The following is a 112,829-nucleotide window of genomic DNA, read 5'->3' as shown; positions in this document are numbered from 1 at the left end:
GGATGGTGTTGGTGTTCAGGTAGGTCTTGAAGGTCTCCTGGAAGCGGGGCAGGTCGTCCTCGACCAGGCGGCGGTGGAGTTCGCGGTAGCCGGGGGCGGCCTGCACCGAGTTGTCGAAGTCCGCGGTCTCCAGCGGGTACCTGGCCTTGAACGCGGCCATTCCGGAGACGATGCGGTGGCTCACCGAGGTCTGCCGCCCGGTCCGGTGCTCGATGAGCGAGGTGAGCGAGCGCTGCGCGCCGTTCTCGTCGGCACCCGCGGCGGCCCGCTCGGCCAGGGCGGGGAAGTGGGCGCGGGCCTGCTCGCAGCCCGGCTCGGCCAGCGACTCCCGCACGCCGTCCAGCTCCGTCCGGGCGGTGCCCAGCCGTTCCTCCAGCTTGCCGAGCGCACCGGTGAGCCGCTCCCGGGCCTGCTCGGCCGTCCCGATCTCCGCCCGGGTCTCCTCCAGTTCCCTGCCGACCCGTTCCAGCTCGCGGGAGGCCCGTTCCAGCTCCTCCTTCTCCCGGACCAGTTCCCCGAGGTCGCTGACGGCGGAGCGCCAGTCGATCTCCGCGTGGTCGGTCGTCGCCGACAGTGCGGCCAGTACCCGCCCGCGCGCGATGACCTGCTCCAGGCCCGTTTGCAGGCCCCGCTGCTCCGCTTTGAGGAGGCTCTGCCGTTCGTGCATCGAGCGCGCCTGGTTGATCAGCGCTTCGATCTTCTGCTCGTTGCTCCAGCCGAGCACGTACGAGCCGCGGTCGCCGATGCGGGTCCGGTCGTCCTTCTCGTGCCGCCCGCCGGCCTCCTTGATCTGCCCGTGCCGGCTGATCGCCCGGGGCGCCCGCCGGAACTCGGCCGTCGTCTCCGCGCAGACGAGACCGGCCCGCCGGGTCAGCTCCCGCTCCAGCCAGGGATGGAAGGCGGTGTCCTTGATCTCCAGCTTGCCGTACAGCGTGCCGTCCCCCGGCCCTGCGGCCGGTGAGACCGCGGCGGGCACCCGGTAGTAGACCACCCGCACGCCGAGGTGGTGCTCATCGATCCACTCGGAGACGGCCGCATAGTGCTCCTCCGGCACCAGCAGCGACAGCGCGAAGCCCCGCAGCAACCGCTCGGCGGCGCCCTCCCACTGCTCCTGGCCGGGCCGTACCCGGATCAGCTCACCGGCGAAGGGCAGCTCCCGTTCGTCCAGTTCCAGCTCGGAGCAGAGCCAGTGCCGCAGGTCGAGGCTGCGCTTGGGGATGTTGTTCGGCCGGGACCGGAGGCTGGTCAGCTCGGCGTTGAGCTCGGCCGCCTCCTGCTCCGCCGTCCTGACCCGCACGGCGGTCCCGGTCAGCCGGTCCTGCAGATCGGAGTGCTCCCGCTCGACCGCCGACCCGGCCTCGGAGATCTCCCGCCGCCGCGTCGCGAACTCCTCGGCGCTGCCCACCTCGGCCAGCCCGGCCTCGGACAGCAGCCGGTCGTACTGCCCGGCCTTGACCCTGCGCGTGTCCCGCAGCCGCTCCGCCTCCCTGATCCGCTCTTCGAGCTGTCCGAGGCGGTCCCCGCCGAGCCCGGCCCGCTCCAGCTCCAGCTGCTTCTCCCGGCCCCGCAGCCTCTCCAGCCCGCTCTTGGTCCCGGCCAGCTCCCGCTCCTGCTCCTCCCAGCCGATCTCCAGCTCTGCGATCCGCCGTTCGAGCCGTTCGGCACGCCGCTCGGCGAAGAAGTACGGCACCGCCTCCCGCTGTTCGGCGAGCACGGCGATCTCCGAGGTGATCCCGTCGTGCTCGGCGCAGAGCGCCAGCAGCGGTGTCAGCTCTTCGAGCTGGGCCTGGGCCCTGCGGACCGCGTCGTACGTCCGGGTGAGGTCGTCGAAGTGCTCCACCATGTTCCCGGTCCAGGCGGCGGCGTCGAACGCCTCCAGCATGTGGGTGCGGACGAAGTCGTCGAGGTTGCCCACCGACTTCATCGACACGGTCTGGTGGAACAGCTCCATGGCCTGCTCGGACTCGATGCCCATCATGCGGCGGAACTGCCTGCCGTACTCGGGGAAGCCGTCGTGGACCCGGACGCCGCGCTCTCGCAGCCGCTTGCGCAGCGCCTTGATGTCCGTGCCGAAATCGGACAGGTCTCCCACGATGGACAGCGCGCGGTCGGCGGTGACGAAGAAGCGCTCGGGCTGGCCGGAGTCGCCGTCGCGCATCCAGAAGACCTGGGCGAGCGTGACGGCCGACTCGAAGCCGCGATTGACGAAGACGCCGAGGATCACCGAGTAGGAGCGGGCGTCGCGCAGCGCCACCGGCCGGGAGGCGCCGGTGGTCTCGTTCCGCTCGGACTTGTAGTGGCCCAGCACGTAGGAGCGGAGGCTGCGCTCGCGGGTCTCGGCCCCGGCCGCCTTGTTGTAGGAGATGCGGTGGGCCGGGAGCAGCAGTGTGGTGACCGCGTCGACCAGTGTGGACTTGCCGGAGCCGATGTCGCCGGTGAGCAGCCCGTTTCGGCCGGACGGCGTGAACGTCCAGACCTTCCGGTCGAAGGTTCCCCAGTTGTAGATCTCCAGCCGCTCCAGGCGGTGGCCCGGCAGATGCTCCTCGGCCAGGTCGTTGAGTTCGGCCGCGCTGAACAGGCCCTCCGTCACCGTGACAGCTCCCCGGCGTAGTCGGCGAGTCGCGCGTCGAACTCGGCCAGCCACTGGCCGTCCACGAACGCCTTCAGGATCCGGCGGACCTCGAAGAGACCGTCCTGGGACTTGACCCGGCGCAGGAAGCCCAGCTCGACCGCCTTCCCTATGTGGCCGTCGATCTGGTCCACCAGCCGGGTCTCGTTGCTGGTCTCCGGCAGGAACAACCGCACCGTCTCCACGATCTGCTCGCGGGTCAGCATCAACCGGCTGTCGGCGTTGTGGGCGTCGAACTCGGCCAGCTTCTTGCGGAGCAGGGCCAGCAGCAGGCTGACGTGGAAGGAGAGCGCGCGCCGGGGGATCAGCCGCGGCGTCTCGCCCTCCCCGTCGTCGGGTTTGGAACGCAGGAAGGCGTATCCCTCGGCCTCGTCGACCACCACGGTCAGTCCCATGACCGCCACGTAGTCGCGCACCCGCGCCTGCAGCGTCAGCAGGTCGCGCCAGGCCCGCTCGTGGGTGTCCCGGTAGACGACACCCTTCATGAGCTGCACCACCGGGACGGACAGATCCGGATCCATCATTCACCTCACGTATGTGACGACAGGGAGGACGGCGACACGCTCGACTCCCTCGGCGTCGCGCCAGCCGATCCGCTCGGTGCGGGCCTCGTCGAAGACGATCTCGAAGCCCTCACCGGTCAGGGACAGATAGGTGACCAACTCCGCCAGGCCGTGTTCCAGCGGCTGCGCGCCGACGAGCCGGGCCAGGCCGATCTGCTCGCGTTGCTGCAACGCCCGTCGCACGTTGGCCGCCAGTGGCGCCGGATCCACGTGGGCCTGCTCGAACAGCAGCGTCGCGTCCACCTCCTCATCCCCCGCCCGGACCGACTCGCTGTCGATCGGGGCTCTGGCCTGGGGCGTGTAGAGCGGGCGCTCCATCGGCAGGACGAGCGCCGGGGCGGTGCCCTCGATCTCCACCGTCAGCTGGACGTCCCGCCGGTCGCGTAGCTTGAGGGCGCCGGCCTCGATGCTGCGGAGGATGTCCATCACCCGGCGGTTCTCCAGCCAGACCTGGTCGTCGAGGAAGCGGCGGAGCTGCTCCGACAGCTGGCGGACGGTGGCCTGCGTCCGCTCCCCCGCGTCCAGCCAGTCGTGGTGGATGCGGCGCAGCCGCGGGTCCGGAGCGCCGATCTCATCCAGCGACTGCACCCGCTCCAGCAGGGCGGAGAGCTCCTCCTGCTTGGCGTGGGAGAGCAGGAAGTCGTAGAACGCCTGGAAACTGCGGCCCTGGTCGGAGTCGGCGATGCTCTCCCTGTCCCCCAGCACCTCGTCGAGCAGCTCGCCCCTGGAACCGCTCCAGGTGGAGATCCTCTCGCGCAGCTGCCGGTCCAGCGCCCGGAAGTTGGCCTCGACCTCGCGGAAGTCCGCCAGCAGCTCTCTGGCCAGGGAGGACAGCTGCTGGTAGCGGTCGCGCTGGCCGGCCGGGTCGAGCAGGTCGATGTCGCCCCGTTCGGCCCTGGCGATCTCCCGGTCGATCTCCGCCCTGCGGGCGTGCAGCTCCGCCAGCCGTACCTCCGGATCGGACTCCGCGCCGAGGACCATCTGCCGGAGCAGGTCCATGATGGTGTTGAGCCTGGACTCGGTGCCGACGAAGGACCGCGCCTCGAGTGAGGCGACCCACGAGACGGCCTTCTCCACCGCCGGGGTGGCGTCGTAGTGCGGCTCGTCGGAGCCCTGCGGGTAGTACTTCCTGAGCCAGCCCGCTTCCGGGGCGGCCCAGTCGTCGAGATAGGCGGCTGCGCTCTTGGGGAAGGCGCCCTCGCCCAGCCGCTCGTTCAGCGCGTACAGCTGGTCGTCCAGCCGGGCGGAGAGCTCCGCCGCCGTGATCGATCTGACGTTCTCCCCGACGAACACCTGTCCCAGGAAGCTCAGCACGAGCGGCGCGTTGTCGGCGCGCAGGAGCTTCCATGCGGCGTGGTGCCTGCGCAACGCGCCGATCTCGTCGAAGTCCACCGGCTCATCGTAGGAGCGTGCCACGGCATATGTCCTCCGTCCGGTGTCTTCCGTCCGGCGACGGATTCAGCCGAGCCCTGCCGGACGGTGCCGTGACCCGGCGGGGCGCCCGGTGTCAGGCGAGCCTGAGGCCGGTCGGCAACAGGGCTCGGACCGTGGCGCGGACGGCCTCGAGGTCGACCGCCTCGGGAGCGACCCGCCACTGGGCGTGAACTCCGATGACGGCCCCCACCAGCAGGACCGTGAGCGCTTCTGAGGTGGTTCCCGGCGGGAGCGCCTCCGCCGGTATCCGGGCCCGCACCGCTTGCCGGAGCGCGGCGTGCAGCCGCGCGTAGTGCTCGCGGATCGGCGAGCCGGCCTCCACGGCCTCGGCGAGCAGGGTGATGAACAAGCGCGTGGCGGGCAGGCGGATGAAGTCCATGACCTGGTCCAGCGGGTCGCCGGGGAGCTCTCCCGGGATCAGCTCCCCCGGGATCAGCTCCCCCGGGATCGGGGGGAGGGCGGTCAGTACGGCCTGGAGCCGGTCGTCGACCACCGCTTCCAGCAGGCCCAGCTTGTTGCCGAAGTGCCAGGGGATGGAGCCGCGGCTGATGCCGGCCCTCTCCGCGATGTCGATGAAGCTCGTCTGCCGGTACCCCTTCTCCGCGAAGAGCTCGGCAGCGGCCGTCACCAGCAGCCGGCGGCTCTCCTGAGTCCTCTCGATACGTCGCGTGGCGGCCATGCGGCCATCTAACCAGGTATGCCGGATGGCAAATCGAATGTCGATCGATATAGCCTATGCTAGCCAACACAGAAATCGGGGAGGCTCTCCGTGCGATGGGCGGGCTATGTGATGGGCGGGCTACGTGATGGGCGGCGGAGACCGCGTCGGCGTGATCGGCGAGGAGCGGATCCATCCCGTCGCGCCGGATGCCGGCCCGATCAGGCCCATCGGCCGGGCGCCGGATCGGCGATGGGAACGAGCCCGGCGAGCCCGACGCGGCTGTCACCCCGCACAAGCCGACCACGAGGAAGGGACCTCACATGGACTCCGGAAAACGACTGCTCCGCTGGGCGAGCGGGATCATGCTCGTGCTGGGGGCGGGACACCTGTCCCTGCTGACGTTCGCCTTCCGGGAGGACGTCACCGGCTGGGTGGACCGGGGGATGTGGGCGGCGGTCCCGCTCGCATTCCCACCCGGGGACGCCGTCCGGACGGTGGAATACCTGCAGAACCAGGCCGTCTTCTGGGGCGGCCCGGGAAGCTTCGCCGTGCCCCTGATCCTCCTGGGCTGCCTGATCTGGCATCTCGCCGGGCGCGGGGTGGCCGTGCCCGCCGGAATCGGCTGGGGCCTCGCGGCGTGGTGCCTGGTGGGCGGCGTCCTCCTCGTGCCGTCCCCGTTCTTCGCCGGGACCGTCTCCGGGGCGCTCATCATCCTGGCGGCATGGAAGGGACGGAAGGGAGAGCCGTCGGGATGATGTGGTGGATCATCACCGGCCGGGACACGTCACGATGATCCCGCCATTGCCGGGCAAGGCGTCACCCGCGGGAAAGGCCACCACCGGCACCGGCGTCGCCGCTCCCCGTCCCGGGTGAGCCGGCCGGCCTCGGATCGCGTCAGGACCGGCTCACCGGACGGGGGTCAGGACCGGCTCACCGGACGGGGATCCGTGCGGTGAAGGGCCGTCCGTCGAAGCTGCCGGAGACGGGGACGGGGTCCAGCGGACGGAACGCGGGCCAGGACAGGACGACCTCGGCGCCGCCGACGGTCAGCCGGGCGGTGGCCGTACGATCCGGGTTCAGGACGACCTGGCCGCTCACCGCCAGATCGCTCACGAAACGCACGTCCTCGAGGCGGATGGTCGCCGCCTTGTCGTCGAAGACCAGTCGTCCGCCGCGCAGACCGGGCTCCTCCGTCAACCGACGGTAGGAGGCCGAGCCCGGGTCACGCCGGACCAGTGCGTCGGAGGCGGCGGCGAATCCGGCGACGACGCGCCGGTCGAGGCCACCGGCGTCCGGCAGGTCTCCCGCCGTCCGGGGGAAGGCCACGAGCGCGCGGTGGCTCGACACGTCGCAGGAGCGGGGGAGTCCGCCGGCCCGGGCGAGGAACGATCGCAGCGCCTGGCGGGCGCAGTCCACGCCGAGCGTCGTGCTATGCCCGCCGCCGATGACGCGGAGCAGCTCGCCGTGCGGGAAGTACCGGGCGACCTCGGCGGGGGTGTGGGTGTCGTAGTCCCCGGCGACGGTGGCGGTCGGCACGTCGGGGTGGCCGGCGCGGCGCGGGACCGGCGGGTTGTCGCGGGGCGTGGGCCAGTGGAGGCACCAGTCGGCCCACCCGGTCGTCCCGCCCAGCTCGGCGACGGTGAACGGCCTCATCGGCCGCTTCTTGTCGTAGAAGCGGTTCAGCCGGCGCTCACGCTCGGCGGTCGTGGTCTTCCGGCCGAACGGGAACGCCGCGTCGCCGCACTTGTAGGAGAGCATTCCGGCGAAGCCGGGTCCGCGCAGCGGCGGGACCGGGGCAGCGGCGGCGGCCTTGGCCAGGCGGCGCAGCGGCAGCGGGTCGCCTCGCAGGTAGGCCGTGGCGGCCGCGTTGAGTTCACGGCCGAACACCGGCTCGTGGAGGCGGGGCAGCAGGCTCTGCAGCGTCAGCATGGAGATCGCCGGGTCCTGCCGGTCACGCAGCCGCCGGACGAGCGCCGACCAGGTCGCCGCGCAGTCCCGGGACGATCGGCAGGTCAGCTCCAGCAGGTCGGTCCTGGCCCGGATGGGCTCGATCGCGTAGCCGTTCCTCCCGACCGGGACGAGGCTGTCGAGGAACACCCCGGCGGTGCTGTCCGGGAAGCGGGCGGCGTAGGCCTGGGCGAACAGGGTTCCGTAGGAGATGCCGTAGAACGTCACTTTCGGCAGGCCCAGGGCCTTTCTGACCGCGTCCATGTCGGCGACGGCCTGGTCGGTGGTGAAGAACCGGCTCCGCGGGCCCAGGTGCGCGGCGCACGCGGCGATGCTCTCCGGGCGGTTCAGATCCAGTCCGGGGCAGTCGAGCGGGCTGGACGCGCCCAGTCCGCGCGGTTCGACGACCAGGAGGTTCTGCCGGTCGACCGTCCGTTCCAGCACGGGGAGCAGCGGCAGCGCCGGCAGCGGTCCTCCGGGGTTGGCGAGGACGGTGGACGTGGCGCCCTTCCTGGGGACCCAGGCGAACGCCACCTCGATCCGTTCCGATGCGGGGTCGCCCCAGTCGAGCGGGACCCGGATCCGGCCCTCGCACCGCTGCGTGGCCGCGGCGCACGGATGGGCGGGCGGGCCCGTGGGAGTGACCGTCGAGGCGGGCGGGGCCGACGAGGCCGGCGAGGCCGGCGAGGCGGTAGGTACGGCAAGCAGCCCGGTGAGCAGAGCTACGGCCGTGGCAGTGATCCGTAACATCCGTGGCGCCTGCCCTGGCGCGCAGAGGTAAAACCAGGGCAAACCAATATCTTCCACTGGCTTTCGATGTCTTCGGAGCAGCCCGGTGATCCGCCATTGGAACGGCCCGGTGATCCGGCGGTTCCGGTTCCGCCTCCTCGGCCGCCTCCCGTGACGGCCCATACGTGGGCACGGACGCACGTCCGTGCCCATCGGGTACCGCATCACGCGCCGTCGTCCGCCATTCAACCGAAAACGTACGCGCCGACCCTGACTCGCCGCCTACCAGAGGTCCAGCAGGAGGTGCGCCGCGGGATCGGCCAGTCTGGCGTTGGTCCACTCCAGGTCGAATCCGGCGGGGTCGTAGTCGAGCGGCGCCCGTTCCACCGCCCAGTCGTGCTCCGGATGGCCGGGGTCGGCGAGCGCTTCCAGGAACGCGTGGAAGCCGTAGATCCCACCGCAGTCCTCCGGCGGGCAGGCGCGGCGTCCGGCCAGGCAGCGCGGGTAGGCCACGTCCTTCTCGGCCGGGAGGACCTTCTCCACGGTGAGCCGGTGCTCCCAGCCGTCACCGAAGTCGTAGTCGTAGAACAGGTCCGCGCCCGCCCTGCGCACGGCTCCCGCCAGGGTGAGCCGCCCGGCGTCCTTCATACCGAGCTCGGGGTCGGGGTCGCCGTACTGCTCACCCCCCACCCGGAAGGCGTACATGTGCCCGCCGTACCAGCCCATCACGGCCAGCAGCATCGGATGCAGGCCGGCCAGGGTGACCGTGCCGGGCACCTGGATCCGCCGCCAGATCGGCGGCTTGCTCCCCTTCAGCTGGATCTTGAGCTGGTGGATCTGAGCGGCGCTCATCGCGGGTTGTCCTCCGGATGCCGGGCGGGGTCACGGTGAGAGGCGGAGGGCTCCGAGCCCTTCCTCGGTACCGGTATCCAACACCACGGCGGATCAGCCGAGGACGGGGTCGCGTCAGGGCTTCGGTGTCCGCGCCGCGGGAGCCGTACGTCTCGAAGATGTCCGACTCGGTTGGATGGTGGCTGGGGCGGCCTGCGAAACGAGAACACCGATTGCTAGAAAGGGTAGAATCACAGGGTAGTAAAGGTAGAAAGGAGCGGCCGTGAGCTTGAACATCAAGAACCCCGAGGCCTATCGCCTGGCGGCCGAAGTCAGCGCGCTCACCGGGGAGAGCAAGACCGCGGCGGTCATCTCCGCCCTCAAGGAGCGGCGCGAGCGGCTGCTCGCCCACCGCCAGGCGACCCAGGATGCCGCGATGGCCGACGACCTCCTCGCCCTCGCCGCGAAGATCCGCTCCCGGATCGGTCCGGCGGATCCGTCCACCGACTCCCTCTACGACCCGGAGACCGGGCTCCCCGCATGATCATCGACACCAGCGCGATCGTCGCGATCCTGAACGGCGAGCCGGACGCCATCGACTTCGCCCGGGCCATCCAGGATGCTCCGACACGCCGAATGTCGGCTGCGACCTACGTGGAGCTGGCCGCCGTAGTGGAACGAACCCGCGATCCAGCCGCCTCCCGGCTCCTGGACGACTTTCTGGCCCGAATGCGGATCGAGATCCTGCCCGTCACACCGGAGCAGGCACAGATCGCCCGCCGCGCCTACGGGGACTACGGCAAGGGCAGCGGGCACAAGGCAGGGCTGAACTTCGGCGACTGCTTCTCCTACGCGCTGGCGCGGGACAGACACGAACCGCTGCTATTCAAAGGTGACGACTTCACCCACACCGATGCGACCCCCGCGCTATGACGTCATCGCCGTTCCCGCAGACGAGCATGTGACAGGCCGAACCACTCCGATGCTTCCGTGAACGTGCCCCGCATCCTGGAGACTCTCGGCACACCGCACCTCCGGCTCTTGCTCGACAGGCTTCTCGATGACCTGGGCGGCCGTACGCAGCCTGACGGCCGATGAAGTCGAGCGGCTCGCCCGCGCGCATGCCGTTACCCGAGCGCGCCGTCCTGACGGCCCTGGAGGCTTCCGCTACCGCCGATCCGGCTGCACGGCGCGGCCTCGCTCAAATAAACGGCATCGCCGCAGTTCGTGAGGGGTAGGGCGGGCGGGACTCGAACCCGCGACCCAGGGATTATGAGTCCCCTGCTCTAACCGGCTGAGCTACCGCCCCTCGCGCAAGCCGTACCGACGCATTCAACCAAAGGTCCGCCCCGTTCGCACATCCACCGGGCGGACGGGTCCAAGATGTGACCTTGATCCGGTGGGAGCACCGGTGAGGGTCGCTAGGGTACGGTGAGGCCGTGTTGAGGAGTGTTCGATCATGAGGGTTGTTGAGGCTTTCCAGGAGTCCTTCGGTGCCGAGCCGCACGGGGTGTGGCACGCGCCGGGACGGGTCAACCTGATCGGCGAGCACACCGACTACAACGGCGGGTTCGTGCTGCCGTTCGCCGTGCCGTGGGGGGTCACCGCCGCGGTCTCGCCCCGCCGGGACGGCCTCGTCCGCCTCCGCTCCCTCCAGGCGGCCGGGCCCGCGGTCACCGTCGAGGACCTGCAGCAGGCCGAGGGCTGGACCCGATACGTCGTCGGAGTGGTCTGGACCCTGCGGGAGGCCGGGCACCCGGTGCGGGGCGCGGACATCGTGATCGACGGGGACGTGCCCCGGGGCGCGGGGCTGTCGTCGAGCGCCGCACTGGAGGTGGCGGTCGGCCTCGCCCTCGACGAGCTGTACGGCCTCGGCCTGTCCCGGATGGAGGTCGCGCTGGCCGCGCAGAAGGCCGAGAACGACTTCGTCGGCATGCCCTGCGGGATCATGGACCAGGCGGCGTCGGCCCTCGGCGAGGAGGGCAAGGCCCTCTTCCTGGACTGCCGGACGCTGGGCACCCGGACCATCCCGTTCGACCTCGCCGCACACGGCCTCCGGCTGCTGATCATCAACACCGGGGTCCACCACGAGCTCGCCGACGGCCAGTACGCCCGGAGGCGGCAGGACTGCGAGAGCGCCGCCGCCCGGCTGGGCGTGGACGCGCTGCGCGACGTCACCGACCTGGCCGGGGCGCTGGCGCTGCTGTCCGGGGACGAGCGCAGGCGCGTGCAGCACGTGGTGACCGAGAACCACCGGGTGGAGGCGGTCGTCGGGCTGCTGCGCGCCGGAGCCGTGGGCGAGATCGGGGCGCTGCTGAACGCCTCGCACCTGTCGCTGCGCGACCAGTTCGAGGTCTCGTGCCCGGAACTGGACGTGGCCGTGGAGGCCGCGGTCCGCGGCAGGGCCCGGGGGGCGCGGATGACCGGCGGCGGGTTCGGCGGGTCGGCGATCGCGCTGGTCGCCGACGACCGGGTGGAGGCGGTACGGGACTCGGTGCTGCTGGCCTACGCCGAGCGCGGCTGGGCCCCGCCGGAGGTCTACCCCGCGACCCCGGCCGCCGGCGCCCGCCGCCTGACCTGACCCGAAGCCCGCCGTCCGACCTCGCCCGGCCGGAGGCCCGCCGCCCGGCCCGTCCTGACCGGGGACCCGCCCGCCGCACGCCCCGGAGGCCCGCCGCGTGACCTGGCCGGGAACCCACCGGCCGCACGCCCGGGACCCCGAAAGCCGCCCCGGCGCCTACGGCCCGCTGGTCCCGCTGGTCCCGCTGGTCCCGGTGGTCCGTGCCGCCTCGCGCAGCAGCGCCAGCGTGTGGTCCAGCTCGCCCTGGAGCGTACGGCAGGCCGCCTCGGCGTCGCCCCGTGCGACGGCCCCGACCAGGGCGGCATGCGTGTCGTCGCCGGGGTTGCCGTCCCCGTGCCGGAGGCCGAGGAGGTCCACCAGATCGATCAGCCCCCGCCGGAGCGCGGGGACGAACTCGGCGAACAGGTCGGTGAGCACGGGGTTGTGCGCGGCCGCCACCACCGCGGCGTGCAGGGCGATGTCGGCGTCCACGAAGGCGGCGTCGTCGCCCGCGGCGGCGGCGCGCCGGGCGGCCAGCGCCTCGTGGAGGGCCGCGACGTCGGCGTCGGTCCTCCGCTCGGCGGCCAGCCGGGCGGCCTGCACCTCGACGAGCGTGCGCACCTCGTAGACGTGGACGACGGCGGCGCGGCGGAGCCGGGCGGGCCAGTCCTCGGCGGGTTCGGTGGCGACGACGAAGACCCCGGCGCCCTGCCGCGCCCGCACCAGCCCGGCTCCGGCCAGGGCGCGGACGGCCTCGCGCACGGTGGAGCGGCCCACCCCGAGGTCCTTCGCCAGGGTGGTCTCGCCGGGCAGCCGGGTGCCGACCGGCCACTCCCCCGAGGTGATCTGGTCGCGCAGGCGGCGGGTGGCCTGGTCGACCAGGGAACTGGGGCGGAGGGCGCCGAGGGACATTTCTACCTCTCAGGTTGTCTGAGGAGCTGAGGTGTGCTTAGCATATCGGCATGTCGCTGCGCTGTCTCCTTCTCGGCCGCCGCGGCGGGGTCTGATCCGACCGGCGCCCCGCCGCGGGGTGCCGTGCCGCCGGTCGGCTCCCGAACGACCGAGAACCGAGCGACCGGAGGACGGCCGAGATGAACCCGCGACTGAACCCGCAGCGCCCCAGCGGCATGCCGTACCAGAAGTATCTGCCCGCCCACGAGCGGGTCGAGATCGCCCTGACCGACCGCACCTGGCCCGCCCGCAGGATCACCCAGGCCCCGCTCTGGGTCTCCGAGGACCTGCGCGACGGCAACCAGGCGCTGGCCGAGCCGATGGACACCCCCCGCAAGCGCCGCATGTTCGACCTGCTGGTCGGGATGGGGTTCAAGGAGATCGTGGTCGGCTTCCCCGCGGCCAGCCGGACCGACTTCGGCTTCGTCCGGCACCTGGTGCGCACCGGAGCCGTGCCCGAGGACGTGACGGTCTCGGTCCTCACGGCCGCCCGCGCGGACCTGATCGAGCAGACGTTCACCGCCGTCGAAGGACTGCCCAGGGCCATCGTCCACCTCTACACCCCGACCGCCCCCGTCTGGCGCGAGGTGGTGCTCGGCCGCGGGCGGGCCGAGGTGCACGCCATGATCAGGGACGCCGCGGCGCGCATGGCCCGGCTGGCGGGCGAGGGCGTCCGGTTCGAGTTCTCGCCGGAGGTGTTCAACCTGACCGAACCGGACTTCGTGCTGGAGGTCTGCAACGGCCTCACCGAGCTCTGGGACGCCTCCCCCGACCGGCCGGTCGTCCACAACCTGCCGGCCACCATGGAGATCGCCTCCCCGAACGTCTACGCCGACCAGATCGAGTACATGCACCGCAACCTGGAGCGCCGGGAGTCGGTCGTGCTCTCGGTCCACCCGCACAACGACCGGGGCACCGGGGCGGCCTGCGCCGAGCTGGCCATGCTCGCGGGCGCGCAGCGGGTGGAGGGGTGCCTGTTCGGCAACGGCGAGCGCACCGGCAACGTCGACCTGGTCACCCTCGCCCTCAACCTGTACTCCCAGGGCGTGGACCCGATGCTGGACTTCTCCGACATCGACCGCGTCCGCCGCACCGTGGAGGACTGCATCCGGATCCCGGTCCACCCCCGTCACCCGTACGGCGGCGACCTCGTCTACACCGCCTTCTCCGGCACCCATCAGGACGCCATCGGCAAGGGCCTGGCCCGCGCCGGCCGGGACGCCCACTGGTCCGTGCCGTACCTGCCGATCGACCCCTCCGACGTGGGGCGCAGCTACGAGGCGGTGATCCGGGTCAACAGCCAGTCGGGCCGGGGCGGCGTCGCCTACCTGCTCCGCGAGCACTACGGGCTGGAGCTGCCGGAGGAGCGGCGGGCCGGCTTCGCCCGCGTCGTCCAGGCCGCCGCCGACGACAGCGGCCGGGAGCTGACGCCGGAGGACCTGCGGAAGCTCTACGCCACCACCTACGGGGACTGACGCACACGGCGGCGGCGAGCGGCGTCCGGGACGGGTCGCGCCTCTCCGGGCGAGGCGTGATCCGCCGGATCTTGGAGCGCCCGGAGGGCTAGGGTCGGGACATGTCCTTCGAAACCGTGAATGTCACATACCGGAAATACGACGGTTCCCTGCACTGGCATCACACCGCCCTGCTCCTTGGGGAGGACGAGCACGGGGTCTGGACCGGCTGCGTCGCGGGCACCCTCGGCCGCAAGGGATCCGAGCCCCCGATCACGTGGAAGCACCCGTTCGTGCTCCTCTTCCCCCGCGACGCCTGGTGGACCGCCCTGTTCAACGCCGAGCCGGACAGCACCGAGATCTACTGCGACATCACCACGGTGCCCGAGTGGCGCGACGGCGAGGTCACCATGGTCGACCTGGACCTCGACGTGATCCGCAAGCGCGACGGCCGGATCTTCCTCGACGACGAGGACGAGTTCGCCGAGCACCAGGTCCGCTACGCCTATCCCCCGGACGTCATCGCCGGCGCCCGCGCCGCGGCCGACCACCTGATGGAGGCCGTCGCCGCCTTCACCGCCCCCTTCGCGGCCCCGCCCCACTGGCTGTCCCACGTCGTCTGATCCCTGCCGCACGCCTGGTCACCGTCCCACCCCACACGGACGTGTCCACCGGTTCAGCGTGCGGCCGGCCAGTCGGGCATGAGCGGCGGGCCGTCCGCCTCGATCCCGGCCACCAGTTTCCTGAGCAGGACCGCCAGCGCCTCCTGCTCGCCGTCGTCGAGTACGGCCAGCATCCGGTCCTCCTTCTCGCCCCTCCGGCCCATCACCGCCTCCCATCGCTCCCGCCCGAGACCGGTGAGGGTGACGAGCAGGCGGCGCCGGTCGCCCGGATCGTGCTCCCGGGCGATGTAGCCCGCCTGCTCCAGCCGGTCGAGGCGGCTGGTCATCGTGGCGGGGTGGGTGTCCAGCCACTCGGCCAGCGCCGTCGGCGCCACCCGGTACGGAGCGCCCGCCGCGACCAGCCGGTGGAGCACCTCGAACTCCCAGTACTTGAGCCCCGTCCCGAGCAGACCTGACTCCTTGTCCCGCTTCATCCGCCGCACGAGCATCTGCAGGCGCGTGATGATCCCCTCGGTCCGGGGGTCGAGGTCGGGCAGCTCCCGCGACCAGTGCGCGATGTGCCGATCGATGGAGTCGGGTTCCGCCATACGCCCCAGCCTAGTGACCGAGCCGATTAATACGGATAGATATATTTTGATTTCGTAGTAATGTTCTCACCGTGACTCCCCTCCGCGACCCCCGCTTCCGCCTGCTCTGGACCGGGCAGGCCCTGTCCCACCTCGGCGACGCGGTCACCCCCGTGGCCCTCGCCCTGGCGATCGTCACCGCGACCGGCTCCGCCACCGACCTCGGTCTGGTGCTCGCCGCCCAGTCGGTGGCCGCGGTGGCGCTGATGCTGCCCGGCGGCGTCTGGGCCGATCGCCTCCCCCGCCAGCGGGTGATGCTGGCCGCGGACCTCGTCCGCGCGCTGACCCACGCCCTCATGGGCGCCGAGCTGATCACCGGCACCGTCGACATCGCCCACCTCGCGGCACTGGCCGCCGTCTCCGGGGCGGCCTCCGCCTTCTTCCTGCCCGCCACCACCGGCCTGGTGCCCGCGACCGTCGCCCCCGAGCACCTGCCCCGCGCCAACGCGCTGATGTCGATCGCCGCCCGCGGTTCCATGCTGCTCGGTCCCGGGATCGCGACCGCGCTGGCGCTGACCGCGGGACCGGGCTGGGCGCTCCTCCTGGACGCCGCGACGTTCGCGGTCAGCGCGGTCCTGCTGGCCCGCCTGCGGCCCGCTCCGCTCCCGCCCGCACCCCGGGAGCGCTTCGGCAGGCAGCTCGCCGACGGCTGGGCGGAACTGCGCCGGCACCGCTGGTACTGGACGAACCTGGCCGGCCACTCCCTGTGGAACCTCGGCCGCTGCGCACTGATCACCATCGGCCCGGCGATCGCCGTCACCCGCCTGGGCGGCGAGCTGGCCTGGGGGATGATCGCGCAGGGCGGCACGGTCGGCGCGCTCTGCGGCGCCCTGCTGGCGCTCCGGATCAGGCCGCGCAGACCGCTGGTGGCCGCCAACCTGGCCCTCGCGCTCGCTGCGCCGCCGTTCGCGCTGCTCGCCGCCGGAGCGCCCGCGCCGGTCGTCGCGGCGGCCTACGGGCTGATGGTCGGCGGGCTGGCGTTCATGGCGCCCCTGTGGGAGACGGCCGTGCAGGAGCACATCCCGGCCGAGGCGCTCTCCCGGGTGTCCGCCTACGACTGGCTGCTCTCCCTGGGGCTGACCCCGCTCGGCATGGCCCTGGCCGGGCCGCTGGCCGCCGCGGTGGGCACGGCCCCCACCCTGTACGGCGCCGCGGCCCTGATCGCGGTCTCCTGCCTGGGCGTGCTGCTCCTGCCCGACGTCCGGAACCTCGGCCGCACGACGCAGAACGGCCGCACGACACAGGACACCCGACCGACGCAGGACGTGACGACGCAGGTCCCCGCGGCGGAAGGCCCCGCGGCGGCGTAGAAGCCCGCGGCGGTGCGGCGGCCCGGCCCGGTCCGATGGAGGCGCTCTCCATCGGACCGGGCCGATGGAGAGCGCTCACTCCGCGAACTTGATATCAACCTTAGTTGAGGTTTTAGGGTCGACTCATGGCTCCAGGAGAGCCCACGGCTTCTACAGACGAGGGACTGTCATGAGGGAACACGGCGCGATCCCGCGTCACGAATCCGGTTCCGGGCCCATCGGCCCCGCGGCTGTCCCGGCGACCGCACCCGCACCCGCACCCATACCCGCACCCGCACCCGCACCCGCACCCGCACCCGCACCCGCACCCGCGAGTATGAGAACGGGCACGAGCACGAGCGGCGGTGGCCCCCGATGAGCATGGAGATGACCGCCTGGAACGCGCTGTACCGGACGATGAACGCCCAGGAGGAGCGGCGCCCGTTCTCGGTGGCCACGCTGCGCCGGATCGGCGCCTTCGCCCGGCCGCACCGGCGCCGCCTGGCCGTCTTCCTGCTGCTCAGCGTGGTGACGGCCGTCCTGACGGTGGCCACGCCGGTGCTCGCGGGCGACGCCGTCGGCGCGATCGTCGCGGGCGAGCCGCTGGACGTCGTCGTCGGGCTCGCCGCGCTCATCGCCGCCATCGCGGTGGCGGAGGCCGGGCTCGGGCTGCTGACCCGGTGGCTGTCGGCGGGCATCGGCGAAGGCCTGATCCTCGATCTGCGCACCGCCGTCTTCGACCACGTGCAGCGCATGCCGATCGCCTTCTTCACCAGGACCCGGACCGGCGCGCTGGTCAGCCGGTTGAACAACGACGTCATCGGCGCGCAGCGGGCCTTCACCGACACCCTGTCCACGGTGGCGGGCAACCTGGTGACGCTCGTGCTCACGCTGGCCGTGATGGTCCGGCTCTCCTGGCAGATCACCCTGCTCGCGCTGGTGCTGCTCCCGGTGTTCGTGCTGCCCGCGCGGCGGATGGGCGCCCGGCTGGCCCGGCTCCGGCTGGAGGCGGCCGGGCACAACGCGGCGATGGGCACGCAGATGGTGGAGCGGTTCTCCGCGCCCGGCGCGACGCTCGTCAAGCTCTTCGGCCGCCCGGCGCGGGAGTCGGCCGAGTTCGCCGCACGGGCCCGGCGGGTACGCGACATCGGGGTGCGCACGGCGATGGTGCAGTCGGCGTTCGTCACCGCGCTGACGCTGGTCTCGGCTCTGGCGCTGGCGCTCGTCTACGGCCTCGGCGGCTTCTACGCGCTGCGCGGGCGGCTGGACGCGGGCTCGGTCGTCGCGCTCGCGCTGCTGATCACCCGCCTGTACGCGCCGCTGACCGCGCTGGCCGGGGCCCGGGTGGACGTGATGAGCGCGCTGGTGAGCTTCGAGCGGGTCTTCGAGGTGCTGGACCTCGAACCTCTGATCGCCGACCGGCCGGACGCCCGGCGGGTACCCGACGGGCCCGTCTCGGTGGAGTTCGACGAGGTGCGCTTCGGCTACCCGTCGGCGGACAGGGTCTCGCTCGCCTCCCTGGAGGAGGTGGCGGTCCTCGACGGCCGCGACGCCGCCGAGGTGCTGCACGGGATCTCCTTCCGCGCCGAGCCCGGGCAGCTCGTCGCCCTGGTGGGCTCGTCCGGCGCGGGCAAGTCGACCATCGCGCAGCTGCTGCCGCGCCTGTACGACGCCGACGGTGGCGCCGTACGGCTGGCGGGGGTGGACGTGCGGGAGCTGTCGGCCGACTCGATCCGCGAGACGGTCGGGATGGTGACCCAGGACGGGCACCTGTTCCACGAGTCGATCCGGGAGAACCTGCTGCTGGCGCGGCCGGAGGCGGGCGAGGAGGAGCTCTGGGAGGCGCTGCGCCGCGCCCGGCTCGGAGAGCTCGTCGCCGCGCTCCCCGAGGGGCTGGACACGGTGGTGGGCGAGCGCGGCTACCGGCTCTCCGGCGGCGAGCGCCAGCGGCTGACGATCGCACGGCTGCTGCTGGCCCGCCCCCGGGTGGTGATCCTCGACGAGGCCACCGCGCACCTGGACGCCACCTCGGAGGCGGCGGTGCAGGCGGCGCTGGGCGAGGCGCTGGACGGGCGGACGGCGCTGGTGATCGCGCACCGGCTCTCCACGATCATGTCCGCCGACCTCATCCTGGTGGTCGAGGACGGGCGGATCGTGGAGCGCGGCACGCACGCCGAACTGCTCGCCGCCGGGGGCCGCTACGAGGAGCTGTACCGGACCCAGTTCGACGAGCCGTCCGCGGTCGGGGCCGCCTGAGCGCGCCGCCCCGCCGCCCCACCGCCCCACCGTCCCGCCGCCCCGAGCCGCACGGCTCGGCTCCGCATGCCGTACCGCTGCGGGACCCGCGGCGCCGCACGGCACCGCGGGGACCCGTGCGGTACGGCGGTGCGGCCCCGCTACAGCGGCGGGAAGCGGGGCTCGCGGCGCTCCAGGAAGCTGGCGACGCCCTCGGCGAAGTCCGGGCGGCCGAAGGAGTCGGCCATCAGCCGCCGCGCCGCGGTCTCCGCCGCCTCCAGGGTGGTGTTCCAGTCGCCCCAGATCTGGCGCTTCATCACCGACATCGAGGCCGGCGAGCTGTGCACCGCCAGCTCGCGGGCGTACGCGGCGACCTCCGCCAGGAGGTTCTCCCCGGGCACCGACCGGGCCGCCAGGCCGAGCTCGGCGGCCTCGGCCCCGGTGAAGGTCCGGCCCGACAGCAGCAGGTCCATGGCCCTGCCCTGGCCGATCAGCCGGGGCAGGATCCAGGACAGCCCGTACTCCGCGATCAGCCCGCGCCGGGCGAAGGCGGTGGTCCACTTGGCCTCCGCGGCGGTGAAGACCAGGTCGCAGGCCAGGGCGTGGACCATCCCGAGCCCCGCGCAGGCGCCGTTGACCGCGGCGATGACGGGCTTGCCGACGGTGGTCGGGAAGGTGTGGGGGCGCGGGTCCGGCTCCTCGGCGTAGGAGCCGTCCTGGATGGCGCTGAGCGTCTGGAAGTCGGCCCCGGCGCAGAACCCCCTCCCGGCCCCGGTGACCACGATCACCCGGACCTCGGGGTCCTTCTCGGCCTCGGCCAGGAGGTCGAAGTAGCGCCGTCCCATCGCGTCGGTCCAGGCGTTGAGCCGGTCCGGCCGGTTGAAGGTCAGGGTCAGCACACCCCGGTCGATCGACGACAGCACCAGATCCAGCATTTCCGCCCCTTCCTCCGAACTACCGAATAACGTTCTACACCGTTTCCCCCTCCGGGGACAGCGGCGGCCCCCCTCCCGCGGGATCCGCGCCGGTCGCCGCCCCGGAACGACGCCGGTCACCAGCCCGGTACGGCGCCGCGGCCCAGCCCCCGTTCCAGTGAGTCGGAGTGGTGCACGAACGCCGGGGACAGCTGCAGATCGGTGTAGTAGCGGTGGAAGACCGGGGTGGCCGAGCCCGAGATCGGCGGAACGATCCAGCTCCAGTCCGCCGGGCAGGCCCGGCCCGCCTTCTCCTCCCGCTCCAGGTGGATCAGGAAGCGCCGCGCCTCGGTGTGGTGGTCGGTCATGGTCACCCCCGCCCGCTCGAAGGAGTGCAGGACCGCGACGTTCAGCTCCACCAGGGCGTGGTCGCGCCAGAGCGAGCGGTCGTTGCCGGTGTCCAGGCCCATCCGCCGGGCGACGGCCGGCAGCATGCCGTAGCGGTCCTCGTCGGCCAGGTTCCGCGCACCGATCTCGGTTCCCATGTACCACCCGTTGAACGGCGCCGCCCGGTAGCAGATCCCGCCGATCTCCAGGCACATGTTCGAGATCGCCGGTACGGCGTGCCAGCGCAGCCCGAACTCCTCGAACCACGGGTAGGACGGATGGGACAGGGGCACCTCCAGCACCGCGTCGCCGGGGATCTCCGACAGCAGCGGCGGCCCTCCCCCCGCCGAGACCGCCAGCGGGAGCACGTCGAACGGCGTGCCCGGACCGCCCTGCCAGCCGAGCTTGCGGAGCATCGTGGTGAAGGCGGCGTACCGGGGGTCGCCGACGACCGAGCCGTCGTCCCGTTCGTACCCGGCGTACCGGATCAGCTGCTCGTTCCAGATCCTCGGCCCCGGCGCGCCGGGGCGGTCCGGGGCGAAGACCGTGATCGTCGGGCGGATCCGGCGGCCGGGCGCCGCGTCCCGCAGGTGCTCGACGCACTCCACCGCCACGCCCTCCGGGCTGCTCACGTGCCTGCGGTCGCGGACGCGCAACGACCTCCAGTAGAGACGCCCGATGCACCTGCCGCTGTTGCGCCAGGCCACCCTGGCCCCGAAGACCAGCTCGCCGGGCGTGTGCGTGTAGGTCCCCGTTCTCGCTATCTCGGCCCGCACCTCGCGCAGCCGCGGCTCCACCGGCCCCGCGGCGGGGTTCTCCGCGTGGAACAGCCTCAGGTACTCCTCCGCGGCCGCCGTGTCGGCGTGCGGCACCGCACGCTCCGGCGCGGGCTCGTGGGGAACTCGGACGTCGTGCACCGGCTCCGGCGCACGCCGCCGGGACCTCCGCCAGGTCAGCACTGAACCAACCACCCATGTGTGACTCACGGGCACGGCGGCCGTTTCCGGGCGGCCCTGTGCCCTGCGCGCAGTGGCCCTTCCCCACTGCGACCACTGTGGTCCGCGGCGACCGCGCCCCGCGCCGTCGCGGGGCCCGCCTCGCTGGACGCGGGCCCCGGCGTGATCGCCGAACGCGGTCGGCGGCCGTGTCCACCGACGTGACCAGACCACTGATCACTCGCGTGGTCACGGTGACGCGTTCACGGCGACGCAGAGTGCGGCATCCATCATTTTCTGTGATTCACCGTGATTTGTCCCCCGAACGGGAACAGCGGGAGCGGGAAAAACAGCAGGAGGCCCCGGGAGCGGTGCTCCCGGGGCCTCCTGAGGTGGCTCCCGCGATAGGACTCGAACCTATAACCTGCCGGTTAACAGCCGGCTGCTCTGCCGATTGAGCTACACGGGATCGCGCTCTGCGCCTTGTGAGCCGGGGTTTTCCCCCTGCTCCCTGCGGCGCATGAATAGATTAGCGCACTCCGGGAGTGCGTGTCGCATCGACGGCTCGGGGTAGGTGCGGGAGGAATCGCGATCCGTGGGTAGGGTCCGGCTGAGCACGCCTGTGGAGGTGGAGATGCGTTATCGGATGATGTTCTGCGCGGGTCTGGCGGTGGGCTACGTCCTTGGTAGCCGGGCCGGCCGGGAGCGTTACGAGCAGATCAAGCGGATGGCCCAGCGGGTGACCGACAACCCGTCCGTGCAGGAGGCCGCCGGCCTGGTCGGCGCCCAGGTCTCCAAGGTGACCACCATGGCCAAGGAGCAGGTGGCCGGCCGGCTGCCCCACTCCGGTGGGGACGAGGCGCACGACGGGAGCGGGACCGGCTGGCCGGAGGAGGCCAGGACCGGCTCGCCCTACTGACCGCACCGCCGGCCGCGCCCCGTGGACGGCGCGCGGCCGGCGCGGTCGCCCCCGGAGAGCGCCGGACCCGGTCAGATCCCGAAGACGTCCTCCGGCGCCGAGCGTCAGGCCGGTGACGTCTGAGACGCCCCGGGGAGCGCCGCCCCGGTCAGATCCCGAAGCTCCGGCGGGCCCCCTCCAGCGCCTGCTCCGCCAGGGCCCGCAGGCCCGGATCGCTCCCGTCGAGGCCCGCGTCGAACCCGAGGTCCCAGACCGCCTCTCCGTCCTCCCCGCGCCGGGCCACGAGCCTCACTCCCCCGCGTGCGTCCAACGGCACGTACTGGCTGACCAGGATCGAGGAGACCACCCGCTCCCGCACCGCCTCCGGGACCCGTCCCGGCTCCGGCAGCGGCACCCGGTGCTCCCGCCCGTCCGTGGTGACGACCGTCAGCCCCTCCTCGCCCCAGAGCCCGCGGTCGATCCCGGACCACGGCAGCCGCGTCTCCCCCAGGTAGAGCGCCCGGTCCGTGGCGATCACGTAGCCGTCCGGCCCCTGGGCGTAGGCCAGGACCCGGTCGGGCGGAACGACGGCGGCGCGGACCTCTGCGGGCGTGCGGTGAAAGAGCCTCATGCCTCCACGCTATCCGCGAGCAGGTCGAGGGTGAGCGCGGCCGACCAGGAGAAGTCCCGGCCGCCCCGGCCGCTGCCGTCGAAGGGGTCGAAGCACTCGCGGAAGCCCGACTGCCGTACCAGGCGGAGGGTCGCCGCGCCCAGCCGGCGGGCCAGGTCGTCCCGGCCGTGCAGCGCCGCCGCCCGCCGCAGCAGCCAGTTGGTGTTCACCCAGGACGGTCCCCGCCAGTAGCGGGAGCGGTCGAACCGGGAGGCGCGGATCTCGCAGCTCGGCACCGGGTATCCGGCGGCGCCCATGAAGCGCGCCGACTCCAGCACGCCCACCAGCTCCGCCACCCGGTCCGCGGGCATCCCGGGGTCGAGCATCGGGCCGAAGCCGCCGACCGTGCAGACGGGGATCAGCCGCCCGGCGCACAGGTCGCGCGCCTGGAACACTCCTCCGCTCCACAGCCGCTCCAGCAGCGCCGCCCGGATCCGCTCGGCGGCCTCGCCGTACGGCCTCGGGTCCGCCCCGGCCACCGGGGCCAGCTCGGCGAGCGCGTGGCAGGAGGCCAGCCAGATCCCGTTGAACATCGGGTCCTCGACCGCGAAGGGGTGGTCCTGGCGCAGGTAGGCCGCGTCGTATCCGGAGTCGCGGTAGCGCAGGGCCAGCCAGACGTAGCGGTCGTGGTGGTCGCCGGGGCGCCGGTCGGAGGGCTCCCCCGGCAGGCGGGCGTCGCGGACTCCCGCGAGCGCCTCCAGCGGGTCGTCCCAGGCCGGGCTGTCGTCCATCCCCGACTCCCAGGGGTGGACGATCGCGGCCAGCCCTCCCCCGCCCAGGTCCCTGCAGGCGGCCAGGTAGTCGTGCTGGGCCGCCAGCATCGGGTGGAGGCGCCGGACGAACGCGTCGCCTTCTTCCCGGTCCGCCGTGTCGCGGGTGTGGCGCCACACCCGCCACGCGGCGAGCGCCTGCATCGGCGGCTGGGTCAGCCCCGAGGTGGGCACCCCCCTCGGGGCCGCCGGGTGGCCGGCGGAGCGCCAGACGGACGGACCGGGGAAGTAGGACTCGGCCAGGGCCGGATGGAAGACGATGTGCGGCACCATGCCGGTGCCCCACTGGCCGGTCAGCAGGCTGAGCAGTTCCTCCCCGGCCCGGCGGGGGGCCCGCCGGGCCAGCCCGAGCGCGACGAAGGTGGAGTCCCAGTTCCACTGGTGCGGGTACAGGCCGGGCGCGGGCACGGTGGCCGTGCCCGTCCGGTTCGCCTCGAGCACGGACCACGCCTCGCGCTCGAGCGCGGCGTCGTCTATGGCCGGCCGCGCTTCCATCTGCCCAGTTTGCGCCCGTATCTCCTAAGAAAAAAGTGCCTCGCCCCAGAATGACCCGGGCCTCACCCCGCCGGGACAGGCCCAGACGCCCGATCCGACGTGCTGGATGAACGCGTTGAGGGTGTCCCGGGCCGACAGCGACCGCTGGAGCTTGACGAACCCCTCCTCCGGGTCGCGCTGGTAGGCGATGAAGAACAGGCCCGCGTCCAGCCGTCCCTGGCCGTCGGTGCCGTCGGTGTAGGAGTAGCCCCGGCGCAGGATCCTGGATCCGCCGTTCGAGTCGGGGTGGGCCAGCCGCACGTGGGAGGCGGGCGGGAGCGCGTGGATCCGCACCGGGTCGAACTCGCGGGTGCCGCCGTAGGGGGCGCCCGTCCGCTTGTACCGGCCGATGACGTCCTCCTGCTGCTTCAGCGGGGTCCGGTCCCAGATGTCGAGGTGCATCCGGATCCGCCGGGTGACGAGGTAGGACCCGCCCTCCATCCAGCCGGGCCCCTCCTCCCCCACCCAGACGTGCCGGTTCAGTTTGGACCGGTCGTCCATGGAGATGTTGTTGGTGCCGTCCTTGAACCCCATCAGGTTGCGCGGGGTCTTCTCCTCCGGCGTGGTCGAGGCGGTCCTGCCGAACCCGATCTGCGACCACCGCAGCGACGCCTTGCCGGCCGCGATCCGCGTCAGGTTCCGTACGGCGTGCACCGCCACCTGCGGGTCGTCCGCGCACGCCTGCACGCAGACGTCGCCGCCGCTGCGGGCCGGGTCGAGCCGGTCGCCCCGGAAGGCCGGGAGCTCCTTCAGCCGGTCCGGCGCCGGCAGGTTCAGCCTGGTGAAGAAGGAGGGGCCGAAGCCGACCGTCAGCGTGAGCCGCGAGGCGTGCATCTCCAGGGTCTCCCCGGTGTCGTCCGGCGGGGCCAGCGCCCTGCCGGTCGCCCCGCGGCCGATCTCCTCCGCCGCGGTCATCCGGACCGCCGCCGCCGTCCAGGACTTCATCAGCTCCGCCGCCTCCGCCGGCGACCGGGTGCCGAGGTCGAAGGAGGCGAAGTGCAGGCGCTCCTGGATGGGCGTGGCGATCCCCGCCTGGTGGACTCCGTGGAAGGGGATCGAACCACCGGATGCGGCGGCCGAGGCAGACTCCGGCTTCCCGAGCTGTACCAGCCCGGCGCCGGCCGCGGCACCGGCGCCCATCGCCAGTCCCGTGCCGGTCAGAAGCCTGCGACGGCTGAGGTCGGTCATATGTTCCTCCACTCCTTCTCGATGAGAAGGTCGGCTGTTCTGGGTGCGGAGATCAGCCTGCTGCACCCGCGGCCGGGTCGGAGAGAGGCGCGGCGAGCGCGTTAACCGCGTCAGCGGGTTCCTTGACCTGCTCCATGGACAACTCCCCGCGAGAGTCGGACCCGGGGCGGCGGCGCACCGGGGCGATGGGGCGATGGGGCGATGACAGGGCGGCACACCCCGGCGGCGGCGCGGCGGTGGGCCCCTCCCACGCCGAGGACCCCGGAGCACGCTCCGGGGTCCTCGGTCCGATCTCCTCGACCGGGACGATGTCAGTCGAGGTAGTCGCGCAGGATCTGCGCCCGCGTCGGGTGACGCAGTTTCGCCAGGGTCTTGGACTCGATCTGGCGGATGCGCTCGCGGGTCACCCCGAACTCCCTGCCGACCTCCTCCAGCGTCCGGGGGTGCCCGTCGGCGAGTCCGAAGCGCAACTGGATGATGCGCTGCTCGCGCTCCGACAGCGTCGCGAGGATCTCCTCGAGCTGGTCCTGCAGCATGATGAAGGCCGCGGCCTCCATCGGCACCACCGCGTCGGCGTCCTCGATGAAGTCGCCGAGGTCGGAGTCCTCCTCGCCGATCGGCGACTGGAGCGAGACCGGCTCCTGGGCGATGCGCTGGATCTCGATCACCCGCTCGATCGGGAGATCCATCTCCAGCGCGATCTCCTCCGGCGCGGGCTCGCGGCCGAGGTCCTGGTGGAGCTGGCGCTGGACCCGGACCAGCTTGTTGATCGTCTCGACCATGTGCACCGGGATGCGAATCGTGCGCGCCTGGTCGGCGATGGCCCTGGTGATCGCCTGCCGAATCCACCACGTGGCATATGTGGAGAACTTGTAGCCTTTGGTGTAGTCGAATTTCTCGACCGCCCGGATGAGGCCGAGGTTGCCTTCCTGGATCAGATCCAGGAACAGCATTCCGCGCCCCACATAACGCTTGGCGATCGACACGACCAGCCGCAGGTTGGCCTCGATCAGCCGCTGCTTGGCCCGCGTGCCCTCCCAGACGAGGTCTCCCAGCTCGGGGAAGGCCAGCCGGGAGGCGATGCCGCCCAGCTTCTCCTCGGCGAACAGCCCCGCCTCGATGGACTTGGCGAGCTCCACCTCCTCCTCCGCCGTGAGCAGCGGCACCCGCCCGATCTCCCGCAGGTAGATGCGGACCAGGTCACTGGTCGGCGCTCGTTTCCCGACATCCTCCTCATCGGGCTTGGGGGTCTCCTCCTCGCTCTGCGGCTCGAGGACCTCCACTCCGTTCTCGGCGAGCATCCGCACGACGCGCTCCAGCGCGTCGGACGGCAGCTCGGATCTGTCGAGGGCTGCGGCGACGTCATCGACCGTGACGCTTCCGCGCTCTCTTCCCTTCGCGACGAGGTCGGCCACCTGGTCTACCGAAGGCGGCCCGCTTGGCAGTACCGATGCACCCACGGGAGACAGTCTGCTGTATTAGTCACCTGAAACGGCAGGCCTATTTTTGTCACCGGAGGTAAGGTCGCAATCATTATCGGATCGAGACCTTATTCGGGTTTGGCCGAATGAGCGTCAGGAAATTAAAGCTGATTACGTGATCAGCTTCCGGCGGCCTGCTCCCGCAGCACGCGCCGCCGGCGCTCCAGCTCGTTCAGCTCCGCGAACAGCCGGCGGTACTCCTCCGGCCCGCCGGCCGGGTCGGCCCGCTCCAGTCGCGACTTCACCTGCTCGATCGCCCGCGACACCGTGATGCCCTCCAGCGCGGCGATCAGGTCCGAGGCGTACCGCTGCTCGTTCGAGAGGTCCGCGCGGAGCTCCTCCACCGCCAGCCGGGTGACCGTCCCGCGCAGGTCCTCGCCCGCGAGGGCGAGCAGGCGGTCCACCCACTCGCGTCCGCCCGCGCCCCCGGCCGCGGTGCCCCCGGCCTCCATGACCAGCCTGTGCAGCGCGACGTGCTCGGGCCGGGTGAAGGCCTCCGCGCCGATCGCGTCGAACCGGTCGCCGAGCAGCGACGGGCGCTGCACGGCCAGCTTCAGGACCTCGGCCTCGATCCGCACCCCGGGGTCGGTCAGGTCGGCGACCCTCCTCGGCCCCTGACCGCCCGGCCCGCCCTCGCGCGGCCGCCCCGAGGCGGCGCCCCTGGAGTCCCTGGAGTCCTTGGTGGCCCTGGCCACCTCGGCGATCCGGTCCATCACGAACCGCTCGTTGTTGAAGCCGAGCCAGCGGTCCAGGTCCACCCCGTAGAGCTGGCGCAGCGCCCGGTCCCTGATGCCCGCCACGATCGGCGCGGCGGCGTCCAGCGCGGCCAGCCGCCCCTCGTTGGTGCTCATGTCGTGGCGGGAGATCACGCTGCGGATGGCGAACGCGAACAGCGGCTGCCGGCTCGCCACCAGGTCGCGGACCGCCGCGTCGCCCTTGGTGACCCGCAGGTCGCACGGGTCGAGCCCGTCGGGCTGCACGGCCACGTAGGTCTGGGTGGCGAACTTCTGCTCGTCGGCGAAGGCGCGCAGCGCCGCCTTCTGCCCGGCAGAGTCGCCGTCGAAGGTGAAGACCACCTCGCCCTGCGACCCGGTGTGGTCCAGCAGCAGCCGCCGCAGCACCTTGATGTGCTCGGCGCCGAACGCGGTGCCGCAGGTGGCCACGGCCGTCGTCACGCCCGCCAGGTGGCAGGCCATCACGTCGGTGTAGCCCTCGACGATCACCGCCCGGGACTGCTTGGAGATCTCCCGCTTGGCCAGGTCGACGCCGTAGAGGACCTCGCTCTTGCGGTAGAGCGGGCTCTCCGGCGTGTTGAGGTATTTGGGGCCGTCCTCGGCGTCGTTCAGCTTGCGCGCGCCGAACCCGATCACGTCGCCGGTGATGTCGCGGATCGGCCAGACCAGCCGCCCCCGGAAGCGGTCGATCGGCCCTCGGCGCCCCTCCTTGGCCAGTCCGCCCTTGACCAGCTCGGCGGCGGTGAACCCGCGGGCCAGGAGGTGCCGCGTCAGCGCCTCCCATCCGGCGGGCGCGTATCCGACCCCGAAGCGCTCGGCGTCGACCCGCTCGAAGCCGCGCTCCGACAGGAACCTCCGGCCCGGCGCGGCCTCCGGGTCGGCCAGCTTGGCCGCGTAGAACTCCGCGGCCGCCCGGTGCGCCTCGATCAACCTGCTGCGCTCGCCCTGCTCCCGCCCGGGGACGTAGCCGCCCTGCTCGTAGCGGAGCTGGATGCCGACCCGCTGCGCCAGCCGCTCCACGGCCTCGCCGAACGACAGGTGCTCCATCCGGCGCACGAAGGTGATGACGTCGCCGCCCTCGGAGCAGCCGAAGCAGTAGTAGTAGCCGCGGGCGGGGGTGACGTTGAAGGAGGGGCTCTTCTCCTCGTGGAAGGGGCAGAGCCCCTTCAGGTTGCCGCCGCCGGCGTTGCGGAGCTGGATGTGCTCGCCCACGACGTCGGCGATCGGTGAGCGCTCCCGCACGAGCGCGATGTCCTCATCACTGATCCGGCCTGCCACGCCGCGAGTCTAGTCCGGCGCTCCGACAGCTCCGGTGGCGCCGGACCGGCCTCCGGACCGGGCTCGGACCGGTTCCGGACCGGTTCCGGACCGGGCTCGGTGCCGGTCTCAGTGCCGGGACGATGCCGCGACGATGCCGGAGATCGGCGGGAAGCGACCTCAAAGCGACTTTCCCGAACCGGTCGTGGTCGATGATGAGGTCCGTTACAAAGGTAACGGCCGATTCTGGATAACTTATGCGGGTGGACATCATGAGATCGGTGCACATAACACGACTGGCCGCCGTGGCGGGCGTCGTCCTCGTCACCGGAGCGTGCGCCTCTCCGGCCGGGGTGGCGGGTGTCAGCACGGTGCCTCCGGCCTCCGCCGAACTGGTCGCGGCCCCGGACTCGGTGACCGCGACGATCCCGCCGCCTACGGCCGACGCCGACACCGGCGCCGCGACGCCCTCGCCGTCCCCGATGGCCGTGCAGCCGCCCCCGGGCGACGAGCCCGTCCCGGTGCCCCCGCCGAAGGTCTCGGAGTTCACCTACGCCTTCCCCGTGCAGGGCTGCGAGGCCACCTACCAGCGCAAGCTGCTGGTGCTGCCCAAGACCACGATCTGGGCGGGCAAGGGCTGCTCGTTCGTCTCCCCGGTGGACGGCGTGGTCCACGAGGTCAACATCAAGAACCGGTGGAAGCCCTCCACCGACCGGGGGCAGGACCGCGAGGGCCGGTTCGTCACGGTCGCCGGGGAGGACGGCGTGCTCTACCTGGGCGGCCACCTCGACTCGGTCGAGCCGGGGATCGCACCCGGCACCCGGGTCAAGGCCGGGCAGGTGCTCGGGCGGATCGGCAACTCCGGCAACGCCCGCGACACCGCCAGCAACCTCTACTTCGCCATCTCCTGGAAGACCGAGCCCTCCGCGTGGTGGGTGCGGCGGGGCATGGTCAAGCCCTGGAACTACCTGGACGCCTGGCGGGAGGGGAACCGCACCCTGTCCCCCGCGGACGAGGCGCGGGCCCTCATGAAGCGGACCGGCCGGACTCCCGCGTGCGCGATCCTGTGCACGTCCAGGCCGGAGCCCACCCCCACGCCCACCAGGAAGCCGCGCAAGAAGCCGGTGGAGGAGAGCAGGCAGGTCACCACCCTGAACGGGTGACGCTCCCGCCGAGCCCTCCGACCGGTTCTCCGCCCGGGGCCCCGCCGGGAACGCCCTCAGCGCCTCTCAGCGCCTCTCAGCGTCCGTCAGCGCCCGCTCAGGCGGCGGTGCCAGGTGACCGCCGAGGTGTCGGTCAGCGACGCGATCTGGTCGACGACCACGCGCAGCCGGGCGGCGTCGTCGCCCGCCCTGGCGAAGGCCGGCCGGAGCGCGGGCTCCAGGGAGTCCGGGGCGTCCCGTGCGATCAGGCGGGCCAGGTCGTGGATCAGCTCCCGCTGCCGGGCCCGGTTGGCGCTGTGGTCCTCCCGGGTGATCACGTAGTGGACGGTGACCCCCTTGAGCACCGCGCACTCCAGGCGGCTGGCCCTCGGCACGACCAGTTCGGCGCCGTAGCGGCCGGGGGCCGGGCCGTACGCCTCCCGGGTGGCCACCTCGGCGGACCTGCAGAAGCGGCCGATGAGCGCGCTGGTGAGGCCTTTGAGCGTGGCGAGGCCGGACATGGAGCCGTCGACCTCGCGCGGCCAGAGCGGCGAGGCGACCAGCCGGGCGAAGACGTCCTCCAGCTCGGCGGGGTCGGCCTCCGGGGCGTACCAGGCGCGGGTGGTGGCGCACACGTCGCGGCGCTCGGCCCCGTCGCGCAGCATCCCCAGGGTGACCTCCCCCGCGTGCAGGGCGTCCTCCAGGTCGTGCACCGAGTAGGCGACGTCGTCGGCCCAGTCCATGATCTGCGCCTCGAAGCTCACCCGACCGGCCGGGGCGCCCCGCCGGATCCACTCGAAGACCGGCAGGTCGTCGTCGTAGGCGCCGTACGGCCGGCGGCCGGTGACCCCCTCGACCGGCTCCGGGCGGCGCCAGGGGTACTTGCAGGCCGCGTCGAGGGTGGCCCGGGTCAGGTTCAGCCCGGCGCTGCGGCCGTCCTCGGTGAGGACCTTGGCCTCCAGCCGGGTCAGCAGGCGCAGGTTCTGCGCGTTGCCCTCGAAGCCGCCGCACGAGGCGGCGACCTCGTTGAGCGCGGTCTCGCCGTTGTGCCCGAAGGGCGGATGCCCGAGATCGTGGGCCAGGCAGGCGGTCTCCACCAGGTCGGGGTCGCGGCCGAGCGCCTCGCCCATCTCGCGGCCGATCTGCGCGCACTCCAGGGAGTGGGTCAGCCGGGTGCGGGGGATGTGCTGCCCGCTGGCCAGGGTCTCCCCCGGCCCGACCACCTGCGTCTTGGCCGCCAGCCGCCGCAGCCCGGCGCTGTGCAGCACGCGCGCGCGGTCCCGGGCGAACGGGCCTCGCTCGGGGTTGCCGGGGGGTTCCGGCACCCATCGGGCCTGATCGGACTCGTCATAGCGATGCATAAGTGCAGTGATTTTATCCCCGATAGGACCGTTCCATGCCTGACCGTCAGTAAACACTCGCGGACGCTACGGGATCCGGAGGACTTCCCGTCGCCTCCGGGACCCGCGGGGTCCGTGCCCGTCCCCCGGCGGGCGCGGACCCCGGTACGGATTCCGTCGCGGATCCCCGGTCAGCGGGTGTCGGAGCCGGCGCAGGCCAGGGCCGCGCGGCCGGCCTCCAGCCGGGCGACCGGCACGCGGAACGGCGAGCAGGACACGTAGTCCAGGCCGGCCTCGTGGCAGAAGTGGATCGAGTCGGGGTCGCCGCCGTGCTCGCCGCAGATGCCGAGCTTGAGGCCGGGCCGGGCCCTGCGGCCCTCCTCGGCGGCGATCCGCACGAGCCGGCCGACGCCGCCGCGGTCCAGGGTCTCGAACGGGGAGACGCCGAAGACGCCCAGGTCCAGGTAGCGGGAGAAGAACGCGGCCTCGACGTCGTCGCGGGAGAAGCCCCAGGTCATCTGGGTGAGGTCGTTGGTGCCGAAGGAGAAGAACTCGGCGGCCTCGGCGATCTGGCCCGCGGTGAGCGCGGCGCGCGGCACCTCGATCATCGTGCCGACCGCCGCCTCGACCCCCGCCTCCGCCAGGATCCCGGCCGCCTCCTCCCTGACGCACTCCAGCTCCTGGACGGCGCCGACGAGCGGGATCATGATCTCCGCGCGGGCACCGGGCACCGCCCTGGCCGCTTCGGCGATCGCCCGGACCTGCATGGCGAACAGGCCGGGGACGACCAGGCCGAGCCGTACGCCGCGCAGGCCCAGCATGGGGTTCTGCTCGTGCAGGCGCTTGACCGCGGCGAGCAGCCTGCGGTCCTTGCCGGAGGCCCGGTCCCCGGCGAGGGCGACCTTGACCGAGAGCTCGGTGTAGTCGGGCAGGAACTCGTGGAGCGGCGGGTCGAGCAGGCGGACGGTGACGGGCAGTCCGTCCATCGCCCGGAAGATCTCGGCGAAGTCCGCCCGCTGCAGCGGCTCCAGGGCGGCCAGCGCCCGCTCGCGCTCGCCGTCGCCGTCGGCCAGGACGAGGTCCTCGACCAGCTGCCGGCGGTCGCCGAGGAACATGTGCTCGGTACGGCACAGCCCGATGCCCTGGGCGCCGAACCTCCGGGCGCGGGCGGCGTCCTCGGCGTTGTCGGCGTTGGCCCGCACGGCCAGGCGGCGGGCGGAGTCGGCGTGGGACATGATCCGGTGCACGGCGGCGACCAGCTCGTCGTCACCGACGGGGGCGCCTTCGAAGTACTCCACGACCGGGGAGGCGACCACGGGCACCTCGCCCAGGAACACCTCGCCGCTGGAGCCGTCGATGGAGATGACGTCGCCCTCGGCGACCACGACGCCGCCGGGGGCGGTGAAGCGGCGCTCGGCGGCGGAGACCTCCAGCTCCTCGGCTCCGCAGACGCAGGTCTTGCCCATGCCGCGGGCGACCACGGCGGCGTGGGAGGTCTTGCCGCCGCGCGAGGTGAGCACGCCCTGGGCGGCGATCATCCCGGAGAGGTCGTCGGGGTTGGTCTCCCGGCGGACCAGGATCACGGCCTCGCCCGCCGCGGCGAGTTCGACGGCCCGCTCGGAGGAGAAGACCGCCTTGCCGACCGCCGCGCCCGGGGAGGCGTTCATCCCCCTGGCGATCCGCTTCCTGTCCGCGCCGCCGTCGAAGCGGGGGAACATGAGCTGGGCCAGCTGGTCGCCGGTGACGCGGGTGACCGCCTCGTCGAGGTCGATCAGGCCCTGGTCCACCAGCTGCACGGCGATGCGGAACGCGGCCGCGGCCGTCCGCTTGCCCACCCGGGTCTGGAGCATCCACAGCTTCCCGCGCTCGACCGTGAACTCGATGTCGCACAGGTCGCGGTAGTGGTTCTCCAGCTTCTCCATGATCCGCATGAGCTCGTCGTAGGAGTCCCTGTCGATGGCCTCCAGCTCCTGCAGGGGCATGGTGTTGCGGATGCCGGCCACCACGTCCTCGCCCTGGGCGTTCTGCAGGTAGTCGCCGTAGACGCCCTGCTGGCCGCTGCCGGGGTCGCGGGTGAAGGCCACGCCGGTGCCCGAGTCCATGCCGCAGTTGCCGAAGACCATCGAGCAGACGTTGACGGCGGTGCCCAGGTCGGCCGGGATGCGCTCCTGGCGGCGGTAGAGCACCGCGCGCGGGGCGTTCCACGACGCGAAGACGGCCTCGACGGCCATCCGCATCTGCCGGTAGGGGTCGGCGGGGAAGTCCTCGCCGGTCTCGGCGCGGACGATCTCCTTGTAGGTCTCGACCAGGCGCTGGAAGTCCTCGGCCTGCAGGTCCAGGTCGCTGCGGCCGGCCTTGAGCCGCTCCAGGGCCCCGTCGAACAGCTCGCCGTCGATGCCCTGGACGGTCCTGCCGAACATCTGGATCAGGCGGCGGTAGGAGTCCCAGGCGAAGCGCTCGTTCCCGCCGGCCTGCTTGGCCAGGCCGCGCACGGACTCGTCGTTCAGTCCGATGTTGAGGACGGTCTCCATCATGCCGGGCATGGAGAACTTGGCGCCGGAGCGCACGCTCACCAGGAGGGGGTCGTCGGCCTGGCCCAGCCGGCGGCCCATCCGCTTCTCCAGCGCGGTCAGGTGGAGGGCGATCTCCTCCTCCAGGCCGTCGGGGAGCGCGCCTCCGGCGAGGAAGCTGCGGCACGCCTCAGTGGTGATCGTGAAGCCGGGGGGGACCGGCAGACCGAGATTGGTCATCTCGGCCAGATTGGCCCCCTTACCGCCGAGCAGATCCTTGAGATCCTTGTTGCCCTCGGTGAAGTCGTATACGTACTTGGGCACGGCTGCTCCTTCTACGGCTTCAAATGACGCGCTCTTCGCCTTAGTCGGGACTCTACCGATGAAGAGGCAAATGAAACGCCACCCTTACCCGCGAAGCATGTCCATGCAGGTCAAAGCCCACTCAGCGGTCTAATCCAATTAAAATCGGCAACATTTTCCACGTGATATCGGTCACCCCTAGAATTGGTATAAACCAATTGGTGTAAACCAATTCCGGATCGTTCTCCGCGGTTCGCCCGCGTTCCACGCGCCCCCGCCGGCCGGGCGGGAGCGCACCACGAATACGGGGTACGGCGCGCACGCCGTACCCCGCACTTCCCCACTCGCGCCCGGACCGGCCGGGCGTCAGGCGCCGAGGGCCGCCCGCAGGAACGCGGCCTGCTCCATGGCGTGGGCGGACTCGCCGCCCTCGTGGCCGTTGTACGGGTAGACCCGCATCTCCTTCGGCCCCGCGTAGTGGTTGTGGGCGGCGAAGACCGTGGAGGGCGGGGTGACGCCGTCGCGCAGGCCCACCGAGAACAGCGCCGGGGTGGCGGAGCGGGCCGCGAAGTTGAGCCCGTCGAAGTACGACAGGGTCGTGAAGACCTCCTCCACCCGGTCCTTGAAGACCCGGCAGTAGACGGCGAGCTCGGCGTAGGGGTTCTCGTCCGTGATCTGCACGGCGTGCCGGATGTGGCACATGAACGGCACGCTGATCAGCGCGCAGGCGAGGTCCGGCACGAGTGCGGAGACCGCCAGCGCCATGGCGCCGCCCTGGCTGCCGCCCGACACCGCGATCCTGCCGGGGTCCACCGCCGGATGGGTCCTGGCCGCCTCCACCGCCCGGACGGCGTCGGTGTAGAGCCGCCGGTAGTAGTAGTCGTCCGGGTCGTGGACGCCCTTGGTCATCACACCCGGGGTCTGCGGGCCCGTGCCCGGCTCCGGGTCGGCGGTGTCACCGCGCCGCCAGCCGCCCGCCCCCTGGCCCCGGGAGTCCATCACGAACACCGCCCAGCCGAACGACGGCCACAGCAGCCAGTCGATCGGCAGGCCCCGGCCGCCCCCGTAGCCGATGTACTCCACCACGCACGGCACCGGGCCCTCCGCCCCGCGCGGCACGAGCAGCCAGCCCTTGATCGCATGCCCGCCGTACCCGGCGTAGGTCACGTCGTAGACGTCGGCCACCGTCAGCGCGCTCGGGTGCGGGGTGAAGACCGCGCCGAGGTCGTGCTTGCGGGCCCCGGTCAGCGTACGGTCCCAGAAGGCGTCGAAGTCGGCGGGCTCCGGCCGCTCGGGCAGGTAGCCGCGCAACTGGTCCAGCGGCATGTCGACGAACATCGTCAGCTCCTTGTCAGGTGAGGGAGGCGGACAGGATCCCGCCCCGGCGCGGACGCGGTCAACCGGGCGGCCGCGGGCCTTTCCGCTCACCCCGCGGACGGCGCGGTGCCTCCCGGACCCGGCGTCCCCGGTGGTCGGGTGCCGCGGGCTTCCCCGCTCACCCCGCGGGCGGCGCGGTGCTCCCCCGGACCACCAGCCGGGGCGTTGCGTCCCGGCACGAGCCGACCTCGGCTCCCGCCACCAGGTCGAGCAGGCTCTGCGCGGCCCGCGCGCCGAAGGCGGCGATGTCCCGGCTCACCGCGGTGAGGTGCGGGCGGGTCAGCCGGCACAGCGCGGAGTCGTCCCAGGCCACCACCGACAACCGCTCCGGCACGGCGATCCCGGCGTCCTGGGCGGCCGCCGTGCCCGCCACCGCCATGACGTCGTTGTCGTAGACGACCGCCGTGGGACGGTACCGGGAACGCAGCAGCCGCAGGGTCGCGTCCGCTCCCGCGTCGGCGCCGTAGTCGGTGTGCACGGTGACGCTCTCCATGCCGCGCGCGGCGGCCGCCCCCTCCATCGCGCGGGTCCTGACGACCGTGTGCCGCAGCGCCTCCGGGCCGGCCACCCGGGCGATCCTGCGGTGCCCCAGCGCTCCCAGGTGCTCCACCACTGACTCGATCGCCTCGGCGTCGTCGCTCCAGACGGCCGGCAGCCGGCCGGCCCCCTCGGGTCCGCCGACGACGACGGCGGGCATCCCCGACTCCTCCAGGACCGCGACGCGCAGGTCGTCCACCCGCAGGTCCACCAGGATCACCCCGGCCACCCGGCGCTGCGCCCACCAGCGGCGGTAGACCGCGATCTCCGTCTCCGGGTCCTCGGTCATCTGCAGCAGCAGGCCCACCGAGGCCGCCGAGAGCGCCCCCTCGATCCCGGAGACCAGCTGCATGAAGAACGGCTCCAGACCCAGCGTGCGGGCCGGGCGGGCCACGACGAGGCCCAGCACGTCGGCCCTGCCCTCCGAGAGCGCGCGGGCGACGCTGCTCGGCTGCCAGCCGAGCTCGGTGGCGATCGCCAGGATCCGGTGCCGGGTCTCCGCCGACACGCCGGGCCGGCCGTTCAGCGCGAACGAGACGGCCCCCTTCGAGACCCCCGCGCGGCGGGCGATGTCATCGATCGTGGGTCGCTTCACCGCATCACCTGCCGGGTTCACCGGTTCGTCTTGCGCGGGGGCCGCCGACCGCTCCCCGGGGCGGGTACGGCTCCCGTCCGGAGGGGGCGGGAGCCGTACGTCACGGGCGGCGGGTCAGTCGTTGAGGTGCTGCCGGAGGTAGGAGTCGACCTGGTCGAGGGCGACCCGCTCCTGGGCCATGGAGTCCCGCTCGCGGATGGTCACCGCGTGGTCGTCCAGGGTGTCGAAGTCGACGGTGACGCAGAACGGCGTGCCGATCTCGTCCTGGCGGCGGTAGCGGCGGCCGATGGCGCCCGCGTCGTCGAACTCGACGTTCCAGCGCCTGCGGAGCTGGGCGGCCAGGTCCTTGGCCTTCGGCGACAGGTCGGCGTTGCGCGACAGCGGGAGGACCGCGACCTTGACCGGTGCGAGCCGGTGGTCGAGGCGCATGACCGTGCGCTTCTCCATGACGCCCTTGGCGTTGGGCGCCTCGTCCTCGGTGTAGGCGTCGATCAGGAAGGTGAGCGTCGCGCGGTCGACGCCGGCGGCGGGCTCGATCACGTACGGCACGTAGCGCTCGCCCGTGTCCTGCTCGAAGAAGCTCAGGTCGGTGCCGGAGGCCTTGCCGTGCGCGGTCAGGTCGAAGTCCGTGCGGTTGGCGATGCCCTCCAGCTCGCCCCACTCGCTTCCGGTGAAGTTGAAGCGGTACTCCACGTCCACGGTGCGCTTGGAGTAGTGGGACAGCTTCTCCTGCGGGTGCTCGTAGAGCCGCAGGTTGTCCTTGCTGATGCCCAGGTCGACGTACCAGCGGAAGCGCTCGTCGATCCAGTACTGGTGCCACTCCTCGTCGGTGCCGGGCTTGACGAAGAACTCCATCTCCATCTGCTCGAACTCGCGCGTGCGGAAGATGAAGTTGCCGGGGGTGATCTCGTTCCGGAACGACTTGCCGATCTGGCCGATGCCGAACGGGATCTTCCGGCGCGCCGACTGCTGCACGTTGAGGTAGTTGATGAAGATGCCCTGCGCGGTCTCCGGGCGCAGGTAGGCCAGGCCCGACTCGTCCTCGACCGCGCCGAGGTAGGTCTTCAGCAGGCCGCTGAACTGCTTGGGCGCGGTGAAGGCGCCCTTGTTGCCGCAGTTGGGGCAGGTGATGTCGGCCAGGCCGCCGGCCGCCGGCTTGCCGTGTTTCTCGGCGTACGCCTCTTCGAGGTGGTCGGCGCGGTAGCGCTTGTGGCAGGACTGGCACTCGGTCAGCGGGTCGGTGAAGGTCTCCACGTGGCCGCTGGCCTGCCACACCTCGCGGGCGAGGATGACGCACGAGTCGAGGCCGACGACGTCCTCCCGGCCCTGGACCATGGACTTCCACCACTGCCGCTTGACGTTGTTCTTGAGCTCCACGCCCAGCGGGCCGTAGTCCCACGACGCGCGCAGGCCTCCGTAGATCTCGCTGGAGGGGTAGACGAGCCCACGTCGCTTCGAGAGGCTGACGATGGTGTCCATGATGTCCGTACGGCGTGACATAAGGGAAAATCTCCATCCGGCTGGAGGTCGGCGAGGAATCGATCGGGCTCCCAGCTTAGGGGAGCCCGGGACGGCGGGGCGCGCACATCGCGTCCGCGCGCGCTGCGCCCGTGCCCGCCGCGGCCCATGTCCGCCGCGCCCCGTGTCCGTGCCCGCCGCGCCCCGCGCCGGCTCCGGTGCGTCCCCCTCCGGCCGGGCGGTGCGGTCACCCGCGCTCGACGTCCTCGAAGGCGCTCGGCTCGTTGATCATCAGCGTCATCAGCGGGTACATCGCCATCCGCGCCGCGCCGAGGGCCCGGCGGTAGAACCCCGCCCCCTCCCACTCGCTGACCAGCGCCCACAGGTCCGGCTCGTCCACCGACCTCGACACGCGGCCGCGCACGTAGCCCGGCTGCGCGGCCAGCGTGTCGATGATGTCGTACGCCTGGGTCAGGAACTCCCCGGCCCGCGCGGGCGGCACCGAGTAGCGGATGAGAGCGAGCATCCGCCCAGCATGCCAGAGGGCCCCGTCATCCGCGTCCCCGCTCCCGCACCAGGTCCCGCAGGGCCGCGACCGCCTCGCTCTCCGCCCGGTGGATCTCGGCCAGACGCGTGCTCAGGTCGGCGAAGAGGGCCTCGTGGTCCCCGACCGGCGAGGCCCGGTCCACCGCCTCCCGCAGTTCCCGGAGTTCCGCGGCTCCGTCCGCCGCGTCCTGCGGCATCACCGCTCCCGCTCCCCCCGCGGTCGCCCGCGGGTCCTCCCCCGCGGCCGTCCCGCCGGCTCCGGCCGCAGCCGTCCCCGCGTCCGCTCCCGCGCCGCCGCCCGCCGTACCCTCCGCCAGCAGCGACTCGCGGATGCGGGCGGTGAGCGCGCGCATCCGGGCGAACTCCGGGACGTCGAGCGGGAAGGCCGCCTCGGCCAGGCCGTGCCAGAGCCCGTGGATCCGGCGGAACTCCTCCGCCAGGCCGGCGAGCGGGAGATCCAGCAGCGCGCCGGCCTCCTCCAGCCCGTCGGCGAACAGGTCGCGGAGGTTGCCGCCGTCCGCGCCGACGGGCTCCACGCCCTCCCACATCGACAGCAGGGCGCCCGCCAGCCCGCGCCCGTCGGCGAACACCTTCGGCCAGCCCTTGGCGTTGCGGCGGTCGACCGTCATCCGCGACCACTTGCGCCAGGCCGGGAGCGAGAACGACCCGGAGGCCGCGCTCAGGTGCTCGGCGGCGTCGCGCAGCCCCTCCAGCGCGGCCGAGGCGAGCCGTCCGGCGTCGATCGGGGCGGGGTCCAGGACGTGCAGGACGTTCTTGTAGGACGGCACGCGGGCCCGTGCGGCGTCCATCCGCGTCCGGGGCACCCTGATCGGGGCCGTCCCGCGGTCGTCGACGAGCACGTCCCCGCCGTCGCTCCGGTAGACGACCACCGGGTGCCCGCCGTGCCCGTCCAGGCTCTCCGGGAGGCCCCAGTAGCCGACGCGGTAGCGGTCGGGCAGCACGATGCAGGGCCGTCCCGCGTCCAGTTCCGCGGCGAGGGCGGCGGACGCGCCCTTGGCCCCCGAGGTGGTGTGCGCGGTGAAGCCGACGCCGAGCCGGTCCAGGGCCTTGGCCGTCCAGCGGTCGTGGTACTGCCACTGGTTGCGGAAGCCGAGCGTGAGGTGGCGGCTGCCGTCGTGCTTGAACTCCCACAGGATGTATCCGGCGCCGATGCCGCCTCCGGCGAGGAAGACCATCGGCTCGCCGACGGGGACGCCCCCGTTGGCGAGGACTCCGGCGATGGCCGCGCTGCCCGGGTGGCGCCCGCCGTGGAAGGTCCAGGCTCCGTCGGTCGCGGGCTCGGGCCGGTCGACGACATGGCGGCGGGCGGCGGTGTAGCTCTCGCCGGTCTTCGCCATCCGCGCCCGGATCCGGAGCTTGAGCTGCTTCTTGCTGGTCATGCTGACTCCGCTCGCGGCGTACGGCCACCCGCAGCCCACGCCTGCCGGTCGGCCCGCCGCGACGTCGGTCGGCGCACGGGACCCGCAGCCTCCCGAGGCACGTGAATCCCCTTTGCCTCCGTGGAACACGGGCGGCGTGGGTGCCCGATCGAGGAGGTTCGGCGTGGGAGTCCGCCGCCGCCGAGTCTACGTACGGCCCGCCCCGGCCACAAGCGGGCCGACCCGGCGTTAGGCTCTGGCCGTGGCCGACAAGAGCAGCTCCGAGCGTCCCGGCTCCGGGCGTCCCGCGCACCCTCTCGCCCGGCGTGCCGCCTCCGGCCGCACGACCGGATCCGGACCCGGCCGCACGGCTCCCCGGCGCCCGCTCCCGCCCGGCGAGCAGTTCTTCACCCCCGATGCGACCGGGCTCCGGCAGAAGGTCGAGCGGTTCAGCGCCGCGCCTCTGGTGTTCCTGTTCCAGCTGCCCCGCTGGATCCCTCCGGTGCTCCTCGTCGTCCTCCTCCTGGCCGGGTTCGCGGTGCCGTCCTTCTGGGGCGGTCTCGCCGTGCTCCCGGTGGTCGCGTTCGTCGGCTGGCTGGCCTACATGTCCTGGCCGTCCCTGGGCGCCAGGGGCCGCATCCTCCGGGTCGCCCTGCTGACCTTCCTCCTGCTGCTGGCCGCCGACCGGTTCGGAGCCTTCTGACAGCGCCGGCCCGACCGGCGGCGACCCCGTCTCGATTTTGACAACCGTTTTCATTTACGCGCATACTGTTGGACATGATGTCCGACTCCTCCCGACGTATCCGCATGCGCGCAGCCGGCCTGCTCACCGGGACCGCCCTCCTCGCCGCCACCGCCGCCTGCGGCTCCGGTGCCGCCGAATCGGCCGGCGGCACCGGCGGCGCAGGGGGAGGCCGCCCCGAGGTCACCGCGGCCCTGTACCCCCTGCAGTGGCTGGCCGAGCGGGTGGGGGGAAGCGACGTCACCGTCATCGGCCTGGCCGAGCCCGGCGTCGAACCGCACGACCTGGAGCTGACGCCCGCCCAGGTGGCGGGGCTGGAGAAGACCTCCCTGGTGGCCTACGTCAAGGGCGTGCAGCCCGCCGTGGACGAGGCGGTCGAGCAGCACGCCGCCGACCGGGGCTTCGACGCCGCCACCCTGGTCGAGACCCTCGCCGCCGGGGAGCACGCGGAGGAGGGCCATGGGGAGGAGGAGCACGCCGAGGAGGAGCACGGGCACGAGGTCTCCTACGACCCGCACCTCTGGCTCGACCCGAGCCGGTTCGCCACCGTCGCGACCCGGCTGGGCGAGAAGCTGGCCGCCGCCGACCCGGCCCACGCCGCGGGCCACCGGGAGCGCGCCGCGAAGGCCGCCGCCGACCTCACCGCCCTCGACGGCGAACTGGCCCAGGGCCTGGCGGACTGCGCCTCGCGCTCCATCGTCACCGGCCACGAGGCCTTCGGCTACCTCGCCGACCGCTACAAGCTCCGGCAGGTCGGGATCAGCGTCGACCCGGACGCCGAGCCCTCCCCCGCACGCCTGGCCGAGGTGGCCGAAGTCGCCAAACGGGAAAAAGTGACTACCATTTTCACCGAGACCCTCGTCAGCCCCAAGGTCGCCGAGGTTCTCGCCCAGGAGGTCGGCGCCACCACCGCGGTCCTCGACCCGATCGAGAGCCGGCCGGCGGACGGTGACTACCTGTCCGCCATGCGGCAGAACCTCACCACCCTCAAGAAGGCGCTCAGCTGCTCGTAAGGCACCACGTGACAGATAGAGAAGAAGCGTTCACCATGCGCGGCGGCCAGGTCAGCCTGGACCGCCGCCCGGTGCTGCGCGGGATCGACCTGACCGTGCACTCCGGCGAGGTGGTGGCCGTCCTCGGCGCGAACGGGTCGGGCAAGTCCACCCTCGTCCGCGCCCTGCTCGGCCTGACCCCCCTGTCCGGGGGCTCCACCCTCCTGTACGGCGCGCCGCCCGCCCGGTTCCGCGACTGGTGGCGGATCGGCTACGTGCCCCAGCGGCTCTCGGTGGGCGGCGGCGTGCCGTCCACGATCCGCGAGGTCGTCGCCTCCGGGCGGATCGCACGGCAGCGCCGGCTGCGCCCGACGAGCGCGGCCGACACCGCCGCGACCACGCGGGCCCTGGAGGCCGTCGGCCTGGCCGACCGGGCGGGAGACCCGGTGCAGGCGCTGTCCGGCGGGCAGCAGCAGCGGGTGCTGATCGCCCGCGCCCTGGCCGGGGAGCCCGACACCTTCGTCATGGACGAGCCCACGGCCGGCGTGGACGCGGCCAGCCAGCAGCTGCTGGCCGACACCCTCGCCGGGCTCGTGGCCCAGGGAAAGACGGTCGTGCTGGTCGCCCACGAGCTGGGCCCGCTGGAGCCCCTGGTCACCCGCGCGGTGGTCCTGCGCGACGGCTGCGTCTGCCACGACGGCCCGCCGCCGCACGCGGTCGGCGCGCACGCGCTGCCCGGCCACGACCACGTGCACCCGCACGCCGAGGAGCCCCCGGCGAGCCCCCTGGAGTGGAGGCCCACCTCGTGATCGACCGCATCGCGGGCCTGCCCGCCCCCGCTCCGGCCCGCCGGGGGGCGGAGTCGTGATCGACCTGCTCCAGTACGACTTCATGCAGCGGGCCATGATCGCGGCGCTCCTCATCGGCCTGACCGCCCCCGCCGTCGGCACCTTCATCGTGCAGCGCCGCCTGGCCCTGCTGGGCGACGGCATCGGGCACGTCGCGCTGACCGGCGTCGCGCTCGGCTTCCTCACCGGCACCGCCCCCGTGCTGACCGCCGTGCTCGTCTCGGTGCTGGGCGCCGTCGCCATCGAGCTGGTCCGCGCCCGCGGCAGGACCAGCGGCGACGTGGCGCTGGCCCTGCTGTTCTACGGCGGGATCGCCGGAGGCGTGCTGCTCATCTCGCTCGCCCCCGGCGGGAGCAACTCCACCCTCATGTCCTACCTGTTCGGTTCGATCAGCACCGTCACCCTCCAGGACGTGTGGGTGATCGGCGCCCTCGCGGTCGCGGTGCTCGGCGTGGTGGCGGTCTTCGGCCGGGAGCTGTTCGTCCTCTGCCAGGACGAGGAGGTCGCCAAGGCCGCCGGCCTGCCGGTCCGCCTCCTCAGCCTGCTGATCGCCGTCACCGCGGCGCTGACCGTGGTCATCGCCATGCGGGTGGTCGGGCTGCTGCTGGTGAGCGCCCTGATGGTGGTCCCGGTGGCGACCGGCCAGCAGCTCACCCGGGGGTTCCGCAGCACCATGCTGCTGGCCATGGCCTTCGGGGTGGTCGCCACGGTCGGCGGCCTCACCACCTCCTTCTACGTCGAGGCGCCGCCGGGAGCGCTGATCGTGCTCGTCGCGCTGGGAGGGTTCGTCCTGGCCCTCGGGCTCGGTAGATTCGTACGCCGAAGCCGACCTCAGGAGTCCCGCCCATGAGCAACAGACGTGACGCCGTACACGAGATCCTCCGCCAGAGCGAGGGCTTCCGCAGCGCGCAGGACGTCTACGCCGAGATGCGCGCGGAAGGCGCCAAGATCGGGTTGACCACCGTCTACCGGGCGCTGCAGGCGCTGGCCGACAAGGGCCACGTGGACGTCCTGCGCACCGACGACGGCGAGTCGGTCTACCGGGCGTGCGCCAGCGGCGACCACCACCACCACCTGGTCTGCCGCCGCTGCGGGCGGACGGTCGAGGTGGCCGGGCCCGCCGTGGAGCGCTGGGCCGAGGCGGTCGGCAGCGAGCACGGTTTCACCGAGATCACGCACACGGTCGAGGTCTTCGGCACCTGCTCGTCCTGCTCCGCCGCCGCGCGGTCCTGAGCGGCCCGTCCGCGGGGCGGCGGCCGGACGGCCCCGGAGACCGCGCGGAGCCGGAGGTGAAGACGGCGGTCGGTTCCCCCGCGACCGGTTCCCGACTTGTCCGGCGATCCGGTTCCCCCGCGAGCGGGTCCGCCGTGCCGGCCTCCCGCCCTGAAACCGACGCGGTGATGTGCGGTGACGGAAGGCCGCGGGGCCGTCCCGGAGGGATACGCTTCCGGGACGGCGGGCCGCCGTACGTGCGACCACGCCGAACCCCGCACCGAACAGGAGTCGACATGCCATTCGGACATGACATGGTGCACTCGCTCGCCACCGCCGTCGACCTGGTCAACACCTCCCCCTCGACCGGGGGCGAGGACCGGCTGGACAGCCTGGACAGGCTCGGCGAATTCGTGGACCGCTGGCAGATCAGCGGCGTCGGCGAGCTCGGCGCGGCCGACCTGGGCCAGGTCCGGGCCCTCCGCGAGGCCTTCCACAAGGTCTTCACCGCGCCCGACCAGGCCACCGCCGTCATCCGGCTGAACACCCTGCTGAGCGAGACCCGCATCACGCCGCGCCTGACCGAGCACGACGGCCACTCCCTGCACGTCCACTACTTCGCCCCGGGCGCATCCCTCGGCGAGCACCTGGCGGCCGACCTCGGCGTGGCGCTGGCCCACCTGCTGGTCGAGGGCGAGTGGGAGCGCCTGCGCACCTGCTCGGCCCCCGACTGCGAGCGCGTCTTCGTCGACGAGTCCCGCAACCGCTCCAGGGTCTACTGCGACAGCCGTACCTGCGGCAACCGCATGCACGTGGCCGCCTACCGGGCCCGCCGCCGCGCCTGAGCCGCCCCGGCGCGGCACGGTCGCGCGCGGTCCCGGTGCGCGCAGGTCCCGCCCGACCGGGCACGGGGCGCGGGTCCCGCCCGGTCAGACGGGAGGCGCGGGTCCCGCCCCTTCGGGGGCGAGGTCAGCGCACCTCGTTGGGGACGGCCCCGCCGTACCTGCGGTCGCGCTTGGCGTAGGTCTCGCACGCCTCCCACAGGTCGCGGCGGTCGAAGTCCGGCCAGAGCCGGTTGAGGAAGACCATCTCGGCGTAGGCCGACTGCCAGATCAGGAAGTTGGAGGTGCGCTGCTCGCCGGAGGAGCGCACGAACAGGTCCACGTCGGGGATCTGCGGCTCGTCCAGGTAGCGGGCGAAGGTCTCCTCCTTCACCCGTCCCGGCTTGACCCGCCCGGTGGCGATGTCCTCGGCCAGTCTGAGCGCGGCGTCCACGATCTCGGCCCGGCCGCCGTAGTTGACGCAGAACTGCAGGGTCAGCGTGGAGTTGCGCTCGGTCATCTCCTCGGCGTCCTGCAGCTCCGAGATGACGCTCTTCCACAGCCGCCCGGGGCGGCCGGCCCAGCGGACCCGCACGCCCATGGCGTGCAGCTGGTCGCGGCGGCGGCGGATGACGTCGCGGTTGAACCCCATCAGGAAACGCACCTCGTCGGGCGAGCGCTTCCAGTTCTCGGTGGAGAAGGCGTAGGCCGACAGGTAGGGGATGCCCAGCTCGATCGCGCCCTCGATCACGTCGAAGAGCGACGCCTCGCCCGCCTTGTGCCCCTCGGTGCGCGGCAGGCCGCGCTGCTTGGCCCACCGGCCGTTGCCGTCCATCACGATCGCGACGTGCCGGGGGACGAGGTCGCGCGGGATCGGCGGCGGGACGGCGCCGGAGGGGTGGGGTGCGGGGGGACGGACGTTCACGTTGCGGGCTCCCTTTCTACGTGTCGCAGAGAGCGTATGCCGTGTTCGAGGTGCCACTGGAGGTAGGCGGCGACCAGGCCGCTGCACTCGGCCCGGTGCCGGGCCGCGGAGGCGTCCGCGGCGGGCCAGTCGCCCTTGAGGAGGGCGTTCATCAGGGCGAGGGTCTCCCCCGCGGGCACCGCGGCGCCGGCCGGGCGGCAGTTCCCGCACACCGCGCCGCCCGCCACGATGGCGAACGCCCGCACGGCGGTGCCCTCGCAGCGGGCGCACTCCACCAGCGCGGGGGCGTATCCGGCCACGGCCAGCGAGCGCAGGAAGTAGGCGTCCAGCACCAGCCTGGCCTCGTGCTCCCCCGCCGACAGCGCCCGCAGGCCCCCGACGAGCAGCAGGAACTGGCGGAGGGCGGGTTCCTTCTCCCCCATGATCAGCCGGTCGGCCGTCTCCAGCATCGCGCTGCCGGCCGTGTAGCGCGGGTAGTCGGCGATGAGCGCCTCGCCGTACGGCCTGATGGTCTCGACCTGGGTGACCACGTCCAGCGTGCGGCCGGTGTGCAGCTGGAGGTCGACGTGGGTGAAGGGCTCCAGCCTGGCGCCGAAGCGGGAGGTGGTGCGCCGGACGCCCTTGGCCACGCCCCGGATCTTGCCCGTCCGCTTGGTGAGGACCGTGATGATGCGGTCGGCCTCGCCCAGCTTGTGGGTGCGCAGCACGACGCCCTCGTCACGGTACAGGCTCACCCGCCCAGTCTAGGGGGAGACCCGGCCCGGCAGGCCTTCGGCAATGATCATGGAGTACGGATGGGTCACGGGTGCGTGTTGTTCACTCGGGACTCACTAAACTTTGGCCTCTGGCGAACTTTCCCGCCATGTTCGACCCGGTTCCACCTCACCCCCGCACGAAAGGGTGCCATGCCCCGCGTGGTCCTGCTGGGCTCATCGCCCGGCCCCGATGCCGCCCCCGGCCAGTCGACGCCGTCCGCCGCGCTGACTCTGCCCGCGCTTCCCGGCTGCCCCACGGTGATCGGCAAGCTGCACGGCCAGCTCGCCTCGCTCGACGCCGCGCCGGTGACGATCGCCCGCTCGGGCGACGCCACGGCCTACCGGGGTTTCCCGGGCACGCTCGTCGAGACCTCCGACCTCGCAGGCGACCTGCGCGCCGTCGCCGAGGCGGTCGAGCACGCCACGGAGAACCTGCTCATCCTCCCGGCCAACTCCCTGATCCACGACGAGCTGATCTACCAGATCACCAAGTCGAAGCGCGGCGCGCTCGCGCTGATCGTCAAGGAGCCCCGCGAGGAGGACGAGAACGGCGACGCCGTCGTCCCGAACGTCCCCATCGACGAGGCCCGGCCCGAGATCGGCGACCGGGTCCTCGAGGGCCTGCCGGTCCGGGTCCGCGCGGCCAAGTCCCGCGTGATCTCGGTCGGCTCGGCCTACCACGCGGTGACCCGGCCCAACGCCGTCCTGCTCGGCCCGCTGCACGTGCACGTCAAGCACGCGCCGACGCTGGCCGAGGCGGCCCGCGAGCTCGCCGACATGGCGCACCTGCTCGGTCCGGAGGACGACCTGGTCCAGCTGCTGGTGCTGGGCCTGGTACGGCGCGGCGTCTCGGTCGGCATCCGCGGCCGCCGCGACCTGTTCTACCGCCGGATCACCGAGCGCTCCGAAGCCGACCAGGCCGTGGCGGACATGGCCGGGTTCGACGAGGACAAGGCCCGGCTGAACAACGCGGTCAAGGGCGCCGACGGTTTCTTCACCACCTTCTTCGTCAGCACCTACTCGCGGTACATCGCCCGCTGGGCGGCCCGGCGCGGGCTCACGCCCAACCAGGTCACGCTGATCTCGATCGCCCTGGGCGTCGCGTCGGCGGCGTGCTTCGCCACCGGCGAGCGCCCCGGGATGGTGGCCGGCGGGCTCCTGATCTACTTCGCCTTCGTCTTCGACTGCGTGGACGGCCAGGTCGCGCGGTACGCCCGCAAGTTCGGCGTGCTCGGCGCCTGGCTGGACGCCACCTTCGACCGTTTCAAGGAGTACGTGGTCTTCGCCGGTCTGGCGGTCGGCGCGGCCGTCTCCGGGGTCGGCGACGTGTGGACCCTGGCGCTGGTCGCGCTCGGCCTGCAGTCCATCAAGCACCTGCTGGACTTCTCCTTCGGCGCGGCCAACCGGCGCAGGCCCCCGTCTCCGCTGCCCTCCATCCCGCTCTCGATCGCTCCCGACACCCCGCTCCGGGACGCGCTGGAGCAGCGCAAGGCGGCGCGCAGCAGCGGGATCCGCAACCTGCTGAAGATGTGGACCAAGGCCGGCCGGTACCGGGCCGTGCACTGGGCCCGCAAGATGATCGTGTTCCCGATCGGTGAGCGCTTCGCCGTCATCGCCATCACCGGAGCCCTCTTCGACGCCCGGATCACCTTCCTCGTGTTGATCATCTGGGGCGGCATCGGGGCCACCTACTCGCTCACCGGACGTCTGATGAGGTCGCTCGCATGATCACCCAGCCGCAGGCCACCCCCGCTCCCGACCCCTACGAGGAGCGCCTGCGCATCCAGACCGCGCGCCTGCTCGCCTACCGCGACGACGGCCCGCTGGTCACCGCGCTGCGCCGCGCGGTCGGCCCCGGCCTGCCCCCGGTCCCGGCCTCCCTCGCCGCGCTGCTCGTGGTGGTCGCGATGGCGGTGGCCGGGATCCTGGACGACGGCCCGATGCTGATCGTCCCCGCGCTGGTCATGGTGGTGCTGGTGCTGCCCACCGCGGCCCGCGACCACTTGGGCAAGCTCGACTGGCTGGTGCCGCCGCTGATCCGGGCGACCGAGTTCCTGATCGTCATCCTGGTCGGTCTGGCCGCGGACGCGCCCAAGTGGCTGCTGTTCGTCCTGCTCTACGTCGTCGGCTACCACACCTACGACACCGTCTACCGGACCCGGCAGGGCATCTGGCCGCCCGACTGGGTGTTCCGCGCCGGTCTGGGCTGGGAGATCCGCCTCCTGCTGCTCGGGGCGGGCGCCGCGCTGGGCGTGCTGACCTGGGTGCTGGCCGCGCTCACGCTCTATCTGGGCGTGCTGTTCGCCATCGAGAGCGTGACGAGCTGGGTCCGCCTGGACAAGGCGTCGGCGTCGAAGGCCCAGGAGAGCGACGACCTGGAGACCTCCCCCGAGGAGGCCATGGAGCAGGCGACCGGCGAGGCCGAGCCCGCCTGACGAACCGCAGCGGACGCCGGAGGGCGCCCGCCGTACGACGACCCCGAGGGCCGCGGCGCGCCGCCGCGGCCCTCGCCGTATGAGAGGCCGGGTCGCTCGAGCACTGCCGGACCGCTCAGGGCACGGCCGGACCTCTCAGCGCCCGTCCCGGCCGGCACCTCCGCCTGACCCCGGCCGCGCGCCGCCCGGCCGCGCGACTGTGTTACAAAGCAGCGTGGAGTTGGACCGGCTGGATCGCGACATCATCGGGGCGCTCGTCGAGGACGCCCGCGCCACCTACGCGGAGATCGGGCAGCGGGTGGGCCTGTCGGCGTCGGCGGTGAAACGGCGGGTGGACCGGTTGCGCGAGACGGGGGCGATCACCGGGTTCACCGCGCGGGTGGAGCCCGCGGCGCTCGGCTGGACCACCGAGGCGTACGTCGAGCTGTTCTGCGCGGGCAAGACCTCGCCCGCCGAGATCGGGGTGGCCGTGGCCCGGCACCCCGAGGTGGTCTCGGCGTGCACGATCACCGGGGAGGCCGACGCGCTGCTGCACATCCGGGCGACGGACGTGCGCCACGTGGAGCGGGTGATCGAGCGCATCGCCGCGGAGCCGTTCGTGGTGCGGACCAAGAGCTCCATCGTGCTCTCCCGGCTGATCGACGCCCCGCTGATCACCACGCGCAACGAATCGCCGTTCCTCGCCTGAAGGACGCGCGAAAGCCGCGCCGGCGCGCACGGCAGGCCCCTTGGCCTGCGCGGATCCCGTTCCTAGGCTGTTGCCGTCCCTGACACGACGTCCTCTCGTGGAGGTGCGCCATCACAGCCAGCGAAGTCACCGGGGTGCTCGGCCGGGAGAACCCCCTTCCCCCCGCCTCCGTGGCCACCGGCGCCGGGCCGTCGCCCGCGGCGGCCGCCGCCCCGCTCCCCGCGGCGGGCGGGACCGCCACGACGCGGCACTTCCTCATGTGCCCGCCCGAGCACTTCGCGGTCGAGTACGCGATCAATCCGTGGATGGACCCCGGCGCGGGCGCCGACCGCGAGGCGGCGATCCGGCAGTGGGAGGGGCTCAGGAGCGCCTACGAGTCCCTGGGGCACCGGGTCAGCCTGATCGACCCGGTGGAGGGCCTGCCGGACATGGTCTTCGCGGCCAACGGCGCGCTGGTCGTCGGCGGCCGGGTGTACGGCGCGCGGTTCGCGCACCCCGAGCGCGCGGCCGAGGGCCCGGCCTACCTGGAGTGGTTCGTCCGCAACGGCTACGGCCAGGTGCGCGAGGCGACCTTCACCAACGAGGGCGAGGGCGACTTCCTCACCCTCGACCACGTCATCCTGGCCGGGACCGGATTCCGCACCGACATCGCCGCCCACTTCGAGGCGCAGGAGTTCCTCGGCCGCCCGGTGGTGACCCTGCGCCTGGTGGACCCCCGCTTCTACCACCTGGACACGGCCCTCTTCCCGCTGAACGGGCAGAACGTGGCGTACTTCCCCGGCGCGTTCTCCCCGGGGAGCCAGGAGGTGCTGCGCCGCCTCTTCCCCGACGCCGTCATCGCCGGCGAGGACGACGCGGCCGTGCTGGGCCTCAACGCGGTCAGCGACGGCACCCACGTAGTGATCAACGAAGAGGCGGCGGGGCTGCGGCGCACGCTCGAACGCGCGGGCTTCGAGGTCGTCCCGGTCGATCTGTCCGAGCTCCGCAAGGCCGGCGGCGGCCCGAAGTGCTGCACGCTCGAGATCCGGGGATGAACGGGGGGCGGCGGACGCCGCGGACCAGGGAAGACGGTGACGTACCGATGACCACCACGGCCGAGCTCATCGAGCTCAGTGAGCGCCGCAGCGCGCACAACTACCACCCGCTCCCCGTCGTGATCCACGAGGCGCAGGGCGCCTGGGTCACCGACGTCGAGGGGCGCCGGTTCCTGGACTGCCTGTCCGGCTACTCGGCGCTGAACTTCGGGCACGGGAACACGAAGATCATCGAAGCGGCGCGGGAGCAGCTCGGCAGGCTCACCCTGACCAGCCGTGCCTTCTTCCACGACCAGTTCGCGGCCTTCGCCGCCGGGCTGGGCGACCTCACCGGCAAGGACATGGTCCTGCCGATGAACACCGGCGCCGAGGCCGTGGAGACCGCGATCAAGACGGCCCGCAAGTGGGGCTACGAGGTCAAGGGCGTCGCCCCCGACCGGGCGAACATCATCGTCATGGAGGACAACTTCCACGGCCGCACCACGACGATCGTGAGCTTCTCCACCGACCCCGACGCGCGCGGCGGCTACGGTCCCTACACGCCGGGCTTCAAGGTCGTGAAGTACGGCTCGGTGGAGGCGATCCGCGAGGCCGTCGACGCCGACACGGTCGCGGTGCTGCTTGAGCCCATCCAGGGCGAGGCCGGCGTGCTGGTCCCGCCGGACGGCTACCTGAGGCAGGTCCGCGAGCTGTGCACCGAGCACAACGTGCTGATGATCGCCGACGAGATCCAGTCCGGCCTGGGCCGTACCGGCGAGACCTTCGCCTGCGACCACGAGGGCGTCGTCCCCGACGTCTACGTGCTGGGCAAGGCGCTGGGCGGCGGCGTCGTCCCCGTCTCCGCCGTCGCGGCCGACGCCGACGTCCTCGGTGTGATCCGGCCGGGACAGCACGGCTCCACCTTCGGCGGCAACCCGCTCGCCTGCGCGGTGGCGTGCGCGGTCATCGACATCCTCGGCACCGGGGAGTACCAGGCCCGCTCCAAGCAGCTGGGCGGCGTGCTGCACGAGCGGCTGAACGCCCTGGTCGGCCGGGGCGCGGTGGCCGTGCGCGGGCGGGGCCTGTGGGCGGGCGTGGACGTCGACCCCTCGCTCGGGAGCGGCCGAGAGATCTCCGAGGCGCTCATGCGCCGGGGCGTCCTGGCCAAGGACACCCACGGCTCCACCATCCGCCTCGCCCCGCCGATCGTCATCGCCGAGGACGACCTCGTCTGGGCGGTCGACCAGCTGGCCGGCGCGATCGAGGACCTCTCCCGCTGATCCCTCCGTACGGCTCGCGTCGCGGGGCGTGAGCCGTACGAGATCAATCCCATGCGCGGATGAGATCCTCCGGGCCGTAGCAGGCCGCCAGACCTCCCGTGGTGACCCCCGCTCTCGAGACCGCGATCATCGGGAGGTCACCCGCGCCCGGTACGGCTCCCTGGGCCCTGGCCAGCTCGATGAGATCGTGATTGTCGAAGGGGCGGTCCTCCAGCCATTTGACCGAGCCCGCGAAGAACAACCGCCTGGCGATCGGCTCACGGTCGGCGCCGATGATGTCGATCTCCACATCGTTCGTCCTGGTCCAGAAGGAACCGACCTCCACCACGTCGGGGAACGCCTCGTCGGGCAGGAGTCGCGACAGCGCCTCGCGGATCACCGGCTCCACCGCGCGCCCCCGCCAGGACGTCCAGCCGTCACGGATACGGCGGAGCACCACATCCGACCGCCCCCGCTCCAGCAAGGGCAGCGCGGGCTGCAGAAAACGCGTCCAGAACCGCAGGTAGGGGTCGGCGATCCGGTAGCGGCGGTCCTTGGACGGCCGGGTGCTCAGTGGAAGCTCGGCGGCCACGACCCGCTTCGCGACGAGTAATTCCAGCGAGCGGGTCGCCGTCGCGGCGGCGAGCCCTCCCGACGCCCTGGAGATGTTGCCGAAGGTCCGTTCACCGGATCCGATGACGCTGAGGACGTCCTTGGCGATCGCCTGCTTGGGGAACTCCGCGGCGAGCGATCGTTCGGCGGAGACCAGCAGCGGGGAGGTGGGGTCGGCCAGAGTATGTTCCAGGAAGTCCCATAATCCCTCCCCGTTCTTCCATTCCGCGCAGATCAGGGGGAGCCCGCCGGTAACCAGCCAGGCGTCGAACGTCTCCGGGGCGGGGAGAGCGAGCATCCGGCCGACCTCACCTGGGGTGAGCGGGCCGAGCTTCATCTCTCGTCCGCGCTGATAGAAGGGCCGTCCGTAACCGGTGAGCGCCTCCATCACGGAGAGGTCCGAGCCGATGAGGACCAGCAGAACCGGCTTCTGCTCGAAATACCGGTCCCACGCTCGTTGCAGGGTTCCCTCGAAGCCCGGATCCCCCTGGGAGAGATAGGGGACCTCGTCGATCACCACGATGGACGCCCGGTCACCCGGAAGCACCTGGCTGAGGAGATGGAAGGCGCCGTCCCAGTCACTCAGCGGCGTTCTGGCCAGCAACTCCCATTCGGGCACCCCCGCGAGGGAGACGTCCTTGCGGAACTGTTCCAGTTCCTGGCCCAGCCGGACGCCGCCCGCGGTGTAGTAGAGCACCGGGACACCGGCGGATCGCACGAACTCTTCGACCAGGCGCGATTTCCCCACCCGGCGGCGGCCACGCATGATCAGACAGCGACCGGGGCGGCTCCGCCCCACCGCTCCGTGCACCGCGTCCAGGTGCTCTTTCAGGAGGGCGAGCTCCCGCTCGCGTCCGATGAACTCCACCACGACATACTCTCATTGATGTTAGTAACCTCGCTGATACTTCCAGCAATGAGAGTAACTATCGGACCGCGAGTTCCACCGTGGCGACCTCGGTGACGCCCGCGCTGGTGGCGGTGTCCCAGCGGGCCGAGAGCGGGCCGTCCAGATCGAGCGTGGCGATCGCGTTGGAGAACCACGGGCCGTCGGTGATCCGCCACCGGATGGGCGGGCGGGGGATCCGCGCCAGGCGGGAGAGCCAGCCGCCGATCAGGGTCGCGACGCCGAACTGGGCGACGATGTTGGCCAGGCGGAGCGTCCGGCTGAGCGGGTTGCGGATGGGCGAGCAGACCAGCTGGTGGATCGGGTGGCGCCTGGCCTTGGCGACGTAGGAGTAGTGCACGTCGCCGGAGAGGATGACCACGGGCCGGCCCGTCCTGACCAGCAGCCGTGCCAGGTCCTCGAAGGAGCGGCGGAAGGCCGACCAGTGCTCCAGGTCGATGGCCTGGCGCAGCATCTCCGACAGGCGGGCGGCCCGCCTGCCCCACGCCCCCTGGGCCAGCGCCTCGTTCCAGGTCTGGATGTGGTGGATGCCGGCCGGCAGCAGGAACGGCACCGACGAGCCGATCACGAAGCGCTCGGCGCCCTCCCGCTCCAGCTGCTCGGTGAGCCACTCCCACTCGACCGGGTCGATCATGCGCCGGTCCCCCGGGGTGAGCTGCCGGGCGCAGCGGGTGTCGAGCATGATCAGGCGGGTCGAGCCCAGGTCCCGGGCGTAGCTCCACCTGCTCTCCGAGGGGACCGCGTCGGCGTGCGCGGCGAACGCGTCGAGGATCTCCGCCCCGTCGCCCTCCGCGGCGCACAGCTTGCCGAGCAGTCCGTCGGCCTCGCGCTCGGCCGGCGACATGTTGCCCAGGTGCTGGTAGACCCAGTAGGCGCCGAGTCCCGAGATCACCCGGCGCGGCCACCACTCCACCTTGGACATCTGCTCGCGCCAGTCCGCCGAGGTGTTCCAGTCGTCGCGCAGGTCGTGGTCGTCGAAGATCATCGCGCTGGGCACGGTCGAGAGCATCCAGCGGATCTCCGGGTCGGTCCAGGCCACCCGGTACAGCTCGGCGTACTCCTCGAAGTCGGCGATCTCCTTCTTCGGCTCGGTGTCCCTGCGGTTCTTGATGAACTCCAGCATCTCGGCGGACGGCTCGTCGGCGTAGACCTGGTCGCCGAGCAGGAGCAGCAGGTCGGGCCAGTCCTCCTCGGGGGCCTCCATGAGGCTGCAGCCGTACGAGCGCAGGACGTCCACCCCGTGCGAGATCGTGTGCAGCGTGTCGTGCGGCACGCTGGTCCGGCAGGAGCCGAACATCACCTTCCGGGGGCCGGCGGAGCCGAGCAGCCGGATGCGGCTGGGCGGGTGGTCCGGCAGCGGCCAGACGGGCTCGCCGTCGAGCCGTACCTCGTAGGCCCCGCCGCCCTCCACGTCCACCACGGCGTAGTGGTGGCCGTGCACGGTGAACGTCCGCCCGCTCCCCCGTGCCCGCCCCGCCTGGACCGTCACCTCGCACGGCTCGCTGGTCTCCACCCAGATGGAGGCGCTCGTTTCGTCGACGTAGCGCAGCAGCGGCCCGACCACAAGTTCCGGCACGTCGTTCGTCCCCTCAGCCCTACGGATCAGCCACTACGGAATGGCGGACTCATCACCACGAGCCTGCCATATCGGCGTGTTCCCCTCCCAGTGCCCAGCCGGTTTGATCGGTAACAACGGATCGGCGGACAAGTGCGGAATCGCACAACGACCGGCCACGAGAACGCAACACCGCCGCCTTCGCCCGGCGGCCCCACGTGGTTACGCTGATCACGAACAACCGCCTCGGGCGGGGCAACGGCGCCCCGCCCACCGTATGGAGGTCCTCCTTCATGTCGATCACGGTGCCGTCAACGACGCCGGCAACCACCTCTCTGCTCAGCCCGGGCCGCCAGGCCCTCGACTCCGCGCTCTTCCAGCTCGACCAGGCGGCCGACCGGCTCGGCCTGGACGACGGCCTGCGCACCATGCTCGCCACCCCGCGCCGCTCGCTCACCGTCGCGGTGCCCGTCCGCCGCGAGGACGGCCGGATGGACGTCGTGCAGGGCTTCCGGGTCCAGCACAACATCACCCGCGGCCCGGCCAAGGGCGGCATCCGCTTCCACCCCTCCACCGACATCCACGAGGTCACCGCGCTGGCCATGTGGATGACCTGGAAGTGCGCGCTGGTCGGCATCCCGTACGGCGGCGCCAAGGGCGGCGTCTCCGTGGACCCGGCCTCGCTGACCACGCGCGAACTGGAGCGGGTCACCCGCCGCTACGTCAACGAGATCCTGCCGATCATCGGCCCGGAGCGGGACATCCCGGCGCCCGACGTCGGCACCGACGAGCAGACCATGGCATGGATCATGGACACCTACTCGGTGAACACCGGCTACCCCGTCCCCGGCGTGGTGACCGGCAAGCCGACGACCCTCGGCGGCTCCCTCGGCCGGGCGGGGGCCACCTCGCGCGGCGTGCAGCTCGCCACGCTGAAGGCCCTGCCGGGCTCGCCCGAGGGCCGTACGGTCGCGGTCCAGGGCTTCGGCAAGGTCGGCGCGCTCGCCGCCCGCTACCTCGCCGACGCCGGCTGCCGGGTGGTGGCCGTCTCCGACGTCACGGGCGCGGTGGTGAACCGCTCCGGCCTCGACGTCGACGACCTGCGGGCCTGGGTCGCCGAGACCGGCGGCGTGTACGGCTACCGCCACGCCGACGCGCTCTCCCACGCCGAGCTGCTGGAGCTGGACGTCGACGTCCTCGTCCCCGCGGCGCTGGAAGGCGTGATCACCGAGGAGAACGCCCCGCGGATCAGGGCCCGCCTGATCGTGGAGGGCGCCAACGGCCCCACCACCCCGGAGGCGGACCGCATCCTCGCCGACGCCGGGACCACGGTGGTCCCGGACATCCTGGCCAACGCGGGCGGCGTGATCGTCTCCTACCTGGAGTGGGTGCAGAACCTGCAGGCCTGCTCCTGGAACGCGAGCGAGGTCGAGGTGAGGCTCCGCGACCTGATGGAGTCCTCGTTCGACGCGGTCGCGGCGACGTCCGCCGAGCGCGGCGTGACCCTGCGCCAGGCGGCCCACATCATCGGCGTCGGCCGGGTCGCCGAGGCCCACCGGATGCGGGGCCTGTATCCCTGACGCGCCGCGGCGGCGACGACCCGGCAGCCCGGCACTAGGCTTCCGCGCATGAGAATCGCCATGATCGGGCTCGGGGACATCGCACAGAAGGCCTACCTTCCGGTGCTCTCCGCGCTCCCCGGCCTCGACCTGCACCTGTGCACCCGCGACCGCGCGACGCTGGACCGGCTCGGCGACGCCTACCGGGTCGCGGCGCGTTCCACCTCGGTGGACCAGGTCGTCGAGGCCGGGGTCCGGGCGGCGTTCGTGCACGCGGCCACCCCGGCCCACGCCGGGATCGTCGAACCGCTGCTCCGCGCGGGCGTGCACGTGTACGTCGACAAGCCGATCACCGACGACCTGGCGGGCTGCGAGCGGCTGGCCCGGCTGGCGGACGAGGCGGGGGTGAACCTGATGACCGGGTTCAACCGCCGGTACGCGCCCGGGTACGCCGCCCTGCTGGACCTGCCCCGGCATCTGGTCCTGATGCAGAAGAACCGGGTGGACCACGCCGAGGAGCCGCGGCGGGCGGTCTTCGACGACTTCATCCACGTCGTGGACACGCTGCGCTTCCTCGTGCCCGGCGAGGTGACCCGGACCGGGATCCGCACGCGGGTCCGGGACGGGCTGCTGGAGCACGTGGTGCTGGAGCTCTCCGGTGACGGCTTCACCGCGATCGGCGTCATGAACCGGGTGAGCGGAGCCGTCGAGGAGACCTGCGAGGTCATGGGCGACGGGGTCAAGCGCCGGGTGGTCAACCTCGGCGACGTGGTCGACCACGCGGGCGGCGAGACGCTCACCCGGCGCGCCGACTGGATCCCGGTCGCCCGGCAGCGCGGCATCGAGCAGGCCTGCCTGGACTTCCTCGACGCGGTCCGGACGGGCCGGGTGATCCGGACCGGCGACGCCCTGGCCACCCACGCCCTCTGCGAGGAGATCGTCCGCGAGGCGGCCGGCCGCGCGTCCGCCGGGTAGTCCCGGACGCCGTCTCCACCCCGGACGCCCGGCCGTCGTGCGCCGTCCCGTCGGATGTCCCACCCGCCGTGCGCCGCCCCGTTGCGGGGGCGTACGGCCCCGGCGGGTCACGCCGCGGCGGCCAGGCGGTCGCGCCACCAGGCGATCGTCGCGGTCAGCGCCTCGTCCACCGGGGTGGGCGCCATGCCGAAGACGGTCTGGAAGTCGGTGGAGTCGAGCACGAAGGGCCGGACGAACTGGTAGCGCAGCTCCTCCAGTTCGCCGAGCATGGGTGAGAGGACACCCGCCGTCCGGACGAGCCAGTGGGGCATCGTCTTCACCGCCGGGCCGGGGGCGCCCGCCAGCTCGCACAGCCGCTCGGCCACGGCCCGGTAGGTCATCGCCGGGCCGGTGGGGACGTGCCAGGCGCGGCCCCAGGACCGGTCGTCGGCCGCGGCGGTCACCAGGGCCCGGGCCACGTCGGGCACGTAGGTCCAGCTGTGCGGCTGGTCGGGGTCGCCGATGTGGCGCACGGTCCGGCCCGCCAGCAGCGGGGGGACGAACCGGTCCCCCAGGTGCGACTGGTCCCGGCAGCCGGGGCCGAAGTAGTCCGAGCCGCGGATCTCGGTCACCCTGACCCGCCCGGCCTCGTGCGCGGCCAGCGCGTCCTGCCACATGCGGGCCCGGATGGCGCCCTTGGCGCTGGGCGGGGTGAGCGGATCGCTCTCCTTCATGGGCCGGTCGGGGGCGGCGTAGACGTAGAGGTTTCCGAGGATCACGTAGCCCGCACCGGTGGCCTCGGCGGCGGCCAGCAGCGATCCGGCCATCGGCGGCCAGTCCTGCGCCCAGCGGTGGTAGGGCGGGTTGACGCAGTTGTAGATCGCCTCGGCCCCCGCGGCCAGCCCGGTCAGGCGCTCGCGGCCGGCCGCGTCGGCGGCCTCCTTGCGGATCCCCGGCAGGTCCGGACCGGAGCCGGACCGGCTGACGAGGACGACCTCGTGACCCTGCCCGGCCAGCAGCCGGGCCACCTCGGAGCCGACCTGCCCCGCTCCCACGACGACGTGCTTACCCATGTCGATTTTTCCCTTCCACTGGTTCCGGACCGGCTCCCACTGCTGCCGGACGAGCCGGAGAACGGCGTCGACGGCGAAGACTGCGGCGAAGACTGCGGCGAAGACGATCGCCGGCCGTGCATGGAGAGCACTGTTTCGGATTGCCGTTCCGTTCTGAGATCAATGCTCTCTCATTGGAGCAGATATCGTCAAGAGCGGTGCTCTCTTTCTTTTCCGGCGCTCTGGTACGGTCGACTCCATGAGCGCAGGCCGTACAGCACGTGAGCGGGTCCGGGCCGAACTGACCCGCGAGATCACCGACATCGCCCGCAGGCAACTGGCCGTCGACGGCGCGGCGGGGCTCTCCCTGCGCGCGGTGGCCCGCGAGATGGGCATGGTCTCCTCGGCGATCTACCGCTACTTCCCCTCGCGGGACGACCTGCTCACGGCGCTGATCATCGACGGCTACAACGCCCTCGGCGAGGCCGTGGAGAACGCCGAGGCGGCCTGCTCCCCCGGCGACCACACCGGCCGGTGGCTGGCGGTCTGCCATGCCGTACGGGACTGGGCGCTGGCGCACCCGCACGAGTACGCCCTGCTGTACGGCTCCCCGGTGCCCGGTTACAAGGCTCCGGTGGACACCGTCGCCGCGGCGATCCGCGACACCGTCGTCTACGGCCGGATCGTCTCGGACGCCCACCGTGCCGGGGTCCTGAACCCGCCCGGCCTCTGCCCGCCCGTCCCCGCCTCGTTCGGCCGGGACGCGGAGCGGGTGCGGCAGCTCATGCCCGGCGTCCCCGACGAGGTGGTCGCCCGGGCCCTGACCGCCTGGACCGGGCTGTTCGGCTGGGTCGGCTTCGAGCTGTTCGGCCAGTTCAACAACACGATCCTCGACCCCGCCCCGGCCTTCGAGCACGCCATGCGCTACCACGCCGCCCTGCTGGGACTACCCGTCTGAGCCCGACGCGGGCGGTCCGCGCCACGGGCCATGGGACGTCCGGCGGCGCTCGACTCGGCCCGCGAGTCGGGCGCCTCCGGTCGGCCTCCGGCCCCGGGTGAGCGCGCCCGCCGCGCGGAAGTCCCGCCTGCCGTCCATTTCCGATGTCCGTGAATCGGGAAATCCTTCTTGAACAGCGTAGAGTGGGAATCACCGAGGACATCTCGCGCGCCGGCAGTCAAGCCGGCGTCGCCCGCGGCGATAGACCGCTTTCGGCCCGATCAAGGGCCCGGACAGGCCAGGCGACCATGACGCCCACGCTTCTCTCTCATCCCACACCGCTGAGCCCCACCGCCGGCGCGGTTCCCGCCGTCGACTCCGCGGTCCGCATCAGCCTGGATCCCGTCCTCGGCAGGCGGGACGCCCTGGACGGGGCCTGGTGGCCGTACTCCCGCGACGCCGCCGCCGAGCTGCCCGGGCTCATCGCCGCCATCGACCAGCGGCTCGGGCGCACCACCCTGCGCGTCGGCCTGCACCCGGACGCCTGGGAGCACATCCCGCGCCGCATCCCGGCCCGGGGCCGCCAGATCAGGGTGGGCTGGTTCCGCAGCACCCGGCCCCATCTGGTCACGCTCATCCTCGCGGACGCCGAACCCGTCACCCTGCTGGTCATCGCACCGGACACCACGCAAGGCCCCGCCACGGCCGCACTCGCGCTCGCCGCGGCGGGCATCGCCGGCCTCGGACCGGCGGACGTCCTCGACCTCTCGCGACGCTCCACCGCACCGGACGCCGGCGCGCCGGACGAGCACGCACCGGACGAGCGCGCACCGGACGGAGGAGATCCGGCCGGCTGGGAGAACGAAGGCGGGCACCTCGCCGGCCGGAGAGCCCCGTGACCGCCGCCGACGCCCGCCCGTCCGGCGCGACCCGCCCACCGGTCCCCACCGTCGTCCGCCTGTCCGGTGAGATCGACATCCTCACCGGACGGGCGATTCGCGAGCGGCTGCTGGACGCCCTGCGCCACAGCGCGGGCCCGCTCGTCCTCGACCTGTCGGAGGTGTCGTTCTGCGACGCCTCCGGGCTGTCGGTCCTGGTCGGCGTCCAGCGCCGCGCCCGGGAGCTGGGCGTCGCCCTCATCCTGACCGCGCCCCGCCCGCACATGTCCCGGATCCTGCGCATCACCGGCCTCGACCGCAGCCTGCCGACGGCGGCGTGACCGTGCGCTTCCGGGGCGCGCCCCGGAAGCGCACGGTCACCGCTCACCGGGCGGACCGCAGCGGGAGGACTCCGCCGCCGGAGGCGCGGACGACGCCGGCAGGACGAGGTGGACGCACGCGCCGTGGTGGTGCAGTTCCAGCATGCCGACCGGAGGCGATGGTGCAGGGGCAGAACCCGACTCTCCGGTCCATGTCGGAGGAGGTGGTGCCGACCCGGCCCTCGAAGTACTGCCGCCCGGCGCCCAGGCGGAGGCCGTACGGCTCGGTCATCCGCCGGCGGGAGCCCGTGTGGCCCGGCCGGCGGAGAGCCGCGGAGGTCAGCGGGCGGCGCGGTTGACCGCGGAGATGATCGCCTTCAGGGAGGCGGTGGTGGTGTTGGCGTCGATGCCGACGCCCCACAGGATCTGGTCGCCGACCTCGCACTCGACGTAGGAGGCGGCCTTGGCGTCGCTGCCGGCGCTCATCGCGTGCTCGGCGTAGTCGAGCACGCGGACCTTCACCCCGATGCCGGACAGCGCGTCGCAGAAGGCGGAGATGGGGCCGTTCCCGACGCCCTCGACCTCACGGATCTCCCCCGCCACCCGCAGGTCGGCGCCGATGACGTCCTTGCCGTCGGCCCCGGAGGTGTTGCGGTGCGCCAGCAGGCCGAAGCGGCCCCACGGGCTGGCCTGGTTCGGCAGGTACTCGTCGGCGAAGGCCTCCCACATCGCCGCCGGGGTGACCTCGCCGCCCTCGGCGTCGGTGCGGGCCTGCACGACCCGGGAGAACTCGATCTGCAGCCGGCGCGGCAGGTCCAGGTGGTGGTCGGCCTTCATGATGTAGGCGACGCCGCCCTTGCCGGACTGGCTGTTGACCCGGATCACGGCCTCGTAGCTGCGGCCGATGTCCTTGGGGTCGATCGGCAGGTACGGCACCGCCCAGGTGTGCTCGTCCACCGGCACGCCCGCCGCGGCGGCGTCGCGCTCCAGGTGCTCGAAGCCCTTCTTGATGGCGTCCTGGTGGGAGCCGGAGAAGGCCGTGTAGACCAGCTCGCCGCCCCAGGGGTGGCGCGGGTGGACGGGCAGCTGGTTGCAGTACTCCACGACGCGGCGGATCTCGTCGATGTCGGAGATGTCGACCTCCGGGTCGATCCCCTGGGAGAACAGGTTCATGCCCAGCGTGACCAGGCAGACGTTGCCGGTGCGCTCGCCGTTGCCGAACAGGCAGCCCTCGATCCGGTCGGCCCCGGCCAGGTAGCCCAGCTCGGCGGCGGCGACGGCCGTGCCCCGGTCGTTGTGCGGGTGCAGGGACAGGATGATCGAGTCGCGGTGGGCCAGGTTGCGGTGCATCCACTCGATCTGGTCGGCGTAGACGTTCGGCGTGGCCATCTCGACCGTGGCGGGCAGGTTGACGATGACCTTGCGCTCCGGGGTGGGCTGCCAGACGTCGTTGACGGCGTCGCACACCTCCACGGCGTACTCCAGCTCGGTCCCGGTGAAGGACTCCGGGGAGTACTGGAAGTGGACGTCCACGTCGGAGGCGTCCGCCAGCTTCTTGCAGAGCTTGGCGCCCTCGACGGCGATGGCGGTGATGCCCTCGCGGTCCTGGCCGAAGACGACCCGGCGCTGCAGCGTGGAGGTCGAGTTGTACAGGTGGACGATGGCCGACTTCGCGCCCTGGATCGCCTCGAAGGTCCGCTCGATCAGCTCGGGCCGGGCCTGGGTCAGGACCTGGATCACCACGTCCTCGGGGATCCGGTCCTCTTCGATGATCTGCCGGACGAAGTCGAAGTCGGTCTGCGAGGCGGCCGGGAAGCCCACCTCGATCTCCTTGTAGCCCATCCGTACCAGCAGCTCGAACATCTTGAGCTTGCGGTGGGCGTCCATGGGGTCGATCAGCGCCTGGTTGCCGTCCCGCAGGTCCACCGCGCACCAGCGGGGCGCCTTGTCGATGACCTTGTCGGGCCAGGTGCGGTCGGGCAGGCGCACCGGCTCAAAGGGCTGGTAGCGCTGGAACGGCATGGGGCTGGGCTGCTGCGGATACATATCGCTTCGGCTCCTCGACTGGAAAGACGATCACGGCCGACACGCATGGCTCGCTCCGCGACGAGGGAGCCGGCCTGTTACAGGCCCTCGTCGCGGCAGCTAAGAAGCAGCCCGCGCAGCATGCATGCCACGTTAACAGACGGTTCCAAATCCCCGGACGCCGATCTCACATCCCGGACTCCCGAACACCCGGGCTCCCCGAGATCCGAACACCCGAGCGCCCGAGCACGTCGGCTCCCGGACCCCTGGACTTCTGGACTTCCGAACCCCGGACGCCCGCGGGCGCCGCCGCTCCCGGGCGGGAGCGGCGCCTGCTCCCGCCTGCCGCGGAGTACGGCGGCGCCCGTCGGATACAGTCCGAAAGGGAGCGCAGAAAGGGAGGGTCCGCAATGAAGGACGTCGACATTCTCGCCCACATCAACCACCTCATCGCCGAGGAACGCGACCTCCGCACGCTGCTGGCGTCCGGTTCCATCTCCTCCCACGAGGAGAACCACCGGATCAGATCCATCGAGGAGGCCCTCGACCAGGCGTGGGACCTGCTCAGGCAGCGCCGGGCCCACCGGGAGTTCGGCGAGGACCCCAACGCGGCGGAGCCGCGCCCGGTCGACGAGGTCGAGGAGTACCGCCAGTAGGACCGGCGACCTGCCGCCGCGCACCGTGGCCACACCGCCGCACCGCCGCACCGGCGACCTGCCGCCGCGCACCGTGGCCACACCGCCGCACCGCCGCACCGGCGACCTGCCGCCGCGCACCGTGGCCGCACCGCCGCACCGGCGGACGCCGCGAGCGCGTCCGGTCACCCGGTCGCGCCGCCGGACCCCGGGTGCTCCCGGTCGCTCCGCCCCGTCGGACGGCCCGGGCAGCGGGAGTCGCTGGGCTTCTCCAGCGGGTCGGGGGCGAACCAGGCGAGCACGCTGTGCTCGACGTACCAGCGGTGCAGCGCCACGCGGCTGCGGGGGATCTGGCCGAGGTCCGGGCAGAGGAACTGGGAGACCACCGCCCCGTTGGCGATGAACCGCACGGTGCCGTCGCGGTCGAGGAAGGTGGAGACCCGGTCGTCGGTCGCGATGACGTATCCGAGCAGCACCTTCCCGGCGATCTCCTCGTCGGCGCCCTTCGCGGCGACCTCCACCCCCATCAGCGGCAGGATCGGCGCCTGCACGACGACGGCCGCGGTGAACAGCGGCGTCAACGCGAGTACGGCGACGGCCAGGGTGGACGTCAGCGCGGCCGCGGCACGGGCCGGGATCGGGCCGGTCAGCAGGACCGACAGACCCGGCGGCAGCGTGAGCAGCACGGCGGTGACGACGTCCCCCTCGGCGAACGCCTGGCCGATGGCCGGGGCGAGCCAGGCGTAGAGCCCGGCGCCCACCACGCCGGGCAGCACCAGCGTGAGCAGGACGGCCAGGTCCCGCCGGCCGGGCCTGCGGTCGTGGACGGTCAGCCCGAGCACCGCCAGCGAGAGCATGGCGAGGGTGGGCAGGAACCTGAGCTGCCAGCTCACCAGTCCGACCACGACGGAGATCACCACGACCCAGTCGGGGATCCGGTCGGCCACCACCGAGAGCCAGGACGACCGGCCGGTGCTGACCCGGTAGAGGACGCCGAGCGCGCGGGCCGCCAGCACGAGGGCGGGCAGCACCCACAGGATGGTCAGCAGCACCGCGGTGAGCAGCCCGAGCGCACTGACGTGCTGGACCAGTAGGAGCAGCGTCTGGGTGTCCTGGCGGCTGGCGTACCACAGCCGCACGACGAGCAGCACCAGCGGGAAGGCCGGCAGCGCCGCGAGCATCCACTGCTGGTTGCCACCGCGCGCTCCCCCTGGCCGTCCCGCGGAGCCGCGGTCCCGGAACGCTCCGTACATCGGGCCCTTGGCGAATCCGCCGGGAAAGGCGTGCGCGGAGAAGCCGCCGGGAGACGGCCGCTCCCCCGGCGCCTCCCCCGGCCCGTCCTCCGGCGGAGACTCCCCCGCCGCGCCGGCGGCCGGAGGTCCCCCGGTCCCGCTCATCCGGCGTTCCGCTGAGGGATCCCCCGCTCCCAGGGCCAGCGCCGCACGTCGGGCTCCGGCACGGCGGGCTGGGTACGGCCGGCGATCTGCTCCCTCGGGTTGTGCGCCTGCATCGGGGTGATGAACCGCTCGTAGGCCTCCTCCCAGCGCATGTCCTGCGGGTCGGTCGCCGAGCGGTGCAGCGAGAGGTCCACGAGGGTGCGCAGCGCCCCGTTGGCCCCGGCGTTGACGGCCCACTGCTCGGAGGTCTCCAGGCCGATGTCGTGGTGTTCGAGCAGGCCGGGTGCTTCGGCCACGAACCCGGCGAGGATCGCGGTGTCGGTCGTGACCGCCTCGTACTCCTTCGCCTTGAGCCCGGTGACGCAGTCGCTGATGCGGTTCTTCCTGGTGACCTGCGCCCCGGCCCGGTCGATCTCGGTCTCGGAGGTCGAGGCGGCGAGCGTGCAGACCTTCTCGCCCCGGAGCTGCGTCAGCGAGGTGATGTCGGGATGCCCCTTGCGGGTGATGACGGACTGCTGGGTCTCCAGGTAGGGCGCGGAGAACCCGATCGCGCGGTTGGCGCTGCGGGCCGGTGTCACGCTGAACGTGGCCACGACGAGATCGACCTTGACGTGCTGGCCCGCGGCGTTCCTGGCCGTCATCCGGGCCCGGTCCTCGGTCTCGATGGACAGGAACTCGACCTCGCTCGCGCGGAAGCCGAGGTCGGCGGCGATCATGAGGGCGATCTGGATGTCGAACCCCTCGTAGGTGCCGTCCGGCTTGCGGAGCGCGATGCCGGGGGTGTCGTCCTTCACCCCGACCAGCAGGCTCCGCCTGCCGTTCAGGCCCGCCTGTTCCAGCAGCTCCGCCTCGGTGGGCGGTCCCGTCTCCCAGACCGCCCAGCCCGCGACGACCACCGCCGCCACGACGGCGGCGAGCCATCCGGCGAGGCGCAGGCCGCGCCCGCCCGGCAGGACGTCGCCGGGTCCCGCCTGTGCTGCGGGGTCGGGCTCCGGCGGCTCCACGGGCGGGGGCGGTCCGGCCGCCTGTCCCGCTCCGGGGTCGGGCTCCGGTTTCGTCCTTCTGATGCGCATGACGCTCCCCGGATCCGATTCCCCCCGATTCCATGAAAATCTGGAGGCAGAGTACGCCAGCCGCCGGTGACGGCGCGCGCGCCACCGGCAACAGTCACCAAGAAGTGATCGAATCGGTGTTCCTCCTCCCGCGGGGCTCACGACCGCGGGCTCACGGCGGCGCGCCCATGGCCTCGGGCTCACGACCGCGGGCTCACGACCGCACCGGAGTGCACGACGCCGCCGTCGAGCGCGTTCCGGCCGGGGAGGAGGACCGCCCGAGCGGGGCGGGTCCGGGCCGGTGACCGCGCGCGGGCGGACAAGAAGCCCGGCGGGAATGTGCGGGATGCACCTGCCCGAGACGTCCCGGCGAAACTACCCTTGGTCGATGGCCGATCTCACGACCCCCGCCTCCCCCAACCGGATCGCGCCGGCCGGGGTGATCGCCGGGGGCGCCCTGCTGGTGGTGGCCGCGTTCCTGCCGTGGGCGGGGGTCACGGCCGACATCGCCGTCCTGGGCTCACTGAGCCGGAACGTCCGGGGCGTGGACGACTGGTCCGGGATCCTCGCGCTGGTCGGCGGCGTCATGGCCGCGGTCATCGGGGTCGCGGGCGGCGACCGGCCCTTCACCGCCCTCGCGGCCCTGCCCGGTGCGGTCACCACCGCGGTCCTGCTGGTCTTCCTCAGCGACCCGCAGGGCGGGGGCCGGAGCGCCTCGCTCGCCATCGGCGGGCTGGTGAGGGTCGAGCCGACCGTGGAGTACGGCTGGTTCGTCGCCCTGGCGGCGGCGCTGGCGGTGACCGGGTCCGCGGTCGCCGCCCTGGCCTCCGGCCGCCGGCTCCGTCAGTCGTAGAAGCCGAGGCGGCGCAGCTGCTTGGGGTCGCGCTGCCAGTCCTTGGCGACGCTGATGCGCAGGTCGAGGTAGACCCGCGTGCCGAGCAGCGCCTCGATCTGCTTGCGGGCGCGGCTGCCGACGTCCTTCAGTCGCGTGCCCTTGTGCCCGATGACGATGGCTTTCTGGGAGGGGCGCTCGACGAACATGTGCGCGTAGATGTCGAGCAGGTCGTCGCGGCCCTCGCGGGGCAGCATCTCGTCGACGACGACCGCGATCGAGTGCGGCAGCTCGTCCCGCACGCCCTCCAGCGCGGCCTCCCGGATGAGCTCGCCGACCAGGACCTGCTCCGGCTCGTCGGTGAGCTGCCCCCCCTCGTACAGCGGAGGGCTCTGGGGGAGCCGCCGGATCAGCAGGTCGCTCACCACGTCGAGCTGATCCCCCGACTGCGCGGAGACCGGGACGATCTCCGCGAACTCGGCGAGCCGGGAGACCGCGAGCAGCTGCTCGGCGATCTGCTCGCGGGTGGCCAGGTCGCACTTGGTGACCACGGCGACCACCGGGGTCTTCTTCACCGCCGCGAGCTTCTCGGCGATGAAGCGGTCGCCCTTGCCGATGGGCTCGTTGGCGGGAAGGCAGAAGCCGATCACGTCGACCTCGGTGAGGGTGGACAGCACCAGGCTGTCCAGCCGCTCGCCGAGCAGCGTGCGCGGCCGGTGCAGGCCGGGGGTGTCGACGATGATGAGCTGGGCGTCCGGGCGGTGCACGATGCCGCGGATGACGCGCCGGGTGGTCTGCGGCTTGGACGAGGTGATCGCCACCTTGGTGCCGACCAACGCGTTCATCAGCGTGGACTTGCCGACGTTGGGCCGGCCGACGAAGCAGGCGAAACCCGCGCGGAAATCAGCAGCTGAGGAACTCACGTCGTCCATTGTCCCCGATGCGGAGGCCCGCTCTGACGGGACCGCCCCCGGCCGCCCTCCGCGGCGGCGCGGGGCGCCCTCGTGGAGCGCCGCCCGGGACCCCGGCTCCGGGGCGGGAGCCCGTCCGGGGCCGCGCTCGGCTCCGGCGCAGGGTGCCGTCCGGGACCGCGCTCAGCTCCGGCGCAGGGTGCCGTCCGGGACCGCGCTCAGCTCCGGCGCAGGGTGCCGTCCGGGGCCGCCACGAGCAGGGTCTCGCCGCCCAGGTCGCGCACCGCCCGGGTGTCCGCCTCGCTCGGCCCGTCGCCCGCGGTGACCAGTGCCGCCGCCTCCAGGGACCGGGCTCCGCTGGAGACCGCCATGGCCACCGCGACCTGCAGCGCGGACAGGGTCAGGGAGGGCAGGTCGACGTTGGTCGACGAGTAGGTCCGGCCGGTCTCGTCGCGTACGGCCGCGCCCTCGGCGGCGCCGTTGCGGGCACGGGCCGAACGGGCCAGGACGATGATCTTGTTGTCCTCGGGGTCGAGGGTCGCTTCACTCACGGCACAAGGGTATTCAGCCCCGCCGCGCCCCCGTGCACCCGGTCAGGTCTCGTCCCCGTCCCCCGCCGGGCCGCCCGCCCGGTCGGCGAGGAATCCCGCGAGCCGCTGGGTGCGTCCGGCGTCGACGCCCGCGATCCCGGCGTGCACCAGCGACATCAGGGTCCTTCCCGAGCGGATGAGGACCACGTGCATCTCGTACGGGTATCCGTTCAGCCTGCCGTGCAGGCGCCTGGCCCGCATGTCGTCCCCGACCGCGTCCAGTGCCAGGTCCGACCCCGTCAGCAGGGTCTGCCGGTCCGCCGCGGCGCCGGTCGCGGGGACGGCCGCGACCCGGCAGCGGTCCAGGGCGGCGGCCAGGGCGGCGAAACGCCGCTCGGCGCCCTCGCCGGGGTGGCTCTCCAGCCCGATCCCCGCCAGCTCCCCCAGGCCGTGCCCGGGATAGGTCGCGGTCACCCGTACGCCCGAAGCCCCTCGGGGAGGCCTGTGCCCGGCGCTCTCCAGCACGCGGCGGCAGTCACCGGCGGCCGGACGGAACGGGAGCCGCCAGCCCTCGCGGAGCCGGGCCGAGAACCCTTCGGGCAGGTCCTGCGTCTGCAGGAGCAGCCCTCTCAGCCGGACCCGGTCGGCGCCGGTCCCCGCCGTACCCGAATGGAGCGCCGCCTCCGTGCCCGCGCCGGCGTCCCCGCCCGCCACGGCCTCCGTCCGCGCATCCGCCTGCGCATCCGTGCCCGCCACGGCCTCCGTCCGCGCATCCGTCCGCGCATCCGTGCCCGCACCGGTCTCCGCCCCTGCGTCCGGGGCCGCGGCCGTACCGGTCCCCGCGTGCGCACCCGTGCGCGTGCCTCCGCCGGCCGCCGGCCCCGTGCCGCACCCCGCCGGGAGCCCCGCCAGGACCCCCCATACGGCGATCACGGCGGCAGCCCGAATCCCCCGCCCCATGGCTTCCCCCGAATGTCACGCGGGGTGGTCGCCCCCGCCGATCCGCTTCCTTCCCGTTCGACAAAAACGACAATCACCTGGAAACACCTAAGGGTGTCCTCGTCCGCGTAACGCGGACGAGGACACCCCTCGGTCGGGCGGCGCGCAGCCGGCCGACGGCTGTGCGCACCCCTTCCCCCCGAGAGTCCGCCCTTCGCGCCGCGAACCCCTCCCCGGCGCTCGGACCTTCTCTCCGGCTCCCCGGTGAGGGGGAGCCACGGGGGAACAATGGCGCGGCGTGCTTGCAGGACGCTTGCGGCGGGCTTGACGGGGCCGCGCCGCCCGCGGGCGCGCGACCGGCCTTCCGCGGACCGCCCGGACGGCCGGGCCTCCGGCGCGGTCGTGCCGGGCGGGCCCCGGAGCGGCCGCTCAGTCGTGGTCGGAGGAGACCGCTCAGTCGTGGTCGGAGAAGGCCGCCGCCACGTCCTGGCCGGCCTCCGCCAGCCGCCGGACGACGACCGTGCCGATCCTGTTGCGCCGTCCGGCGAGGCTCTCCGCGGTCAGGCTGAGCCCTTCCACCACGGCCTCCGATCCCGCGATCGGGACGCGGCCCAACGCGTGCGCAAGCAGGCCGCCGACCGTCTCGACGTCCTCCACGTCCAGTTCGACGTCGAACAGCTCGGCCAGGTCCCCGACGGGGAGCCGGGCCGTCACCCGGACGGAGCCGTCGGCCAGCGGCTCCACGGGGGGAGTCTCCTGGTCGTACTCGTCGGTGATCTCTCCGACGATCTCCTCCAGGACGTCCTCGATGGTGACCAGGCCGGCCGTCCCGCCGTACTCGTCGATGACGATGGCCTGGTGGATCTGGCGGGCCTGCATCTCACGGAGGAGCTGGTCGATCGGCTTGCTCTCCGGCACGTAGGTGGCCGGGCGCATGATCGACTCCACCGGCTCTGCGCGGCCCGCGTCCCCGGTGTCCTGCACCCGGCGGACGATGTCCTTGAGGTAGACGATGCCGATCACGTCGTCCTCGTTCTCGCCGACCACCGGGATGCGGGAGAAACCGCTGCGCAGCGCGAGCGAGAGGGCCTGGTTCAGCGTCTTGCCGCGCTCGATGAAGACCATGTCGGTGCGCGGCACCATGACCTCCCGCACCAGGGTGTCACCGAGTTCGAAGACCGAGTGGATCATCTCCCGCTCGTCCGGCTCGATGACCCTGCGCTGCTCGGCCAGGTCGACCAGGTCGCGCAGTTCGGCCTCGGAGGTGAACGGCCCCTCCCGGAACCCCTTGCCGGGCGTCACCGCGTTGCCCAGCAGGATGAGCAGCTTGGGGAGGGGACCGAAGATCCGGGTGAGGCCGTACACGAGCGGGGCGCTCGCGAGCGCGATCGGCTCGGCGTGCTGGCGGCCCAGCGTGCGCGGCGAGACCCCGACGATCACGTAGCTGATCACGACCATGACGGCGGCCGCGGCGGTGTAGGCCCAGCCCTGGTCGCCGAGCCAGTCGATGAAGAGCAGCGTGGCGATCACCGTGGCGACCAGCTCGCAGCTCAGCCGGAGCAGCAGCAGGAGATTGAGGTAGCGCGGCGGATCCGCGACGATCGCCTGCAGGCGCACCGCGCCCCGGCGCTCCTCCCGGACGAACTCCTCCGCGCGCACCCGCGAGATGCGGGTGAGCGCGGTCTCCGCGCTGGCGATCAGGCCGCCGGCCACGACGAGGACGACGGCCGCGGGCAACCACCCGTTGGCGAGGTTCACCGCTGGGGGCGCACCTCCCGCCACGACTCGAGGAGCTCGCCCTGCAGGCCGAACATCTCCTTGTGCTCCTCGGGCTCGGCGTGGTCGTAGCCGAGCAGGTGGAGGATGCCGTGCGTGCACAGCAGCTCCAGCTCCGCCTCGGTGCCGTGCCCGGCCTCGGCCCCCTGCTTGGCGGCCACCTGGGGGCAGAGCACCACGTCGCCGAGGAGCGCCGGGTCGGCCGGGGCGTCGCCCTCCTGCCGGGCTCCGGCGCCGCCGCCGGGGCGCAGCTCGTCCATCGGGAAGGCCAGCACGTCGGTCGGGCCGGGCTCCCCCATCCACCGCTCGTGCAGCTCGGACATGGCGCCCTCGTCCACGACCAGGATGGACAGCTCGGCGAGCGGGTTGATGCCCATCTTCTCCAGCACGTGCCCGGCCAGCGCCACGAGCAGGCCCTCGTCGACCTCGACGCCGGACTCGTTGTTGACCTCAATGCTCATCGGAGCACCCCATCGGATCGTCCGCTCCGCTCTCTCACTGTCTCCCCCTGGGGCGCTTGACCGCACCCTTGATCGCCTGCGGTGCGCTCTGCCGCAGGGTCTCGTCGTAGCGCCCGTAGGCGTCCACGATGTCGCTCACCAGCTTGTGACGGACCACGTCGGCGCTGGTCAGCTTGGAGAAGTGGATGTCGGGGATGCCGTCGAGGATGTCCTGCACGACCCTCAGGCCGCTCTGCGTGCCGCCCGGCAGGTCGACCTGGGTCACGTCGCCGGTCACGACGATCTTCGAGTTGAAGCCCAGCCTCGTCAGGAACATCTTCATCTGCTCCGGCGAGGTGTTCTGCGCCTCGTCCAGGATGATGAAGGCGTCGTTGAGCGTGCGCCCGCGCATGTACGCCAGCGGCGCGACCTCGATCGTGCCCGCGGCCATCAGCCGGGGGATCGAGTCCGGGTCGAGCATGTCGTGCAGCGCGTCGTAGAGCGGACGCAGGTAGGGGTCGATCTTCTCGTAGAGCGTGCCGGGCAGGAAGCCCAGCCGCTCACCCGCCTCGACCGCCGGGCGGGTGAGGATGATCCGGTTGACCTTCTTCTCCTGCAGCGCCCGCACGGCCTTGGCCATCGCGAGATACGTCTTGCCGGTGCCGGCCGGGCCGATGCCGAAGACGATGGTGTGCCTGTCGATCGCGTCGACGTAGCGCTTCTGGTTCACCGTCTTCGGCCGGATGGTCCGGCCCCGCGAGGAGATGATGTCGAGGGAGAGCACCTCCGCCGGGCGGTCGGAGGTCATCCGCAGCATCGCGATGCTCCGCTCGACCGCGTCCGCCGTCAGCTCGGCGCCTCCGCTGACCAGCTCGGTCAGCTCCTCGAAGAGCCGCACCACGATGCTGCTCTCCTCCGGGCTGCCGGTGATGGTGATCTCGTTGCCCCGGACGTGGATGTCCGCGCGGAAGGCGTTCTCGATGACCCGCAGCAGCTCGTCGCTCGAGCCCAGGATGCTGAGCATCGAGTGGTCGTCCGGGATCACCACCTTCGCCTGAACCCGGCTCGGACCCTTGGAGCGTGGAGATGGTGTTCTGCTGGAATCGTTTGACTCGGACATGGGCGGGCCTAGCGGCCTGTTCGCCTCCAGACGTCGACGGCGGATGTGCGGGAGTGCCCCGTGGGGCACCCTCTCCGTCATCGTATCCGCGATGGGGGCGATCACGCCTTCCCGTTTCGTCCCGTCCCTATCCGGGCGGCCAGGTCAGATCCCGGCCGCCGAGCACGTGCCCGTGCACGTGGAAGACGGTCTGGCCGGCTCCGGGCCCGGTGTTGAAGACCAGCCGGTAGCCCGAGTCCGCGACGCCCTCCTGCTCGGCGACCGCGTGCGCGGCCCTGAGCACGTCGTCGGCCAGCCCGTGGTCGGCGGCGGCCAGGGCCGCCGCGGTCGGATGGTGGTCCTTGGGGATCACCAGGACGTGGGTCGGCGCCTGCGGGTTGACGTCCCGGAAGGCCAGCGTGCGCTCGGTCTCGTGGACGATCTCCGCCGGGATCCTCCCGGCGACGATCCCGCAGAACAGGCAGTCGGCTTCACTCACCATGACGGCACCCTATCGCCGCCCCCGCCCCGTACCGCCCATGCGCCGTCCTCCCGCACCCCGGGGCTCGGCAATGATCCCCCGGCGGTCCCGGCGGCCGGGAAAGATCCACCTGAACGGGGCGGGTGTGCGAAACTTGCGGCGGAAGACATCTGCGAGCCGCCCCCCGAGGCCGCCTGGCGAGGACACGACAGGGTCATGCCCCCTAATGAACCGGAAGAGCGTAAACCCCCTGGGAAGGCCGAGCGTCCCACTGATGTGACCACCGAGACCCTCGTGGCCGACAGGTCGCTCGGGGCGGTGCCCGTCGGGTGGGATGCCGACATGGCCGTTACCGCGCTCTACAGCGCGCACTACCGGTCCCTTGTGCGTCTCGCTGTACTGCTCGTCCGCGACATGGCAACCGCGGAGGAGGTCGTGCAGGACGCGTTCGTCGCCATTCATGGTGCCTGGCGCAGGCTGCGCGATACCGACAAGGCACTGGCCTACCTGCGTCAGTCGGTCGTCAACCGATCACGTTCGGTGCTCCGGCACCGGGCGGTCGTCGAGAAGTACGCGCCCAAGGGCCTGCCCGACGCGCCGAGCGCCGAGAACGGCGCGATCGGCGAGCTGGAGCGGTCAGCCGTCATCGAGGCGCTGCGCGGGCTGCCCGCACGCCAGCGGGAGGCGCTCGTCCTGCGCTACTACGGAGACCTGTCCGAAGCGCAGATCGCCGACGCGATGGGCATCAGCAAAGGCGCGGTCAAGAGTCACACGGCTCGCGGCATGGCCGCCCTACGAACCTCACTGGAGCAACTGTCATGACCGACTCCCCCGACGAGTACGGCGAGCTGCTCCGCCGTGCCCTCAGCGCGGAGGCGGACTCGGTCGTTCCCTCCCCCGACGGGCTGGAGATCATCCGCGCTCGCATCGAACGACGCGGGCTCCGGCGGCTGACCTGGTGGCGTGCCGGAGCCTCGGTCGCGGGGGCCGTGCTCGTCGCGGCCTCCGTCGTCATGGTGGTCCCCGGCCTGCGCGAGCAGATGGCGCAGATCACCTTCTCCGGAGACGTCAAGCCCGTCACTCCGGCCCACACCGACCTGTCCGGGACCTCCCGGCCGCTGCCTCCGAAGAACGGGCAGGTCCCGCCCGCCGTCACCAGGTCCGGCGCGCCGCCCCCGCCCGCCCCCGAAGAGAGCAGGCGGACGACTCCGAGCCCGCCTCCGCAGCCGCGTCCGGACCCGACGCGGGAGCCCGCTCCCACTCCCACGCCCACCTGCCCGACGGCGACCGCGGAGGCCGCCCCGGTGGAGCCTCCGGCGGAGTGCGAGGAGACGGCGACGCCGGTCCCGACGCCTTCGGAGTCGGCGACGCCCTCGCAGAGCCCCTGTCCCGCCGACGGCTGCCAGCAGGTGGAGGACCCCCCGCCGCCGGAGCCGCCGCTCCCGTCGGAGCAGGTCACGCCGACCCCGATCGGGGGCTAGACCGGGCGGGCCGGGGTCACCAGCGGCCGGTGCGCGACTGGAGCACCGCCGCGGCGGCGACCCCGGCGGTCGAGGTCCGCAGGACCGTCGGCCCGAGCAGCGCCGTCGCGGCTCCCGCCGCCCGGAAGGCGGAGAGCTCCTCGTCGGCGATCCCGCCCTCGGGTCCGACCACCACGACGATGTCGCCGTCGCCCGGCACCTCCAGCGCCGAGAGCGGCGAGTCGGCCTCCTCGTGCAGCACGATCCCCAGCGCCGCGGCCGACAGCAGCGCGGCCACCTCGGCCGTGCCCGCCGGCGCGGCCACCTCCGGCAGCCGGAACCGGCGTGACTGCTTGCCCGCCTCCCGCGCGGTGGAGCGCCACCGCGCCAGCGACTTGGCCTCCCGCTCGCCCTTCCACCGGGTGACGCAGCGCAGCGCGGCCCAGGGCACGATGACGTCGACCCCGGCCTCCGTCATCATCTCCACGGCCAGCTCGCCGCGCTCGCCCTTGGGCAGTCCCTGGACCACGACCAGGCGCGGCCGGGGCTCGGGCACCTCGTAGCGGCGCAGCACCTCCACCCGCAGCGAGTCCTTGCCCGGGGCCAGGACCACGCACTCGGCCACGGCGCCCGCCCCGTCGGTCAGGTCGAGCCGCTCGCCCTCCCGCAGCCGCCGTACGGCCGCGGCGTGGCGCCCCTCCGGCCCGCCGAACGTGAACTCGGACAGGACCAGGTCCGCCGGGTCCGCCAGGAAGACGGGGGCGGTCATCGGCCGTTGAACGCGTCCCGCAGGCGCGAGAAGAAGCCCTGCTGGCCGGGGGCGAACTTGCCGGGGGGCCGCTCCTCGCCGCGGAGCCTGGCCAGCTCCTTCAGGAGCTCCTCCTGAGCCGCGTCCAGGCGGGTGGGGGTCTCGACGTTGACGTGGATGAGCAGGTCGCCGCGGCCGGTCTCGTTGAGGCGCTGGACGCCTCTGCCGTACAGGGAGATGGTCTGCCCGGACTGGGTGCCGGGCCGGACGTCGATCTCCTCGGCGCCGTCGAGGGTCTCCACGGTCAGGATCGTGCCGAGCGCGGCGGCGGCCATCGGAATCTGCACGGTGCAGTGCAGGTCGTCGCCGCGCCGTTCGAAGATCTCGTGCGGGCGCTCGACGATCTCCAGGAACAGGTCGCCGGGAGGACCGCCGCCGGGGCCGATCTCGCCTTCGCCGGCGAGCTGGATGTGGGTGCCGTCCTCCACCCCGGCCGGGATGCGGACCTTGATGGTGCGCCGGGTGCGGACCCTGCCGTCGCCGGAGCACTCCTGGCAGGGGTGGCGGATGATCGAGCCGAACCCGCCGCACTGGGGGCAGGGGCGGGAGGTCATGACCTGGCCCAGGAAGGAGCGGGTGACCTGGGACACCTCGCCCCGGCCGTTGCACATGTCGCAGGTGTCGGGGTGGGTGCCGGCCGCGGCCCCGGAGCCGGTGCAGACCTCGCAGAGCACGGCGGTGTCGACGGTCAGCTCGCGGGTGGTGCCGAAGGCGGACTCGCGCAGGTCGAGCTCGACCCGGATGGTGGCGTTGCGCCCCCGGCGGGCCCGGGACCGGGGGCCGCGCCCGCCGCCCCCGGCGGCCGTGCCGAAGAAGGCGTCCATGATGTCGCTGAACGGGAAGCCCGCACCGAACCCGCCGGCCCCCGCACCGCCGCCGGCTCCGCCGAACGGGTCGCCGCCCAGGTCGTACATCTGCCGCTTGCCCGGGTCTGACAGCACCTCGTAGGCCTGGGTGATCTCCTTGAACCGCTCCTGGGTCGCGGGATCGGGGTTCACGTCAGGGTGCAGCTCACGGGCCAGCCGGCGGTAGGCCTTCTTGATCTCTTCCGCACTGGCGTCACGGCGCACCCCGAGGGTGCCGTAGTAGTCACTCTTAGCCACTTAGTCGACCTCTTAGGATGCAGCCAGGATCTGGCTGACGTAGCGTGCCACCGCGCGCACCGCGCCCATCGTGACCGGGTAGTCCATTCGTGTCGGCCCCAGCACACCGAGCCGGGCCAGTTGCTTGTCCCCCGAACCGTATCCGGCGGCGACGATCGACGTCCCCTGCAGTCCGGTGTAGGGGTTCTCCGAACCGATCCGCACGGTCAGTGTGGACGGGTCGGAGGTCTCGCCGAGCAGGCGCATGAGCACGACCTGCTCCTCCAGCGCCTCCAGCACGTCGCGCAGGCCGACGGTGAAATCGGCCCCCGCGAGGTTGGCGGCCCCCGCAAAGACGATCTTCTCCTCCTGGCGCTCCACCAGGGACTCCAGGAGCACCGACAGGACCGTGGCGGCCAGCGGCCGGTCCTCGGCCGGCAGCCGCTCGGGCAGGTCGGCGACCTTGTCCGGGACGCTGGTCAGCCCGCAGCCGTCCAGGCAGGCGTTGAGCACGGCGCGCAGGTGGGCGACGCGGCCCTCGTCCACCACGTCGGGCAGTTCGACCACGCGCTGCTCCACCCGGCCGGTGTTGGTGATGAGCACGAACATCAGGCGGCGCTCGCTCAGCGGGACCAGTTCGACGTGCCGGACCGTGGAGCTGGTCAGCGACGGGTACTGCACCACGGCGACCTGCCGGGTGAGCTGCGCCAGCAGCCGCACGGTGCGCGTCACGACGTCGTCGATGTCCACCGCGCCCGCCAGGAACGTCTCGATGGCCCGGCGCTCGGCCCCCGACAGCGGCTTGACCTGGGAGAGCCGGTCGACGAACAGCCGGTAGCCCTTGTCGGTGGGCACCCGCCCGGCGCTGGTGTGCGGCTGGGCGATGTAGCCCTGCTCCTCCAGCACCGCCATGTCGTTGCGGATCGTCGCGGGCGACACCCCCAGGTTGTGCCGCTCGACCAGAGCCTTGGAGCCCACCGGTTCGTTGGTGGACACGAAGTCCTCGACGATGGCGCGAAGCACCGCGAGCTTGCGGTCATCGACCAACGTGCTCACCTCCCTGCCTGCACCCTGTGCGCCCGAACGGAGAACACCGGATCTGGCACTCGGTGTTCCCGAGTGCCAGTGTACGGCTCCCGCCCGCGGGGTGGGATGACGCGGCCCGCAACCGGGGTCCGCACGGTCGTCAAGTCAACTGCTATTCGGATACAAGCGACAACCTCCACACTTGCCTTATGTCACACGATTTCGGCAACCCCTCCGGTGGCTTCGCCTCCCCCTCCGGCACCCCCCGGCACCCCGCCCAGCAGCCGGCGCAGCACCCCTCCGCCCAGCCGTACGGCGGCGCCCCCTCCTACGGCTACGCCCCGCCCGGCTACGGCGCCCCGCAGGGACCGCCGCCGAAGGTGAAGGCGGGCCCGAGCATCGGCTGGATCGTGGGCGCCTGGCTGCTCGCGGTGGTCTCCGTGATCGCGGGCATCGCGATATCCGTCGGTGGCGTCCTCAGCTTCGCCAACGGCGCCGCGCCCCCGGCCTCCTACGGCCCCGGCGAGGTCTTCACCGTCGAGCTGGACCCGGCCGAGAGCCCCGCCCTCTACGTCTCCGCGGCCCAGGGGACCAAGTTCCAGTGCGGTTTCCAGGAGGGGACCCAGGGCCGGCTGGAGAACTCGCTCGTGCAGACGACCGTCACCGGCAGCGACGGGATCCCCTGGGAGCTGGCCTTCCGGATCGGCGTCGACCGGGCGGGCGAGTACAAGCTCGGCTGCTCCGTCGAGGACGGGGGCCAGGCCCGCTTCGGCGTGGGCCGCGAGCTGGCCGCCGACGCCCTCGTGGGCGGCGTCGTGGCCCTGTTCCTGATCCCGGGCCTCGGCGTCCTGCTCGCCATCGTCGTGACCATCGTGGTGCTGGTGAAGCGGAGCCGCGCCCGCAAGCTCGCCACCGCCCCGGCCCCCGGGTGGGGACCGACCGGCCCCTACCGCGGGTGATCGCGGCCCCGCCCCGTCCGCTGCTAGCGTCCCATGCGTCGACACGGACGCAGGAGGGGCGATGTACGAGCGCGACGTGCTGGCGGGCGACTGGCGGCGGCCGGGCAGGGGGACGATCCCCCAGGTCCCGGCGGAGCCCGACCTGGTCGTGGAGGACGCCGAGGGCGGCTTCTGCGGTGCGGTGGTCGCCTGCGACAAGGAGGCCGTCACCCTGGAGGACCGGTTCGGGCGGCGGCGGGTGTTCCCGCTGGAGCCCGCCGCGTTCCTGCTGGAGGGCCGGGTCGTCACCCTGGTGCGGCCCGCCTCCGCCCCGAAGGCCCCCCGGCGCAGCGCCTCCGGCTCCATCGCGGTGGAGGGGCTGCGCGCCCGCGTCGCCCGGGAGAGCCGGATCTACGTCGAGGGCGTGCACGACGCCGCGCTCGTCGAGCGGGTCTGGGGCCACGACCTGCGGGTGGAGGGCGTGGTCGTGGAGTACCTCGAGGGCGTCGACCACCTGCCCGCGATCGTCGAGGAGTTCCGGCCCGGCCCGGGCCGCCGGCTGGGCGTGCTCGTCGACCACCTGGTCGCCGGGTCGAAGGAGAGCCGGATCGCCGAGCGGATCACCTCCCCGCACGTGCTGGTCGTCGGCCACCCCTTCGTGGACGTCTGGCAGGCGGTCAAGCCGTCGGTGCTCGGCATCCCCGCCTGGCCCTCCGTGCCCCGCGGCCGGCCGTGGAAGGAGGGCGTCGTCGCCGCCCTGGGCTGGGACCTGGAACCCGGTGACGCCTGGCGCCGGATCCTCGGGGCGGTCGCGACATATGCTGACCTCGAGCCGGAGCTGCTCGGCCCGGTCGAGGAGCTGATCGACTTCGTGACGGCCCCCGACGAGGCCGGCTGATCCCGAAGACCCACCAGGAGGGTCCATGAGCGAGAACCCCGGGGAGCCCCGGCAGGGGTCCGAAGGAGACGACCCGGCGCGGCCCGGCCGGGGACACGGCCCCTACGATCCGTACGGCCAGGCGGCACCCGGCCCCTACGACCCGTACGGCCAGGCGGCACCCGGCCCCTACGACCCGTACGGCCAGGCGGCGCCCGGCCCCTACGGCGCTCACGACCCCTACGCCCGGCCCGCGCCCGGCTTCCCCGAACCGTACGGGCCCTACGACCCGTACGGCCGCCACGGCCGGTACGGGTCGTACGGCCCGCGTCCCGGCACCGACGACACCACCCTGGCCATGGTCTCCCACCTGCTGGGCCTGCTCACCGGGTTCCTCGGTCCCCTGGTGATGTACCTGGTCAAGCGGGACGAGTCCCCCTACGTGCGGGACCAGGCCGCCGAGGCGCTGAACTTCCAGCTCACGCTGATGATCGCCTACGTCGTCGCCTCGGTGCTGATGTTCGTCTTCATCGGCTTCCTGCTGCTGCCCCTGATCTGGATCGGGTCGGTCGTCTTCATGGTCCTCGCCGCCGTGGCGGCCAACCGCGGGGAGAGCTACCGCTATCCGATGTCCGTCCGCTTCGTCAGCTGACGGACGGCCCGCGCATCAGCCGGCCGGGCGGATCAGCTGACCAGGTCGCGCACCAGGGCGTCGGCCAGCAGGCGGCCGCGGAGCGTCAGCACCGCGCGGCCCCGCTTGAACGGCTCGGTCTCCAGCAGGCCGCCGCCCAGCGCCCTGGCCACCACGACGGGGCGGTCGATCTCCGCCAGCGGGAAGCCGTCGGCCAGCCGCAGCTCCAGCATCAGCCGCTCCACCGCGCGGTCCTGCGGTGCCAGCACCTCCCGCGCGTGCGCGGGTGAGGCCCCCGCGGCCAGGCGCCCGGCGTAGGCCGCCGGGTGCTTGACGTTCCACCACCGCGTGCCGCCGACATGGCTGTGCGCGCCGGGGCCGACGCCCCACCAGTCGCCGCCGGTCCAGTAGAGCAGGTTGTGGCGGCAGCGCGCCTGCGGCGAGGTCGCCCAGTTCGACACCTCGTACCAGCCGAAGCCCGCCCCGGTGAGCATCTCCTCGGCGATGAGGTAGCGGTCCGCGGCCACGTCGTCGTCGGGCATCGGCAGCTCCCCGCGCCGGATCCGGGCGGCGAGCCGGGTGCCCTCCTCCACGATCAGCGAGTACGCCGACACGTGGTCGGGCCCGGCCTCGATCGCCGCGGCCAGCGAGGCCCGCCAGTCGTCGTCGCTCTCCCCCGGCGTGCTGTAGATCAGGTCCAGGTTGACGTGCTCGAACCCCTCCGCCCTGGCCTCCCGTACGGCCTGCACCGCCCGGCCGGGCGTGTGCCGGCGGTCCAGCACCGCGAGCACGTGCTCGCGGGCGCTCTGCATGCCGAAGCTCATCCGGGTGAACCCGCCGCGCCGCAGCTCGGCCAGGTAGGCCGGGCCGACGGACTCGGGGTTGGCCTCGGTGGTCACCTCGGCGCCCGGGGCCAGGCCGAACTCCTCGTCGATCGCGCCGAGGATCCGCACCAGGTCGCGGGCGGGCAGCAGGGTGGGGGTGCCGCCGCCGAAGAACACGGTCTCGACCCTCGGGCCGGCGCCTCCCAGGATCGCGCGGGCCCGCCGCACCTCCTCGATCGCGGTGCCGGCGTAGTCCGCGTGCGAGGCGCCGGGACCGAGTTCGGACGCCGTGTAGGTGTTGAAGTCGCAGTAACCGCACCGGGTCACGCAGAAGGGCACGTGGACGTAGAAGCCGAAGGGCCGCGTGCCGAGACCGGCGAGCGCGCTGTCGGGCAGCTCTCCGGAGGCCGGTACGGGATCGCCGTCGGGAAGTGTGGATGGCACCTCCCAAGTCTGCCGTCCCCGCCGTGGTGCCCGGGACGGCGGCGGGACGGCCGGCCGCACGCCTCCCGGGGCGGCGGGCGCCGGCGCGACCGGAGCGGGAGGGCGCACCGCTGTGCAGCAATTCGGCGGCAGGCCGTTGACGCGTAGATCGGCCGCGCCTACGATCCGGGAAAACTTAAAGGAAAGTTTCCTATAAGTTCTCCCCCCGAACGTTGGAGAATCCGTGAAGAGATTCCTCCGGCCGATGGTCGCGGCGGTCATCGCCACCGGCCTCGCCGCCGCAGTCACCCCCGCCGCCGCCCACGCCGAGGCGCAGACCGGCCACGGCGAGCGCTTCAAGCGGGTCGGCTACTTCATCCAGTGGGGCGTCTACGGCCGCCAGTTCTTCGTCAAGGACGTCGACACCAGCGGCGCCGCCGCCAAGCTGACCCACCTCAACTACGCCTTCGGCAACGTCAGCGAGGAAGGCTCCTGCGTCTCGGCCGACCCCTGGGCCGACTGGCAGATGCCGATGGACGACGCGCACAGCGTGGACGGCGTCGGCGACACCGCCGACCAGGTGCTCAAGGGCAACCTGAACCAGATCAAGGAGCTCAAGGCCAAGCACCCGGGCCTCAAGGCGCTGATCTCGCTCGGCGGGTGGAGCGGCTCGAAGTACTTCTCCGACGCCGTCCTCACCCCCGAGGGCCGCAGCAGGCTGGCCGCCTCCTGCATCGACCTCTGGCTCAAGGGCGACCTGACCGGCATGCCGGCCGGGAGCGGCGCCGGCGTCTTCGACGGCATCGACCTCGACTGGGAGTGGCCCGGCTCCGAGGGCAACGAGGGCAACGTGATCCGGCCCGAGGACCGGCGGAACTTCACGCTGTTCCTCGCCGAGCTCCGCCGCCAGATGAACGAGTACGACCCGAAGAGCGAGATCACCGCCTACCTCCCCGCCTCGGCGGCGAAGATCGACGCGGGCTTCGACGTCCGGGAGGTCTTCAGGAACCTGACCTTCGGCAACATCCAGGGCTACGACCTGCAGGGCTCGTGGGAGAAGGTCACCGGTCACAACGGCAACCTGTTCACCGACCGGCGCGACCCGCACGAGTTCACCTACAGCGTCGACCAGACCGTCCGCGACTACCTGTCGCGCGGCGCCCCCGCCAGGAAGATCGTGGTCGGCGTGCCCGCCTACGGCCAGGGCTGGACGGGCGTCAAGGGCGGCAGGAACGGCCTGTACGGCACCAGCACCGGCCCCGCGCAGGGCAAGTGGGCCGCCGGCACCGACGACTACAAGGAGCTGGTGAACAGGCCCGGCAAGCGCCACCGCGACCTGCGCACCGGCGCCATGTGGCTCTACGACGGCAACGAGTTCTGGTCCTACGACGACCCGGCGGTCGTGACCCAGAAGGCGCTCTACATCCGCCTGAAGGGCCTCGGCGGCTCCATGATGTGGTCGCTCGACCAGGACGACGCCAAGGGTTCGCTGTCCTCGGCCCTGTACAGGGTCCTGCGCTGACGGCTCCGGCGGGCCCCGCCCACGAACGCGGGGGCCCGCCGGGGATCGGCCGCGGCGTGAACGGCCGCGGGAGAAGAGGGCGGGGGCGGGCACCGGCCGGTGCCCGCCCCCGGCTCCCCCGCGGGGCTACTTCTTGGGCTTGTCGGTGGAGGACTCGGTGGACAGCGCGGCGACGAAAGCCTCCTGGGGGACCTCCACCCGGCCGACCATCTTCATCCGCTTCTTGCCCTCCTTCTGCTTCTCCAGCAGCTTGCGCTTACGGGAGATGTCGCCGCCGTAGCACTTGGCGAGGACGTCCTTGCGGATGGCGCGGATGTTCTCACGGGCGATGACCCGGGCGCCGATGGCGGCCTGGATCGGCACCTCGAACTGCTGCCGCGGGATCAGCTCGCGGAGCTTCTTGGCCATCTCGACGCCGTAGCCGTACGCCTTGTCCTTGTGCACGATGGCACTGAAGGCGTCGACGGCCTCGCCCTGCAGCAGGATGTCGACCTTGACCAGCTCCGACTCCTGCTCGCCGGAGGGCTCGTAGTCGAGCGAGGCGTAACCGCGCGTGCGGGACTTGAGCTGGTCGAAGAAGTCGAAGATGATCTCGCCGAGCGGCATGGTGTAGCGGATCTCGACACGGTCCTCCGACAGGTAGTCCATGCCCTGCAGGTTGCCGCGCCGGTTCTGGCAGAGCTCCATGATCGCGCCGATGAACTCCGAGGGGACCAGCACGGTCGACTTCACCATCGGCTCGAAGACCTTGTCCACCTTGCCGGTGGGGAACTCCGACGGGTTGGTGACGACGACCTCCTTGCCGTCCTCCATGATCACCCGGTAGACCACGTTCGGCGCGGTGGAGATGAGCGAGAGGTTGAACTCCCGCTCCAGTCGCTCGCGGACGATCTCCATGTGGAGCAGGCCGAGGAAGCCGCAGCGGAAGCCGAAGCCCAGCGCCGCCGACGTCTCGGGCTCGTAGACCAGGGCGGCGTCGTTGAGCTGGAGCTTGTCGAGGGCCTCGCGCAGCTCCGGGTAGTCGTCGCCGTCGACCGGGTAGAGGCCGGAGAAGACCATCGGCTTGGGGTGCTCGTAGCCGCCGAGCGCCTCTGCGGCGGGCCGCGTCACGGAGGTCACGGTGTCGCCCACGCGCGACTGGCGGACGTCCTTCACGCCGGTGATCAGATAGCCCACCTCGCCGACGCCGAGACCGTGGTCGGCGATCTTCGGCTCCGGCGAGATGACGCCGATCTCCAGCGTCTCGTGGGTCGCGGCGGTGGACATCATCAGGATGCGCTCGCGCTTGCCCAGGTGGCCGTCCATCACCCGGACGTAGGTGATGACGCCGCGGTAGGTGTCGTAGACCGAGTCGAAGATCAGCGCACGGGCGGGCGCCTCGGCCGCGCCGACCGGGGCCGGGACCCGCTCGACCACGTGGTCCAGGAGCTCGCGGACGCCGACGCCGGTCTTGCCGGAGACCTTCAGCACGTCCTCCGGCTCGCAGCCGATGAGGTGCGCGATCTCCGCGGCGTACTTCTCCGGCTGGGCCGCGGGCAGGTCGATCTTGTTGAGCACCGGGATGATCGTCATGTCGGCGTTCATGGCCAGGTAGAGGTTGGCCAGCGTCTGCGCCTCGATCCCCTGCGCCGCGTCGACCAGCAGGATCGCGCCCTCGCACGCCTGCAGCGACCGGGAGACCTCGTAGGTGAAGTCCACGTGCCCCGGGGTGTCGATCATGTTGAGGACGTGGTCGGTCCCGCCGACCTTCCACGGCAGCCGGACCGCCTGGGACTTGATGGTGATGCCGCGCTCGCGCTCGATGTCCATCCGGTCGAGGTACTGGGCGCGCATGGAACGGTCGTCGACCACGCCGGTGATCTGCAGCATGCGGTCGGCAAGCGTCGACTTGCCGTGGTCGATGTGCGCGATGATGCAGAAGTTGCGGATCACCGCGGGATCGGTCTGGCCAGGCTGATTACGCACCGGTGTCCGTTTCGACGGGATTGATGTGGATCAAGGGGCTGGCAAATCCAGCTATCTTCCCAGCAAGTTTAGCGAGAAGGGCGATGACTTCACGCCGCCGGGCGAGCCGCTCCGCCGCCACGCTTCCCTCACCACCCGCCACGCCGCCCGTCCCGGCGCCGCCGTACCGCTCATCGCCGGTGCCCGCCGTACCGCCCACCCGGCGCTCGCCGTACCACTCACCCCGGCGCCGCCGTACCGCTCATCGCGGGCGCTCGTCCCACGCTGCCGCCGCCTCCCGCGCGTTGACGGAACGGGCGGGTCAGGGTGCCATGTCCGGATGACGAAATTCCGGTTGGCGAAAAAGATCACGGTACGGCGCTGCCTGCGCGTGTTCGCCGCGGTGACGGCCGCCCTCCTGGTGCTTCCCTCCATGGTCGCGGCCTTCTTCTGGATCCAGTTCGCCGGCACGCCCGCCTCCTGGGCGCGGAGCACCGGCCACGACGCCCTCTGGCTGGGACACGCCTGGGTGGACGGCCGCAGGACCGAGGCCGATGTGAAGGCCCTGGCCGTACGGCTGCGCGGCACCGGGATCCGGGACGTCTACGTCCACGCCGGCCCGTTCGACTTCAACGGGGGGCTTCCGCCCGCGAAGTATCCCAACGCGCGGGATCTCCTGAAATGGTGGCGGGCCGAACTGCCGGACGTCCGCGTCTCCGCCTGGCTCGGGCAGAAGGTCAACGGCGGAAGGCTCGACCTGGGGGACCCGGCCGTCCGGCGGCGTGTGCTCGACGGCGCGCGGGACGTCATGGCCGCCGGGTTCGACGGCGTGCACTACAACTTCGAGCCGATCACCAGCGGCGACGCGGACTTCCTCGACCTGCTGGACAGGACCCGCCCCCTCGTCGGCGACGGCGTCCTTTCCACCTCGACCCCGCAGATCGAGCCCCTTCTCGGTCTCCGCCCGGCCTCCCGCGCCGTCATCGGCCACGACAAGTACTGGCTGCGGGACTACTTCGGCGAGGTCGCGGCCCGCACCGACCAGGTGGCGATCATGACCTACGACTCCTACCTGCCGCTCGGCTCGCTCTACGGCGGCTACGTCGTGCAGCAGGGCGAGATCGCCCTGGAGCTGGTGCCCGAGGGCAAGACCCTGCTGCTGGGCGCACCCGCCTACCACGACCACGGCTTCCCCTGGGGCGACGCGGCCGAGAGCGTCGCCGCGGCGGCCGAGGGCGCGCGGCTGGCGCTGACCCACCACGGAAGGCAGCGGGAGAGGTTCGGGCTGGCGCTCTACGTGGACTTCGCCGCCACGGACGAGGACTGGGCCGAATACACCGGTTCCTGGTACCGGCCCTGAGATCGGCACGGTAAGCTGTACATGCATCCTTCTGCCCCGGCCGTCGATTTGAGCGACCACCTGGGCAGTTGGTAGCCTGTTCAACTGCGTGTGGCGCGCCCTCTCTGCCCGCGCGCCCCATCCGACGACATCACCGAGGCTTCTTCGTGGCGAACATCAAGTCCCAGATCAAGCGCAACCGGCAGAACGAGAAGGCCCGGCTGCGTAACAAGGCTGTCAAGTCGTCCCTCAAGACGGCGATCCGCAAGTTCCGCGAGGCCGCCGAGCAGGGCAACGTCGACGAGGCCATCGCGCTCCAGCGCGCCGCCTCCCGTCAGCTGGACAAGGCCGCCAGCAAGGGCGTCATCCACAAGAACCAGGCCGCCAACCGCAAGTCGGCGATCGCCCAGCGCGCCGCCGCCCTGACGACCGCCAAGTAGTCCCGGTTCTTCACCGAAGCGCCGTGCCCCGTTCCGGGGTGCGGCGCTTCGGCGTTCCACGGCCCCGCTCTCCGTCCCGGAGGCCGGACCCTCGGGACGGCGCTCGCACGGGGCCCGGCCGCTTCGCGCAGCACGGCCGTCAGCGGCCGTCGCGGCTGGCCACGATGGTCTGGACGGCCCGCTCCAGCGCGTAGGCCGGATCCGCGCCGCCGCCCTTGACCTGCTCGTCCGCTGCGGCGACCGCCTGGAGCGCACGCGCGATGCCGTCGGGCCCCCAGCCGTTCAGCTGCTCCTGGACCCGGCCGACCTGCCAGGGCGGCATGCCGAGGTGGGCGGCGAGCTGCCCGCCCCGCAGGTTGCGCGGGGCTCCGCCCACCTTGGCCAGCGAGCGCAGCCCTCTGGCGAGTGCGCTCACCAGCAGCACCGGCGCCGTCCCCGTGGCCAGGGCCCACCGCACCTGCTCGAGCGCGTCACCCAGTCTGCCCGCGATGGCGGAGTCGGCCACGGTGAACCCGCTGACCTCCGCCCGGCCCCGGTGGTAGCGGGCCACGGCGGCCTCGTCGACGGCCTTGCCCGGAGTGTCGAAGGCGAGCTGGCTGCAGGCCGCCGCGAGCTCCCGCAGGTCGTTGCCGACCGCGTCGAGCAGGGCTCCGGCCGCGTCTCCGCTGACGGTCCGCCCCGCACGCTTCAGTTCGGCCTTCACGAAGGCCAGCCGTTCGGCGGGCTTGGTCAGCTTGCTGACGGTGACCACCCGGGCTCCGGCCTTCTTCACCCCGTCGACCAGGGCTTTGCCCTTCACCCCTCCGGGATGGACGAGGACCAGCACGGCGTCGTCAGAGGGGTCCGCGGCGTAGGAGACGACCTCGGAGACGACGTCCTTCGTCAGATCCTGCGCCGAGCGGATGACCACCACGGAGCGGTCACCGAACAACGACGGCGAGGTCAAGCGGGTCACCTCGCCCGATTCCACCTTTCCGCCCGTCAGATCGACGACGTCCGCGCCGGGTTCCCCCGCCCGGACCGCCGCGATCACCTCGCCCACCGCGCGATCTGCCAGCAGTTCCTCGTCGCCGGTCACCAGGGTCACGGGTGCTGGATCGGTTGCCGCCATGCCGAGCAGCATGCCACGTGACGGCGACCGAATCGCAATCAGCAAGCCATTCGCAATCGGAGTGCAGGCGCTCCGGGGCACTATCAGAAGAGGACAGAGGAGGTGAAAACCATGATGACGTCCACCATTCGCCGTCACACCTGCCCGCGCTGCGGAACGGTCCTCGACGAGGGCCCCATCATGTACCGCTGTGCGCGGTGCAAGCGCTCGGTCTACGCCGCCGATGTGAACACCGAGTTCCGCCGCCAGGCCAGGACTCCCGCCTAGAGGGCCCCGCCCCTCCCCCTGGACGGCCGGCCCGGACGAGGTCCTGCCCCTCCCCCCAGGACCTCCCCCGTGACGACGCACCCGCCGCGGGCGACTCAGCGTCCCCGGGGGACGACCGCCAGGCCTCCGTCACGGAGCACCACCGCCAGATCCCCCGACACGTCGGTCCGGTGGGTCCGCACACCGAGCCGGTTCAGCCGGGCCAGGGTCGCGGAGGCCGGATGGCCGTAGCCGTTGCCCGCCCCGACGCTGATCAGCGCCGCACGGGCGCCGGAGGCCGCGAAGAAGCCCGGATGGTGGCCTCCGGATCCGTGGTGAGGAATCTTGATGATGTCGGCGGGCGGGAGTCCCCGCCGGAGCAGATCCTCCTGGGCCTCGGTCTCGATGTCACCGGTGAGCAGCGCCGTCCCGGCCGCCCAGCGCACGTGCATCACGACGCTGGCGTTGTTGACCTCCGTCCCCTCCCCTCCGCCGCGAGCGGCCCGTCCTCCTCCTTCCGCCGGGCCGATGACCGTGAACTCGGACGGTCCGAAGCGCCAACGCATCCCCGGCCGGGCCGTCCACCGGGTGACCCCGCGGCGGTCGAGGTCACCGTGCAGCCGCACGCTCTCCCTCCCCTCCCCGCCGGGGCCGAGCAGCGCGGCGCCCACCCTGCGCCCGCGGAACACACCGTCCAGGCCGCCGACATGGTCGAAGTGGGGATGGGTCAGGACGACCAGCGGGACCGCCTCGACCCCCATGGTGCGCAGACAGCGGTCCACCTGCACCGGATCCGACCCCGCATCCACGACCACCGCCCGGCCCGGCCCCGCGGCGACCAGCAAGGCATCCCCCTGGCCGACGTCGCAGACCACCAGCAGCCAGTCCCGCGGCGGCCAGCGGGCCACCACCGGCCCGACGAGAACGACCGCCGCCAGCGCTCCGGCCGCCAGAGCACCGGCGATCCACCGCACCCGGCGGTGCCTCAGCGCCAGCACGGCCACCGGCGCGGCGGCGGCCAGCAGGACCAGCCCGGTGAGACCGGCCGGCCATGGCAGCACCGCCAGCGGGAAACCCGCCGCGTGCTCCGCCACCTCGATGATCCATCCGGTCGCCAGCCCCGCCGGATGGACCAGCAACCGGGCCACCGGCATCAGCACGGGTGCGACCAGCGCGGCGGCGAAGCCGAGCAGAGTCGCCGGAGCGACGGCCGGGCCCGCGAGGAGGTTGGCGGGGATCGCGACGGGGGCGAGCTGACCCGACATGAGCACGAGCACCGGGGTGACGGCGGCCTGCGCGGCGGCGGGCACGGCGATCGCCTCGGCAGCCCAGCGGGGGACCCGGGGCATCCGCCCCGAGATCCGGTCGCGCCAGCGCGGAGCGAGCACCAGGATGCCGCCGGTGGCGCACACCGACAGGGCGAAGCCGTACGAACGGGCGAGCGCGGGGTCGAACAGGATCAGCAGCAGGACGGTCGCCGACAGGGCCGCGACACCGTCGCGGGACCGGCCCGTGCCGAGTGCCAGGGCGGCGGCGGAGCCCATGAGGAGGGCTCGGAGCACGCTGGGCGACGGCCGGGCGATGACCGCGAAGGCCAGCATCGCCAGGACGGCGAGCACCGCTCTGGCGGCGAGCGGCAGACCCGCCGTCCGGGCCAGCGCGACGGCGGCTCCGGCGACGACCGCCAGATTGGCTCCGCTGACCGCCGTCAGGTGGCTGAGCCCGGCTGCCTTGAAGTCGGCCCTGACCCCTTCGTCCATGCGGGACACGTCCCCGACGACCAGGCCTGGCAGCAGGCCGCGCCGGTCCGGTGGCAGCACGTCGGCGGCGGCCCGGAGACCGGCCCGGAACACGCCCGCCGCGTTCTGCACCGCCGACGGCCCGCTCAGCACCCTCGGCGGGTCCCGGACGAGGACCACCGCGGCCAGCAGCTCTCCCGACTCGGCCGGGCCGAACCGCCCCCGGATCTCGATCCGCTGACTCGGCAGCAGGGGCCGCCACTCCTTTCCCGAGGTGAGCAGCACCACCGGAGCCCGCACCCGCGTCCTGCCCGCGGCCGTGACCACCGTCTCGATCCTGGCGGGCACGACGAAGCTCTCCCTCCGGAAGACCGACGCCTGCCCCCTCGTCTCTCTGGGATCGTCCGTCAGCACCGCTTCCGCCGTCGCCGACGCCCCCTTCCGCACCAGGTCCGCCACCGGTCCCGTGTCGGCGGCGTGGACCCGGAATGCCACGGTCGCGGCCGTCGCCGCCACGCAGCCGAGCACCGCGATCATCGTGTTCCTTCCTGCGGGCGCGGGACCGGGCGCCCTCCTGGCCGGGCGCGGGCCGGCCAGGCGGACCGGCGCGGCGGCCAGCATCGCGCCGGCCGCCGCGATGACGCTCACTGCGGCGCCCATCGGAACCGGACAGCCCAGGAGGACGAGCGCGGCCCCCCAGGAGGCGAGGGCGGGCAGGACGAGTCGGAGAGCGTGCGCCGAACCCTTCGGGACGGCGCCTCCCTCACGGTGGCCGGCACCGGGGTCGGAAGCGAGACCGGGACCGGAAGCGGAACCGGGACCGGGACCGGGACCGGAAGCGGAACCGGGACCGGGACCGGGACCGGAAGCGGAGCCGGAGCCGGGGAAACTGGGCGGGGTCATACGCGGACCTTGTCTTTCATCTCGGCGTATTTCCTCTCGCCGATGCCGCTGACCTCGCGAAGTTGCTCGACGCTCTGGAATCCGCCGCGGCCGTCGCGGTATTCGGTGATGCGGCGGGCGAGCACCTCTCCGACGCCCGGCAGCTCCTCCAGTTGCTCCGGCGTGGCGGTGTTGAGGTCGAGGATCATCGCAGCGGGATCGGCGGGAAGGGCGGGGCCGACGGCTCCGGGCACTCCCCGGCCCGGCTCGCCGACGACGATCTGCTCTCCGTCGACGAGCTTCCGGGCGAGGTTCAGGGAGCCCGGAGAGGATCCTCCGCGCGCGCCCCCGGCGGCCTTGACCGCGTCGGCGACCCGCGAGCCGCCGGGCAGGACGACGACGCCGGGACGGCGGACCTTCCCCGTGACATGGACGGTGACCTCGGCCGTCGCCGAGTGCAGCGGCCGCGGAACGGCGGCCTCCGCGGAGGATGGGCCGGACATCGGTGCGGGCGGGGCGAGGGGCTCGGGCTCCGGCTGGGATCTCCAGGCGTGGACGCCTCCGGCGATGACCGCCACCAGGGCGACCAGGAGCAGCACCTTCAGCCCCGGGCGGCCTGGATCGAACGCGGGACGCTGGGCGGTGACAGCCCTCCGGAGCGCTTCGAAGGAGGGCGGGACCGGCACGGAGGGCGCCCGGCCGCCGGAACCATCGGCGTCGGTGCGACCGGTGTCGGTGCGACCGGCGGAAGGTGACCGGCCGCCGGAACCACCGGTGTCGGTGCGACCGATGGAACCGGTCCGGCCGACGGCATCGGCATCGGCATCGGCATGGCCGACGGCGCCGGGATCGGTCCCGGGCCCCGTCGCCGACCCGGCGACGCCGGAACCGCGGAACGCCGTCAGCGTCCGCAGCCGCGACTCCGCGCGGAACCGCTCGCTGTCCTGATCTGTGCCCACGTGCGGAACGCTAGGCCGCCGCCTGCGCACGGCCGTCGGCCGGATCTGAGCCTGTGGACGACCGGGCGAATCCCGGACCCCCTGTGGACGGGCATCACGCAGGGATCGGGGAGACCGTCACCCCGAGCATGCCCGGTCCCGCGTGGGCGCCGAGGACCGCCCCGACCTCGACCACGACCACCCTGACGAGGCCGGGGAGGCGCTCGGGAAGCCGTACGGCCAGCGCCTCGGCCCGCGGACGGGAGGAGATGTGCTGGACGGCCACCTCGACCGGCCCGGCGTCCGCGGCGGCCCGGACCGCGAGGTCCTCCAGGCGGGCGATGGCCCGGTTCGCCGTACGCACCTTCTCCAGGGGGGCGATCACGCCGTCGGCGATGTGGAGCAGCGGCTTGATCATCAGAGCGGAGCCGAGCATGGTCGCCGCCGCGCCGATACGGCCTCCTCTGCGCAGGTACTCCAGGGTGTCGAGGTAGAAGAAGCTGCGGGTCTCCGCCATCCGACGGCGCGCGGCCCCGGCCACGTCGCCGCGGGCCGCCCCCCGCACGGCGGCCTCCGCCGCGGCGAGGACGGGGAAGCCGAGTCCCATCGCGACGGATCCGCTGTCGACGACCTCCACGGGGATCGGGGAGTCGGCGGCGCCGGCTCTGGCCGCCTCGACTGTGCCCGACATCTTCCCGGACAGGTGGATGGAGACCACCGACTCGGCTCCGGCGGCGGCCGCCTCGGCGTAGGCGTCCGTGAAACGCCGGGGAGCAGGGCGGGAGGTCGTGACCGGAGCCCGCTCCCAGAACGCCCTGCCCGTTTCACCGCCGCCCGTTCCGCCCCCGCGCGTTCCACGCCTGCCCGCGCCGGTGGCGCCCGGCACGGCTCCGTCCGCCACCGCGGTGCCCTCGCCGGAACCGGCCGGAAGAGGACCGCCCGGCCCTCCCCCGGCCGGCGGCTCCGTGCCGCCCGGCCCTCCTGCGGCCGGCTCCGCGCCGTCCGCCCGCACCTCGTCGTCGAAGGCCCGGTCGCCGACGATCACCTGGAGCGGCACCACGATGATCCCCAGCCTGGCGGCCTCCTCCGGGGGGAGGTACGCGGTGGAGTCGGTGACGACGGCGACCGATGGTGGCATGTCCAGAGATTATCCGCAGGAGACCGCATGATCGGGGCGGAGCGGGCGGGCGGCGCTCCGTACCGGAGTGCCGTCGGCCTGCGGGCCGGAGCTCCGGCCCGCAGGCCGGGGCGGAAGCCCGCGCCGAGTGCTACTGGACGGGGGTGCCGCCCCGCCAGACGCGCCGCGGCTTGAGTCCGAAGGCCCAGGCGAAGGCGCCCTCGTGGTCGGCGTCCCACTGGACGATGTCGGCCAGGCGTCCGGGAGCCAGGACGCCCCGGTCTGGGGCTCCGAGAACGGTGGCTCCGCCCAGGGTGGCGGCACGCAGGGCGTCGCCCACGCTCATGCCGAAGGCCGCCACCGCGAGACTGACGACCAGGGACATCGAGGTGATGCCGCAGTGGCCGGGGTTGTGGTCGCTGCCGAGGGCCACCGTGACGCCCTGGGCCAGCATCCGGCGCACGGGGGGCAGGCTGCCGCGCTGGAGCGCGGTGCCGGGACAGAGCACGGCGGGGACCCCGTAGCGGGACAGGATCGCGATGTCCTCGTCTGAGGTGTGGTGGAGCAGGTCCGCCGAGGCGCACCCGAGCTCGGCCGCGAGCTGGACCGCGCCCCGGCGGCTGTAGGCGCCGGCGTGGACGCGGGGAAGCAGGCCCACGTTGCGCCCCGAGGCGAGCACCCAGCGCGCCTCGTCGGTGGTGAAGTGGCCCTCGTCGCAGTAGACGTCCACGCTGTCGGCACCGGCCGCGGCGGCGTCGGCGCACCAGGCCCCCACGGCCTCGACGTAGTCGCGCTGGCGTCCGAAGTACTCCGGCGGGACGACGTGCGCGGCGAGGAACGTGACGTGCACGCGCGGCATCATCGGCTCCTTCTCCAGCTCGCGCAGGAGCCGCACGTCGGCGAGCTCGCCGTCGCGGGTGAGGTGGTAGCCGGTCTTCGCCTCGACCGTGGTGGTGCCGCTGAGCAGCCACTCGCGCAGGCGCTCGCGGACGCCGTTGCACAGGGTCCACGGGTCGGTCCCGCGGGTGACCGTGACGGTGGAGCCGATGCCCCCGCCGGCCGCGGTGATCGCGGACGGGGTGGAGCCGCCCGAGCGCATGGCCATCTCCGCGTAGCGGTTGCCCGCGTAGACGGGATGGGTGTGGGCGTCGATCAGGCCGGGCGTGACGAGCGCGCCGCCCAGGTTCTCGACGTGGTCGACGTCGACGATGTCGTCCACCACACCGGGGACGCTCTGCGGCAGGTCCGCGGCGCGGCCGACCCAGGCGATGCGGTCGTTGTGCACGAGGATCGCGGCATTGCTGCAGACGTCGTTGCCGGTCCAGAGCCGGCCGATGTTGGTCAGCAGGCGGACCGTCATCGCATCACCGCCTTGTGCGCAGGGAAGGGCACCGGAGCGGAGGGCGTCTCCGGAGACGACGGAGCCCGGCCGGTGCCGGGCGTGGTGCCCACCGGGTCCGCTCCGAGTCCGGACGACATTGGGGGGTCTCCTGCTCTCATCCGCTCATGTGTGTGCGGCGACAGTAGCGCCGGAGTCATGATCCGGCGGTTTCGGTTCAGTTACGTTATTTCACAGCTTGGCCCGCTGTACAGGCTAATGGGGAAGAACGCCGATTCGCCGTAACCGCCACCGGTTCGCCGACCTCGCACCCGCAGCCGACAGCAAGCATGTTTCCGCAGCTCAGATCACTTGTTCCCCACCTGTAACATCGGGCGACAAACAGAGCTGTGCCCTAACATCTCGTTAGGTTTGCCCCATGGTAGCAACCTAAACCTTGACCGGCCAGTGCCCGATTTATGGGGGTATATGCAGTTTTTTGGGAGTGATAGTTCTTCCCAACCCGTCTCCGTAGAGCAAGTGATGACATTGCCAGCAAAGGCAAGACTCTTCTAATCTCGCGCAACGGCGAGGCGCGCCGTCAGCGGTTCGCCGGCGGACCGGCGGACCGGAGCGACCTGGCGGGTCGGCTCCGGGACGTCTACCATGCCCTGCGCGAATCCCTGCAGTCCGGTGACACCAGCGACCTGCGGGGCCTGCTGGCGGACCTGTCCCGGTCCCGCGCCCGCGGGGGACACAGCCCGACGGCGACCGCCGTCGCGGTCTTCGGGGTGAAGGAGGCGGTCTACGAGATCGTGGAGGCCGACGGCGACCCGGGGGCCCTGCGGGGCTTCATCTGGTTCTCCAAACTCGTCGACGACCTCGGCCTCTTCACCTTCGAGACCTACGCGGCGGCCCGGGAGAAGGTCATCATCGACCAGGCCGAGCAGCTCCTGGAGCTGTCGACCCCGGTGGTGAAGCTCTGGGAGGGCATCGTCGCGGTGCCGCTGGTCGGCACCGCGACTCGGCCAGGACCCAGGTGGTCATGGAGAAGCTGCTGCAGACCCTGGTGGACACCGGCTCCGAGCACGCGGTGATCGACATCACCGGCGTGCCGGCGGTCGACACCCAGGTCGCCCAGCACCTGCTCAAGACCATGGTGGCGGCCCGGCTGATGGGCGCCGAGTGCGTGATCTCCGGCATCCGCCCGCAGGAGGCCGCCTCGAACCTGGTCAGGCACGCGGTGGAGGGCGTCATGCTGATCCGGCCGCACCCGGAGCCGGCCTCCGCGGTCGAGGTGGTCGCCATGGACCGGGGGCCGGGCATGCACGACGTCTCCCGGGCCCTGCGGGACGGATACTCCACCGGGGGCACGCTCGGCATCGGGCTGGGCGGCATCGCGCGCATGGCCAGCGGGTACGACGTGCACTCCGTGCCCGGCCGCGGCACGGTGCTGGGGGTGTGCTTCACCGCCCGGGGTGCGGCCCTCCCTCCGTCGCGGGTCAGCGGGGTGACCCGTCCGATCGGGGAGGAGGCCGTCTGCGGCGACGCCTTCGCGGTCGTCGAGGACGGCGCGTCGACCACCGTGATGGTGTGTGACGGACTCGGGCACGGCGAGGCCGCGGCCCTGGCCTCCCGCGAGGCGGTGCGGGTCTTCCTGGAGTACGCCGACCGGCACTCCGGTTTCGAGCCGGTCTCCGGCCTGGAGCGGATCCACTCCGACGGGCTCTCCGACCGGTGGGACGTCGTCTCCCACCCGGGACTGGTCGCCCGCGCGCCCTCCGTCGCCGCCGTCACGCTGCTGCGCGACGCCGGGACCCGCCGGGACGACGCCTGCGTGGTGACGGTGAGGCCGGCCGCGTGACCGGTGAGGAACTGCTCAGGATCCGCGTCCTGGACGACCAGGACGTGTTCGCGATGCGCCGGCTGGGCCGCGAGGTCGCCGAGACGGCCGGGATGACGGCCCAGGACCAGATCCGGGTCGCCACCGCCCTGAGCGAGCTGGGGCGGGAGATCGCCGTCGAGGGGCTCGACGACGTCGCCGTCGTCTTCCTGCTCGACCAGGACGAGCTCGTCGTCTCCCTCACCTTCGCCGCGGACGCCGGCTTCCGTCCGGCCACCGGCGTGACGCTGGCGGGCCGTCTCATGGACGCGATCGAGGCCGATCCCGCCGGCGGACGGGTGAGCATGCGCAAGCGGCTCCCGCCCGGGCGGGCCCGGCTCTCCCCGGCCGGGATCCGCGCCAGGCTGGGCGGGCTGACGCCGGCGACCGCCCTCGACGAGCTCCGCCAGCAGAACCGCGAACTCGCCGAGACCCTGGAGGAGGTACGGCAGCTCAACACCGAGCTGGAGGAGACCAACCAGGGCGTCCTGGCGCTGTACAACCAGCTCTCGGCGGAGCTGGAGGAGACCAACCGCGGCGTCGTGGCGCTCTACGCGGAGCTGGACGAGAAGTCCCGGCAGCTGCGGGAGGCGAGCGACGCCAGGAAGAGATTCTGGGCCACCGTCAGCCACCAGCTGCGCACCCCGCTCAACTCGATCATCGGCCTGGTCCGCCTGCTGGTGGGACCCGGCGGGGACCCGCTCGGCACCGAGCAGCTCCACCAGGTCCGGCTCATCGGCTCCTCCGCCGAGACGCTCCTGGCGCTGGTCAGCGAGCTGCTCGACATGGCCAAGGCCGAGTCGGGGCGGCTGGACCCCCAGCCGGCCACGGTGGACCTGGTCGAGCTGGTCGAGCGGTTGCGCATGACGCTGCACCCGACCAGCGGGGCCGGCGGGGTCGCGCTCTCGGTCCAGGTGTCCGAAGCGCCGTCCGAGATCCTGGCCGACGAGGTCATGCTCACCAGGATCCTGCGCAACCTGCTCGCCAACGGCCTGAAGTTCACCGAGGAGGGGGAGGTCCGCCTCGACGTGACGTACGACGAGGCGACCCGCGAGGTGGTGTTCACGGTGACCGACACCGGCATCGGCATCCCCGCCGAGCATCTCGACCGCGTCTTCGAGGAGTTCTACCAGGTCCCGGGCCCGGTCCAGGTGCGGGCCCGGGGCACCGGGCTCGGCCTGCCGTACGCCCGGCGCCTGACCGAGGCGATGGGCGGGACGCTCCGGCTCAGCAGCGCGCCGGGGCGGGGCACCACCGTCGTGGTACGGCTCCCGCACGGCCACGACGCCGTACCGGTGGCCGATCGCGTCCTCGTCGCCGACGACGACGCGGAGTTCCGCGAGGACGTGCGGCGGATGCTCACCGGTTTCGCCGTCCACATCGACGAGGCCTCCGACGGGCTGACCGCGCTGGAGGCGATGGCGGCCGCCCCTCCGGACCTCGCGCTGGTGGACCTGCTGATGCCCCGGATGGACGGGGCGGCCCTGATGCTGCGGATGGCCGAAGACGAGCGGCTGCGCGACGTCCCCGTGGTCATGGTCACCGCCGCGACCTCCCAGCACTACCCGCCGAACGTCCGCGCGGTCCTCCCCAAGCACGGCCTGCGCCGGGACGTCCTGCTGGAGACCGTACGGCACGCGCTGGAACACGAGGACGAGTGAGGATGACCGACGAGCGGGCGGGCCGGACGGCCGGCACGGAGCAGGCGACGGTGCTCGTCGTGGACGACACGCCGACCAAGCTCTACATCCTGACCAAGCCCGGCCGTCCCGCGGTCGCCCTGGGCGTGGAGGCGGTCCCCCCGCTCGACCAGGACGAGTGCAACATCCTGCGCCAGCTCGGGCAGGCGCTGGCCCTGACGGTCGACAACCTGCGCGCGTACGCCGAGGAGCACGCGATCGCGCTCACCCTGCAGCGCAGCCTCCTGCCCGCCCGGATCCCCGAGGTCCCCGGGCTGGACATCAGCTGGCGCTACCAGCCCGCGGTGGACAACGTCGAGGTCGGCGGGGACTTCTACGAGGTCCTCCAGCTCGGCGAGCGGGTCCTCGTCGGCATCGGCGACGTCCAGGGGCACTCGCTGCTCGCCGCCACCGTGATGGCCGAGCTCCGCCACGCGCTGCGCGCCTCGCTCCTCGGGCCGGCGGTGGACCTGGGCGCCTCCATGGCGCTGCTCAACGACGTGCTGCGGCGCTACCACCCCGGGATGACCGCCACCGTGTGCCTGGTGCTCATCGACCCGGCGACCGGGGAGGCGCAGGTCGCCAACGCGGGTCACATCCCGCCGCTCCTCACCGACGGCCGCGGCGGCGCCCGCTACCACGGCCTGGGCAACCTGCTGCTGGGGGTGGCCGAGGAGACCTACCGCGTCGACCGGCTGTCCGTCCCGCCGGGGGGCTCGGTGCTGCTGTTCACCGACGGCCTCATCGAGGACCGCGACACGCTGCTCGACGAGAGCCTGGAGACCGCCCGGCAGGTGGCGCAGACGCTCGTGCAGGACCTGGAACCGTTCTGCGACCGCCTGATCACCCGCTTCGGCGCCCGTGAGGACGACGTGGCACTCGTGATCTTCCGCCGCGCGGCGGACGTCCGGGACGGCTCCTGAACCTCCCCGGACGTGCGGGAGCCGGGCCGGGGACGCTCCCGCGTCTCCGGCCCGGCTCGTCGGCGGCTCCGGGCGGCCGCCGCGCCGTTGCGGACCGCCTCAGACGGTCTCGACCGGCTTGGCGGTCCGCTCCAGCTCGGCGAACAGACCGGGCAGGACCCTGGCGTGCAGGATCGTGCCCTCCTCGGTGTGCTCGACGTCGAGGACCTCGCCCTCCTCGTGCACCCGGGAGACCAGGTCGCCGCGCTGGTACGGCACGAGCATCCGGACCTCCTGGTCGAAGCGCGGCAGCTCGCGCTCGATCACGGCCCTCAGCTCGTCGATCCCGGCGCCGGTGCGGGCCGAGACGACGACGGTGTGCTTCTCCCGCGCGGTCAGCTGGGCCAGCACCACCGGGTCGGCGGCGTCGGCCTTGTTGACGACCACGATCTCGGGGATGTCCCCGGCGCCCTCGATCTCGGAGAAGACCTCCCGCACGGCGGCGAGCTGCGACTCCGGGTCGGGGTGCGAGCCGTCGACCACGTGCAGGATCAGGTCGGCGTCGCCGACCTCCTCCAGCGTGGAGCGGAAAGCCTCGACCAGCTGGTGCGGCAGGTGCCGGACGAACCCGACGGTGTCGGCCAGCGTGAACAGCCGCCCCTCGGGGGTGTAGGCCCTGCGGACGGTCGGGTCGAGGGTGGCGAAGAGGGCGTTCTCCACCAGGACGCCCGCGCCGGTCAGCCGGTTCAGCAGCGAGGACTTGCCTGCGTTGGTGTAGCCGGCGATGGCCACGGCCGGGACCTCGCGCTGCACCCGCCGCGCGCGCTTGGTCTCGCGCGCGGTGGTCATCTCGCCGATCTGCCGGCGGAGCTTGGCCATCCGCTCGCGGATGCGGCGGCGGTCCAGCTCGATCTTGGTCTCACCGGGACCGCGTCCGCCGATGCCGACGCCGCCCGCGGCCCGGCCGCCGACCTGGCGGGACAGGTTTCCGCCCCAGCCGCGCAGGCGCGGCAGGAGGTAGTTGAGCTGGGCGAGCTCGACCTGCGCCTTGCCCTCCCTGCTCTTGGCGTGCTGGGCGAAGATGTCGAGGATCAGCATGGTCCGGTCGATGACCTTGACCTTGACGACCTCCTCCAGCTGCCGCAGCTGGCCGGGGCTCAGCTCGCCGTCGCAGACCACGGTGTCGGCGCCGGTCGCCGCCACGATGTCCGCCAGCTCCTGCGCCTTGCCGGAACCGATGTAGGTCGCCGTGTCGGGCTTCTGGCGGCGCTGGATCAGTCCCTCCAGCACCTCCGAACCCGCCGTCTCCGCGAGGAGCTTGAGCTCCAGGAGGGAGTTCTCGGCGTCGGTCACCGTGCCCGAGGTCCAGACACCGACCAGGACGACCCTCTCGAGCCGCAGCTGACGGTATTCGACCTCGGTGACGTCCTCTAGCTCGGTGGAGAGCCCTGCCACCCGGCGCAGCGCCTGGCGCTCGGCCAGGTCCATCTCACCGGTCTCGGGCAGATCGTCGAACTGGTCAAAGTCCAGCGACTCACGAGTGTCTATGTCGTTGCTCCTGTTCGGATGCTCGGTTTCCGTGTGCGTCGTCTGTGACGCCCATGGCGTGACACCTATGACAACACCCGGACGCCTCGGATGTCTTCCCGCCGATGGTGCCACGTCGACGTCCGGACCTCATCTGGTTATCCCCCGCGACCCGCCCGGACGGGCGGGAACGGGCCCGGCGGCCGGGGCTCAGACCGGCAGCACCTTCGCGTCCCCGGCGCCGCTCCTCACCTTCACGGTGCGGGTCGCGGACGGGTCCTGCTCGACCTGGATCGTCTCGTCCCCGGCGCCGCTGCCGAGGTCCACCCGGTAGGGGCCCTTGGGCAGCCGTACCGTGGCGTCGCCCGCGCCGGTCTCCACGTCGACCCGGTCGGGTGCGGCGGTGAACTCCGCCTCGACGTCGCCGGCCCCCGTGTCGGCGGTGAACGTCTTGCCGGCCAGGCCGCCGGCCTCGATGTCACCGGCGCCGCTGCCCGCCTCCACCTCGCCGGTGAGGGAGCGCAGCGTGATGTCGCCCGCGCCGGTCTCGACCCGGATCCGCAGTCCCTTGGGGACCTCGACCTTGTAGTCGACGCTGCAGCCCCCCAGGCTGAACCCGGACGGGCAGGTGTACTTCAGCGTGAGGGTGCCGCCGTCGACGGAGTGCTCCGTCCTGGGCTTGTCGTTGCTCCAGTGGAGGGTCTCGGTGACGCTGATCCCGCTCCGGCCGGACTCGTTCACCACGATGTCCCCGGCCTCCGCGTCCACGGAGAGCACCAGCACCTCGTCGGTCACGTCGTAGGAGACGGCGGTCTGCTGGGTGGCCAGGCCGACCCCGCAGCCGGAGAGCACCAGCGCCGATCCCAGGAGCGCCCCCGCGGCCAGCATGTTCTTCTTCATGACCCTGATCCTCGACTTCCGGGAGGCGCTCCGCCTCCCCCTCACGACCGGTTCCGCGCCCTCTCCGCCGGAGGGAACTGATCCAACTGTGGCCCGGCCGGCCCCATGATCCCATCCGGGAGACCCCGGAGGGGGCCCTGAGAGGACCCCGGCCTTTGACCCGTAAGTGACCGTCCAGTAGCGTCGATTCCACAATTCAGAAGTCGTTTTCCACCAGACGGAAAGGAAGCTCATGGACGGCGTTGAGATCACCGGCCCCATGCTGGAGCGGTTCGACCAGATCCTCACGCCGGAGGCGCTGGCCTTCGTCGCCGCCCTCCAGCGCGAGTTCGGCGCCCGGCGGCTGGAGCTGCTGGCCGCCCGCCAGGCGCGGCAGGAGGAGCTGTCGGCCGGGGGCACCCTGGACTTCCTTCCCGGGACCAGGCACGTGCGCGAGTCCGAGTGGAAGGTCGCCCCGCCCGCGCCCGGCCTGGTGGACCGCCGGGTGGAGATCACCGGCCCGGTCGACCGGAAGATGACGATCAACGCGCTGAACTCCGGGGCCAAGGTCTGGCTGGCGGACTTCGAGGACGCCAACGCCCCCACCTGGGAGAACACCGTCAACGGCCAGCTCAACCTGCGGGACGCGCTGGACCGGACCATCGACTTCGAAACCGGCGGCAAGCGCTACGCGCTCAAGCACGACGAGGAGCTGGCCACCGTCGTGGTCCGCCCGCGCGGCTGGCACCTGGAGGAGAAGCACCTCACCTGCGACGGCGCCCCGTTCTCCGGCTCCCTCGTCGACTTCGGCCTCTACTTCTTCCACTGCGCCGCCCGGCAGCTCGCCAAGGGCAAGGGCCCCTACTTCTACCTGCCGAAGATGGAGTCGCACCTGGAGGCCCGCCTCTGGAACGACGTCTTCGTCCGGGCGCAGGACCTGCTCGGCATCCCGCAGGGCACGATCCGCGCGACCGTGCTGATCGAGACCTACCCGGCCGCGTTCGAGATGGAGGAGATCCTCTACGAGCTCCGCGACCACTCGGCCGGGCTCAACGCGGGCCGCTGGGACTACCTGTTCAGCGTCATCAAGAAGTTCCGGACCCGGGGCCGGGAGTTCCTGCTGCCCGAGCGGAACGCGGTGACCATGACCGCCCCGTTCATGCGCGCCTACACCGAGCTGCTGGTCCGCACCTGCCACAAGCGCGGCGCGCACGCCATCGGCGGCATGGCCGCCTTCATCCCCTCCCGCCGCGACCCCGAGGTCAACAGGGTCGCCCTGGAGAAGGTCACCGCCGACAAGACCCGCGAGTCCGGCGACGGCTTCGACGGCTCCTGGGTCGCCCACCCCGACCTGGTCCCGATCTGCCGCGAGGTCTTCGACGGCGTGCTCGGCGACGAGCCCAACCAGCTCGCCCGGCTCCGCGAGGACGTCTCCGTCTCCGCCGCCGACCTGCTCGCGGTCTCCAAGACCCCGGGCGACATCACCGAGGCCGGCCTGCGCAACAACGTGGACGTGGCACTGCGCTACCTCGCCGCCTGGATGGGCGGCCTGGGCGCGGTGGCGATCCACAACCTGATGGAGGACGCCGCCACCGCCGAGATCTCCCGCTCCCAGATCTGGCAGTGGATCCACAACGACATCGAGCTCGCCGACACCGGGGCCGTGGTCACCAAGGAGCTCGTCGAGCGGATCATCGACGAGGAGCTCGCCGGGATCGAGGCCGAGCCGGGCTACGACGAGGCCCTCTACGCCCAGGCCACCGCGCTGTTCAAGGAGGTCGCCCTCGACGACGACTTCGCCGAGTTCCTCACCCTGCCCGCATATGCCCGCATGCCGTGACACGAGGGATCCCGCGGTGGGATCCTCCTCCTCCGGAGAGGATCCCACCGCGGTCCCACGGCCGCCGGAGGAGGCGCGTTGACGGACCCGACAGGCGTGACACCCGTGCGCGGCCCCGCGCTCGACAGGGCCGCCCGGCGGCTGGCGGCGGCCCTGCCGCCGGGGGCGGTGATCACCGATCCGGTGCGGCTGCGCACCTACGAGTGCGACGGGCTGACCCACCACCGGGCCGTCCCCGGGATCGTCGTGCTCCCGGAGACCGCCGGGCAGATCGCCGCCGTGGTGCGGATCTGCAACGAGTACGGCGTGCCGTTCGTGGCCCGGGGCGCGGGCACCGGGCTGTCCGGCGGCGCGCTCCCGCGGACCGACGGCGTGCTGGTCGTGACCTCGAAGATGCGGCGCGTCCTGGAGGTCGACCTGCCGAACCGGCGGGCCGTGGTGGAGCCCGGCGTGACCAACCTGGCGATCACCGAGGCGGTCCGCCCGCACGGCTACTACTACGCGCCCGACCCCTCCAGCCGGCAGGTCTGCACGATCGGCGGGAACGTGGCGGAGAACTCCGGCGGCGCCCACTGCCTGAAGTACGGCTTCACGGTCAACCACGTGCTGGCCCTGGAGATCGTCACCCCGGACGGCGACATCGTCACCCTGGACGCCGACGATCCGGGCTACGACCTGCTGGGCGCGTTCGTCGGCTCGGAGGGCACGCTCGGGATCACCACGAAGGTCACCGTACGGCTGCTGCGCGCGCCGGAGGCCGTGACCACGCTGCTGGCGGCGTTCGGGAGCATCGAGCAGGGCGGGCGGGCCGTCTCGGCGATCATCGGCGGCGGCATCGTCCCCGCGGCCGTCGAGATGATGGACGCGCTGGCGATCGAGGCCGCCGAGGCGGCCGTGGCCTGCGCCTACCCCGCCGGCGCGGGCGCGGTCCTCATCGTGGAGCTGGACGGGCCGGCCGCCGAGACGGCGCTCCGGTCCGCCGAGGTGGAGCGGATCTGCCTCGAGAGCGGCGCGTTCGAGCTGCGGACCGCCGCCGATCCCGCGGAGCGGGCCGCGATCTGGGAGGGCCGCAGGTCCGCCTTCGCCGCGGTCGGCCGGATCAGCCCCGCCTACATCGTGCAGGACGGCGTGGTGCCCCGGACCGCGCTGCCGGACGTCCTGGCGAGCATCGACCGGCTCTCGGCCGAGCACGGCATCCGGGTGGCCAACGTCTTCCACGCCGGGGACGGCAACCTGCATCCGCTGGTGCTCTTCGACGACGCCGAGCCGGGCGCGGCCGAGCGGGCCGAGACCGTCTCGGGCAGGATCCTCGACCTGTGCGTGGAGCACGGCGGATCCATCACCGGTGAGCACGGGGTCGGCGTGGACAAGGCACGATATATGCCGAAGATGTTCACCGACGACGATCTGGACACCATGCAACTGGTCCGCTGCGCCTTCGACCCCCGCGGTCTGTCCAACCCGGGCAAGGTCTTCCCGACCCCGCGCCTGTGCGGCGAGGTCCCGGGCGTCCGCCGGGGGGCGCACCCCCTGGTGGAGTCCGGCCTGGCGGAGCAGTTCTGATGGGCTCGCCGTACGGGAGTGGTCCCCGCCGGGGCTGCGCGGGCGGGAACACCCCAGGCGGGGACACCGCGGGCGAGGCCCTCGCGGGCGGGAACGCCGCAGACGGGAGCGCCGCGGTGGCGGCGCTGGAGGCGCTGCGCGGGACCGGCGCGGAGATCCGGGACGCGGGCCCCGGCGACGCCGTCGCCGGAGTCGCGCCCCGCTGGGTGGCCCTGCCGGGGAGCACCGAGGAGGTGGCGGCGCTGATGCGGGTCTGCGCCTCCCTCGACCTGGCGGCCGTGCCCACCGGCGGCGGCACCCGGCTGCACTGGGGGCGCCCGCCGGAGCGCTGCGACGTGCTGGTCGGCACCCGCCGCCTGGACGGGATCCTGGAGCACGCCTCCGGCGACCTCGTCGTGCGGACGCAGGCGGGCGTGACCGCGGAGGCCCTGGCCGGGGTCCTCGCCGCCGCCGGCCAGGAGCTCGCCCTCGACGTCCCCTCCGGCGGCTCCACCGTCGGAGGCGTGCTCGCCACGGCCGCCGCCGGACCGCGCAGGCTCCGCTACGGCACCGCCCGCGACCTGCTGATCGGGATCACCGTCGTGCTCGCGGACGGCACGGTCGCCCGGTCCGGCGGGAAGGTCGTGAAGAACGTCGCGGGCTACGACCTGGGCAAGCTCTTCACCGGCTCGTACGGCACACTCGGGATCATCACCGAGGCCGCCTTCCGCCTCCATCCGGCCTCCCCGGTCCGCCGCTGGACCACCGTCCGCCTCCCCGGCCCGGCCGGCCCGGCCTCGCTCGCGTCCGCGCTCGCCGCCGCGCAGGCCGAACCGAGCGCGGTCGAGCTGGACTGGTCCGCGCCCTCCGGGGGTGTCACGGTCTCCGCGCTGTTCGAGGGGGCCGCGGCGGACGGTCGGGCGCAGGCCGTACAGGACCTCGTCGGCGCCTGCGGGCCGTGGGAGGTCGCCGGGGAGGCGCCCGCGTGGTGGGGGGAGGCGCCGGGAAGCGGCGTCCCGGGTGAGGTCCTGCTGGAACTGCGCGTCCCGCCCGCGTCCGCCGACCGCGCGCTGCGGGCGGTCGCCGCCCGGAGGCTGCCCGCCCGGGTGCGCGGCTCGCTGGCCTCGGCGGTCCTGCACGTCGCCCTGCCCGCGGAGACCGGCGGGCCGGAGTTCGCGGCGTTCGTGTCCGGGGTGCGCGACGACGTCCGTCCGCTCGGCGGCAGGCTGACCGTGCTCGCCGCGCCGCCGGAGCTCGCCCGGCGGGTGGACCCCTGGGGCCCGGTCGGGGCGCTCCCGCTGATGCGGCGGGTGAAGGAACGGTTCGACCCCGGCCGGAGGATGTCCCCCGGCCGGCTGGCGGAAGGCCTCTGACATGGATCCCGGCACCGACCCCGGCACCGGCCCCGGCATCGACCCCGGATTGATCGGTGACTGCGTGCACTGCGGGTTCTGCCTGCCGTCCTGCCCCACCTACGTCCTGTGGGGCGAGGAGATGGACTCCCCCCGCGGCCGGATCCACCTGATGGGCCAGCACGTGGCGGGCACCCCGGTGACCGGCGAGATGGCCGGGCACTTCGACGCCTGCCTGGGCTGCATGGCGTGCGTGACGGCCTGCCCGTCCGGGGTGCGCTACGACAGGCTGATCGAGCAGACCCGGGCCGTGGTGGAGCGCGAGCACGTCCGCCCGCCCGCCGACCGGGCCGTACGGGAGCTGGTCTTCCGGCTGTTCCCCTATCCCCGGCGGTTGCGGGCCATGCGGCTGCCGCTGCGGCTGACCGCCGGCCTGCGGCGGCGGATCGCACCGGCGCTGGAACGGGTCAGCCCGTCCCTGGCCGCGCTGGCCGACCTCGCCCCCGATCCGGTACGGCACCGGCGGCTGCCGCGCCGGGTCAGGGCGGTCGGCAGGCGCCGGGCCACGGTCGGCCTGCTCACCGGATGCGTACAGGGGGAGTTCTTTCCCCAGGTCAACGCGGCCACGGCCCGGGTGCTGGCGATGGAGGGCTGCGACGTGGTGATCCCACCCGCCCAGGGGTGCTGCGGCGCCCTGTCACTGCACTCCGGCCGTCCCGGGCAGGCCGCGCGGTTCGCCCGGCGGACGATCGCCGCCTTCGAACGGGCCGGCGTGGACACGGTGGTGGTCAACGCGGCCGGGTGCGGTTCCACCATGAAGGAGTACGCCGGGATCCTCGACGGCGAGTGGGCCGCCCGGGCCGCCGCGCTCAGGGTCGCGGACCTGGCCGAATACCTCGTCGAGCTGGGGCCGGTCGCCACGCGGCACCCGCTCCCGCTGACGGCGGCCTACCACGACGCCTGCCACCTGGCCCACGCCCAGGGGATCCGGTCGCAGCCGCGCGAGCTGCTGGCCGCCGTGCCCGGCCTGGAGCTGAGGGAGATCGCCGAGTCGGCGATCTGCTGCGGCTCCGCCGGGACCTACAACATCCTCCAGCCCGAGGCCGCCCGCGAGCTCGGCGACCGCAAGGCGGAGCGGGTGCTCGCCACCGGCGCCGACCTGCTGGTCTCGGCCAACCCCGGCTGCACCATGCAGATCACCGCGGCGATCCGCCGCGCCGGCGCGGCTCCGATCCCGGTCGCGCACACCGTCCAGGTCCTGGACGCCTCCCTGCGGGCCCTGCGGGAGATCGGGTGAGCGGGACGGGCGGCGCCATGGGTACGGTGCAGTCCGTCGACCGGGCGCTGGACCTGCTGGAGGCGCTCGCCGGGAGGGGCGGCGAGGCCGGGATCTCCGAGCTGTCCGCCGCGACCGGCCTGCCGTACGGGACCATCCACCGGTTGCTGCGCACGTTGCTGGCCCGGGGGTACGTGCGCCAGGAGTCCGACCGGCGCTACGCGCTGGGCGGGGCGCTGGTGCGGCTCGGCGGGGTGGCCGAGCGCATGGTGGGCGCGTGGGCGCAGCCGTACCTGGAGAAGATGGTCGCGCTGTCCGGTGAGACGGCGAACCTGGCGGTGCTGGAGGGCGACTTCATCGTCTACGTCGCGCAGGTGCCCTCCCCCCGGCGGCTGCGGATGTTCGCCGAGGTGGGCAGGCGGGTGCTGCCGCACAGCACTGCGGTGGGCAAGGTGCTGCTGGCCGACCGGCCGGCCGGTGAGGTGGCCGCGCTCGTCGAGCGGACCGGCATGCCCCGGCGGACCGCCAACACCATCACCGACCTGCCCGGCATGCTCGCCGAACTGGAGCGGGTCCGCGCCCGGGGGTACGCGATGGATCTGGGCGAGGAGGAGCTGGGCGTGCACTGCCTGGCCGTCGGGGTGCACGACGGCTCCCGGACGGTCGCCGCGATGTCGGTCTCCGGCCCGGCCGAGCGCATCGAGACGCTCGACCGGGAGGAGCTGGCCGAGGGCATGCGGCGGATCGCGGGCGACTTCGGCGCCGAGCTCGGCGGCTCCCTGTAGGACCGCCCGTCGGCGGGTCTCTCTCGGCGGGCCCGCGCTGACGGATGCCCGTCGGCGGGTCCTCGTTGACGGATGCCCGTCGGCGGGTCCTCGTTGACGGATGCCGGGCCGGGAGGAAGGGTCCGTGTAGGACGCGTCGCCGGGGCCCGCGCCGTGGATCCCGGCGGCACGCCACCTGGGGAACCGGGAGCCGCAGCGCCGGGGAACCGGCGGCCCCCGGCGGCGTCCCGCCCGCCGCGTGCCGAGCGAACGGAGAGACCGCATGTCCGCTCCAACCGACCCCACCGCGCCCGCGCCCTCCTCCGGCACGGCCGTGCCGGAGCAGCACCTGACCGGGGAGGTCCCCGCGCCGGAGGCCGGGCCGGCCGCGCGGGAGGCGCCGCTGACGCGGGGGCGCTACCGGAGCGGGGGCCCGGGCCACCTGCTGGAGCTGCGCGTGGACGTCGACGGCGTCCGCCCGCAGCACCGGATCAGCGGCGACTTCTTCACCACCGCCGGGGAGACGGTCTCCTACACCGGCTCCTTCGTCGTGGACTCCCCCGCGGTCGACGTCTCCGGCGGCCAGGCCGTGATCACCGGCACGGGCGCCTTCACCTTCACCGCGGCGGCCTCGCAGGTGCGGGTGAGCATCCCGCTCCGCCCGGCCCCCGAACCGCCGGGCGAGGCGACCGTGCGCTTCTCCACGCCCGGCGGCAGGCCCGGCGCCGCCTACCTGTGCCCCTTCGTCTCGCCGTACTTCCGCAGCGTGCTGCTGGAGCAGGACTCGGTGGCCGGCACGGTGCCGTTCACCTCCTACGACACGGCCTCGCTGCCCGGTCCCGCGACGGCTCCGCCGCGCGAGCTGACGGTCGTGCGGGCCTACGCGGAGGCCGGCATCGAGCTGCAGCTGTCGGCCGCCGCGGACGTCATCGCGGCCGACGCCGCCGGGACCGACCTGGTCTGGGACGACGCCGAGCTGCACAACGCGATGGTGCGGCACTTCAGCCTGCACGCGGACGCGCCGCAGTGGAGGGTGTGGATGCTCCTGGCCAGCGCGCACGCCGGCGGCTACCGGGGGATCATGTTCGACTACGGCGACGCCTGCCAGCGCCAGGGCGCCGCGGTCTTCCACGACGCCGTCAAGGGCTCGACCCCGCAGGCGCTGCGCGCCCAGCTCCGCACCTACGTGCACGAGCTCGGCCACGCCTTCAACCTGCTGCACTCCTGGCAGAAGAACCTGGCCGACCCGCCCCGGCCGCTCGGCCCCAACAACGGCTTCGGGGACCTGAGCTGGATGAACTACGTCCAGCACTACCGGCCCCTGTCCGGGGCCGGCGGCGAGGCCGCCTACTGGGCCGCCTTCCCCTTCCGGTTCACCGACGACGAGCTGGTCCACCTCCGGCACGGCCACCACCGCGACGTCGTCATGGGGGCGAACCCCTTCGGGCGGGGCGCCGCCGAGATCTCTCCGGAGCTCTTCGACGAGCCGGTCGAGGACCGGTCGGGGCTCGCCCTGGAGCTGCGCGCCAAGGACGCCTTCGAGTTCGGCGAGCCGGTGGTCGTGGAGCTCAAACTCCGCACCACCGACCTGCGCGGCCGTACCACGCACGGCCACCTCCACCCGGCCACCGACTTCACGCACGTCGCGATCACCCGGCCCTCCGGCCGGACCGTGCTCTACCGGCCGGTGATGCGCCACTGCGTGGACGACACCGCCGAGGTGCGGCTCGACGCGGACGACCCGGCGATCTACCGCAGCGCCTACATCGGGCACGGCGCCGACGGGCACTACTTCTCCGAGCCCGGCGAGTACCGCGTCCGGGCGCAGCACCTCGCCGCGGACGGGTCGCGGATCGTCTCCCCGGTGCTGTCCGTCCGGGTCCGCCACCCCGTCGCCCGGGCCGACCAGGAGGTCGCCGAGCTGATGCTGGGCGAGCAGGCCGGCACGCTGCTGTCCCTGCTCGGCTCCGACTCCCCCGCCCTCGCCGCCGGCAACGACGCCCTGTGCGAGGTCATCACCCGGTACGGCGGGCATCCCCTGGCGGTGTACGCGCGCATGGTGCGGGGCGTCAACGCCGAGCGGGGGTTCAAGGACCTCGCCGCGGACGCCCGCCGGCTGACGGTCCGCCCGCCCGACGCCGAGGAGAGCATCCGGCAGCTGTCCGCGGTGGCGGAGGCCTCGGCGGGCGACGGCGGCGTCGACAACATCACCCTCAACATGGTGATGCGCCGCCTCGCCTCAGCCCAGGCGAAGAAGGGCGACCTGGAGCGGGCCTCCGGCACGCTCGACCGGATGGTCCGCACCTTCGAGGCCAAGCGCCTGCGGCCCACCGTGCTGGAGCGGATCCGCCGCCAGGCCGAGGCCGCCCGGGAGGACCTCGCCACCGAGGCGGGCCTGCGGGAGCGGGAGCGGGAGCTGGACAGGCCAGACGGGCCGGACCGGCAGGGATCTGACTAGACGGGGGCGAACCGGCGGGGACCGCGGACCGCACGGGACCGGCCGCGGACGCTTGACGCGCGCCCCGGGCCGAGGGCCGGAACGCCTGCTTCACCTGCAGCGGCGGATCCTGTCGCTCCCGTCCGGTGGATCCCAGGGGTGCTCCGGGAACCGGATAGCGTCCATTGGCGGAGTAGGGGGTGAGGGCGCGGACGCGCCCCGGGAAAGGACCCCTTTCACATGACTGGACGAAACGGGTGATGGCGCTGGCGCTCTTCCAGCGGGCCGGAGCACCCGTCCCGCCCTCCGACGTCCCCGGATCCGGCGGACCCGGCGGGTCCACCCCCGGATCCGGCGAGCCCGGGGGGCCCGCCTCCGACGCGGCGCTGATCGAAGGGTCACTGGCCGATCCCGACGGGTTCGCCGGGCTCTTCGACCGGCACGCCGACGAGATCCACCGGTACGCCGCCCGGCGGCTGGACGACGTCTCCGTGGCCGACGACGTGACCGCGGAGACGTTCCTGGTCGCCTTCCGAAAACGCGCCCGGTACGACCTGTCCAGGGCCGACGCCCGGCCCTGGCTGTACGGCATCGCCTCGAACCTGATCTCCGGCCACCGCAGGGCCGAGACCCGCAGGCTCAAGGCGCTCGCCCGCTCCTTCCGGCACGCCCCGGAGCAGGCGGCCGGTTTCGAGGAGCGCAGCGCGGAACGGTTGACCGCCGACCGGCTCCGGCCCGCCCTGGCCGCCGCGCTGGCCCGGCTGAGCTCCGCCGAGCGCGACCTGCTGCTGCTGGTCGCCTGGGCCGAGCTGACCTACGAGGAGGCCGCCGAGGCCCTCGGCATCCCGGTCGGGACCGTGCGCTCACGGCTCTCCCGGACCCGGACCAAGATCCGCCGTTTCCTGGACTCCCTGGAGCCGCACGCATGAACGAGGACGAGATCCAGCTGGTGGCCCGCATCCGGCCGGACGCGGCGCCGTACGACCCGGCGGCGAAGGCCGCGGCCCGGCGGGGGCTGGCCGCGGCGTCCGCCGGACGGACGTCCGTGCGCTCCCTGTGGCGCAGGCCCTGGGTGGCGCTGCCGGCCGGAGCGCTGGCGGTGGGCGTCGCCGCCACCGTGCTGGCCGGCGGTACGGGCCCGGAGCGGGGCCCGGTGCAGGAGGTCGTGGTGGCGCTGCCGCGGCTCGCTCCCATGTCGGCGGGCGAGGTGCTGGGCAGGGCCGCGCGCGCCGCCGCCCGGACCGATCTGGAGCCGCGCGACGACCAGTTCGTCAAGGTCGAGTCGGAGACCATGTACGGCGCGTTCGCCGGGGACGGGAAGGGTGCGGAGTCGCGCCACCTCTACCGGACGAGGCGGGTGATCTGGCAGTCCGCCGACGGCACCAGGGAGGGCTCGCTCCGGATCGAGCACCTGGAGCCGAAGGCCTACCCCGGCTGGCCGATCCCGGAGAGCGCCTACGAGGAGGCCGGCACCGTCGACCTGCACCGGCTCCCGGTCTGCGATCCGGTCCCCGACCACCTGCGCACCGACCACGCGGCGGTCAGGAGACTGCCGGCCGACGCCGAAGGGATGCGCGCCCACCTCTACACCGGGGACCGGGGCGGCAACTCCAGGGACGAGGCCGCGTGGACGCGGGTGGGCGACCTGCTCCGCGAGAACTACGTGCCCGCCGCGCAGCGGGCCGCGCTGTTCGAGGCGGCGGCGACGATCCCCGGGGTGGACGCCGTCGGCGACGCCGAGGACGCCGCGGGCCGCAAGGGCATCGGCGTGGGCCGGGTCGGCCCGGACGGGGTCCGCGAGGATCTCGTCTTCCATCCGGAGACCTTCGAGCTCCTGGGCGAGCGCGGCATCGTCGTGGACGGGAAGCGGGCCCAGTCCCCCGCGGGCAGCCTCGTCGCCTCCACCGCGCAGCTCTCGGTCACCGTGGTCGACGAGGCGCCCCGGGTCGAGGAGGAGGCCACCGGCTGCGGCTGATCCGGAGCTCGCCCGGCGCGTACGGAGGCCATCATCGCGCCGGGTGATCGCGGTCCCGCCCGCCGGACCCCCGGCGGGCGGGACCGGGCACGCGCGGAGGCATCCGCCGGTTCGCAGGACGGAGGCGGTCGGGACGTGCCGCACACCGGTGAGCCGTCCCCGTGGGTGCCCGTCGGGTGAGCCCTCCCCGTAGGTGCCCGTCGCAGGAGCGGGCGGAGGTGCTCCGGCGGCTCCGCCGAAGTTTTTAACGAAGGCCCGGCGCCCCCGCACCGTCGTCCGGGAAGGCATGATCCATGAGACAGCGCAGCATGTTCACCGGGATCGCCCTCACCGCCGCCGGGACCGCGACCCTCCTCTCCTGCGGAGGCGGCGCCTCCGCGACGGGCGTCGCGGACGCCGCGAGCACCACGAGCGGCCCGGGCGTCACGATCACCGGGGCCGCCGGTACCGCCGTCGGCCCCGGACGCACCGCGGCCGGTGCCTCCTCGCTCGCCGCGGCGGGCGTCACCTCGCGGCAGGCCGTGCAGATCGCCAGGGGGAAAGTCCCCGGCGCCCGCGTCACCAGGGTCAGGCGCGTGTGGGACCAGGGCATCTGGAACTGGCGGGTGGAGCTGGTGAAGGCTCCGTGGAGGTACGACCTCTTCGTCTCGGTCCGGAGCGGCAGGGTCGTCAGAATAAAGATCAACTACGGTCACTGACCGCTCCGGGCCGGAAATCCGAGATCGGAGCCTGGGACCCGAGGCGGTCAGGCGGCGCGCCGGACCCCGCCGGGTCCCGCCGGAAGCGCCCACCGCGCCACGCCGCCGGTCGTCCGCGTCGTCTCCGTCAGTCGTGGACGCGGTGGGCCGGCAGGCCGTCGGCCCCGCAGCGCACCTCGACCTTGACGTCGGCCTCGTCCGACTCGAACTCGACGCGCGCCCGGGCGGTGGGGCCGCGCTCCACGTCGTCCACCTGGAAGCCCTGCGCGGGACTCCACGCCCGCAGCACGACGAGGCCGCCGTCGCATCGGGCGATCACGTTCCCGCCCGCCGTGCTGATCGCCCGGCTCCGGCCGGTCCCCGGCCCCGTGGCCGGAGGCGCGGAGGCGTCCTCCCCGGAAGTGGCGGAGGGGGTGCTGCCCGAGGGAGTGGATCCGGTCACGGGAGCGGAGGAGGCACCCGCGCGGAGAGGTCCGCCGCCGGCGACCTCGCCGCCCGGGCCGTCCCCGGTGGTCCTCCCGAGGTCCGCACGGTCGGCCTCGCGCTCAACCATCTCGCCGAGCGCATCACCGGACTGCTCGCCGAGGAGTGGGAGAACGCGGCCGACCTGTGCCCCGGCCCGCGCACCGTCGCGGTCTCCGCCGGAGACCTGGCCGCCTGCGTGGACGCCCTGCTCGGCAACGCGTTCGCGCACACCGCCGAGGAGACCCCCTTCGGTATACGGCTGGCACCGGCGCCGGGCGGTGCGCTGCCGACCGTCGACGACGCCGGACCGGGGTTCGGCGCGGCCGACCCGCTGGGGCGCGGCGAGAGCGGGGCCGGGTCGACCGGCCTGGGCCTGGACATCGCACGCCGTACCGCCGAGTCGTCGGGCGGTGCGCTCGGCCTCGGCGCCTCCCCCGCGGGCGGTGCGCGCGTCACCCTGTTCCTGGCCGGAAGCGGACCTTTAGCCGGTTCTTAGCGCGGCCCTCTCCGAGGCCGCGGAAGCCTGGAGCCATCAGATCCTCCCGAGGGGACCGTCGCCTTCAGGCGACGGAGAAATCGGGAGCGGGAGGGCCGCCGAGGCCCGAGCGTGCCCTGACCTGTCAGGTCCGCGCATCATGGACGTCCTTCCCGGTTTTGCCGACGTCGGCCGAGATCGTGGTGTTATTGTTACCGAACGTGATGGGAGGTGGGGGTGCGCAGGTCGCTGAAGTTCCTGCTGCGCCCCACCGCCCGACAGGCGGCGGCGCTCGCGGCGTGCCTGGAGGATCACCGGCAGCTCTACAACGCCGCCCTGGAGCACCGCCGCACCGCCTACGCCAAAGCGGGCGTGAACATCCGCTACGGCGACCAGTCGGCCG

General features: G+C 72.8%; 102 protein-coding genes and 2 tRNA genes (1 of these 104 running past the window's edge). 52 read left to right on the top strand and 52 right to left on the bottom strand.

What is annotated here, in order from left to right; all coding sequences use genetic code 11:
• The 4 genes from IEZ06_RS00520 to IEZ06_RS00505 all read right to left on the bottom strand — a co-directional run.
• Positions 1-2,590, bottom strand: partial view of an ATP-binding protein gene (locus IEZ06_RS00520; RefSeq protein WP_189234651.1) — the 5' portion only. The gene continues 764 nt to the left of window position 1, outside the view; 2,590 of the gene's 3,354 nt are visible here — the first part of the coding sequence; the start codon lies at positions 2,588-2,590; the stop codon falls past the left edge of the window.
• Positions 2,587-3,153 carry a DUF4194 domain-containing protein gene (locus tag IEZ06_RS00515; RefSeq protein WP_203871985.1) on the bottom strand — a complete coding sequence of 189 codons (567 nt, stop codon included), beginning with the start codon at positions 3,151-3,153 and terminating at the stop codon, positions 2,587-2,589. The genes IEZ06_RS00520 and IEZ06_RS00515 overlap by 4 nt, the downstream gene beginning before the upstream one ends.
• Entirely contained in the window at positions 3,154-4,608 is a 1,455-nt protein-coding gene (locus IEZ06_RS00510) for a DUF3375 domain-containing protein (RefSeq protein WP_229797682.1), read from the bottom strand.
• Positions 4,609-4,699: 91 nt separating this feature from the next.
• On the bottom strand, positions 4,700-5,305 hold the full coding sequence (locus IEZ06_RS00505; RefSeq protein WP_189234650.1) for a TetR/AcrR family transcriptional regulator: 606 nt from the start codon (positions 5,303-5,305) through the stop codon (positions 4,700-4,702).
• 302 nt (positions 5,306-5,607) lie between these two features.
• On the opposite strand from IEZ06_RS00505, the gene IEZ06_RS00500 reads away from it, so the two are divergent.
• Complete coding sequence (locus IEZ06_RS00500; protein ID WP_189234649.1) at positions 5,608-6,042, top strand: DUF6463 family protein; 435 nt, start codon at positions 5,608-5,610, stop codon at positions 6,040-6,042.
• 175 nt (positions 6,043-6,217) lie between these two features.
• On the opposite strand, the gene IEZ06_RS00495 is transcribed toward IEZ06_RS00500, so the two are convergent.
• Positions 6,218-7,984, bottom strand: coding sequence for an alpha/beta fold hydrolase (locus tag IEZ06_RS00495; RefSeq protein ID WP_189234648.1), 1,767 nt, complete (start codon positions 7,982-7,984; stop codon positions 6,218-6,220).
• Between the two features lie 261 nt (positions 7,985-8,245).
• Positions 8,246-8,815, bottom strand: a complete 570-nt coding sequence (locus IEZ06_RS00490) for a plasmid pRiA4b ORF-3 family protein (RefSeq protein WP_189234647.1) — start codon at positions 8,813-8,815, stop codon at positions 8,246-8,248.
• A 262-nt stretch (positions 8,816-9,077) separates the two neighbouring features.
• On the opposite strand from IEZ06_RS00490, the gene IEZ06_RS00485 reads away from it, so the two are divergent.
• Both IEZ06_RS00485 and IEZ06_RS00480 read left to right on the top strand, forming a co-directional pair.
• Entirely contained in the window at positions 9,078-9,338 is a 261-nt protein-coding gene (locus IEZ06_RS00485) for a type II toxin-antitoxin system VapB family antitoxin (RefSeq protein WP_189234646.1), read from the top strand.
• Positions 9,335-9,727: a type II toxin-antitoxin system VapC family toxin gene (locus tag IEZ06_RS00480; protein ID WP_189234645.1), complete on the top strand. Its 393-nt coding sequence runs from the start codon at positions 9,335-9,337 to the stop codon at positions 9,725-9,727. The genes IEZ06_RS00485 and IEZ06_RS00480 overlap by 4 nt, the downstream gene beginning before the upstream one ends.
• A 302-nt stretch (positions 9,728-10,029) precedes the next feature.
• On the opposite strand, the gene IEZ06_RS00475 is transcribed toward IEZ06_RS00480, so the two are convergent.
• Positions 10,030-10,103 (bottom strand) — tRNA-Ile (locus tag IEZ06_RS00475).
• Between the two features lie 150 nt (positions 10,104-10,253).
• Between IEZ06_RS00475 and galK the strand changes: the two genes are divergently transcribed.
• Positions 10,254-11,375: a galactokinase gene (gene galK, locus IEZ06_RS00470; protein ID WP_189234644.1), complete on the top strand. Its 1,122-nt coding sequence runs from the start codon at positions 10,254-10,256 to the stop codon at positions 11,373-11,375.
• A gap of 156 nt (positions 11,376-11,531) precedes the next feature.
• On the opposite strand, the gene IEZ06_RS37060 is transcribed toward galK, so the two are convergent.
• Positions 11,532-12,266: a FadR/GntR family transcriptional regulator gene (locus tag IEZ06_RS37060; RefSeq protein ID WP_189234643.1), complete on the bottom strand. Its 735-nt coding sequence runs from the start codon at positions 12,264-12,266 to the stop codon at positions 11,532-11,534.
• Between the two features lie 179 nt (positions 12,267-12,445).
• Here IEZ06_RS37060 and IEZ06_RS00460 point away from each other — a divergent pair, with 179 nt between their 5' ends.
• Both IEZ06_RS00460 and IEZ06_RS00455 read left to right on the top strand, forming a co-directional pair.
• A complete protein-coding gene (locus tag IEZ06_RS00460; protein WP_307811700.1) occupies positions 12,446-13,780 on the top strand; it encodes a 2-isopropylmalate synthase in 1,335 nt (444 codons plus the stop codon).
• Positions 13,781-13,881: 101 nt separating this feature from the next.
• Complete coding sequence (locus IEZ06_RS00455) at positions 13,882-14,382, top strand: ribonuclease FAU-1 family protein (protein WP_189234642.1); 501 nt, start codon at positions 13,882-13,884, stop codon at positions 14,380-14,382.
• A 53-nt stretch (positions 14,383-14,435) separates the two neighbouring features.
• On the opposite strand, the gene IEZ06_RS00450 is transcribed toward IEZ06_RS00455, so the two are convergent.
• Positions 14,436-14,969, bottom strand: a complete 534-nt coding sequence (locus tag IEZ06_RS00450) for a MarR family winged helix-turn-helix transcriptional regulator (protein WP_189234641.1) — start codon at positions 14,967-14,969, stop codon at positions 14,436-14,438.
• Between the two features lie 71 nt (positions 14,970-15,040).
• On the opposite strand from IEZ06_RS00450, the gene IEZ06_RS00445 reads away from it, so the two are divergent.
• Together IEZ06_RS00445 and IEZ06_RS00440 are read left to right on the top strand one after the other, a co-directional pair.
• Positions 15,041-16,318 carry an MFS transporter gene (locus IEZ06_RS00445; RefSeq protein WP_189234640.1) on the top strand — a complete coding sequence of 426 codons (1,278 nt, stop codon included), beginning with the start codon at positions 15,041-15,043 and terminating at the stop codon, positions 16,316-16,318.
• A gap of 354 nt (positions 16,319-16,672) precedes the next feature.
• Complete coding sequence (locus IEZ06_RS00440; protein ID WP_189234639.1) at positions 16,673-18,553, top strand: ABC transporter ATP-binding protein; 1,881 nt, start codon at positions 16,673-16,675, stop codon at positions 18,551-18,553.
• Positions 18,554-18,693: 140 nt separating this feature from the next.
• Here the strand turns inward: IEZ06_RS00440 and IEZ06_RS00435 are convergent, their stop codons facing one another.
• From IEZ06_RS00435 to IEZ06_RS00425, 3 genes are all read right to left on the bottom strand, one after another.
• Positions 18,694-19,467 (bottom strand): enoyl-CoA hydratase-related protein, encoded by a 774-nt coding sequence (locus IEZ06_RS00435; RefSeq protein WP_189234638.1) that lies wholly within the window; start codon positions 19,465-19,467, stop codon positions 18,694-18,696.
• Between the two features lie 116 nt (positions 19,468-19,583).
• Positions 19,584-20,705: a nitric oxide synthase oxygenase gene (locus tag IEZ06_RS00430; RefSeq protein ID WP_203871986.1), complete on the bottom strand. Its 1,122-nt coding sequence runs from the start codon at positions 20,703-20,705 to the stop codon at positions 19,584-19,586.
• A 456-nt stretch (positions 20,706-21,161) separates the two neighbouring features.
• Positions 21,162-21,237 (bottom strand) — tRNA-Asn (locus tag IEZ06_RS00425).
• Positions 21,238-21,402: 165 nt separating this feature from the next.
• Between IEZ06_RS00425 and IEZ06_RS00420 the strand changes: the two genes are divergently transcribed.
• Positions 21,403-21,687, top strand: a complete 285-nt coding sequence (locus IEZ06_RS00420) for a YtxH domain-containing protein (protein WP_189234636.1) — start codon at positions 21,403-21,405, stop codon at positions 21,685-21,687.
• Positions 21,688-21,835: 148 nt separating this feature from the next.
• On the opposite strand, the gene IEZ06_RS00415 is transcribed toward IEZ06_RS00420, so the two are convergent.
• The 5 genes from IEZ06_RS00415 to dnaG all read right to left on the bottom strand — a co-directional run bounded on the left by IEZ06_RS00415 (position 21,836) and on the right by dnaG (position 28,321).
• Positions 21,836-22,297 (bottom strand): hypothetical protein, encoded by a 462-nt coding sequence (locus tag IEZ06_RS00415; RefSeq protein ID WP_189234635.1) that lies wholly within the window; start codon positions 22,295-22,297, stop codon positions 21,836-21,838.
• Positions 22,294-23,601, bottom strand: a complete 1,308-nt coding sequence (locus IEZ06_RS00410) for an MGH1-like glycoside hydrolase domain-containing protein (RefSeq protein WP_189234634.1) — start codon at positions 23,599-23,601, stop codon at positions 22,294-22,296. Before IEZ06_RS00410 ends, IEZ06_RS00415 begins: the two co-directional genes overlap by 4 nt.
• 24 nt (positions 23,602-23,625) lie before the next feature.
• Entirely contained in the window at positions 23,626-24,828 is a 1,203-nt protein-coding gene (gene efeB, locus IEZ06_RS00405) for an iron uptake transporter deferrochelatase/peroxidase subunit (RefSeq protein WP_189234633.1), read from the bottom strand.
• A gap of 311 nt (positions 24,829-25,139) precedes the next feature.
• Positions 25,140-26,243, bottom strand: a complete 1,104-nt coding sequence (gene rpoD, locus IEZ06_RS00400; RefSeq protein WP_189234632.1) for an RNA polymerase sigma factor RpoD — start codon at positions 26,241-26,243, stop codon at positions 25,140-25,142.
• Positions 26,244-26,428: 185 nt separating this feature from the next.
• Positions 26,429-28,321 carry a DNA primase gene (dnaG, locus tag IEZ06_RS00395; protein WP_189234631.1) on the bottom strand — a complete coding sequence of 631 codons (1,893 nt, stop codon included), beginning with the start codon at positions 28,319-28,321 and terminating at the stop codon, positions 26,429-26,431.
• Between the two features lie 251 nt (positions 28,322-28,572).
• Between dnaG and IEZ06_RS00390 the strand changes: the two genes are divergently transcribed.
• Positions 28,573-29,463 (top strand): M23 family metallopeptidase, encoded by an 891-nt coding sequence (locus tag IEZ06_RS00390; protein ID WP_189234890.1) that lies wholly within the window; start codon positions 28,573-28,575, stop codon positions 29,461-29,463.
• Between the two features lie 86 nt (positions 29,464-29,549).
• Here IEZ06_RS00390 and IEZ06_RS00385 read toward each other — a convergent pair whose 3' ends face one another.
• From IEZ06_RS00385 to IEZ06_RS00355, 7 genes are all read right to left on the bottom strand, one after another.
• Complete coding sequence (locus IEZ06_RS00385; protein WP_189234630.1) at positions 29,550-30,803, bottom strand: deoxyguanosinetriphosphate triphosphohydrolase; 1,254 nt, start codon at positions 30,801-30,803, stop codon at positions 29,550-29,552.
• A 170-nt stretch (positions 30,804-30,973) separates the two neighbouring features.
• On the bottom strand, positions 30,974-33,616 hold the full coding sequence (ppdK, locus tag IEZ06_RS00380) for a pyruvate, phosphate dikinase (RefSeq protein ID WP_189234629.1): 2,643 nt from the start codon (positions 33,614-33,616) through the stop codon (positions 30,974-30,976).
• Between the two features lie 345 nt (positions 33,617-33,961).
• Positions 33,962-34,933 (bottom strand): acetylxylan esterase, encoded by a 972-nt coding sequence (locus tag IEZ06_RS00375; RefSeq protein ID WP_189234628.1) that lies wholly within the window; start codon positions 34,931-34,933, stop codon positions 33,962-33,964.
• 157 nt (positions 34,934-35,090) lie between these two features.
• Positions 35,091-36,104 (bottom strand): LacI family DNA-binding transcriptional regulator, encoded by a 1,014-nt coding sequence (locus tag IEZ06_RS00370; RefSeq protein WP_189234627.1) that lies wholly within the window; start codon positions 36,102-36,104, stop codon positions 35,091-35,093.
• A gap of 114 nt (positions 36,105-36,218) precedes the next feature.
• Positions 36,219-37,604 (bottom strand): glycine--tRNA ligase, encoded by a 1,386-nt coding sequence (locus tag IEZ06_RS00365; RefSeq protein WP_189234626.1) that lies wholly within the window; start codon positions 37,602-37,604, stop codon positions 36,219-36,221.
• Positions 37,605-37,809: 205 nt separating this feature from the next.
• Positions 37,810-38,088 (bottom strand): antibiotic biosynthesis monooxygenase family protein, encoded by a 279-nt coding sequence (locus tag IEZ06_RS00360; RefSeq protein ID WP_068896852.1) that lies wholly within the window; start codon positions 38,086-38,088, stop codon positions 37,810-37,812.
• A 25-nt stretch (positions 38,089-38,113) separates the two neighbouring features.
• A complete protein-coding gene (locus IEZ06_RS00355) occupies positions 38,114-39,508 on the bottom strand; it encodes a BtrH N-terminal domain-containing protein (RefSeq protein ID WP_203871987.1) in 1,395 nt (464 codons plus the stop codon).
• A gap of 241 nt (positions 39,509-39,749) precedes the next feature.
• Here IEZ06_RS00355 and IEZ06_RS00350 point away from each other — a divergent pair, with 241 nt between their 5' ends.
• The 6 genes from IEZ06_RS00350 to IEZ06_RS00325 all read left to right on the top strand — a co-directional run bounded on the left by IEZ06_RS00350 (position 39,750) and on the right by IEZ06_RS00325 (position 44,126).
• Positions 39,750-40,190 carry a DUF6703 family protein gene (locus IEZ06_RS00350; protein ID WP_189234625.1) on the top strand — a complete coding sequence of 147 codons (441 nt, stop codon included), beginning with the start codon at positions 39,750-39,752 and terminating at the stop codon, positions 40,188-40,190.
• A gap of 74 nt (positions 40,191-40,264) precedes the next feature.
• On the top strand, positions 40,265-41,242 hold the full coding sequence (locus IEZ06_RS00345; protein WP_229797681.1) for a metal ABC transporter substrate-binding protein: 978 nt from the start codon (positions 40,265-40,267) through the stop codon (positions 41,240-41,242).
• Positions 41,243-41,277: 35 nt separating this feature from the next.
• Positions 41,278-42,030 (top strand): metal ABC transporter ATP-binding protein, encoded by a 753-nt coding sequence (locus IEZ06_RS00340; protein WP_189234887.1) that lies wholly within the window; start codon positions 41,278-41,280, stop codon positions 42,028-42,030.
• Positions 42,031-42,085: 55 nt separating this feature from the next.
• Complete coding sequence (locus tag IEZ06_RS00335; protein WP_189234624.1) at positions 42,086-42,919, top strand: metal ABC transporter permease; 834 nt, start codon at positions 42,086-42,088, stop codon at positions 42,917-42,919.
• Complete coding sequence (locus IEZ06_RS00330; protein ID WP_189234623.1) at positions 42,916-43,302, top strand: Fur family transcriptional regulator; 387 nt, start codon at positions 42,916-42,918, stop codon at positions 43,300-43,302. The genes IEZ06_RS00335 and IEZ06_RS00330 overlap by 4 nt, the downstream gene beginning before the upstream one ends.
• 275 nt (positions 43,303-43,577) lie before the next feature.
• Positions 43,578-44,126: a CGNR zinc finger domain-containing protein gene (locus tag IEZ06_RS00325; protein ID WP_189234622.1), complete on the top strand. Its 549-nt coding sequence runs from the start codon at positions 43,578-43,580 to the stop codon at positions 44,124-44,126.
• Positions 44,127-44,250: 124 nt separating this feature from the next.
• Here the strand turns inward: IEZ06_RS00325 and IEZ06_RS00320 are convergent, their stop codons facing one another.
• Positions 44,251-45,027: an isoprenyl transferase gene (locus IEZ06_RS00320; RefSeq protein ID WP_189234621.1), complete on the bottom strand. Its 777-nt coding sequence runs from the start codon at positions 45,025-45,027 to the stop codon at positions 44,251-44,253.
• Entirely contained in the window at positions 45,024-45,761 is a 738-nt protein-coding gene (gene recO / locus IEZ06_RS00315) for a DNA repair protein RecO (RefSeq protein WP_068896861.1), read from the bottom strand. The genes IEZ06_RS00320 and recO overlap by 4 nt, the downstream gene beginning before the upstream one ends.
• Before the next feature lie 171 nt (positions 45,762-45,932).
• On the opposite strand from recO, the gene IEZ06_RS37055 reads away from it, so the two are divergent.
• From IEZ06_RS37055 to rocD, 5 genes are all read left to right on the top strand, one after another.
• A complete protein-coding gene (locus tag IEZ06_RS37055) occupies positions 45,933-47,510 on the top strand; it encodes a CDP-alcohol phosphatidyltransferase family protein (RefSeq protein ID WP_189234620.1) in 1,578 nt (525 codons plus the stop codon).
• Complete coding sequence (locus tag IEZ06_RS37050) at positions 47,507-48,217, top strand: DUF5941 domain-containing protein (protein ID WP_189234619.1); 711 nt, start codon at positions 47,507-47,509, stop codon at positions 48,215-48,217. The genes IEZ06_RS37055 and IEZ06_RS37050 overlap by 4 nt, the downstream gene beginning before the upstream one ends.
• Before the next feature lie 214 nt (positions 48,218-48,431).
• Entirely contained in the window at positions 48,432-48,905 is a 474-nt protein-coding gene (locus IEZ06_RS00300) for an Lrp/AsnC family transcriptional regulator (RefSeq protein WP_189234618.1), read from the top strand.
• Positions 48,906-49,162: 257 nt separating this feature from the next.
• On the top strand, positions 49,163-49,939 hold the full coding sequence (ddaH, locus tag IEZ06_RS00295) for a dimethylargininase (protein ID WP_189234886.1): 777 nt from the start codon (positions 49,163-49,165) through the stop codon (positions 49,937-49,939).
• A 47-nt stretch (positions 49,940-49,986) separates the two neighbouring features.
• Complete coding sequence (gene rocD / locus IEZ06_RS00290) at positions 49,987-51,198, top strand: ornithine--oxo-acid transaminase (protein WP_189234617.1); 1,212 nt, start codon at positions 49,987-49,989, stop codon at positions 51,196-51,198.
• A gap of 43 nt (positions 51,199-51,241) precedes the next feature.
• Here rocD and IEZ06_RS00285 read toward each other — a convergent pair whose 3' ends face one another.
• Both IEZ06_RS00285 and IEZ06_RS00280 read right to left on the bottom strand, forming a co-directional pair.
• Positions 51,242-52,660 (bottom strand): ATP-binding protein, encoded by a 1,419-nt coding sequence (locus IEZ06_RS00285; protein WP_189234616.1) that lies wholly within the window; start codon positions 52,658-52,660, stop codon positions 51,242-51,244.
• A 55-nt stretch (positions 52,661-52,715) separates the two neighbouring features.
• Positions 52,716-54,272 (bottom strand): alkaline phosphatase D family protein, encoded by a 1,557-nt coding sequence (locus tag IEZ06_RS00280; RefSeq protein WP_189234615.1) that lies wholly within the window; start codon positions 54,270-54,272, stop codon positions 52,716-52,718.
• Positions 54,273-54,544: 272 nt separating this feature from the next.
• Here IEZ06_RS00280 and IEZ06_RS00275 point away from each other — a divergent pair, with 272 nt between their 5' ends.
• A complete protein-coding gene (locus tag IEZ06_RS00275; RefSeq protein ID WP_203871988.1) occupies positions 54,545-55,831 on the top strand; it encodes a Glu/Leu/Phe/Val family dehydrogenase in 1,287 nt (428 codons plus the stop codon).
• Positions 55,832-55,879: 48 nt separating this feature from the next.
• On the top strand, positions 55,880-56,785 hold the full coding sequence (locus IEZ06_RS00270; RefSeq protein WP_189234614.1) for a Gfo/Idh/MocA family protein: 906 nt from the start codon (positions 55,880-55,882) through the stop codon (positions 56,783-56,785).
• A gap of 107 nt (positions 56,786-56,892) precedes the next feature.
• Here IEZ06_RS00270 and IEZ06_RS00265 read toward each other — a convergent pair whose 3' ends face one another.
• On the bottom strand, positions 56,893-57,837 hold the full coding sequence (locus IEZ06_RS00265) for an NAD-dependent epimerase/dehydratase family protein (RefSeq protein WP_189234613.1): 945 nt from the start codon (positions 57,835-57,837) through the stop codon (positions 56,893-56,895).
• Between the two features lie 238 nt (positions 57,838-58,075).
• Here IEZ06_RS00265 and IEZ06_RS00260 point away from each other — a divergent pair, with 238 nt between their 5' ends.
• From IEZ06_RS00260 to IEZ06_RS00250, 3 genes are all read left to right on the top strand, one after another.
• On the top strand, positions 58,076-58,774 hold the full coding sequence (locus tag IEZ06_RS00260; RefSeq protein ID WP_189234612.1) for a TetR/AcrR family transcriptional regulator: 699 nt from the start codon (positions 58,076-58,078) through the stop codon (positions 58,772-58,774).
• A gap of 287 nt (positions 58,775-59,061) precedes the next feature.
• A complete protein-coding gene (locus IEZ06_RS00255) occupies positions 59,062-59,652 on the top strand; it encodes a DUF5994 family protein (protein ID WP_189234611.1) in 591 nt (196 codons plus the stop codon).
• Positions 59,649-59,972: an STAS domain-containing protein gene (locus tag IEZ06_RS00250; RefSeq protein ID WP_189234610.1), complete on the top strand. Its 324-nt coding sequence runs from the start codon at positions 59,649-59,651 to the stop codon at positions 59,970-59,972. The genes IEZ06_RS00255 and IEZ06_RS00250 overlap by 4 nt, the downstream gene beginning before the upstream one ends.
• A 318-nt stretch (positions 59,973-60,290) precedes the next feature.
• Here IEZ06_RS00250 and leuA read toward each other — a convergent pair whose 3' ends face one another.
• Complete coding sequence (gene leuA, locus IEZ06_RS00245) at positions 60,291-61,997, bottom strand: 2-isopropylmalate synthase (RefSeq protein ID WP_189234609.1); 1,707 nt, start codon at positions 61,995-61,997, stop codon at positions 60,291-60,293.
• Positions 61,998-62,386: 389 nt separating this feature from the next.
• Here leuA and IEZ06_RS00240 point away from each other — a divergent pair, with 389 nt between their 5' ends.
• Positions 62,387-62,632, top strand: a complete 246-nt coding sequence (locus tag IEZ06_RS00240; protein WP_189234608.1) for a DUF2630 family protein — start codon at positions 62,387-62,389, stop codon at positions 62,630-62,632.
• Between the two features lie 164 nt (positions 62,633-62,796).
• Here IEZ06_RS00240 and IEZ06_RS00235 read toward each other — a convergent pair whose 3' ends face one another.
• On the bottom strand, positions 62,797-64,008 hold the full coding sequence (locus IEZ06_RS00235) for a hypothetical protein (protein WP_189234607.1): 1,212 nt from the start codon (positions 64,006-64,008) through the stop codon (positions 62,797-62,799).
• Entirely contained in the window at positions 64,005-65,081 is a 1,077-nt protein-coding gene (locus IEZ06_RS00230; RefSeq protein ID WP_189234606.1) for a transporter substrate-binding domain-containing protein, read from the bottom strand. Before IEZ06_RS00230 ends, IEZ06_RS00235 begins: the two co-directional genes overlap by 4 nt.
• A gap of 367 nt (positions 65,082-65,448) precedes the next feature.
• On the opposite strand from IEZ06_RS00230, the gene IEZ06_RS00225 reads away from it, so the two are divergent.
• Positions 65,449-65,913, top strand: a complete 465-nt coding sequence (locus IEZ06_RS00225) for a hypothetical protein (RefSeq protein ID WP_189234605.1) — start codon at positions 65,449-65,451, stop codon at positions 65,911-65,913.
• Here the strand turns inward: IEZ06_RS00225 and era are convergent.
• From era to IEZ06_RS00190, 7 genes are all read right to left on the bottom strand, one after another.
• Positions 65,904-66,824 (bottom strand): GTPase Era, encoded by a 921-nt coding sequence (gene era / locus IEZ06_RS00220; protein ID WP_189234604.1) that lies wholly within the window; start codon positions 66,822-66,824, stop codon positions 65,904-65,906. The genes IEZ06_RS00225 and era overlap by 10 nt on opposite strands.
• Positions 66,825-67,021: 197 nt before the next feature.
• Positions 67,022-67,354: a cytidine deaminase-like protein gene (locus IEZ06_RS00215; protein ID WP_068896876.1), complete on the bottom strand. Its 333-nt coding sequence runs from the start codon at positions 67,352-67,354 to the stop codon at positions 67,022-67,024.
• Between the two features lie 42 nt (positions 67,355-67,396).
• The gene (locus IEZ06_RS00210; RefSeq protein WP_189234603.1) at positions 67,397-68,089 is read right to left on the bottom strand and encodes a hypothetical protein; all 693 of its coding nucleotides are present in this window, start codon (positions 68,087-68,089) and stop codon (positions 67,397-67,399) included.
• Positions 68,090-68,725: 636 nt separating this feature from the next.
• Positions 68,726-70,030, bottom strand: coding sequence for a hemolysin family protein (locus IEZ06_RS00205; RefSeq protein WP_189234602.1), 1,305 nt, complete (start codon positions 70,028-70,030; stop codon positions 68,726-68,728).
• Positions 70,027-70,509 (bottom strand): rRNA maturation RNase YbeY, encoded by a 483-nt coding sequence (gene ybeY, locus IEZ06_RS00200; protein WP_068896879.1) that lies wholly within the window; start codon positions 70,507-70,509, stop codon positions 70,027-70,029. The genes IEZ06_RS00205 and ybeY overlap by 4 nt, the downstream gene beginning before the upstream one ends.
• 34 nt (positions 70,510-70,543) lie before the next feature.
• On the bottom strand, positions 70,544-71,608 hold the full coding sequence (locus IEZ06_RS00195) for a PhoH family protein (RefSeq protein WP_189234601.1): 1,065 nt from the start codon (positions 71,606-71,608) through the stop codon (positions 70,544-70,546).
• A gap of 127 nt (positions 71,609-71,735) precedes the next feature.
• Positions 71,736-72,086, bottom strand: coding sequence for a histidine triad nucleotide-binding protein (locus IEZ06_RS00190; protein WP_189234884.1), 351 nt, complete (start codon positions 72,084-72,086; stop codon positions 71,736-71,738).
• Positions 72,087-72,410: 324 nt separating this feature from the next.
• Between IEZ06_RS00190 and IEZ06_RS00185 the strand changes: the two genes are divergently transcribed.
• Both IEZ06_RS00185 and IEZ06_RS00180 read left to right on the top strand, forming a co-directional pair.
• Positions 72,411-72,890, top strand: a complete 480-nt coding sequence (locus IEZ06_RS00185; RefSeq protein ID WP_189234883.1) for a SigE family RNA polymerase sigma factor — start codon at positions 72,411-72,413, stop codon at positions 72,888-72,890.
• On the top strand, positions 72,887-73,549 hold the full coding sequence (locus IEZ06_RS00180) for a hypothetical protein (RefSeq protein ID WP_189234600.1): 663 nt from the start codon (positions 72,887-72,889) through the stop codon (positions 73,547-73,549). The genes IEZ06_RS00185 and IEZ06_RS00180 overlap by 4 nt, the downstream gene beginning before the upstream one ends.
• Before the next feature lie 16 nt (positions 73,550-73,565).
• On the opposite strand, the gene IEZ06_RS00175 is transcribed toward IEZ06_RS00180, so the two are convergent.
• From IEZ06_RS00175 to hrcA, 3 genes are read right to left on the bottom strand one after another with little or no spacing between them, the layout of a single operon-like run.
• Positions 73,566-74,297, bottom strand: coding sequence for a 16S rRNA (uracil(1498)-N(3))-methyltransferase (locus tag IEZ06_RS00175; RefSeq protein ID WP_189234599.1), 732 nt, complete (start codon positions 74,295-74,297; stop codon positions 73,566-73,568).
• Positions 74,294-75,439 carry a molecular chaperone DnaJ gene (gene dnaJ, locus IEZ06_RS00170; protein ID WP_189234598.1) on the bottom strand — a complete coding sequence of 382 codons (1,146 nt, stop codon included), beginning with the start codon at positions 75,437-75,439 and terminating at the stop codon, positions 74,294-74,296. Before dnaJ ends, IEZ06_RS00175 begins: the two co-directional genes overlap by 4 nt.
• A gap of 12 nt (positions 75,440-75,451) precedes the next feature.
• Positions 75,452-76,465, bottom strand: a complete 1,014-nt coding sequence (gene hrcA / locus IEZ06_RS00165) for a heat-inducible transcriptional repressor HrcA (RefSeq protein WP_068896883.1) — start codon at positions 76,463-76,465, stop codon at positions 75,452-75,454.
• 188 nt (positions 76,466-76,653) lie between these two features.
• On the opposite strand from hrcA, the gene IEZ06_RS00160 reads away from it, so the two are divergent.
• The 3 genes from IEZ06_RS00160 (at position 76,654) to IEZ06_RS00150 (ending at position 78,911) form a co-directional block, all read left to right on the top strand.
• Entirely contained in the window at positions 76,654-77,403 is a 750-nt protein-coding gene (locus tag IEZ06_RS00160; protein ID WP_189234597.1) for a hypothetical protein, read from the top strand.
• Between the two features lie 61 nt (positions 77,404-77,464).
• Positions 77,465-78,280, top strand: coding sequence for a DUF3097 domain-containing protein (locus IEZ06_RS00155; protein WP_189234596.1), 816 nt, complete (start codon positions 77,465-77,467; stop codon positions 78,278-78,280).
• Between the two features lie 25 nt (positions 78,281-78,305).
• Positions 78,306-78,911, top strand: a complete 606-nt coding sequence (locus IEZ06_RS00150; RefSeq protein WP_189234595.1) for a DUF4870 domain-containing protein — start codon at positions 78,306-78,308, stop codon at positions 78,909-78,911.
• A 32-nt stretch (positions 78,912-78,943) separates the two neighbouring features.
• On the opposite strand, the gene hemW is transcribed toward IEZ06_RS00150, so the two are convergent.
• On the bottom strand, positions 78,944-80,158 hold the full coding sequence (gene hemW / locus IEZ06_RS00145; RefSeq protein WP_189234594.1) for a radical SAM family heme chaperone HemW: 1,215 nt from the start codon (positions 80,156-80,158) through the stop codon (positions 78,944-78,946).
• A gap of 223 nt (positions 80,159-80,381) precedes the next feature.
• Between hemW and IEZ06_RS00140 the strand changes: the two genes are divergently transcribed.
• Positions 80,382-81,659 carry a glycoside hydrolase family 18 protein gene (locus IEZ06_RS00140; RefSeq protein WP_229797680.1) on the top strand — a complete coding sequence of 426 codons (1,278 nt, stop codon included), beginning with the start codon at positions 80,382-80,384 and terminating at the stop codon, positions 81,657-81,659.
• A 126-nt stretch (positions 81,660-81,785) separates the two neighbouring features.
• Here IEZ06_RS00140 and lepA read toward each other — a convergent pair whose 3' ends face one another.
• Complete coding sequence (lepA, locus tag IEZ06_RS00135; RefSeq protein WP_189234593.1) at positions 81,786-83,624, bottom strand: translation elongation factor 4; 1,839 nt, start codon at positions 83,622-83,624, stop codon at positions 81,786-81,788.
• A gap of 319 nt (positions 83,625-83,943) precedes the next feature.
• Here lepA and IEZ06_RS00130 point away from each other — a divergent pair, with 319 nt between their 5' ends.
• Together IEZ06_RS00130 and rpsT are read left to right on the top strand one after the other, a co-directional pair.
• The gene (locus IEZ06_RS00130) at positions 83,944-84,963 is read left to right on the top strand and encodes a glycoside hydrolase family 18 protein (protein WP_229797679.1); all 1,020 of its coding nucleotides are present in this window, start codon (positions 83,944-83,946) and stop codon (positions 84,961-84,963) included.
• 146 nt (positions 84,964-85,109) lie between these two features.
• Positions 85,110-85,382, top strand: coding sequence for a 30S ribosomal protein S20 (gene rpsT, locus IEZ06_RS00125; RefSeq protein ID WP_189234592.1), 273 nt, complete (start codon positions 85,110-85,112; stop codon positions 85,380-85,382).
• Positions 85,383-85,521: 139 nt separating this feature from the next.
• On the opposite strand, the gene holA is transcribed toward rpsT, so the two are convergent.
• A complete protein-coding gene (gene holA, locus IEZ06_RS00120) occupies positions 85,522-86,493 on the bottom strand; it encodes a DNA polymerase III subunit delta (protein ID WP_203871991.1) in 972 nt (323 codons plus the stop codon).
• Between the two features lie 111 nt (positions 86,494-86,604).
• Here holA and IEZ06_RS00115 point away from each other — a divergent pair, with 111 nt between their 5' ends.
• Positions 86,605-86,760, top strand: a complete 156-nt coding sequence (locus IEZ06_RS00115) for a hypothetical protein (RefSeq protein ID WP_189234917.1) — start codon at positions 86,605-86,607, stop codon at positions 86,758-86,760.
• 95 nt (positions 86,761-86,855) lie between these two features.
• Here IEZ06_RS00115 and IEZ06_RS00110 read toward each other — a convergent pair whose 3' ends face one another.
• The 4 genes from IEZ06_RS00110 to hutI all read right to left on the bottom strand — a co-directional run bounded on the left by IEZ06_RS00110 (position 86,856) and on the right by hutI (position 92,775).
• A complete protein-coding gene (locus IEZ06_RS00110; RefSeq protein WP_229797678.1) occupies positions 86,856-89,138 on the bottom strand; it encodes a ComEC/Rec2 family competence protein in 2,283 nt (760 codons plus the stop codon).
• A 239-nt stretch (positions 89,139-89,377) separates the two neighbouring features.
• Entirely contained in the window at positions 89,378-90,319 is a 942-nt protein-coding gene (locus IEZ06_RS00105; RefSeq protein ID WP_189234590.1) for a ComEA family DNA-binding protein, read from the bottom strand.
• A 94-nt stretch (positions 90,320-90,413) separates the two neighbouring features.
• The gene (locus IEZ06_RS00100) at positions 90,414-91,436 is read right to left on the bottom strand and encodes a DegV family protein (RefSeq protein ID WP_203871993.1); all 1,023 of its coding nucleotides are present in this window, start codon (positions 91,434-91,436) and stop codon (positions 90,414-90,416) included.
• A gap of 130 nt (positions 91,437-91,566) precedes the next feature.
• Positions 91,567-92,775, bottom strand: a complete 1,209-nt coding sequence (hutI, locus tag IEZ06_RS00090; RefSeq protein ID WP_189234589.1) for an imidazolonepropionase — start codon at positions 92,773-92,775, stop codon at positions 91,567-91,569.
• Positions 92,776-93,281: 506 nt separating this feature from the next.
• Here hutI and IEZ06_RS37885 point away from each other — a divergent pair.
• The 4 genes from IEZ06_RS37885 to IEZ06_RS00075 are packed head-to-tail and all read left to right on the top strand — an operon-like array spanning position 93,282 to position 97,217.
• Positions 93,282-93,830, top strand: coding sequence for an RsbRD N-terminal domain-containing protein (locus tag IEZ06_RS37885; protein WP_505851720.1), 549 nt, complete (start codon positions 93,282-93,284; stop codon positions 93,828-93,830).
• A complete protein-coding gene (locus IEZ06_RS35980) occupies positions 93,779-94,597 on the top strand; it encodes an STAS domain-containing protein (protein ID WP_229797676.1) in 819 nt (272 codons plus the stop codon). The genes IEZ06_RS37885 and IEZ06_RS35980 overlap by 52 nt, the downstream gene beginning before the upstream one ends.
• Complete coding sequence (locus tag IEZ06_RS00080) at positions 94,594-96,276, top strand: ATP-binding response regulator (protein ID WP_229797675.1); 1,683 nt, start codon at positions 94,594-94,596, stop codon at positions 96,274-96,276. The genes IEZ06_RS35980 and IEZ06_RS00080 overlap by 4 nt, the downstream gene beginning before the upstream one ends.
• Positions 96,277-96,278: 2 nt before the next feature.
• Complete coding sequence (locus IEZ06_RS00075) at positions 96,279-97,217, top strand: PP2C family protein-serine/threonine phosphatase (protein WP_189234588.1); 939 nt, start codon at positions 96,279-96,281, stop codon at positions 97,215-97,217.
• A gap of 99 nt (positions 97,218-97,316) precedes the next feature.
• Here IEZ06_RS00075 and hflX read toward each other — a convergent pair whose 3' ends face one another.
• Together hflX and IEZ06_RS00065 are read right to left on the bottom strand one after the other, a co-directional pair.
• Positions 97,317-98,684 carry a GTPase HflX gene (gene hflX / locus IEZ06_RS00070; RefSeq protein ID WP_229797674.1) on the bottom strand — a complete coding sequence of 456 codons (1,368 nt, stop codon included), beginning with the start codon at positions 98,682-98,684 and terminating at the stop codon, positions 97,317-97,319.
• Positions 98,685-98,933: 249 nt separating this feature from the next.
• Complete coding sequence (locus tag IEZ06_RS00065; protein WP_189234587.1) at positions 98,934-99,623, bottom strand: DUF4097 family beta strand repeat-containing protein; 690 nt, start codon at positions 99,621-99,623, stop codon at positions 98,934-98,936.
• Positions 99,624-99,855: 232 nt separating this feature from the next.
• On the opposite strand from IEZ06_RS00065, the gene aceB reads away from it, so the two are divergent.
• The 9 genes from aceB (at position 99,856) to IEZ06_RS00020 (ending at position 111,486) form a co-directional block, all read left to right on the top strand.
• Positions 99,856-101,442: a malate synthase A gene (gene aceB, locus IEZ06_RS00060; RefSeq protein ID WP_189234586.1), complete on the top strand. Its 1,587-nt coding sequence runs from the start codon at positions 99,856-99,858 to the stop codon at positions 101,440-101,442.
• A gap of 141 nt (positions 101,443-101,583) precedes the next feature.
• Complete coding sequence (locus tag IEZ06_RS00055) at positions 101,584-103,005, top strand: FAD-linked oxidase C-terminal domain-containing protein (protein ID WP_229797705.1); 1,422 nt, start codon at positions 101,584-101,586, stop codon at positions 103,003-103,005.
• Positions 103,005-104,357, top strand: coding sequence for an FAD-binding oxidoreductase (locus tag IEZ06_RS00050; protein WP_189234585.1), 1,353 nt, complete (start codon positions 103,005-103,007; stop codon positions 104,355-104,357). Before IEZ06_RS00055 ends, IEZ06_RS00050 begins: the two co-directional genes overlap by 1 nt.
• Before the next feature lies 1 nt (position 104,358).
• Entirely contained in the window at positions 104,359-105,633 is a 1,275-nt protein-coding gene (locus IEZ06_RS00045) for a (Fe-S)-binding protein (protein ID WP_189234584.1), read from the top strand.
• Positions 105,630-106,397 carry an IclR family transcriptional regulator gene (locus IEZ06_RS00040; protein WP_269435852.1) on the top strand — a complete coding sequence of 256 codons (768 nt, stop codon included), beginning with the start codon at positions 105,630-105,632 and terminating at the stop codon, positions 106,395-106,397. Before IEZ06_RS00045 ends, IEZ06_RS00040 begins: the two co-directional genes overlap by 4 nt.
• 262 nt (positions 106,398-106,659) lie before the next feature.
• Positions 106,660-108,834: a zinc metalloprotease gene (locus IEZ06_RS00035; RefSeq protein WP_189234583.1), complete on the top strand. Its 2,175-nt coding sequence runs from the start codon at positions 106,660-106,662 to the stop codon at positions 108,832-108,834.
• Positions 108,835-109,073: 239 nt separating this feature from the next.
• Positions 109,074-109,742, top strand: a complete 669-nt coding sequence (locus IEZ06_RS00030) for an RNA polymerase sigma factor (RefSeq protein ID WP_189234582.1) — start codon at positions 109,074-109,076, stop codon at positions 109,740-109,742.
• Complete coding sequence (locus tag IEZ06_RS00025; RefSeq protein ID WP_189234581.1) at positions 109,739-110,788, top strand: CU044_5270 family protein; 1,050 nt, start codon at positions 109,739-109,741, stop codon at positions 110,786-110,788. The genes IEZ06_RS00030 and IEZ06_RS00025 overlap by 4 nt, the downstream gene beginning before the upstream one ends.
• 293 nt (positions 110,789-111,081) lie before the next feature.
• The gene (locus IEZ06_RS00020) at positions 111,082-111,486 is read left to right on the top strand and encodes a PepSY domain-containing protein (protein WP_189234580.1); all 405 of its coding nucleotides are present in this window, start codon (positions 111,082-111,084) and stop codon (positions 111,484-111,486) included.
• A gap of 127 nt (positions 111,487-111,613) precedes the next feature.
• On the opposite strand, the gene IEZ06_RS00015 is transcribed toward IEZ06_RS00020, so the two are convergent.
• Positions 111,614-112,180 carry a hypothetical protein gene (locus tag IEZ06_RS00015; RefSeq protein WP_189234579.1) on the bottom strand — a complete coding sequence of 189 codons (567 nt, stop codon included), beginning with the start codon at positions 112,178-112,180 and terminating at the stop codon, positions 111,614-111,616.
• On the opposite strand from IEZ06_RS00015, the gene IEZ06_RS37425 reads away from it, so the two are divergent.
• Together IEZ06_RS37425 and IEZ06_RS00005 are read left to right on the top strand one after the other, a co-directional pair.
• Positions 112,148-112,447 (top strand): ATP-binding protein, encoded by a 300-nt coding sequence (locus tag IEZ06_RS37425; RefSeq protein ID WP_189234578.1) that lies wholly within the window; start codon positions 112,148-112,150, stop codon positions 112,445-112,447. The genes IEZ06_RS00015 and IEZ06_RS37425 overlap by 33 nt on opposite strands.
• Before the next feature lie 210 nt (positions 112,448-112,657).
• A partial coding sequence (locus IEZ06_RS00005; protein WP_189234577.1) for a helix-turn-helix domain-containing protein occupies positions 112,658-112,829 on the top strand: 172 nt, incomplete at its 3' end.

This window comes from Planomonospora antibiotica (genome assembly GCF_014647955.1).
Classification (GTDB): Bacteria; Actinomycetota; Actinomycetes; order Streptosporangiales; family Streptosporangiaceae; genus Planomonospora; species Planomonospora parontospora.
Note: the sequence above shows the minus strand (reverse complement) of the source record. Positions and strands in the feature narration are given on the sequence as shown.

Coding starts and splice junctions, on each gene's coding strand:
- IEZ06_RS00515 (WP_203871985.1), bottom strand. CDS start 3,153: ATGATGGATCCGGATCTGTCCGTCCCGGTGGTGCAGCTCATGAAGGGT.
- IEZ06_RS00505 (WP_189234650.1), bottom strand. CDS start 5,305: ATGGCCGCCACGCGACGTATCGAGAGGACTCAGGAGAGCCGCCGGCTG.
- IEZ06_RS00500 (WP_189234649.1), top strand. CDS start 5,608: ATGGACTCCGGAAAACGACTGCTCCGCTGGGCGAGCGGGATCATGCTC.
- IEZ06_RS00495 (WP_189234648.1), bottom strand. CDS start 7,984: ATGTTACGGATCACTGCCACGGCCGTAGCTCTGCTCACCGGGCTGCTT.
- IEZ06_RS00490 (WP_189234647.1), bottom strand. CDS start 8,815: ATGAGCGCCGCTCAGATCCACCAGCTCAAGATCCAGCTGAAGGGGAGC.
- IEZ06_RS00480 (WP_189234645.1), top strand. CDS start 9,335: ATGATCATCGACACCAGCGCGATCGTCGCGATCCTGAACGGCGAGCCG.
- galK (WP_189234644.1), top strand. CDS start 10,254: ATGAGGGTTGTTGAGGCTTTCCAGGAGTCCTTCGGTGCCGAGCCGCAC.
- IEZ06_RS37060 (WP_189234643.1), bottom strand. CDS start 12,266: ATGTCCCTCGGCGCCCTCCGCCCCAGTTCCCTGGTCGACCAGGCCACC.
- IEZ06_RS00460 (WP_307811700.1), top strand. CDS start 12,446: ATGAACCCGCGACTGAACCCGCAGCGCCCCAGCGGCATGCCGTACCAG.
- IEZ06_RS00455 (WP_189234642.1), top strand. CDS start 13,882: ATGTCCTTCGAAACCGTGAATGTCACATACCGGAAATACGACGGTTCC.
- IEZ06_RS00450 (WP_189234641.1), bottom strand. CDS start 14,969: ATGGCGGAACCCGACTCCATCGATCGGCACATCGCGCACTGGTCGCGG.
- IEZ06_RS00440 (WP_189234639.1), top strand. CDS start 16,673: ATGAGCATGGAGATGACCGCCTGGAACGCGCTGTACCGGACGATGAAC.
- IEZ06_RS00435 (WP_189234638.1), bottom strand. CDS start 19,467: ATGCTGGATCTGGTGCTGTCGTCGATCGACCGGGGTGTGCTGACCCTG.
- IEZ06_RS00420 (WP_189234636.1), top strand. CDS start 21,403: ATGCGTTATCGGATGATGTTCTGCGCGGGTCTGGCGGTGGGCTACGTC.
- IEZ06_RS00415 (WP_189234635.1), bottom strand. CDS start 22,297: ATGAGGCTCTTTCACCGCACGCCCGCAGAGGTCCGCGCCGCCGTCGTT.
- IEZ06_RS00410 (WP_189234634.1), bottom strand. CDS start 23,601: ATGGAAGCGCGGCCGGCCATAGACGACGCCGCGCTCGAGCGCGAGGCG.
- efeB (WP_189234633.1), bottom strand. CDS start 24,828: ATGACCGACCTCAGCCGTCGCAGGCTTCTGACCGGCACGGGACTGGCG.
- IEZ06_RS00390 (WP_189234890.1), top strand. CDS start 28,573: ATGAGATCGGTGCACATAACACGACTGGCCGCCGTGGCGGGCGTCGTC.
- IEZ06_RS00385 (WP_189234630.1), bottom strand. CDS start 30,803: ATGCATCGCTATGACGAGTCCGATCAGGCCCGATGGGTGCCGGAACCC.
- IEZ06_RS00375 (WP_189234628.1), bottom strand. CDS start 34,933: ATGTTCGTCGACATGCCGCTGGACCAGTTGCGCGGCTACCTGCCCGAG.
- IEZ06_RS00365 (WP_189234626.1), bottom strand. CDS start 37,604: ATGTCACGCCGTACGGACATCATGGACACCATCGTCAGCCTCTCGAAG.
- IEZ06_RS00360 (WP_068896852.1), bottom strand. CDS start 38,088: ATGCTCGCTCTCATCCGCTACTCGGTGCCGCCCGCGCGGGCCGGGGAG.
- IEZ06_RS00355 (WP_203871987.1), bottom strand. CDS start 39,508: ATGACCAGCAAGAAGCAGCTCAAGCTCCGGATCCGGGCGCGGATGGCG.
- IEZ06_RS00345 (WP_229797681.1), top strand. CDS start 40,265: ATGATGTCCGACTCCTCCCGACGTATCCGCATGCGCGCAGCCGGCCTG.
- IEZ06_RS00340 (WP_189234887.1), top strand. CDS start 41,278: ATGCGCGGCGGCCAGGTCAGCCTGGACCGCCGCCCGGTGCTGCGCGGG.
- IEZ06_RS00330 (WP_189234623.1), top strand. CDS start 42,916: ATGAGCAACAGACGTGACGCCGTACACGAGATCCTCCGCCAGAGCGAG.
- IEZ06_RS00325 (WP_189234622.1), top strand. CDS start 43,578: ATGCCATTCGGACATGACATGGTGCACTCGCTCGCCACCGCCGTCGAC.
- IEZ06_RS37055 (WP_189234620.1), top strand. CDS start 45,933: ATGCCCCGCGTGGTCCTGCTGGGCTCATCGCCCGGCCCCGATGCCGCC.
- IEZ06_RS37050 (WP_189234619.1), top strand. CDS start 47,507: ATGATCACCCAGCCGCAGGCCACCCCCGCTCCCGACCCCTACGAGGAG.
- ddaH (WP_189234886.1), top strand. CDS start 49,163: ATGTGCCCGCCCGAGCACTTCGCGGTCGAGTACGCGATCAATCCGTGG.
- rocD (WP_189234617.1), top strand. CDS start 49,987: ATGACCACCACGGCCGAGCTCATCGAGCTCAGTGAGCGCCGCAGCGCG.
- IEZ06_RS00275 (WP_203871988.1), top strand. CDS start 54,545: ATGTCGATCACGGTGCCGTCAACGACGCCGGCAACCACCTCTCTGCTC.
- IEZ06_RS00270 (WP_189234614.1), top strand. CDS start 55,880: ATGAGAATCGCCATGATCGGGCTCGGGGACATCGCACAGAAGGCCTAC.
- IEZ06_RS00265 (WP_189234613.1), bottom strand. CDS start 57,837: ATGGGTAAGCACGTCGTCGTGGGAGCGGGGCAGGTCGGCTCCGAGGTG.
- IEZ06_RS00260 (WP_189234612.1), top strand. CDS start 58,076: ATGAGCGCAGGCCGTACAGCACGTGAGCGGGTCCGGGCCGAACTGACC.
- IEZ06_RS00255 (WP_189234611.1), top strand. CDS start 59,062: ATGACGCCCACGCTTCTCTCTCATCCCACACCGCTGAGCCCCACCGCC.
- leuA (WP_189234609.1), bottom strand. CDS start 61,997: ATGTATCCGCAGCAGCCCAGCCCCATGCCGTTCCAGCGCTACCAGCCC.
- IEZ06_RS00240 (WP_189234608.1), top strand. CDS start 62,387: ATGAAGGACGTCGACATTCTCGCCCACATCAACCACCTCATCGCCGAG.
- IEZ06_RS00235 (WP_189234607.1), bottom strand. CDS start 64,008: ATGAGCGGGACCGGGGGACCTCCGGCCGCCGGCGCGGCGGGGGAGTCT.
- IEZ06_RS00230 (WP_189234606.1), bottom strand. CDS start 65,081: ATGCGCATCAGAAGGACGAAACCGGAGCCCGACCCCGGAGCGGGACAG.
- IEZ06_RS00225 (WP_189234605.1), top strand. CDS start 65,449: ATGGCCGATCTCACGACCCCCGCCTCCCCCAACCGGATCGCGCCGGCC.
- era (WP_189234604.1), bottom strand. CDS start 66,824: ATGGACGACGTGAGTTCCTCAGCTGCTGATTTCCGCGCGGGTTTCGCC.
- ybeY (WP_068896879.1), bottom strand. CDS start 70,509: ATGAGCATTGAGGTCAACAACGAGTCCGGCGTCGAGGTCGACGAGGGC.
- IEZ06_RS00195 (WP_189234601.1), bottom strand. CDS start 71,608: ATGTCCGAGTCAAACGATTCCAGCAGAACACCATCTCCACGCTCCAAG.
- IEZ06_RS00185 (WP_189234883.1), top strand. CDS start 72,411: ATGGCCGTTACCGCGCTCTACAGCGCGCACTACCGGTCCCTTGTGCGT.
- IEZ06_RS00180 (WP_189234600.1), top strand. CDS start 72,887: ATGACCGACTCCCCCGACGAGTACGGCGAGCTGCTCCGCCGTGCCCTC.
- IEZ06_RS00175 (WP_189234599.1), bottom strand. CDS start 74,297: ATGACCGCCCCCGTCTTCCTGGCGGACCCGGCGGACCTGGTCCTGTCC.
- IEZ06_RS00160 (WP_189234597.1), top strand. CDS start 76,654: ATGTCACACGATTTCGGCAACCCCTCCGGTGGCTTCGCCTCCCCCTCC.
- IEZ06_RS00155 (WP_189234596.1), top strand. CDS start 77,465: ATGTACGAGCGCGACGTGCTGGCGGGCGACTGGCGGCGGCCGGGCAGG.
- IEZ06_RS00150 (WP_189234595.1), top strand. CDS start 78,306: ATGAGCGAGAACCCCGGGGAGCCCCGGCAGGGGTCCGAAGGAGACGAC.
- IEZ06_RS00130 (WP_229797679.1), top strand. CDS start 83,944: ATGACGAAATTCCGGTTGGCGAAAAAGATCACGGTACGGCGCTGCCTG.
- holA (WP_203871991.1), bottom strand. CDS start 86,493: ATGGCGGCAACCGATCCAGCACCCGTGACCCTGGTGACCGGCGACGAG.
- IEZ06_RS00115 (WP_189234917.1), top strand. CDS start 86,605: ATGATGACGTCCACCATTCGCCGTCACACCTGCCCGCGCTGCGGAACG.
- IEZ06_RS00110 (WP_229797678.1), bottom strand. CDS start 89,138: ATGGGCGCCGCAGTGAGCGTCATCGCGGCGGCCGGCGCGATGCTGGCC.
- IEZ06_RS00100 (WP_203871993.1), bottom strand. CDS start 91,436: ATGCCACCATCGGTCGCCGTCGTCACCGACTCCACCGCGTACCTCCCC.
- hutI (WP_189234589.1), bottom strand. CDS start 92,775: ATGACGGTCCGCCTGCTGACCAACATCGGCCGGCTCTGGACCGGCAAC.
- IEZ06_RS35980 (WP_229797676.1), top strand. CDS start 93,779: ATGGAGAAGCTGCTGCAGACCCTGGTGGACACCGGCTCCGAGCACGCG.
- IEZ06_RS00075 (WP_189234588.1), top strand. CDS start 96,279: ATGACCGACGAGCGGGCGGGCCGGACGGCCGGCACGGAGCAGGCGACG.
- hflX (WP_229797674.1), bottom strand. CDS start 98,684: ATGGACCTGGCCGAGCGCCAGGCGCTGCGCCGGGTGGCAGGGCTCTCC.
- IEZ06_RS00065 (WP_189234587.1), bottom strand. CDS start 99,623: ATGAAGAAGAACATGCTGGCCGCGGGGGCGCTCCTGGGATCGGCGCTG.
- aceB (WP_189234586.1), top strand. CDS start 99,856: ATGGACGGCGTTGAGATCACCGGCCCCATGCTGGAGCGGTTCGACCAG.
- IEZ06_RS00050 (WP_189234585.1), top strand. CDS start 103,005: ATGGGCTCGCCGTACGGGAGTGGTCCCCGCCGGGGCTGCGCGGGCGGG.
- IEZ06_RS00045 (WP_189234584.1), top strand. CDS start 104,359: ATGGATCCCGGCACCGACCCCGGCACCGGCCCCGGCATCGACCCCGGA.
- IEZ06_RS00035 (WP_189234583.1), top strand. CDS start 106,660: ATGTCCGCTCCAACCGACCCCACCGCGCCCGCGCCCTCCTCCGGCACG.
- IEZ06_RS00030 (WP_189234582.1), top strand. CDS start 109,074: ATGGCGCTGGCGCTCTTCCAGCGGGCCGGAGCACCCGTCCCGCCCTCC.
- IEZ06_RS00025 (WP_189234581.1), top strand. CDS start 109,739: ATGAACGAGGACGAGATCCAGCTGGTGGCCCGCATCCGGCCGGACGCG.
- IEZ06_RS00020 (WP_189234580.1), top strand. CDS start 111,082: ATGAGACAGCGCAGCATGTTCACCGGGATCGCCCTCACCGCCGCCGGG.